Origin of the sequence: Photobacterium sp. DA100 (assembly GCF_029223585.1) — a bacterium.
In the GTDB taxonomy this organism is placed as follows: Bacteria; Pseudomonadota; Gammaproteobacteria; order Enterobacterales; family Vibrionaceae; genus Photobacterium.
In genome coordinates this window covers 3,569,899-3,685,241 of sequence record NZ_CP119423.1, presented here as the reverse complement: position 1 = coordinate 3,685,241, position 115,343 = coordinate 3,569,899, and the positions used below count along the sequence as shown (strand labels likewise).

Below are 115,343 nucleotides of genomic sequence, written 5' to 3'. Positions count from 1 at the left end.
AGGGGGGTAGAATTTCAGGTGTAGCGGTGAAATGCGTAGAGATCTGAAGGAATACCGGTGGCGAAGGCGGCCCCCTGGACAAAGACTGACGCTCAGATGCGAAAGCGTGGGGAGCAAACAGGATTAGATACCCTGGTAGTCCACGCCGTAAACGATGTCTACTTGGAGGTTGGTGTCTTGAACACTGGCTTTCGGAGCTAACGCGTTAAGTAGACCGCCTGGGGAGTACGGTCGCAAGATTAAAACTCAAATGAATTGACGGGGGCCCGCACAAGCGGTGGAGCATGTGGTTTAATTCGATGCAACGCGAAGAACCTTACCTACTCTTGACATCCAGAGAACTTTCCAGAGATGGATTGGTGCCTTCGGGAACTCTGAGACAGGTGCTGCATGGCTGTCGTCAGCTCGTGTTGTGAAATGTTGGGTTAAGTCCCGCAACGAGCGCAACCCTTATCCTTGTTTGCCAGCACTTCGGGTGGGAACTCCAGGGAGACTGCCGGTGATAAACCGGAGGAAGGTGGGGACGACGTCAAGTCATCATGGCCCTTACGAGTAGGGCTACACACGTGCTACAATGGCGTATACAGAGGGCTGCCAACTTGCGAGAGTGAGCGAATCCCAGAAAGTACGTCGTAGTCCGGATTGGAGTCTGCAACTCGACTCCATGAAGTCGGAATCGCTAGTAATCGTGGATCAGAATGCCACGGTGAATACGTTCCCGGGCCTTGTACACACCGCCCGTCACACCATGGGAGTGGGCTGCACCAGAAGTAGATAGCTTAACCTTCGGGAGGGCGTTTACCACGGTGTGGTTCATGACTGGGGTGAAGTCGTAACAAGGTAGCCCTAGGGGAACCTGGGGCTGGATCACCTCCTTAACGATATGACTGCGTTTTACGCAGTGTCCACACAGATTGCTTGGTTAATAGTAAAAGACAACATAGTGTCCCATTCGTCTAGAGGCCTAGGACACCGCCCTTTCACGGCGGTAACAGGGGTTCGACTCCCCTATGGGACGCCACTTTCTAAGGTTTTTTCCTTAAGAATCTTTAGAAAGTGGATGTCGAAAGACAAACACATGCTCTTTAACAATCTGGAAAGCTGACTAGTAAATTCAATCGATAGATTGATTTATTTTGTTCTTCTTTATGAAGAACGAGTTCTCAAGCAACACACATTCAAGTGTCTTGTGTAAGAGTCCGGCGAAACACAGTTCATCATACTCAGATGAACAACCTTGGTTGTTGAGCCATACGAAAGACCTCTTGGGGTTGTATGGTTAAGTGACTAAGCGTACACGGTGGATGCCTGGGCAGTCAGAGGCGATGAAGGACGTGCTAACCTGCGATAAGCCAAGAGAAGATGGTAAGAATCACTATACTCTTGGATTTCCGAATGGGGAAACCCAGCTGCATAAGCAGTTATCGTAACGTGAATACATAGCGTTGCGAGGCGAACCGGGGGAACTGAAACATCTAAGTACCCCGAGGAAGAGAAATCAACCGAGATTCCGGCAGTAGCGGCGAGCGAACCCGGATTAGCCCTTAAGCTAGTTTTGCGTCAGGTGAATGTGCTGGAAAGCACAGCGATACAGGGTGATAGCCCCGTAACCGGTAGCGCATTATCAGTGAAAACGAGTAGGACGGGACACGTGTTATCTTGTCTGAAGATGGGGGGACCATCCTCCAAGGCTAAATACTCCTGACTGACCGATAGTGAACCAGTACCGTGAGGGAAAGGCGAAAAGAACCCCTGTGAGGGGAGTGAAATAGAACCTGAAACCGTGTACGTACAAGCAGTAGGAGCCCTTCGGGGTGACTGCGTACCTTTTGTATAATGGGTCAGCGACTTAATTTTAGTAGCAAGGTTAACCGATTAGGGGAGCCGTAGGGAAACCGAGTCTTAACTGGGCGTACAGTTGCTAGGATTAGACCCGAAACCAGGTGATCTAGCCATGGGCAGGTTGAAGGTGAGGTAACACTTACTGGAGGACCGAACCGACTAATGTTGAAAAATTAGCGGATGACTTGTGGCTAGGGGTGAAAGGCCAATCAAACCTGGAGATAGCTGGTTCTCCCCGAAAGCTATTTAGGTAGCGCCTCGGACGAATACTACTGGGGGTAGAGCACTGTTAAGGCTAGGGGGTCATCCCGACTTACCAACCCTTTGCAAACTCCGAATACCAGTAAGTACTATCCGGGAGACACACGGCGGGTGCTAACGTCCGTCGTGGAGAGGGAAACAACCCAGACCGCCAGCTAAGGTCCCAAAGTTATAGCTAAGTGGGAAACGATGTGGGAAGGCTCAGACAGCCAGGATGTTGGCTTAGAAGCAGCCATCATTTAAAGAAAGCGTAATAGCTCACTGGTCGAGTCGGCCTGCGCGGAAGATTTAACGGGGCTAAGCTATACACCGAAGCTGCGGCAATGCATTTTATGTATTGGGTAGGGGAGCGTTCTGTAAGCGGTTGAAGGTGCATCGTAAGGTGTGCTGGACGTATCAGAAGTGCGAATGCTGACATGAGTAACGATAAAGGGAGTGAAAAACTCCCTCGCCGGAAGACCAAGGGTTCCTGTCCAACGTTAATCGGGGCAGGGTGAGTCGACCCCTAAGGCGAGGCCGAAAGGCGTAGTCGATGGGAAACGGGTTAATATTCCCGTACTTCTTACTATTGCGATGGGGGGACGGAGAAGGCTAGGTGGGCCTGGCGACGGTTGTCCAGGTTCAAGGGTGTAGGCTGTAATCTTAGGCAAATCCGGGATTACCTAAGGCTGAGACCCGATGTCGAGCCGCTACGGCGGTGAAGTCATTGATGCCATGCTTCCGGGAAAAGCCTCTAAGCTTCAGATAGTAAGGAATCGTACCCCAAACCGACACAGGTGGTCGGGTAGAGAATACCAAGGCGCTTGAGAGAACTCGGGTGAAGGAACTAGGCAAAATGGTACCGTAACTTCGGGAGAAGGTACGCTGCCGGCGGTGAAGAGACTTGCTCTTGGAGCTGCTGGCAGTCGCAGATACCAGGTGGCTGCAACTGTTTATTAAAAACACAGCACTGTGCAAAATCGAAAGATGACGTATACGGTGTGACGCCTGCCCGGTGCCGGAAGGTTAATTGATGGGGTTAGACTTCGGTCGAAGCTCTTGATCGAAGCCCCGGTAAACGGCGGCCGTAACTATAACGGTCCTAAGGTAGCGAAATTCCTTGTCGGGTAAGTTCCGACCTGCACGAATGGCGTAATGATGGCCACGCTGTCTCCACCCGAGACTCAGTGAAATTGAAATCGCAGTGAAGATGCTGCGTACCCGCGGCTAGACGGAAAGACCCCGTGAACCTTTACTACAGCTTGGCACTGAACATTGACCCTACATGTGTAGGATAGGTGGGAGGCTTTGAAACCAGCACGCCAGTGTTGGTGGAGCCGTCCTTGAAATACCACCCTTGTAGTGTTGATGTTCTAACGTCGCCCCGTTATCCGGGGTGCGGACAGTGCCTGGTGGGTAGTTTGACTGGGGCGGTCTCCTCCCAAAGCGTAACGGAGGAGCACGAAGGTGGGCTAATCACGGTCGGACATCGTGAGGTTAGTGCAATGGCATAAGCCCGCTTGACTGCGAGAATGACGGTTCGAGCAGGTGCGAAAGCAGGTCATAGTGATCCGGTGGTTCTGTATGGAAGGGCCATCGCTCAACGGATAAAAGGTACTCCGGGGATAACAGGCTGATACCGCCCAAGAGTTCATATCGACGGCGGTGTTTGGCACCTCGATGTCGGCTCATCACATCCTGGGGCTGAAGTCGGTCCCAAGGGTATGGCTGTTCGCCATTTAAAGTGGTACGCGAGCTGGGTTTAGAACGTCGTGAGACAGTTCGGTCCCTATCTGCCGTGGGCGTTGGATGATTGAGAGGGGCTGCTCCTAGTACGAGAGGACCGGAGTGGACGAACCTCTGGTGTTCGGGTTGTGTCGCCAGACGCATTGCCCGGTAGCTAAGTTCGGAATCGATAACCGCTGAAAGCATCTAAGCGGGAAGCGAGCCTCAAGATGAGTCATCCCTGAACCTATAAGGTTCCTGAAGGGTTGTTGGAGACTACGACGTAGATAGGCAGGGTGTGTAAGCGTTGTGAGGCGTTGAGCTAACCTGTACTAATTGCCCGTGAGGCTTAACCATACAACACCCAAGGGGTTTTAACGGACTCCATGAGCACTTGAATGTAGTGCGAGAACATCAGCTTTCGAGATTGTAAGAATTTTGCTTGGCGACCATAGCATTATGGACCCACCTGATCCCATGCCGAACTCAGCAGTGAAACGTAATAGCGCCGATGGTAGTGTGGGGCCTCCCCATGTGAGAGTAGGACATCGCCAGGCTTCCAATTTATTTTCACTTTTAAAAAGTGAAGACAAATAGGGCACTTGCTTACAACGTAAGCAAGTCACCATAGAGCTTTAAGTTTTCTTAGAGTTTTATGTTGACTTTCAAAGTGAGTAGCGTATTATACGCGTCCTGCTTAAGTGCTAAGGCACTGAAAGGCAATATGTTCTTTAACAATTTGACCATGCAATCTGTGTGGGCACTCGTGAAATGATAGTCAAAAAGAATTATCAATGAAACTGAGTGACCAAATCGAATCGCAAGATTCGGCACAGTCAATTCATTCATTACTTCGGTAATGGATTAACAGTATTCATTGAGCCAAAACTTTAATTGAAGAGTTTGATCATGGCTCAGATTGAACGCTGGCGGCAGGCCTAACACATGCAAGTCGAGCGGCAGCGACATGACTGAACCTTCGGGGGACGTTATGGGCGGCGAGCGGCGGACGGGTGAGTAATGCCTGGGAATATGCCCTGATGTGGGGGATAACCATTGGAAACGATGGCTAATACCGCATAATCTCTTCGGAGCAAAGAGGGGGACCTTCGGGCCTCTCGCGTCAGGATTAGCCCAGGTGAGATTAGCTAGTTGGTGAGGTAAGAGCTCACCAAGGCGACGATCTCTAGCTGGTCTGAGAGGATGATCAGCCACACTGGAACTGAGACACGGTCCAGACTCCTACGGGAGGCAGCAGTGGGGAATATTGCACAATGGGGGAAACCCTGATGCAGCCATGCCGCGTGTGTGAAGAAGGCCTTCGGGTTGTAAAGCACTTTCAGTTGTGAGGAAGGCATTGTCGTTAATAGCGGCAGTGTTTGACGTTAGCAACAGAAGAAGCACCGGCTAACTCCGTGCCAGCAGCCGCGGTAATACGGAGGGTGCGAGCGTTAATCGGAATTACTGGGCGTAAAGCGCATGCAGGCGGCTTGTTAAGCCAGATGTGAAAGCCCGGGGCTCAACCTCGGAATAGCATTTGGAACTGTCAGGCTAGAGTCTTGTAGAGGGGGGTAGAATTTCAGGTGTAGCGGTGAAATGCGTAGAGATCTGAAGGAATACCGGTGGCGAAGGCGGCCCCCTGGACAAAGACTGACGCTCAGATGCGAAAGCGTGGGGAGCAAACAGGATTAGATACCCTGGTAGTCCACGCCGTAAACGATGTCTACTTGGAGGTTGGTGCCTTGAGCACTGGCTTTCGGAGCTAACGCGTTAAGTAGACCGCCTGGGGAGTACGGTCGCAAGATTAAAACTCAAATGAATTGACGGGGGCCCGCACAAGCGGTGGAGCATGTGGTTTAATTCGATGCAACGCGAAGAACCTTACCTACTCTTGACATCCAGAGAACTTTCCAGAGATGGATTGGTGCCTTCGGGAACTCTGAGACAGGTGCTGCATGGCTGTCGTCAGCTCGTGTTGTGAAATGTTGGGTTAAGTCCCGCAACGAGCGCAACCCTTATCCTTGTTTGCCAGCACTTCGGGTGGGAACTCCAGGGAGACTGCCGGTGATAAACCGGAGGAAGGTGGGGACGACGTCAAGTCATCATGGCCCTTACGAGTAGGGCTACACACGTGCTACAATGGCGTATACAGAGGGCTGCCAACTTGCGAGAGTGAGCGAATCCCAGAAAGTACGTCGTAGTCCGGATTGGAGTCTGCAACTCGACTCCATGAAGTCGGAATCGCTAGTAATCGTGGATCAGAATGCCACGGTGAATACGTTCCCGGGCCTTGTACACACCGCCCGTCACACCATGGGAGTGGGCTGCACCAGAAGTAGATAGCTTAACCTTCGGGAGGGCGTTTACCACGGTGTGGTTCATGACTGGGGTGAAGTCGTAACAAGGTAGCCCTAGGGGAACCTGGGGCTGGATCACCTCCTTAACGATATGACTGCGTTTTACGCAGTGTCCACACAGATTGCTTGGTTAATAGTAAAAGACATACGGTATCGGGTCTGTAGCTCAGGTGGTTAGAGCGCACCCCTGATAAGGGTGAGGTCGGTGGTTCAAGTCCACTCAGACCCACCACTTCTTCTCCCAGAGGATGTGGTGACGGTATCGGTATTTCGATGGGGCTATAGCTCAGCTGGGAGAGCGCCTGCCTTGCACGCAGGAGGTCAGCAGTTCGATCCTGCTTAGCTCCACCACTCTCTAAAAACATTCTTGTGAGTGTGTTTAGAAAGTGGATGTCGAAAGACAAACACATGCTCTTTAACAATCTGGAAAGCTGACTAGTAAATTCAATCGATAGATTGATTTATTTTGTTCTTCTTTATGAAGAACGAGTTCTCAAGCAACACACATTCAAGTGTCTTGTGTAAGAGTCCGGCGAAACACAGTTCATCACAACTCAGATGAACAACCTTGGTTGTTGAGCCATACGAACAGACCCCTTGGGGTTGTATGGTTAAGTGACTAAGCGTACACGGTGGATGCCTGGGCAGTCAGAGGCGATGAAGGACGTGCTAACCTGCGATAAGCCAAGAGAAGATGGTAAGAATCACTATACTCTTGGATTTCCGAATGGGGAAACCCAGCTGCATAAGCAGTTATCGTAACGTGAATACATAGCGTTGCGAGGCGAACCGGGGGAACTGAAACATCTAAGTACCCCGAGGAAGAGAAATCAACCGAGATTCCGGCAGTAGCGGCGAGCGAACCCGGATTAGCCCTTAAGCTAGTTTTGCGTCAGGTGAATGTGCTGGAAAGCACAGCGATACAGGGTGATAGCCCCGTAACCGGTAGCGCATTATCAGTGAAAACGAGTAGGACGGGACACGTGTTATCTTGTCTGAAGATGGGGGGACCATCCTCCAAGGCTAAATACTCCTGACTGACCGATAGTGAACCAGTACCGTGAGGGAAAGGCGAAAAGAACCCCTGTGAGGGGAGTGAAATAGAACCTGAAACCGTGTACGTACAAGCAGTAGGAGCCCTTCGGGGTGACTGCGTACCTTTTGTATAATGGGTCAGCGACTTAATTTTAGTAGCAAGGTTAACCGATTAGGGGAGCCGTAGGGAAACCGAGTCTTAACTGGGCGTACAGTTGCTAGGATTAGACCCGAAACCAGGTGATCTAGCCATGGGCAGGTTGAAGGTGAGGTAACACTTACTGGAGGACCGAACCGACTAATGTTGAAAAATTAGCGGATGACTTGTGGCTAGGGGTGAAAGGCCAATCAAACCTGGAGATAGCTGGTTCTCCCCGAAAGCTATTTAGGTAGCGCCTCGGACGAATACTACTGGGGGTAGAGCACTGTTAAGGCTAGGGGGTCATCCCGACTTACCAACCCTTTGCAAACTCCGAATACCAGTAAGTACTATCCGGGAGACACACGGCGGGTGCTAACGTCCGTCGTGGAGAGGGAAACAACCCAGACCGCCAGCTAAGGTCCCAAAGTTATAGCTAAGTGGGAAACGATGTGGGAAGGCTCAGACAGCCAGGATGTTGGCTTAGAAGCAGCCATCATTTAAAGAAAGCGTAATAGCTCACTGGTCGAGTCGGCCTGCGCGGAAGATTTAACGGGGCTAAGCTATACACCGAAGCTGCGGCAATGCATTTTATGTATTGGGTAGGGGAGCGTTCTGTAAGCGGTTGAAGGTGCATCGTAAGGTGTGCTGGACGTATCAGAAGTGCGAATGCTGACATGAGTAACGATAAAGGGAGTGAAAAACTCCCTCGCCGGAAGACCAAGGGTTCCTGTCCAACGTTAATCGGGGCAGGGTGAGTCGACCCCTAAGGCGAGGCCGAAAGGCGTAGTCGATGGGAAACGGGTTAATATTCCCGTACTTCTTACTATTGCGATGGGGGGACGGAGAAGGCTAGGTGGGCCTGGCGACGGTTGTCCAGGTTCAAGGGTGTAGGCTGTAATCTTAGGCAAATCCGGGATTACCTAAGGCTGAGACCCGATGTCGAGCCGCTACGGCGGTGAAGTCATTGATGCCATGCTTCCGGGAAAAGCCTCTAAGCTTCAGATAGTAAGGAATCGTACCCCAAACCGACACAGGTGGTCGGGTAGAGAATACCAAGGCGCTTGAGAGAACTCGGGTGAAGGAACTAGGCAAAATGGTACCGTAACTTCGGGAGAAGGTACGCTGCCGGCGGTGAAGAGACTTGCTCTTGGAGCTGCTGGCAGTCGCAGATACCAGGTGGCTGCAACTGTTTATTAAAAACACAGCACTGTGCAAAATCGAAAGATGACGTATACGGTGTGACGCCTGCCCGGTGCCGGAAGGTTAATTGATGGGGTTAGACTTCGGTCGAAGCTCTTGATCGAAGCCCCGGTAAACGGCGGCCGTAACTATAACGGTCCTAAGGTAGCGAAATTCCTTGTCGGGTAAGTTCCGACCTGCACGAATGGCGTAATGATGGCCACGCTGTCTCCACCCGAGACTCAGTGAAATTGAAATCGCAGTGAAGATGCTGCGTACCCGCGGCTAGACGGAAAGACCCCGTGAACCTTTACTACAGCTTGGCACTGAACATTGACCCTACATGTGTAGGATAGGTGGGAGGCTTTGAAACCAGCACGCCAGTGTTGGTGGAGCCGTCCTTGAAATACCACCCTTGTAGTGTTGATGTTCTAACGTCGCCCCGTTATCCGGGGTGCGGACAGTGCCTGGTGGGTAGTTTGACTGGGGCGGTCTCCTCCCAAAGCGTAACGGAGGAGCACGAAGGTGGGCTAATCACGGTCGGACATCGTGAGGTTAGTGCAATGGCATAAGCCCGCTTGACTGCGAGAATGACGGTTCGAGCAGGTGCGAAAGCAGGTCATAGTGATCCGGTGGTTCTGTATGGAAGGGCCATCGCTCAACGGATAAAAGGTACTCCGGGGATAACAGGCTGATACCGCCCAAGAGTTCATATCGACGGCGGTGTTTGGCACCTCGATGTCGGCTCATCACATCCTGGGGCTGAAGTCGGTCCCAAGGGTATGGCTGTTCGCCATTTAAAGTGGTACGCGAGCTGGGTTTAGAACGTCGTGAGACAGTTCGGTCCCTATCTGCCGTGGGCGTTGGATGATTGAGAGGGGCTGCTCCTAGTACGAGAGGACCGGAGTGGACGAACCTCTGGTGTTCGGGTTGTGTCGCCAGACGCATTGCCCGGTAGCTAAGTTCGGAATCGATAACCGCTGAAAGCATCTAAGCGGGAAGCGAGCCTCAAGATGAGTCATCCCTGAACCTATAAGGTTCCTGAAGGGTTGTTGGAGACTACGACGTAGATAGGCAGGGTGTGTAAGCGTTGTGAGGCGTTGAGCTAACCTGTACTAATTGCCCGTGAGGCTTAACCATACAACACCCAAGGGGTTTTAACGGACTCCATGAGCACTTGAATGTAGTGCGAGAACATCAGCTTTCTAAGATTGTAAGAATTTTGCTTGGCGACCATAGCATTATGGACCCACCTGATCCCATGCCGAACTCAGCAGTGAAACGTAATAGCGCCGATGGTAGTGTGGGGCCTCCCCATGTGAGAGTAGGACATCGCCAGGCTTCCAATTTAGATTATCGTGCTGAACACACGGTGATTTGAGTGGAGCGGTAGTTCAGTTGGTTAGAATACCGGCCTGTCACGCCGGGGGTCGCGGGTTCGAGTCCCGTCCGCTCCGCCACTTATTAAGAAGCCTCGTCAAAAGACGGGGCTTTTTTACATCTGTCGGATATGTTCGCCTTGCAGGCGAATGATACCAATCTGGAAAATTAACTGGTCAGGTTAATCCAGTCTCTGGTGCACATTTTGGTAACTCTATCTGCACGCTCCAAGAATCGATTCCATGCAGTGCATACTTTCGACACAATATCTTGGTAGTCGGTAAAACTCTGATTGGCAAGATAGTGTTGTCTGAGCCAACTCCACACTTGTTCTATCGGGTTTAGCTCTGGTGAATATGGCGGGAGCTTGATGATACTGACATTACTAAACTGTTCTGCAATGTCATTTGTATGCCAGCCAGCACCATCCATAATGACCACTGCGTGACGACCTTTTTCGGTCACCGCGGAGATCTGCTTAAGGTGCTCAACCATAATGTCCTTGTTAACCCAAGGAACGACCAGCGCCTCGCCAATACCTCTAGCGGGACATACTGAGCCAAACAAATACGCATATTCAAACTGCTGCTGCTTTACTGCTCTTGGTCTTGATCCACGTTTAGCCCAAAGTCGAGTTGTCGTGTTTTGCTGGCCAAATCTTGCTTCATCTTGAAACCAGACATCGACGTTATCAAGCCCCATGTGACCGGGGATCTTAAGGATCGTTTCAATTTTGAATTTTTTTAAAATCGTCTTGGATTTGCTGGGATTGACGAGGGTGCTTGGAGCGTGATGTTATCCAAGAGAAGCCCATGTGATTAAGCAAATAGTAGATAGAGTCTGGGTGGTAGTGTTTACCAAACTCTTTCACGATATAAGCATGAATATCAGTACCTGTTAACCTCCCTCCAGATGAATCTTCGGCACGTGTCTTTATAAACTGGCTTAGCTGTTCACGTTGCTGAGTATTGAGGAATGCTGGGCGACCCGTTCTTGGTTTCTCTTGCAGTCCTTCAAGCCCTTCTTCAAGGAATGTTTGTACCCATTTATTCACACTCGTTCTGCTTAACTTAAGGAACTTAGCAATTTGGGTTCGAGAGTGACCATCTTTAAAGTGAGCCAATGCGAGCAATCGCATCTTCATTTGAATAGATTTTTGTTGGCTAGCAAGCTTTTTGAAATCAATGGTATCGAGGCTGTCCATAGCGTCTTTTTTCACGAAGAAGTAACAGCCTCAATTAGATCATATTTTTACTTAGATTGGTATGAGTCCCGCTTGTGCGCAAGCCCGGCCCTCCGCCACTTATTAAGAAACCTCAGTCGAAAGGCTGGGGTTTTTTGCTATCTGACGCTCCCGAAAGTGCTGTGCACTTTTTCGCGGGCCGGGATGCCGGACCATCGATTCCCGTCCGCTCCGCCACTTATTAAGAAGCCTCGTCGAAAGACGGGGCTTTCTTGTATTTGATGCTCCCGAAAGTGCTGCGCACTTTGGTTGCGTCCGGGAGCCCGGCGCGTTTAGTCCTGCTGGTACGCCAGCCCGTCCGCTCCGCCACTTACACTAAGCCCAAGCAGAAATGCTTCGGCTTTTTTACATCTGTCGGAAATGTTCGCCTTGCAGGCGAATAAGTCCCGCAGGGGGAGGCCCTCCGTCACTTATTAATAAGCCTCGACTAGGCGTAGCCCGATGAAAGGCTGGCTTTTTGCGTTATCTACCAAACGTATGGAGCTAGGAAGAAGGGCACCTTGGCTTGAGGAAAGTGGCTCTAAGGTACGAGCATATGATGTTCGTCGGGGTTAAGAGAAACTAGGAAGATAGATAAGTGAAAAGGTTTGATATAGGTTTTATGCACTACAAGCCAGCATGCAGGGCTATGGCTCGTTGTAAAAAACAAACCCAGCCATTGGCTGGGTTTGTCAGATGGAAGGATGGACTACGATTACAGTAGAGCTTTGACAGCCTCAGTGTTAGTACAGACGCTGATCCCTGCTTCTTTCATCTCTATACAAGCTTGCTTGACTGTATCTGGAGCAATGCCACGGCAAGCGGCCAGATTGACAATCACCTGGAACAGGCCGGTCGCTTGCAGTTGCAGCGCTGTCGTTTTGACGCAATAGTCAGTCGCCAAACCACCGACCAATATTGTTTTAACTGCCTTGGCTTGAAGCCATTCGATTAGGCCTGTGCTGAGCTTTTCCTGAAGATCGTGATAGCAAGCACCGTAGGGGTGAAGATCGGGTTCGATCCCTTTCCAAATGACATGATCATACTCTGTAATCGCAGGTAGATCAGGGATCGTTTCAAACCCTGTTGTACCGGGAACGGCATGGCTGACCCAAGTGAGATCGGCATTCGGGTAGTCTAAAGGAGAGAGCATCTTGTCATGTGACTCGACAACCCATACTGCATTGTGTGGATGGGCGTCTTTTGTCAGTATGCGCAAGTTAGCCAACGCTGCCTGGCGATTTAACTCTGGGCCGATAGTGTCACCTTCAGCAACCGGTAACTCATTTGGGCACAGAGGAGTAAAGGTCTTTTGTGGATCAACATCGATGGCAGCAATCGTCATGGCCGTCTCTCTTACAGGATCTGGTTAAGGATATGATCGGCTTTGACCCGACGGATACGCTTGATCAGCTTTCTCACTGGGGCGGGGTAAGCATCAATCTTTTCGATAAACTTGTAGCTACCAACAAGCTGAGTGTGCTCGAGAATACGGTCAAGTTCACGTTGCTTCTGCTCTGCTAATAGCTGCTGTTTATCATGGACAAGAATGGCATTCTCTAAGTCCAGTTTCCAAGCCCTTGGATTAAGGTTGTTACCCGTGATCAGCATATAGCTGCGGTCAACCCAGATCCCTTTCAAGTGGAAGCTGTTGTCGTTGTGCTTCCATAAGTGGATCGCAAGCTGGCGTCTAGCAATAGCGGCTTCGTTCTGCTTGGCAAAATTGCGGAGGTTGACTTCATACAGGTAAGGCAATCCCGCAATGGTTTTAAACGGCTCGCTAGGAGGTATGTAGAAGTCATTGGCTGTCTTGTCACCGACAATGATTGTCACTTTTACACCACGACGTAGTGCCCTTTTGACTTCCCGGCTAACGCTGCGAGGAAAGTTGAAGTAGGGCGTGCAAATCGTCAGTTCCTGCTGGGCGCTGGCAATCAAGGTACAGATATGCTGATTTAGTCGGTTTTTTCGTTTGCCGAGGCCAACGAGAGGGGTCAAGCCGACTTCTTCGTCTGAGACCTGTTCAGGCACGAATTGGTAGCTGGCTTTTTGTAATTGCTGGCGCAGCTCTTTGATTGCCCCTTTCAAGTTTCTTGTGTCTGGGCGGTTAGCCTGGCTCAGGCAGTTTACTGCATCGCTGTTGACTAGGGTGTTGACAATAAAGTTAGCCATGCTATCGGCTAGCTGATTATTGTGGATCACATGATAGCGGTCGTAGCGGTAGCGCTGATGCTGAGCTAGGTAAACATCATTGAGGCTGGCGCCGCTGTATATAATTTTGTCATCGACGACAAAACCTTTGAGGTGTAGTACTCCAAAGACTTCGCGGTTACGTACCGGTACACCGAGAATGTCGATCTGATGTTCATATTTTTCCGAGAACTCGCGGTATAGGGCGGCGTTACCATCTGATTTGTCTGCGCCGATAAGCCCTCGCTGTGCCCGGTGCCAATCTACCAGAACCTTGATATCAAGTTCAGGGTTAGCCTGCTTGGCTTCGTACAGTGCCGTGAGGATCCCACGTCCACCGTCGTCATCTTGTAGGTAGAGCGCAACTAGATAAATACGCGCTTTGGCATTGGAGATTTCTTGGTGGAGACGTTCACGGAACGATCCTGCATCGAGAAGGGTCTCTAAATCTTCTGGCTTGTGTGCAATACACGGCAGTTGCTCAATGCGTTGCTTGTTAGCAATAGCTGAATCCATTATCGCCTCGTTTACGCGACCTTAATAAGGATGAATCGGTTAGTTAAGAGCGCAATTATATCAGAAAAACATCATAGTCTACGTATTGCTAAGTTGGCTTATGTCACGCTTGGCTCAATTCAAGCTTCTTACTTTGATCATAGAGCATTGGTGTAAGTGATTTCCCGCTTTGTCGATAGCGCTCTATCCGGGAGCGAAGGGGCTCGGGTAAGTCACTATCAGTTACCACAACAAAGCCTGAACTCTGGTAGAAGGTTTCTAGGTAGCTAAAGGCAAAACAGTAACATTGAGAGGCTTCCAGTTGTTCCTTGCTGGCCTCGAGTAAGGCCATACCGTGGCCCTGTGCGCGAAGCTCGGGGTGGACGAGCATGCCGGTCAATAGTTGGTAGCTGTCAAATTGCTTGAACCTGACACAGGCTTGAATGCCTTTGTTATTCTCGCCAATCCAGATAACCTCATCTTTTTTTGCCTTTCCTGCTGGGTAGTAAGCTTTATAAAAGCGGTTGATCAATGGAAAACGGAGGGGTTCAAGTTGATGGAATCTAAGCTTACTCATAGGGAAAACACTGCCAAGAGTGGATGAATCAGTTAAAATGCAGCACCTAGTATAAAGGTATGGGTCAGAAGTCGCATGAAAGTTTTGCAAGATAGGTCGCTAGCACCTTTTCATACATTTGGTCTGGATGTAAAGGCCAAAGACATTGTTGTTGCCGAGACAACACAAGATCTGGTGTCTATCTGGCAAGATGCACGATATCAGGATCTGCCAAAATTGATCCTTGGCCAAGGGAGCAATGTCCTTTTTTGTGACGATTTTGCCGGTGTTGTTGTTCTTAATCGTATTGCTGGTATTGCAGTCGAAGAAACACAGGAGGCATTCTTACTTCATGTCGGCGCAGGGGAAGATTGGCATCAGCTGGTCACCCAAACTGTTGAGCAGGGAATGCCGGGGTTGGAAAACCTTGCCTTGATCCCGGGGTGTGTTGGCTCCTCACCAATTCAGAACATCGGAGCATACGGGGTCGAGCTAAAAGATATATGTGCTTATGTCGATACGGTTGAGCTCTCTACCGGTAAGCAGAGTCGACTAACAGCCAAAGAGTGCCAGTTTGGTTATCGCGATTCGATTTTTAAGCACGAATTGAAAGACAGCCATGCCATTACTGCTGTCGGGTTATGTTTGAAGAAAGCGTGGACGCCAGTGATTTCTTACGGCCCATTGGCGCAGTTTGATCCTGTAACAGTAACCGCGAAAGACATTCTGTCGGCAGTGTGTGAGATCCGTCGAGCCAAGTTGCCGGATCCCAAGGTATTGGGTAATGCTGGTAGCTTCTTCAAAAATCCGGTTGTTGAGGATGATGTTGTTAAGCATCTACTTGCACATTATCCGTCTATGCCGCATTATCCTCAATCCAACGGCCAGGAAAAACTTGCGGCTGGTTGGCTCATTGACCAGTGCCAGCTCAAGGGCCATCAGATTGGTGGAGCCCGGGTACATGATCAGCAAGCGCTGGTCTTGGTGAATTACCATAATGCACAAGTTAAGGATGTCTTGCACCTGGCCCAGTTTGTCGTGGACAGCGTGAAAGAGAAGTTCGGTATTGTGTTGGAGCATGAGGTTCGTTTCATGGCAGAGGCCGAAGAAACTACATTGGCTGAGGTTTGTGGATGAAAGAGCATGCAACACGCCTTGCCCTGATTGCTAAGCTGGCTGATGGGCAGTTTCACTCCGGGGAAGCCTTGGGGGAAGCTCTTGGGATCTCCCGGGCGGCCGTCAGTAAACATATTAAGGTATTGCGGTCGTGGGGAGTGGATATCTTCCGCCTCCAGGGTAAAGGCTACAGCTTGCCGGCTAAACTGGAACTGCTTGATTGCGATAAGATCTTGGCTCAGGTAAAGTGCCCGAGCTTAGAGGTTATTCCAGTGATTGATTCGACTAACCAGTACTTGCTGGATCGGGTCGGTACTCTGCCCAAGGGGGCATGTTGCCTGGCTGAATACCAGCAGGCCGGGCGTGGGCGGCGTGGTCGCCAATGGTTATCGCCATTTGGCAGTAACCTATACCTTTCGATGTACTGGCGGCTTGATGCGGGTATTGCTGCTGCCATGGGCCTGAGTTTGGTGGTCGGCGTTGCGATAGCCGAAGCGCTTGAATCGTTGGGAGCGGAAGGGATCAAAGTCAAGTGGCCTAATGATCTCTACTACCAAGACCGCAAGCTTGCGGGCATCTTGGTGGAAATGTCAGGCCAAGCCGGTGAAGCGGCCCATTTGGTGATAGGGATGGGGTTGAACCTTGCTATGCCTGAATCAGAAGGCCTGGCCATTGAGCAGTCATGGACCAACCTTAGCGAGGCCTGTGGCACCCTGCCGGATCGCAACAAGCTTGCTGCAGCATTGATTAATCAACTTCATGATGCTTTGAACGATTATGAAGAACGCGGGATGGATGGTTTTACGTCGCGCTGGAATAGGCTGGATAACTTTTTGGACCGCCCCGTAAAGTTGTTGATGGGTAACCGTGTAGTGGAAGGGATAGCTCGCGGGATCAATAGCCAGGGAGCGTTATTACTGGAAACCGAGCAGGGGATTACCCCTTATCTCGGTGGTGAAATCAGCCTTAGAGGTTGTTGATGCAAATTTTGATTGAAGCGGGCAACAGCTATGTAAAAGTTGCCCAACTGTTTGACGATGGTCATTTTACGCTACTGGGGCGTTACCCAAGTCGCAAATTGGAAATGGTCTTGGAGCCCTTACTGGAGAATGGAGTCACCAGAATCGTTTTCGCAAGCGTCGGGCCGGTAGAAATTGATAACTCCATTCAACGTATCTCACAGTTAGCCAATATCCCCGTGATGCAGGTAAAGACGCTGAAAAAAGATTTTGGGGTCAAAAATGCGTACAGCGAGTACCAGTATCTAGGTGTCGACCGCTGGCTGACGCTGGTGGCGATCCGCCAGGAATTCAAAGCGCCAACTGTTATTGTTGATATTGGCACTGCGCTGACGTTTGATGTGATGACGGAAGAAGGCAAGCACCTTGGCGGTTGGATTGCCCCTGGCTACCAACTAATGATGAAGTCGGTGTTGGAGAATACCACCAAGGTGTTCGCTGACCGGGAGCACAGCGATACCCTGACATTTGCCGATAATACCGCCGACGGGTTGAAAAACGGTTGCCGTGCTGCGCTGGTGGGGTTGATTGAATACGGCCTGACTCAGGCCAGAGAGCGACTGAAAATCGAACCCAAGGTGATCCTGTGCGGGGGTGGGGTTCGACACCTGCCTCAGCATTGGGGTAAAGACTTCTACCATCGCTCTGACTTGGTGCTGGAAGGCCTTGCTTTGTATGCAAAATGTCGGTAGTGGGTGATTTTTCACCAACAAAGTTCGAAATCTGAAAAAATCGAAAAAAAGGTATTGCAAGGCTGGGGATAGTTCTCTAGAATGCGCAGCACTTACGCCGACTTAGCTCAGTAGGTAGAGCAACTGACTTGTAATCAGTAGGTCACCAGTTCGATTCCGGTAGTCGGCACCACTTTCTCCTAGATGAGTGAAAGTGCAAAAAAATTCTGGAGGGGTTCCCGAGTGGCCAAAGGGAGCAGACTGTAAATCTGCCGGCACTGCCTTCGATGGTTCGAATCCGTCCCCCTCCACCATTTTCTTAAGTAAAGAATAGCTTAACGAGTGACGAGTTTTGCGGGCATCGTATAATGGCTATTACCTCAGCCTTCCAAGCTGATGATGCGGGTTCGATTCCCGCTGCCCGCTCCACACTTCTTGTGTGCTGATATAGCTCAGTCGGTAGAGCGCACCCTTGGTAAGGGTGAGGTCGGCGGTTCAAATCCGCCTATCAGCACCACTCTCTCCCTAAGTGACTTCTTTTCTTTTGATATATACTCTACAAAACCCATGATTGGTTGTGTGGTCGTAATGCCACCAAATGCCGTGCCTAGAGGGACTATCCATGTCTAAAGAAAAATTTGAACGTACTAAACCGCACGTTAACGTTGGTACTATCGGCCACGTTGACCACGGTAAAACAACTCTAACTGCTGCTATCTGTACTACGCTTGCAAAAGTATACGGTGGTGAGGCAAAAGACTTCGCATCTATCGATAACGCTCCAGAAGAGCGCGAGCGTGGTATCACAATCTCTACTTCTCACGTAGAGTACGATACTCCATCTCGTCACTACGCACACGTAGACTGCCCAGGACACGCCGATTACGTTAAAAACATGATCACTGGTGCTGCGCAGATGGACGGTGGTATCCTAGTTGTTGCTGCAACTGACGGCCCAATGCCTCAGACTCGTGAGCACATCCTACTAGGCCGTCAGGTTGGTATCCCTTACATCATCGTGTTCATGAACAAGTGTGACATGGTTGATGACGAAGAGCTTCTAGAGCTAGTTGAGATGGAAGTACGTGAGCTTCTATCTGAGTACGACTTCCCAGGTGACGACTGCCCTGTAATCATGGGTTCTGCTCTTGGCGCGCTAAACGGCGAGAAAGAGTGGGAAGACAAGATCATCGAACTAGCTGAAGCTCTAGACAACTACATCCCAGAGCCAGAGCGTGCAATCGACAAGCCGTTCATCCTACCAATCGAAGATGTATTCTCAATCCAGGGCCGTGGTACTGTTGTAACTGGTCGTGTTGAGCAGGGTATCATCACTGTAGGTGACGAAGTAGCAATCATCGGTATCAAAGAGACCATTACAACTACTTGTACTGGTGTTGAGATGTTCCGTAAGCTTCTTGACGAAGGCCGTGCTGGTGAGAACGTTGGTGTTCTTCTACGTGGTACTAAGCGTGACGAAGTTGAGCGTGGTCAGGTTCTTGCTAAGCCAGGTTCTATCACTCCGCACACTACTTTCGAGTCAGAAGTATACGTTCTGTCTAAAGACGAAGGTGGCCGTCACACGCCATTCTTCAAAGGCTACCGTCCACAGTTCTACTTCCGTACAACTGACGTAACTGGTACTATCGAGCTACCAGAAGGCGTAGAAATGGTTATGCCTGGCGACAACATCAAGATGGTTGTTACTCTAATCTGCCCAATCGCGATGGACGAAGGTCTACGCTTCGCAATCCGTGAAGGTGGCCGCACCGTTGGTGCTGGTGTTGTAGCTAAGATCGTTGAATAATATTTGACGACTAGGTACTAAAAAGGGCATCATTTGATGCCCTTTTTCTGCGCTGTTGCTTGGTTTTGCATGTTTTTTGCTCAAGCCGGCAGAGAAACTTTTTATTATGATGAAGTTTTTTGTTTGTAATTAAAGCTTTAGGGCTTTCCTTCATTATTAGCCTCGCAAATGCGGGGTTATTTTCGTCTATATTGAGACTAGTTACAGGTTGGTTGTATGAAAGCGAATGCCGAAAACCAAAGCAGCTCTGGCGGTATGGACGGCCTTAAGTGGGTCGCTGTATTTGCTCTGCTAGCTGCCGCTGTGGTTGGTAATTACCTGTACAGTGATGTTTCTGTAGTGCTACGCGCTGCTGCGGTTGTTGTCCTTGTGGCAGCAGCGGGTGGTATTGCCGCACTTACAGCAAAAGGTAAAACCGCGATTGCGTTTGCCCGCGAATCGCGCATGGAAGTCCGCAAGGTAGTATGGCCTACTCGTCAGGAAGCTACGCAGACAACCTTTATCGTTTTAGCTGTCACTGTCATTATGGCGTTAGCCTTGTGGGGCATCGACGGCATCATGGTCCGTCTAGTCCGCCTAGTTACCGGTGTGTGAGGTAAGAGTTCATGAGCGAAGCTCCAAAAAAACGATGGTATGTTGTACAGGCCTTCTCTGGTTTTGAAGGTCGTGTAGCACAATCCCTACGTGAGCATATTAAAATGCACGGCATGGAAGAGTACTTCGAAGAAGTGCTTGTCCCGACTGAAGAAGTTGTAGAAGTGCGTGCTGGTCAGCGCCGTAAGAGCGAACGTAAGTTCTTCCCTGGCTATGTGCTTGTACAGATGGTGATGAACGATGAGACATGGCATCTGGTACGTAGTATCCCTCGTGTAATGGGGTTCATCGGCGGTACTTCTGACCGTCCGGCTCCGATCTCTGATAAAGAGGCAGATGCTATTCTTAACCGTCTTGAGAAGGCGAGCGAATCGCCGGTTCATAAGACTGTGTTTGAGCCAGGTGAAGTGGTCCGTGTTACTGATGGCCCGTTTGCAGACTTCAACGGTGTGGTGGAAGAAGTCGATTACGACAAGAGCCGCCTGAAGGTATCTGTATCTATTTTTGGCCGCGCTACTCCTGTTGAACTGGAGTTTGGCCAGGTAGAAAAAAGCTGATCATTAAATAATCAGTTTTAGTTGTCAGGGGCGTGAAATTGGACTATAATTTCGCGCCCTTTCGTTAGACGGGGAGTCTACTTCTAGAGAGTGGACGTTTGAACCCAAATTAAGGTAAATAGCAATGGCTAAAAAAGTAGAAGCTTACATCAAGCTGCAAGTTGCAGCTGGTATGGCAAACCCAAGTCCACCGGTTGGTCCTGCACTAGGTCAGCACGGTGTGAACATCATGGAATTCTGTAAAGCGTTCAACGCTAAGACTGACTCAATCGAGAAAGGTCTACCGACTCCAGTTGTTATCACAGTATACAACGATCGTTCTTTCACGTTCATCACTAAGACTCCACCTGCTGCTGTTCTTCTTAAGAAAGCTGCTGGCGTTAAGTCTGGTTCTGGCCGTCCGAACACTGAGAAAGTTGGTACTGTAACTGACGCTCAGATCCAAGAGATCGCAGAAACTAAAGCTGCGGACATGACTGGTGCTGACATCGAAGCTATGAAGCGTTCGATTGCTGGTACTGCTCGTTCAATGGGTCTAGTGGTAGAGGGTTAAGACAATGGCAAAACTTACTAAACGTATGCGCGTAATCCGCGAGAAAGTTGATGTTAACCGCGAGTACGACATCAACGAAGCTGTTGCTCTTCTTAAAGAACTAGCTACTGCTAAATTTACTGAAAGCGTTGACGTTGCTGTTAACCTAGGTATCGATGCACGTAAATCTGACCAGAACGTTCGTGGTGCAACTGTACTACCACACGGTACTGGCCGTGAAATCCGCGTAGCGGTATTCACTCAGGGTGCAAACGCTGAAGCTGCTAAAGAAGCTGGCGCTGACCTAGTGGGTATGGAAGAACTAGCTGCTCAGGTTAAGAAAGGCGAGATGAACTTCGACGTAGTTATCGCATCTCCAGATGCAATGCGCGTTGTAGGTCAGCTTGGTACTATTCTTGGTCCACGCGGTCTAATGCCAAACCCTAAAGTTGGTACTGTAACTCCTAACGTTGCTGAAGCTGTTAAGAACGCTAAAGCTGGTCAGGTTCGTTACCGTAACGACAAGAACGGCATCATCCACACTACTATCGGTAAAGTGGACTTCGACGCTGCTCAACTAAAAGAGAACCTAGAGTCTCTTCTAGTTGCTCTGAAGAAAGCGAAGCCTTCTTCAGCTAAAGGTACTTTCATCAAGAAAGTTAGCATCTCTACCACTATGGGTGCAGGTGTAGCGCTAGACCAGAATACTCTGGAAACTAACGCACAGTAATTTGCAGAAACGGCAAATTAGTGTATAATTTGCCGCTTCCGAATTCGTGGCTAAGGCTGTTGCCTCGGTAGCAGCCTTCGTCAAAGACCGTAGGCGTCAACTCTCAGAGCTGACTTAATATTACCTACGTAGACGGTGCCAGAACATGATTGATGTAATATCTTTCTTGGATCTGCGCCGTAAAAACTCTCCTGCCATACCGGCAGTGAGTGGTGTAATGTCCGGGGGAACCCGGCTTAATCCAGGAGCAAATCCAATGGCATTGAATCTTCAAGACAAAAAAGCAATTGTTGCTGAAGTCAACGAAGCTGCCAATGGTGCCCTGTCTGCAGTTGTTGCTGACTCTCGTGGCGTTGCTGTGGGTGCGATGACTTCTCTACGTAAACTAGCTCGTGAAAACGGCGTTTACCTGAAAGTTGTTCGTAACACACTAGCTCGTCGTGCAGTGGAAGGTACTGATTTCGAATGTCTTACTGAGACTTTCGTAGGTCCTACACTGATCGGTTTCTCTAATGAGCACCCAGGTGCTGCAGCGCGTCTTTTCAAAGACTTCGCTAAAGAGAACAAAGATTTCGAGATCAAAGCGGCTGCATTCGAAGGCGCTGTTGCTGACGTTGAAGTACTAGCGACTCTACCAACATACGACGAAGCGATTGCACGCCTAATGATGTGCATGAAAGAAGCGTCTGCTGGCAAGCTGGTACGTACTATCGCAGCTGTTCGCGATCAGAAAGAAGAAGCAGCGGCTTAATTGGCCTTGCTTTAATCTGGTTGCTATTTAAACTAATTGTTGACTTTAAAAGAGAATTGTTATGTCTATCACTAACGAGCAAATCCTAGACGCAGTTGCAGAAATGTCTGTAATGCAGGTTGTTGAGCTAATCGAAGCTATGGAAGAGAAATTCGGCGTTACAGCTGCAGCAGCAGTAGTAGCGGGCGGCGCAGCTGCAGAAGCAGCTGAAGAGCAGACTGAATTCGACGTAATCCTAACTGGCGCTGGCGCAAACAAAGTTGCTGTAATCAAAGCAGTACGTGGCGCAACTGGCCTAGGTCTTAAAGAAGCTAAAGCTCTAGTAGACGGCGCTCCAGCACCTCTGAAAGAAGGTGTTGACAAGGCTGAAGCTGAAGCTCTTAAAGCTCAGCTAGAAGAAGCTGGTGCTTCTGTTGAAGTTAAGTAATAATTACTTAATTTCTTAGCCTTAATTGGCTAATGGCTGGTGGCTAAAAAGCCACCGGCCTTTTTGCGCTGTAGGGTAGTGGTGTTTTCACATTGTTTTGCGATCACTGTCCATGCAAAAAGCAGTCCTGTTTCCCAGAACTGTTCCTACAATAAACAGTGTTATTAGTCACTGCTCCTCGTTTTGAGCAGTTTGGATCACTTATCAGCGATCTGAGGAACCTATGGTTTACTCTTATACCGAGAAAAAGCGTATCCGTAAGGATTTTGGTAAGCGTCCACAAGTTTTGGATGTACCATACTTGCTGTCGATCCAGCTTGAGTCTTTTAAAAAGTTCATCGAGCAGGATCCAGAAGGGCATTACGGTCTAGAAGCTGCCTTTCGTTCTGTTTTTCCAATTCAGAGCTATAACGGCAATTCCGAGCTGCAATACGTTAGCTATCGTCTCGGTGAGCCGGTCTTCGATGTTAAAGAATGTCAGATTCGTGGCGTAACATACTCTGCACCACTTCGTGTGAAGCTTCGTCTTGTCATGTACGATAAAGACGCGCCAGCTGGCACAGTCAAAGACATTAAAGAACAAGAAGTTTACATGGGCGAAATTCCGCTCATGACAGATAACGGTACATTCGTTATTAACGGTACCGAGAGGGTTATCGTATCCCAGCTACATCGTAGCCCGGGTGTTTTCTTCGACAGCGATAAGGGTAAGACCCACTCCTCAGGTAAAGTGCTTTATAACGCACGCGTAATCCCATACCGTGGTTCATGGTTGGATTTCGAATTTGATCCTAAGGATAACGTATTTGTACGTATCGACCGTCGTCGTAAGCTTCCTGCTTCAATCATCCTGCGTGCGCTAGGCTACACCACCGAGCAGATCCTTGACATGTTCTTCGAGAAAGTAAACTTCGAAGTACAGGGTAAGTCTCTTGTGATGGAACTGGTGCCTGAGCGTCTACGCGGTGAAACTGCCAGCTTCGATATCGAAGCCAATGGCAAGGTTTACGTTGAGCAAGGCCGCCGTATTACCGCTCGCCATATCCGCCAGCTAGGTAAAGACGGTGTTGACCACATCGAAGTCCCTGTTGAATACATCGTAGGTAAAATCGCATCACGTGATTACGTGAACGAGGAAACCGGCGAGTTGATCGCAGCAGCTAACCAGGAACTAAGCCTGGAAACTCTAGCTCTGCTATCTCAGGCAGGTTACAAATCTCTAGAAGTTCTGTTTACGAACGATCTAGATTACGGTCCGTATATGTCTGACACTATCCGTGTCGACAGCACGACCGACCGTCTAAGTGCACTGGTAGAAATCTACCGTATGATGCGCCCGGGCGAGCCACCAACACGCGAAGCAGCAGAGCAGCTTTTCGAAAGCCTGTTCTTCACTGAAGAGCGTTACGATCTATCTGCTGTGGGCCGTATGAAGTTCAACAGCTCGCTAGGTCGTGAAGAGTCTACAGGTGCGGGTACCCTAGACCACGCTGACATCATCGATGTAATGCGTCGTCTGATCGATATCCGTAACGGTAAAGGTGAAGTTGATGATATCGACCACCTTGGTAACCGTCGTATTCGTTCTGTAGGCGAAATGGCTGAAAACCAATTCCGAGTTGGTCTGGTACGTGTTGAGCGTGCTGTGAAAGAGCGCCTAAGCCTTGGCGATCTAGACGCAGTGATGCCTCAAGACCTAATCAATGCCAAGCCAATTTCTGCGGCAGTGAAAGAGTTCTTTGGCTCTTCTCAGCTGTCTCAGTTTATGGACCAGAACAACCCACTGTCAGAAGTTACTCACAAACGTCGTATCTCGGCGCTTGGTCCAGGTGGTCTGACTCGTGAACGTGCTGGCTTCGAGGTTCGAGACGTACACGCGACCCACTACGGTCGTCTATGTCCGATCGAAACGCCGGAAGGTCCAAACATCGGTCTGATTAACTCACTGTCAGCGTTTGCTCAGTGTAACCCTTACGGTTTCTTGGAAACTCCATACCGTAAAGTGATCGATGGCAAGGTAACCGAAGAAATCGACTACCTATCAGCTATCGAAGAAGGCCAATATGTTATCGCTCAGGCGAACGCCGCACTGAATGAAGACGGCTCATTCGCTGACGAACTGATTACTGCCCGCCAGAAAGGTGAATCAGGTCTGCACCCTCGCGACCATGTTCAGTACATGGACGTTGCAACCAACCAGGTTGTATCGGTGGCAGCATCGCTGATCCCATTCCTAGAGCACGATGATGCTAACCGTGCCCTTATGGGTGCGAACATGCAGCGTCAGGCAGTTCCTACTCTACGTGCTGACAAGCCGCTAGTAGGTACAGGTATCGAGCGTAACGTAGCGGTTGACTCAGGTGTTACGGCTGTTGCTAAGCGTGGCGGTACTGTTCAGTCTGTGGATGCCTCTCGTATCGTTATCAAGGTTAACGAAGACGAGTTGGTACCAGGCGAAGCAGGTATCGACATCTACAACCTGACCAAGTACACCCGTTCTAACCAGAACACATGTATCAACCAGCGTCCAACCGTGATGCCGGGCGAGCCTGTGGCTCGTGGTGACGTGCTAGCCGACGGTCCTTCAACAGACCTTGGTGAACTAGCTCTAGGCCAGAACATGCGTATCGCGTTCATGCCTTGGAACGGTTACAACTTCGAGGACTCCATCCTTGTTTCTGAGCGTGTTGTACAGGAAGACCGCCTGACAACAATCCACATCCAAGAGCTATCTTGTGTGGCGCGTGATACTAAGCTTGGTGCGGAAGAAATCACTGCTGATATCCCTAACGTGGGTGAAGCAGCGCTATCTAAGCTGGATGAGTCAGGTATCGTTTACATCGGTGCTGAAGTTAAGGGTGGCGACATCCTAGTTGGTAAGGTGACACCTAAGGGTGAAACTCAGTTGACTCCTGAAGAGAAGCTACTACGTGCTATCTTCGGTGAGAAAGCGTCTGACGTGAAAGACTCTTCTCTACGCGTACCTAACTCTGTGTCTGGTACTATCATCGACGTTCAGGTATTTACCCGCGACGGCGTTGAGAAAGACAAGCGTGCGCTAGAAATCGAAGAGATGCAGCTGAAAGAAGCGAAGAAAGACATCACTGAAGAATTCCAGATCCTTGAGGGTGGTCTTCTTGCACGTGTTCGCACGCTTCTTCTTGCCGCGGGTTACAGCGAAGACAAACTGGCTTCGATGGACCGCGAGAAGCTGTTCGCGCAGACTCTTGATGACGAAGCACAGCAGAATCAGCTTGAGCAGCTAGCCGAGCAGTACGACGAGCTGAAAGCTGAGTTCGATAAGAAATTTGAAACCAAGCGCCGTAAGATCACTCAGGGTGATGACCTAGCGCCAGGTGTCCTTAAGATTGTTAAGGTATACCTAGCTGTTAAGCGTCGTATTCAGCCTGGTGATAAGATGGCGGGTCGTCACGGTAACAAGGGTGTAATCTCGAAGATTTGTCCTGTTGAAGATATGCCGTACGACGAAAAAGGTCAGACAGTAGACATCGTACTTAACCCGCTGGGTGTACCGTCTCGTATGAACATCGGTCAGATCCTGGAGACTCACTTGGGTCTTGCAGCGAAAGGTATCGGTGACAAGATCAACGAGATGCTTAAGCAGCAGCAGGAACTACATCAGTTCCGTAACTTCCTGCAGAAAGTGTACGATCTGGGCGACACGCGCCAGAAAGTAGACATTGCCGCCCTAAGTGACGACGAAGTACGCACTCTGGTTCAGAACCTGCGTAAAGGTCTTCCAATCGCGACACCTGTCTTCGACGGTGCGCCAGAATCCTCTATCAAAGAGCTTCTGAAATTGGGTGATCTGCCAGAGTCTGGTCAGCTGACTCTGTTTGACGGCCGTACTGGTGACAAGTTTGAGCGTCCTGTAACCGTTGGTTACATGTACATGCTGAAACTGAACCACTTGGTTGATGACAAGATGCATGCCCGTTCTACCGGTTCTTACAGCCTTGTTACTCAGCAGCCGCTGGGTGGTAAAGCTCAGTTCGGTGGTCAGCGTTTCGGTGAGATGGAAGTGTGGGCACTAGAAGCATATGGTGCCGCATACACCCTACAGGAAATGCTAACTGTTAAGTCGGATGACGTTAACGGCCGTACGAAGATGTACAAGAACATCGTCGATGGCGACCATCGTATGGAACCTGGTATGCCGGAATCGTTCAACGTATTGTTGAAAGAAATCCGCTCGTTGGGTATCAACATCGAGCTGGAAGACGAATAAGCCTCGGTATCTACCAAGATTTATTAGTTACTCCGGTATAAATATGAAGGCGCCAGCAGACTGGCGCCTTTATGGGTCAACTCCTCACAGGAGCCGAATGTGAAAGACTTACTTAAGTTTCTGAAAGCACAACACAAGACTGAAGAATTTGATGCAATCAAAATCGGTCTTGCTTCACCAGACATGATCCGTTCATGGTCTTTTGGTGAAGTGAAAAAACCAGAAACCATCAACTACCGTACTTTTAAGCCTGAGCGTGACGGTCTTTTCTGTGCACGTATCTTTGGCCCGGTAAAAGACTACGAGTGTCTTTGTGGCAAGTACAAGCGCCTGAAGCACCGTGGTGTTATCTGTGAAAAATGTGGCGTAGAAGTAACTCAGACTAAAGTGCGTCGTGAGCGCATGGGTCACATTGAGCTTGCTTCTCCTGTAGCCCACATCTGGTTCCTTAAGTCACTGCCATCTCGTATCGGTCTGTTAATGGACATGCCGCTGCGTGATATCGAGCGTGTACTTTACTTCGAATCTTACGTGGTTATCGAACCTGGTATGACCAACCTTGAGCGTAGCCAGCTGCTGTCTGAAGAACAGTACCTGGATGCACTTGAAGAGTGGGGCGACGAGTTCGACGCGAAGATGGGTGCTGAAGCCGTTCAGGCACTTTTGGGCAACATGGACCTGAATGCCGAAATCGAGCTAATGCGCGAAGAGCTAGAAGAAACTAACTCTGAAACCAAGCGTAAGAAGCTAACCAAGCGTCTTAAGCTGGTAGAAGCATTCCTACAGTCAGGCAACAACCCAGAGTGGATGATCCTGTCTGTACTGCCAGTACTGCCGCCGGATCTACGTCCGTTGGTACCGCTAGATGGTGGTCGTTTCGCAACTTCAGATCTGAACGATCTGTACCGTCGCGTTATCAACCGTAACAACCGTCTGAAGCGTCTACTGGACCTAGCAGCCCCTGACATTATCGTACGCAACGAAAAGCGTATGCTTCAGGAGTCTGTTGATGCATTGCTTGATAACGGTCGCCGTGGCCGCGCTATCACAGGTTCGAACAAGCGTCCTCTGAAATCTTTGGCTGATATGATCAAAGGTAAGCAGGGTCGTTTCCGTCAGAACCTACTTGGTAAGCGTGTAGACTACTCAGGTCGTTCTGTTATCACCGTAGGTCCATACCTACGCCTGCACCAGTGTGGTCTTCCTAAGAAGATGGCACTTGAGCTATTCAAACCATTTATCTACGGCAAGCTAGAGACTCGTGGTCTGGCGACAACGATCAAAGCTGCTAAGAAGATGGTAGAGCGCGAAGAAGCTGTTGTTTGGGATATCCTAGACGAAGTGATCCGCGAACACCCAGTTATGCTTAACCGTGCACCAACACTGCACCGTTTGGGTATCCAGGCATTCGAACCAGTACTAATCGAAGGTAAAGCGATCCAGCTTCACCCACTAGTGTGTGCGGCATATAACGCCGACTTCGATGGTGACCAGATGGCGGTACACGTACCTCTAACGCTGGAAGCACAGCTAGAAGCGCGTGCACTGATGATGTCTACCAACAACATCCTTTCACCAGCATCTGGTGATCCGATCATCGTACCTTCTCAGGACGTTGTATTGGGTCTTTACTACATGACTCGTGAAAAGATCAACGCGAAAGGCGAAGGCATGTACCTTGAAGGTCCTGCTGAAGCTGAAAAAGCTTACCGTACAGGTAATGCTGAGCTACACGCTCGCGTTAAAGTTCGTATCACTGAGCACAGCAAAGACGAGCAGGGCAACCTGACGGCTGAAACTAAGCTAATTGATACGACTGTTGGTCGTGCAATGCTATGGACAATCGTACCGAAAGGTCTGCCATACAGCCTTGTAAACACCGAAGCTCTAGGTAAGAAGCAGATCTCGAAACTGCTTAACACCTGTTACCGTGAGCTGGGCATGAAAGATACTGTTATCTTTGCTGACCAGATCATGTACACAGGTTTTGCTTACGCGGCACTATCTGGTGTATCTGTTGGTATCGACGACATGGTTGTACCAGAAGCGAAATACACCAAGATCGCAGAAGCAGAAGCAGAAGTTGCTGAAATCCAGGAGCAGTTCCAGTCAGGTCTGGTTACCGCGGGCGAGCGTTACAACAAAGTTATCGATATCTGGGCAACTGCCAACGAGCAGGTTGCTAAGGCGATGATGGATAACCTGTCTTACGACACAGTTATCAACCGTGACGGCGAAGAAGAACAGCAGAAATCGTTCAACAGCGTATACATGATGGCCGACTCAGGTGCTCGTGGTTCTGCTGCACAGATTCGTCAGCTAGCGGGTATGCGTGGCCTGATGGCCAAGCCGGATGGCTCGATCATCGAAACACCGATCACGGCGAACTTCCGTGAAGGTCTGAACGTACTTCAGTACTTCATCTCAACCCACGGTGCTCGTAAGGGTCTAGCCGATACCGCACTTAAGACTGCGAACTCCGGTTACCTAACGCGTCGTCTAGTAGACGTTGCTCAGGACGTAGTAATTACGTCTGACGACTGTGGCACGCACGAAGGTATCACCATGATGCCTCTGATCGAAGGTGGTGATGTTAAAGAACCACTACGCGAGCGTGTTCTAGGTCGTGTGGTAGCGGAAGACGTTATCAAGCCGGGTACAGAAGAAGTTCTTGCTCCGCGTAACACCCTACTTGATGAGAAGTGGTGTGACATCTTGGAAGCGAACTCTGTTGACCAGGTGAAAGTACGCTCGGTGGTAACCTGTCAGAATGACTTCGGTTGTTGTAAGTACTGTTACGGTCGTGACCTAGCTCGTGGTCACCTAGTGAACCAGGGTGAAGCGGTTGGTGTTGTTGCAGCACAGTCAATCGGTGAGCCGGGTACACAGCTTACGATGCGTACGTTCCACATCGGTGGTGCGGCATCTGCGGCAGCAGCTGAGAACAGCATCCAGGTTAAGAACAGCGGTTCTGTGAAGCTTCAGAATGCCAAGTTCGTTACCAACAACGAAGGCAAGCTAGTTATCACGTCTCGTGCGTCTGAAATGACCATCATCGATGAGTTCGGCCGTACTAAAGAGAACTACAAACTACCATACGGTTCTCACCTGACTAAGGGTGAAGGCGCAGAAGTAGCAGCTGGTGAAGTTGTTGCTAACTGGGACCCGCATACAATGCCAATCATCACGGAAGTAGCTGGTCGTATCCAGTTCGTTGACCTGATTGATGGCGTGACTGTTTCTCGTCAGACTGATGAGCTAACGGGTCTGTCTATGATTACCGTACTAGACGCTGCAGAGCGTACCGGTGCAGGTAAAGACATGCGTCCAACCGTTAAGTTGGTTGACGAAAACGGTAACGATGTAATGATCGCCGGCACTGAAATGCCTGCTCAGTACTTCCTACCGGGTAAAGCAATCATCCAGCTAGAAGACGGCGCAATGGTTGGTATCGGTGATACGCTAGCACGTATCCCACAGGCATCTGGCGGTACGAAAGATATCACCGGTGGTCTACCACGAGTTGCTGACCTATTCGAAGCACGTAAGCCGAAAGAGCCTGCGATCCTTGCTGAAATCACTGGTACCGTATCGTTCGGTAAAGAGACCAAAGGCAAGCGTCGTCTGATCATCACGCCTGCGGAAGGCAACGTGTACGAAGAAATGGTTCCTAAGTGGCGCCAGCTGAACGTATTCGAAGGTGAGAAGGTTGAGAAGGGTGATGTGATCGCCGATGGTCCAGAGGCTCCACACGATATCCTACGTCTGCGTGGCGTTCACGCCGTTGCAGAGTACATCGTGAACGAGGTTCAGGAAGTCTACCGTCTACAGGGCGTTAAGATTAACGATAAGCACATCGAGACTATCGTTCGTCAGATGCTTCGTAAGGCAACGATCATGTCTGCTGGTGATTCTGAGTTCCTACCTGGTGAGCAGGTTGAGTACTCTCGCATCATGATTGCGAACCGTAAGCTTGAAGCTGAAGGCAAGCTGCCAGCAACGTTTGAGCGTGACCTACTGGGTATCACCAAAGCATCGCTTGCAACTGAGTCGTTCATCTCGGCTGCATCGTTCCAGGAAACGACTCGCGTACTAACAGAAGCTGCAGTTTCTGGTAAGCGTGATGAGCTACGTGGCCTGAAAGAGAACGTAATCGTTGGTCGTCTGATCCCTGCGGGTACCGGTTTTGCTTACCACCAGAACCGCCAGCGCCAGCGTGATGCAGAGCTAGAGCCAGTTGCACCTCAGGTAGATGCAGAGCAGGCGTCGCAAGACCTTGCTGCGCTACTGAATGCCGGCCTAAGCGACGAAAACTAATCGTCAGCTAGTTAAAATGCACTGAATAAAAGGGTACCTTCGGGTGCCCTTTTTTATTGCCTGTTTACAGGCCGAAGCAGGCTCTGCTTGCTATGCAGGGGCGTGAGTATGGGGTGCTTAGCCGCCGATATCGAGTGGTTTGAGTGGTATCGTCTTTGCAGGCGGTAGGATTAAAGCGTATAAAAGGATGACCAGCCCGATAAGGTATCAGGCTAGTGGCAGATGAGGACAGGTGTGCAGAAGGCCTAGGCGCCCGGTGGGCAGGCTAGGCTCTCGCTGATCAATTCGATTAACTTATCCTCGAGGGCAAAGCGGATTTCTATCAGCTCGCCGATATCAGAGAGATCGCTGTCGAAGTCTGGCAACTCGTCATCTTCATCTATGTCGGTATATTTATCACTGAAGTTCAGCATAGGATCGGTGGTTTGGGTGATTTGAGCGTACAGCTGGGAGATTTCTTCAGTGGGGGAGTACCCTGTTGCGTTCCAGCGCTCCATGACCATATCGTAGATTTTAAAGTGTCCTTCGGAGATATAGTCGACCAGCTCTTGGCTGAACAGTTGGAGTTGGGATGTTGTCGGAAGTTGGCGGCTATTACTTTCAAACGGGGGAAGTCCAGCTAACTTGCAGTAATCGATCAGCAATTGTTGCCGAGACATCAGCCAGTGGTCGATAACATCACTGGTGCCGCCCCATTGTTTTTGTACTTGCTCGAATTTACTTAACATGACCATGCCCTCATGATCTACAGTACCGAGACCGGGTACTGGAAACAATACCTGTTAATCTCTTAAAAAAGATAACCTTGAATTACGGATCCTTTTCCGTATTAACTACAGATTGCCAGTAAAAACGATACCCTGCAAGGATGGATGTGACGTTAATGTTAAAAAAACAAGAAAAAAGCTATTGGTGCATAGTCAAAGATCGCAAGCTCTACCTAGAGGATCAACAACTTCCCCTCAAAGAGCCGGGCGAGGTAGAGGCTGAGCTCGAAGACGTGGTGGAGATCGGTCGGTACCAAGGCATCCCCGTCTACTGGGCAGAAGCCCCAGAGCACAGTGATGAGGCCGGGTTTGCCAGCCTGAGGACTTTATTAGGCAGCGATAGCGAACTGTTCAATTTGGCTGGGCGCGCTATCCAGCTGTCGCATATGCTGCACTCTCAGCGCTTCTGTTCGCAATGTGGAAGCGAATGTCAGTTGGTCCATACCGAGCTTGCTATGGCCTGCCAAGGCTGTCATAGCCACCATTATCCCCGCCTGTCACCATGTGTCATTGTGGCAGTGCGTAAGCAGGACAAAATCTTGCTGGCGCAGCACCCGAGACATAAAACCGGGATGTATACGGTGATTGCCGGCTTTGTCGAGGCTGGAGAGACGCTGGAGCAGTGTGTTGCCAGAGAAGTGTATGAAGAAACAGGGGTAAACGTGACCAACATCCGCTATTTCGGCAGCCAGCCCTGGGCGTTTCCGTCTAACCTGATGATGGGGTTCCTGGCGGATTACCACAGTGGCGAGTTGAAGCCGGACTACGCCGAGCTGACCGATGCCCTCTGGGCATCGACGAACACGCTGCCCGAGCTTGCCCCTTCGGGCACGATTGCCAGGGCGTTGATTGACCACACGTTGGGCTTAATGGAGCAGAGCTGATGGTTAGGGAAAAAGAGAATAAAAAAACCCTCCGTGAGGAGGGGTAAGGTGCAGTTATTTTGCCTTCTACGAGCAAAGTCATTGTTATTATTGCTAGCGCGCAGATTTTGTACCATGAGAGCCCGGAGTGTCGCAAATCCGGTGAGCAAATTGTTACTATAAACTTGATCCGGTTAACAAATGGCCTCTTTTGTTGACAGCTCGGAGTGATACAATACGCGCATAATAAAACCATGGAGTCCCAAATGAGCGAACTAAAGAATGACCGCTACCTTCGCGCTTTATTGAAGCAGCCAGTCGATTGCACCCCGGTATGGATGATGCGTCAGGCAGGGCGTTACCTACCTGAATATCGTGCAACTCGCAGTGTAGCCGGTGACTTCATGTCGCTATGTAAAAATGCTGAGCTTGCCAGTGAGGTGACACTACAGCCTCTACGCCGCTTCCCGCTTGATGCGGCAATCTTGTTCTCAGATATCCTGACTATCCCTGATGCGATGGGCTTGGGACTGTACTTTGAAGCTGGTGAAGGACCAAAGTTCGAACGTCCAATCACCTGCAAGGCTGATGTCGATAAAATTGGTTTGCCGGATCCGGAAGGCGAACTGCAGTACGTGATGAACGCCGTACGCCAGATCCGCAAAGACTTGCAAGGCGAAGTACCGCTGATCGGTTTCTCGGGTAGCCCTTGGACACTGGCCACTTACATGGTTGAAGGGGGGAGCTCGAAGGCGTTCACCAAGATCAAGAAGATGATGTATGCCGAGCCACAAACGCTGCACCTATTGCTGGATAAACTGGCAGACAGCGTGGTTGAGTACCTGAACGCGCAAATCAAAGCGGGTGCCCAGTCGGTCATGGTCTTCGATACCTGGGGTGGGGTATTGACACCGCGTGACTACAATGAGTTTTCGCTGCGCTACATGCACAAGATTGTCGATGGCCTGATCCGTGAAAACGAAGGTCGTCGCGTACCGGTGACCTTGTTTACCAAAAACGGCGGTATGTGGCTGGAGCAAATTGCAGCAACTGGTTGTGATGCAGTCGGCCTGGATTGGACCATCAACATTGCTGATGCCAAGCGCCGTGTGGGCGACAAGGTCGCGCTTCAAGGCAATATGGATCCTTCTATTCTGTATGCCCAGCCGGAGCGTATCCGCCAGGAAGTGGCGACGATCCTGGAAGGTTACGGCAACGAAGGCACTGGCCACGTGTTCAACCTTGGCCACGGTATCCACCTGGACGTGCCGCCTGAGAACGCTGGTGTGTTCGTGGATGCGGTGCATGAGCTGTCAAAGCCATACCACAAATAAAAGCGGATCCTGGGTGCTAGGTTGCTAGGCCCTAGGAAAAAGCATTAAGAGCCCATACAGCTTGCTGTGTGGGCTTTTTGTTGTGCGCCGAGCATGGCGTTGTTCTAGGAGGTGAAAGTCCTCTACGGGCTCAGTCGAGCGAGAACCGTTAGCCTATGCAAGGGTGCCCACCGTGAGGCGGGATCTGAAGGAAGCAAATGGCAAAACTTGGCCGTGACGAACAGAAATCTGATAGTAGGCCAGTACAACTTGGGTAACCTAGCAACATATAGAATAGCCCAATGCCTCGACGGGAAGTGTGTACGGGTAAATCAGGCACAGCCAAGGGAAAGAACAACGTCTTACCTCGGGAGATCTTATTACCTGTCTCGGGCGAGACTAATGCAGCAGTGATGCTGTGTGATGGGAAATAAGAAGTCAGCAGAAGGCATAGTACCTTGGGGAAGTACAACCCAAGGGAAGGCCGGAACTGAATATATCAAGAAGCAGTCACTAGACACTCAATCATGTGGAGTCATAGCAAGATGATCAAAATCTCTACGTACCAATGGGCAACACCGCAAGTGACGCTCATGGCCACGAAGAATGACAAGCATGATCGGCGTAGACAGGAGGACGAGTCTTGGTGACCTCAACTCAGTTGATGGAGCAGATCTGTTCATCAACGAATCTGAACCAAGCCCTGAGAAGAGTGAAGAAGAACAAAGGGTGTGCTGGTGTCGATAAACTCGATATAACAGCGACTATCTCGATGCTTCGGCAGTCTTCAAATGGGCAAGCGCTCCGCCAGAGCCTTCTGGATGGGAGCTATCAACCCCAACCTGTTCTGGGTGTAGAAATCCCTAAACCTAGCGGGGGAGTTAGGCAACTAGGTATCCCAACAGTACTTGATAGGATAGTCCAACAGGCTATCACCTCAGTACTGACAGATATCTATGAACCGAAGTTCTCCCACAGTAGTTACGGGTTCAGGCCCAACCGTAGTGCCCACCATGCATTGGCGGCAGCAAGCCACTACATCAGGGAGGGGCGGGGTTATGTAGTCGACATTGACCTAGCGAAATACTTCGATACCGTGAACCACGATAGACTGATGCACAGGCTATCGGAGGATATCACGGACAAACGGGTACTGAAGCTGGTCAGGTCATACCTACAGGCAGGCATAATGCGAAACGGGTTAGCCGAGCAGAGGCAACGAGGGACACCACAGGGTGGACCATTATCTCCGCTGCTATCAAATATCGTATTAGATGAGTTGGATAAAGAGCTTGAGCGAAGAGGGCATAAGTTCTGCCGATATGCAGATGACTGCCAAATCTACGTGGGCAGTGAGGAAGCCGCGAACCGAGTAAAAGCCTCAATAACGGAGTTCTTGGAGCAGAAACTGAAACTCACGGTCAACCGTGAGAAAAGTGCGGCAACAAGAGTGACAGAGCGGACTTACCTAGGCCATCGCTTCCAACGAGGTGGAATTATCCATATCTCGAAGAGAGCACAAACTCATATGAAGAAGCGAGTGCGTCAAATAACGAAGCGGAATCGAGGGCGAGAGTTGAAGACAGTAATAGTCGAACTCACTCAATACCTAAGAGGATGGCAACACTACTTCAAGCTTGCCATACGGAAAAGCGCGATGCAGCGCTTAGATGAATGGATAAGGCGGCGCCTACGGTGCTATCGACTCAAGCAGCGCAAACGCAGACACAGTATAGCGTCATGGTTACGCCAAGAGGGCGTAAGCGAACGCAATGCGTGGAAGCTAGCGATGTCAGAGAAAGGATGGTGGCACTTGGCTTTATCGCCACAGCTCAATCAGGCCATGCCAACGAAACGGTTCAAGGAGATGGGCATGTACTCATTGCGAGATGGGTACGAGTCACTGAAAATATATTCGGAACCGCCGTATGCGACCCACGCTTGTACGGTGGTGTGAGAGGACGGAGGCCGCGAGGCCTCCTCCTACTCGATTGAGGGTTCAAGGAAAAGCTGTTCCTAGTTCCTAGGAAAAGATTTAGAGGAAAAGAGCTTGAAACAGCGATATGGTGTTTAGAACCCAGGAACCCGCCTCTAGGAACTAGGATCTCGCTTCTCGAGATGCTGGTGGACATAGTCCCTGATATACGGCACCACCTCCTCTTCAAACCACGGGTTTTTCTTTAGCCACAGGGTATTGCGCGGCGAAGGGTGGGGCATGGGGATGTACTGGGGAGCCCAGGTGCGCCATGCCTTGACAGTGTCGGTCAGGGTTTTCGGTTTGTCCTTGAGGTAGCGCTGTTGGGCGTACTGGCCGACCAGCAGCGTCATGCCGATATTGGGCAGCAGCGGCCATACCAGGGGGTGCCATTGCGGGGCACATTCAGGACGGGGAGGCAGATCGCCGGACTTGCCGCGGCCGGGGTAGCATAGCCCCATCGGCATAATGGCGATGTGCTCTGGGTTGTAGAAGGTGTCGCGGTCGAGATCCAGCCAACGGCGGAGACGATCGCCACTCGGATCATTCCAGGGGATCCCAGTCTGATGCACCTTGGTACCGGGTGCCTGACCAACGATCATCAAGCGGGCGCTGCTGGCGGCTTGAATGACCGGTCGCGGTCCAAGCGGCAGGTGATCACGGCAGATCGTGCAGCGCCGGATTTGATCGAGCAGGTTATCAAGATGTTGCTGGTCGTTGTTTGGACTCATAGTTCGCGCTCCCTGACTCCGGGGTGAATTAGTAGCCCCGTTGAAAGTCAACGGTATAGCGTAATGGCTGGTGGTTGAGCCAGCGCTGTGCATTGTCGCGGAAAATAGCCATCACCTGGTGGGGGAAGCTTTCAGCGGCAATGTGCGGGGTCACGGTGATAGCCGGATGCAGCCAGAAGGGGTGGTTACTCGGCAGAGGCTCCAGCTTGAAGACGTCAAGGAAGGCATGCTGGATAGCTCCGGTATCGAGTGCTCGGAGCAAACCGGTTTCGCAGACGGCATTGCCACGCCCGACATTAAACAGCAGGGTCTGACGGCAGTGGCTCAGGCTCTCCGTATTGAGTAAATCATCGCTTGCCGATGTGGCCGGCAGGGTTGAAACCAGCACATTGGCCTGTGCCAGTGCCGTCTCTAACTGGGCTAGGGGGAGAACAGCGCTGAAGGCAGGCTCGTCGGTAACGCCGCAGCGGTTGACCCCGATGACGTTGAACCCGAGTGCCTGGGCCGCACGTGCCAAGTGGCTGCCGATGCTGCCGGTACCCAGTATTACCATCGTCTTGCCAGCGATGGTGTTATAAGGACGGGGGTGCCAATGGCGGGCTTGTTGCTGGTTCTGATAGGTAGCGAAATGGCGCTGGTGGGCGATAGTCAGCCCCAGCACGTATTCGCTGATCAGCTGGCCGAAGCAGCCGCGGATATTGGTCAGGGTGTAGTCTCGGCGCAAACCGGGCTGTGTCAGGGCATCGATACCGGCAAAGGTGGACTGGATCCACTCAAGGGCTGAGAACTGCCCGATCTGCGGGGCTACTGTAGGCGGATCAGCCAGTAAAATCGTGGCCTCTTCCGGCTGCTGGGTCAATATCACCCCCGCCAGCGGCTGCTCGGCCAGCATGGCTTCATAGGCTTTTTGCTGGCGGGAAACAATCATCAGTTTATGCATGTCAGCTCCTTGGTGGCAGTACGGGGTTATCCGTCGTCCATGTATTGCAGTAGCAGGGGGATACAAGTAAGATCCGGGGCAAATCACAATTGCGGATTATCCCATGCTAAAGAATCCAGTTCAGCTCCGTTTAGAAAAATTAGAACCATGGCAACACATTACCTTTATGGTGTCACTGTGTGAACGAATGTATCCCAACTATGCGTTCTTCTGTCAGCAAACGGAGTTCGCGGACGAGCAGAAATATCGTTCTATTCTGGACAGCATCTGGGAAGTGCTGACCGTCAAAACGGCCAAGATTAATTTCGAGAAGCAGCTGGAGAAACTCGAAGAGCTAGTGCCAAATGCCGAAGAGTTCGATCTTTATGCGGTGAACCCTGCGATTGATGCCTGTGCGGCGCTGGCCGATTTGCTGCATGCGATGTTGGACCGCGACCTGATGTTGGAAACACTGGCAAAGTTGAGTTCGCTATCGGCCGAAACGGTGGCGGACCTCGAGTTTGCCCAGACCGGTGTTGAAATCACTAACGAAAACCAGAAAGAAAATGAAGCGGTATGTGCCGAGTGGGACATGCAATGGGCGATTTTCCGTGCGCTGAAAGAAGCTGAGCGCCGTGATATCGAACTGATCAAAGGTCTGCGCCAGGAGCTGCGCGAAGAGCCGGTCAGCAATATTGGTATCGAGCTGTAAGCGACCTACCTTGAGAAGAGAAGGGCCCCGGGGCCCTTTTTTTATCTTTGATGTTCTTCGCTTTTCCCGGCGGAGGTAGAGACAAAACGGCTACCTGTGTGGATGTAACGGTATTGTGAAGTTTTAAATCTTGACAATGAGTGTACTGGCTGGAGTTTTTCGCTGCTTTTGGTGTGTTCGCTAATCCATTCCACTTATTTTATTTTTCTGCTTGTATTGTTCAGCTGTCGCCGTTTATAACAAAGGTGTCGCGGAAAACGCATTGTTTTCTGTTTTTTATCTGTCAGCTAGGACGAGTTATGCCAGTATCAGCTATCAACACTGCTGCTCACTGCAATGGTTGCAATGCCGTTGCGGCTAACCTGCTCCTCCTGCTCTCTCTGGGTCTTATCCGGGGCTGACAGGCCGTATCTCAATTTTCCTGTCAGCTTGAAGCGAAGCTGACAGGTCAATATTCCCACCCGAATTCTCCTTAGTTTCCTTCAAGCCGACGCGGTAGAGGATAACTATGTTAAGTGCACGCAACATCGCCGCCTTGGGCTTTATGACTTTCGCCATGTACCTTGGTGCTGGCAACCTGATCTTTCCCCCGTTTCTTGGCCAGCAGGCCGGTGAACACTTTGCTTCCGGCATGGCTGGGTTCCTGTTGACAGGGGTGGGCCTGCCGGCATTGGCTCTGGTGATGGTGGCGCTGGTCAATGGCTCCGATAACCTGACAGCGGCCCTGCCCAAACCGGTTGCAACGGGATTCTGGGTGATGGTCTTTATTGTGATAGGCCCAGCCTTCGTGATCCCACGGGCCATTACCGTCGCCTACCAGTTTAGCTTTGCCCCCTTTGTCGGTGAGGCGGCCCTGTTGCCTTTCACTGTGGTGTTCTGTCTGGCAACCATCGTGTTTGCACTCTACCCAGGTAAACTGGTCGATACGCTTGGCAAGTGGCTGACTCCGATGCTGGTGGTGATCTTGTCCGTGCTGGCCGTCACTGCCTTTATGTCTCCGGCCGGCGATGCATTGGCCGCCGTGGGGCCCTATCAGGACAAAGCGTTTGCCGAGGGGCTGACTCAAGGCTACATGACCATGGATGCTCTGGGCTCGATTGGCTTTGGCTGGATCATTTTCCGTGCGATCCGAGAAATGGGGGTGGAGTGTCCGAAAGCAACCGCCAAATACACCCTGATGGCGGCAGTGATGTATGCCGTGGCGATGGCCTTGGTATACCTGTCGTTGGCCTATATCGGCTCAACCAGTGCCAGCCTGGGTTCGGCATTCGGCAATGGTGGTGAGATCCTGACAGCGTTCACCTTGAGCCATTTTGGCACCTCGGGCAGCGTCTTGCTTGGTATGGTGATGATTTTGGCCTGTTTGACCACGGCAATTGGCGTTACTACCGCAGGCAGTGAGTTCTACAGCCGTACATTCCAGCCGGTCACCTATCCGCGCAGTGTGTGGGTAACGATGATAGTGGCTGGGCTGGTAGCGAACCTTGGCTTGGAACAGCTATTGGCAATCACCCTGCCGGTAGTTGTGGCCTTGCACCCGGTTGCCATTGCTCTGTTGGTGATTGCTCCGTTGCGCCGCCGCTTAGCGACACCGGCGGTAATGGCCGCGGTGACGACCGCACTGGGTTTTGGTGGCGTGGATGCCCTGCATATCCTGGGCAAGATGCCGGCTGGGATGGATAGCTGGTTGGCGCAGCACCTGCCGCTCTATAGCGATTATGCCGGTTGGGTGGTACCAAGCTTGCTGGTGGTGGCGATGGGGGTTGTCGGCAGTTGGGTGGCGCGCCCAGTGGTGGCTGCACAGTCTTGAGCCGAAAGGTGACTCAATGATAAAAACAAAGGGGGCCAGCAGGCCCCCTTTGTTTTTTAGTGCGGTTATCTAGTGTAAGAAATAGACACAGTTACTCGTCGTCTTTACTTTCGATTACGCCGTGGGTTTTCTTCCACTTTTCCCAGCGCTGGTAGGCCAGCTGCTGCATGTCGGTGTTCTTGTCCGCTTCATCGACAATTTCCTCGCCCACCAGGTGTTCGAAGATGTCTTCCATGGTGACTAGCCCTTGGACGGTGCCGTATTCATCGACCACCAGTACCAGCTGGGAACGCTCTTTCATCAGCTGCTCGAAGGCCTTCGGTACGCTGGCGTTGTTCATGATGACCGGCAGCGGGCGCATCAGGGTACCAAGCTCCTTCTGGCCTCGGCCAGCCTGGCTTTCGGCAAACAGCTCAAGGCGATGGACGAAGCCAAGGATATTGTCTTTTTGCTCGCTGTAGACCAGCGGGCGCGAGAACGGGCTGTCTTTGTGCTGCGACAGGAACTCGTTGATCGGTTGCTCGGCATCGACACGGAACAGTACCGGGCGCGGTGTCATGATCTTGGTGACGCTGACCTCACGGAATTGCAGCAGGTTGGTCATGATTTTCGACTCGCCTTCAGCCAGCTCGCCCGACTCTTGGGCAAGCATTGCCATCGCCGACAGTTCGTCACGCAACTTAGGGGCTTCATGGCCACGGGACAGGCGGCGTGTGATTTGTTCTGACACCCATACGAATGGTGTCAGGGCCCAGACCATCCAGCGCAGGGTTGAGGCAGAGGCGGGTGCCAGCTGGCGCCAGTAGGTGGCACCGATGGTCTTCGGGATAATTTCTGAGAATAGCAAAATACCAATCGTCAGCACGCCGGAGAATACACCTAGCCATTGGCTTCCGAATACCACTGCGGCTTGCGCGCCGGCGGTGGCCGCACCAATAGTGTGGGCAATGGTATTGAGGGTCAGGATCGAAGCCAGTGGGCGGTCGATATTGTCTTTCAGGGCCGCTAGGCGATCGGCGGCAGGGTGCCCTTGCTGACGCAGAGTACCGATATAGCTAGGGGAGATGCTGAGCAAAACAGCTTCCAGGACTGAACAAATAAACGAAACACCAATCGCAACAGCGATGTAAATCGTAAGGAGTATCATGCTTACCTTGGTAAAAAATAACGGATAACGCCTATATTAATCGGTGTTGAAGCGAATAAATACAACTATTTCAGTCTTCATATTAGTAACATTTTGTGAACTTGCGCTCAGTTTATGGTTAAAGAGCCCGCACCTAACCACATCAGAGCTGACAAACCTTTGCCACACGGGCTTCTTTTGAATTAGAGTTGATGCGTCTTAAGAAAAAACCTTAGAAGGGAAACCTAATGAACAAGACCCAACTGATTGACCTGATCGCTGAAAAAGCAGATCTTTCTAAAGCTCAAGCTAAAGCTGCTCTAGAGTCTACGCTAGACGGTATCACTGATGCGCTTAAAGAAGGTGACCAGGTTCAACTAATCGGCTTTGGTACTTTCAAAGTTAACCACCGTGCAGCGCGTACTGGCCGTAACCCACAAACGGGTCAGGAAATCCAGATCGCAGCAGCAAACGTACCTGCTTTCGTTGCAGGTAAAGCACTGAAAGACTCAGTGAAATAATCTATACTCCGCCAGGTATCTATCTGGCGGAGTTTTTCCATGAAGCGACTACTGACTTTTCTTACCCTCTCGCTATTGGCGGGATGCGCCTCCAATCCCACAGTCCCTGAAAATAATATTACGCCAGTGTTGACCCATACCGGTGGCCAGACCCTCGGTGATAGCGCGTCAATCTATTGGTTTACCTCACAGCAAAACCGCCCTGTAAGTTTAGCTGATCGGGTGATGGCCAGTGACTATGGTGACTATCGTACCGATTACCGCTGGCGCGATGGCAAACTGAGAGAAATAAAACGCGAAGGCAAGCAGTTTGATGAGCAGCAGATCAAGCCCTTCTCTCTCCATGTTCGCTACGATACTTTGGGCAATGCGGTATTCCAGCGCTATACCCTGGGAGATGAGCTGATCCCGCTGAGCAGCGATCAGCTGCAGCAGTTGGTCCAGGAAGCTAAGCACGGTACCGATGTGGTCAAGCAGCAGCGCAAGGATGATCAGTCCTTGGTGCAAGGTTTTTGGAAGCAGGGGCAGTTCTATCGCTGTGCTGATCAGCGTCCGTTGAAGGTCAACTTCTCCCCTGAGCTGCCCGATTATGTGCAGCAGCAACTGTTGGAGCATCAGCAGGACGGCTATATGGCGGTCATTGGCCAGATCCGTCGCGGTACCTTGACGGCCGCGGCACTGCTGCTGCTCAACGATAACCAGCCCACCTGTCTGGCAGCACCGGTACTGCTGACGAACTGATAGCGCCGCAAGGGTGGTGCAGGAAACGAAAAACGCGCCTTTGGGCGCGTTTTTTGGTTTTCAGCCAGTTTGCCGTGCTGCGATTAGGCCTCTTGCTGCTCGCGGGCAACGGCACGGTAGCCGATATCGTTGCGGTGGAACATGCCGTTCCAGCTTACCTGCTTGGTCAGTGCATAGGCTCGCTGCTGGGCTTCAGAAACTGAGTTACCCAGTGCCGTGGCACAAAGTACGCGGCCGCCATTGGTGACGATAGCGCCTTCGGCGTTGGTCGCCGTTCCGGCGTGGAAGATCTTCTGGCCCTCAACGTCTGCGCCAGGCAGGCTGATCACATCGCCTTTGGCGTAGCTCGCCGGGTAGCCGCCAGCGGCCAGGACCACACCGATCGAAGCGCGTGGGTCCCATTTCGACTCAGCTTGATCCAGCTTCTCGTCAATCGCCATCAGGCACAGCTCAACCAGATCCGATTCCATACGCATCATGATCGGCTGGGTCTCAGGATCGCCGAAGCGGCAGTTGTACTCGATAACTTTCGGCGTACCGTCAGCAGCAATCATTAGGCCGGCATACAGGAAGCCAGTATAAGGGTGGCCTTCAGCCGCCATACCGCGTACGGTAGGGTAGATCACTTCTTCCATGATGCGGTTGTGGATCTCTGGGGTAACCACTGGTGCAGGCGAGTAGGCACCCATACCACCGGTATTCGGTCCGGTGTCTTTGTCGCCGACCCGCTTGTGGTCTTGGCTGGTGGCCATCGGCAAGACATTCTCGCCATCAACCATCACGATGAAGCTCGCTTCCTCGCCTTCAAGGAATTCTTCGATAACCACACGGCTGCCAGCTGCGCCGAAAGCGTTGCCTGCCAGCATGTCTTTGATGGCCTCTTCGGCTTCTTCGAGGGTCATTGCGACGATAACCCCTTTACCGGCAGCCAAACCGTCAGCCTTGACCACAATCGGTGCACCTTGTTCGCGCACGTACGCCAAGGCAGGTTCAATCTCAGTGAAGTTCGCGTAGGCACCGGTTGGGATCTGGTGGCGGGCCAGGAAGTCCTTGGTGAAGGCCTTAGAGCCTTCCAGCTGGGCAGCTGCTTCGGTTGGGCCGAAGATTGGTAGGCCTGCGGCGCGGAAAGCATCCACTACGCCGATCACCAATGGTGCTTCGGGGCCAACAATGGTCAGCTCAATGGCTTTTTCTGTGGCAAAGGCAACCAGACCTGCAATGTCTTCAACGCCAATAGCAACATTTTCCAGTTTAGGTTCAAGCGCAGTACCTGCGTTGCCCGGGGCAACGAAAACGGTCTCAACATTTGGGTTTTGTGCGGCTTTCCAGCCTAGCGCGTGCTCGCGGCCGCCAGCGCCAATAATCAATACATTCATCTTTAACCCCTTACTGCTGTGCCATTTTCCTGATTTCTGTGTCAAGCATGCTCATTTATACCTATAAACTCCGCGTGCTTTCCTTGACCTCTGAAAAATGGCTTTGCATTAAAATCATGAAAGCCTTTAGTCATATCGTTTGATGAGTCAAGGCTAAACCTAAATATGATAAAGCCTAGGGTAAACCCTAGGCTTATGTGATTAGTGGCGGAAGTGGCGCATGCCCGTAAAGATCATCGCCATGCCGTGCTCGTCGGCGGCGTCAATCACTTCCTGGTCGCGCATTGAGCCACCTGGCTGGATCACACACTTGATACCTGCTTCAGCGGCTGCATCGATACCGTCACGGAACGGGAAGAAGGCATCAGACGCCATGACGCTACCTGCCACTTCCAAATTCTCGTCTGCGGCTTTGATACCGGCGATTTTCGCGGAGTAAACACGGCTCATCTGGCCCGCACCCACACCGATAGTCATATTGCCTTTAGCGTAAACAATTGCGTTAGATTTAACGTATTTAGCGACTTTCCAGCAGAATAGAGCATCGGTTAGCTCTTCTTCTGTTGGTTGGCGCTTAGAGACAACTTTAAGGTCAGCTGCCGATACCATGCCCTGGTCACGGTCTTGAACCAGCAGGCCACCGTTGACGCGCTTAACGTCGAAGCCAGTAGTCTTGCTGCTCCATTCGCCACACTCGAGCAAGCGAACGTTTTTCTTGGCCGCTACCACCTCAACCGCTTCGGCAGATACGCTTGGTGCGATGATCACTTCGACGAACTGGCGGTCGACAATGGTTTGTGCAGTAGCTGCATCTAGCTCTTTGTTGAAGGCAATGATGCCGCCGAACGCAGATGTAGGGTCGGTTTTGTAAGCACGGTCGTAAGCTTCAAGGATGTTGTCACCTAGCGCTACACCGCAAGGGTTGGCGTGTTTAACGATGACACAGGCCGGTTGGTCGAACTCTTTGACACATTCAAGTGCCGCATCGGTATCCGCGATGTTGTTGTAAGACAGCGCTTTGCCTTGGATCTGGCGAGCCGTCGCAACCGATGCTTCTTCCGGGTTGCTCTCAACGTAGAAGGCGGCAGCCTGGTGGCTGTTTTCGCCGTAGCGCATGTCCTGCTTTTTCTCGAACTGCTGGTTGAAAGTACGTGGGAATTTAGACTCCTCGTCGCCTTCCTTGTTGTCACCGTATGATGGCACCATGGTACCGAAGTAGTTGGCGATCATACCGTCGTAAGCGGCAGTGTGCTCGAAAGCCGCAATAGCTAGGTCGAAACGGGTGGCATGGGTCAGTGAACCGTCGTTGGTCGCCATTTCAGTCAGGACACGATCGTAGTCGTGGGCATTGACGATAATGGTCACGTCTTTGTGGTTCTTCGCAGCAGAGCGAACCATCGTCGGGCCACCGATATCGATGTTTTCAACCGCATCTTCCAGGGTGCAGTTTGGGTTGGCAACCGTGGCGGCGAACGGGTAGAGGTTGACCACAACCATGTCGATCGGGGCAATGCCATGCTCGTTCATCACTGCATCGTCAGTACCGCGACGGCCCAGTACCCCACCGTGGATTTTCGGGTGTAGGGTCTTGACACGACCGTCCATCATTTCAGGGAAGCCTGTGTGATCGGAAACTTCAGTCACCTTGATACCCTGCTCGGCAAGCAGGCGGGCTGTGCCACCTGTGGACAGGATGTCGACACCACGATCGGCAAGCGCCTGGGCGAACTCAACAATACCAGTTTTGTCTGACACGCTAATTAGCGCACGGCGGATAGGACGAGCGTTTTCCATTGCAACCATCTCTTTGTAAACACGGAGGACTATTTGCCAAAACCCAGCGGGCATGGAGGCTGGATTTTGGTAAATACCCTCGGCTAGAATCGAAGATACACACTGTGCTGTCGTTGGGATGTTGTGATCAACGTGGCATATTTTACATTAATTCCATCACTACGCAAACGTTTGCTTTTTGTTGTTTGCTTATCTCTGAAGGTTGGGCGGTATGTATTTGATTGGCCAATTGGCTAAGCACTGTGGTGTTAGCAGTGATACGTTGCGGTTTTACGAGAAGAATGGCTTGCTGGTACCGGCCGGGCGCAGCGAGAGTGGCTACCGGCTCTATAGCGAAGATGACCTGTCGCGTATCCGTTTCATCCTTCGGGCCAAGGCGATCGGCCTGAGCCTAGATGAAATTAGGGAGCTGCTCGATATCCGGCTCGAGGCTAGCCAGCACAGCTGTGCCGAGGTCAAGGCGATCACCCAGGCCAAGCTGGACGAGGTCGATCGCAAGATGGCGGAGCTGTCACGGATCCGCAAGGCCCTGAAGAAAATCAACGATGCCTGTTGTGGCCATGTCGATGATGATGCCAGCCATTGCTCTATCCTCGAAGCGTTGGGGGAAGAAGAGTTGGAGGGCCGCTGTACCGAGCATTAGCCTGAAAATGGCGCTAAATCAGACAAATTATATTGGGCGGGCGGTGAAGTTGTGGTAGCGTCAAAGTATCGCCTTGTTATTGATAGGGAAAGTCATGTTGAAAGTGAATGAGTATTTTGATGGCCAGGTTAAGTCCCTGGGATTTGAAACGTCTGGCGAGCGTGCCAGTGTCGGGGTAATGGCAGCGGGTGAATACACCTTTGGTACTGCAGCTCCGGAGCGCATGACGGTGGTTAAGGGGGCCCTGACGGTGAAGCTGCCGGGCCATATTGAGTGGGAAACTTATTATGCCGGTGATGACTTTGAAGTGCCGGGTGACTCTTCGTTTGAGGTGAAGGTTTCCGAGCCGACCGCCTACCTGTGTGATTACCTCTGATCAAAAGCGCTTCACCGAGGTGAAGCGCTGCCCTTTCAGGCGCCGCCTGTGGCGCCGTCATTGCATGTTGGTTTTATTCTGGGATAAGCACCGTGTCGATGACATGGATCACCCCGTTGCTGGCTGGTATATCCGCCGTAATGACACTGGCGCCGTTGATGGTGACCTTACCCTCGTCATCGGTTTCGATGGCCACCGTTCCGCCTTGGACCGTTTCCGGCAATTTTAGCTTGGCCACCTCCGCCGAAGAAATGGCGCCCGGTAAGACATGGTAGGTCAGCACGGCCTGTAGTTTTTCTTTGTTATCCGGTTCAAGCAGCTCTGCTAGCGTGCCTTCGGGCAGTTTGGCAAAGGCATCATCGGTTGGCGCCAATACCGTAAACGGGCCTTTTCCTTCCAATGTCCCCACCAAATCGGCGGCTTTGATAGCCATCACTAAGGTTTGGAAATCGTCATTGCTGGCCGCGACCTGAACTAGGTTCTTTTCCACCTCGCTGGCTTCATGGTGCTCGGCCAAGGCCAGACCGGTAAAACAAAGAGCAAAAACAATTAAAGAGCGGTTGAAGATACGGAGTATGTGATTCATTGCTGCAGCCTCATTGTGATTGTCATCGAGCATATAACGTACAAGCAAGCAGTATGGTTCACCCAACAAAGTGGTAGGTCTTATTTTCGAGACTGCGGGAGATGGCGCGGCCAAGCTGGTGATTATTAATATGATGAATAAAGAAAAAGCCCAATCCAGATGACTGGATTGGGCTTTTTTCAATCAGAGAACCGAAAGCGGCTTAGTTCATGCCGTATTTTTTCAGTTTCTTGCGAAGAGTACCGCGGTTGATACCCATCATAGTTGCCGCGCGGGTTTGGTTACCGCGGGTGTACTGCATGATGGTGTCCAGCAGTGGCTGCTCAACTTCAGCAAGCACTAGCTCGTACAGATCATCGACTTCCTGACCGTTTAGTTGAGCCAGGTAGTTTTTCAGTGACGCCTTAACAGAGTCACGAAGTGGCTTCTGTGTGATTTGGTCCTGTGAAGTAACAGTGGTTACTGTCAATGCTTCGGAAGTCAGATTTTGTTCGAACATATTCTGTAAGCTCTTCTCGTATTTATGCAACGTTGTCGAAGTAGCCTTGCAGCGCATCGAGTTGCTGTTGGGCATCCTCGATTGCGTTGAAGGTCCGGCGGAAATCACCTGCTGGGGCATGCTCTTTCAAATACCAGCCCACGTGCTTGCGCGCGATACGCAAGCCCAGGTACTCGCCGTAGAAGCGGTGGAGTTCCTGAACATGGCCCAGCATAATGCTACCAACTTCATCGAATGATGGAGCCGGCAGGTGTTCGCCAGTTGTTAAGTAATGGTGGATTTCCTGGAAAATCCACGGCCGACCTTGGGCAGGGCGGCCAATCATCAAGCCATCGGCACCGGTGTAATCCAGTACAAAGCGTGCCTTCTCCGGTGAGTCGATATCACCGTTCGCAATCACCGGAATCGAGATCGCTTCTTTCACTGACTTGATGTAATCGTATTCTGCCTCGCCTTTGTACATGCAGGCTTTGGTCCGGCCATGAAGAGCCAGCGCCTGAATGCCACACTGTTCGGCACGTTTGGCAATATCGACACAGTTTCGGTTTTCAAGATCCCAGCCGGTACGGGTTTTGAGCGTAACCGGGACATCGACTGCCTCGACCACTGTGCGAAGGATATCTTCGATCAGCTCGGGGTACTGCAGCAGGGCTGAGCCTGCTAGGCGCTTGTTGACCTTTTTGGCGGGGCAGCCCATGTTGATATCGATGATTTGCGCACCGTTTTCAACGCTGAACTGAGCCGCTTCGGCCATCAATTTAGGATCGGCACCGGCGATTTGCACCGAGCGGATCCCTGATTCGCCTTCATGTACCATGCGGTTCTGGGACTTGGACGTTTTCCACAGGTCTGGGTTAGACGACATCATTTCGCTCACTGCCATTCCTGCACCGTAGCGCAGGCACAATTCGCGGAAAGGCCGATCGGTCACACCTGCCATTGGGGCGACTATCAGCTGGTTGTTAAGTTGATAAGGACCGATCTTCAAACGTCTATTCCTGACTATGCCAGTAAGGGCGCGCATTTTACGCATTTTTTCCCCTTCTGAAAAGGCCAATAATTGAGCATTTAGGTTTTGAATTTCAAAACTGTACTTTTTTCAATCAATTGACTGTTTATCGAAGAGGAAAAAGTCGATTATGCTTTGTGGCCTGAAATGCGGCACCACTCTTCACGGGCCGCAATTGGGTCAAGCTTAAGTTCGTCGCTGTAGTAGGTTGCGACATCCTCTGCCTGGCTCTCCAGTACCCCCGAGATAGCCAGTAGGCCACCGTCCTTGACCAGGCTCTTGATCACCGGCGATAGCTCGCGCAGTGGGCCCGCTAGAATGTTGGCCACCACGACGTCTGCCTGGATCCCTTCTGGCTGATCCTGTGGCAGGTACAGCTCGAGGTTGTCGGCAACGCCATTGCGCTCGGCGTTGTCACGGGAGGCTTGGATCGCCTGAGGGTCGATATCGATACCGATCACCTTCTTGGCACCCAGCTTCAGAGCGGCAATCGCCAGGATGCCCGAGCCACAGCCGAAGTCGATAATGGTTTTGCCGGCCAGATCCTGGCCGTCCAGCCACTCAAGGCAAAGCGAGGTGGTCGGGTGGGTACCGGTCCCGAACGCCAGGCCCGGATCCAGCATCACGTTTACTGCGTCAGGTTCAGGGACCTCACGCCAGCTAGGGCAAATCCACAGGCGGCGGCCAAAGCGCATTGGGTGGAAGTTGTCCATCCATTCGCGTTCCCAGTCCTTGTCTTCCAACTGCTCGATCTTATGGGCAAAATCGTCGGCAATCAGCGGGCTGTTCTTGAGCATCTCCAGGACAAAGTTCATATCCGTTTCTGCATCGTACAGGCCGACCACATCGGTATCGCCCCACAAGCGGGTTTCACCCGGCAGAGGTTCGAATACCGGCGTGTCCTGGGCATCAAGGAAGGTTACCGAGACTGCGCCCGTCTCTTCCATCAGCATGTCGCCGATAGCTTCAGCATTCTCAGCCGTCGCGTTCAGTTTGATTTGAATCCAAGGCATGGTTATTTCGCTTTTTGGTTAGCTAAATTCAAGGATGCGGAGTCTAGCATGATTTTTAGCCAGTTAAAAAAAAGATAGCACCCGAAGGTGCTATCTGAAGGTTGTTTTAAACCTGTTGTAGGGTCTGCTGCGGAACTGGCCTTGCTAGGCTCCCTAAAACGAAGGTGACAAGGCTAATCGCCAAGGTGGGTACGATGGCATGGATACCGCCCAAATCGGGCTTGAGCATGGATAGAGCGATATAGCAGGCCAGCCCGCTGACCATGGAAGCGAAAGCGCCGGTCGCCGATGCCCTTTTCCAGTACAGGCCTAGGACTAGCGGCCACAGGAACACGGCTTGCATGCCGCCAAAAGCCAGCAGGTTGAGCCAGATGATCATATCCGGCGGGTTGGTGGCCGCGACAAAGACCAACAGCGAGAAGATCCCGGTGACCCACAGCGACAGCTTTGGCAGTCGGCTTTCCGCCTCCGGCCCCAGGGCCGCATTTGGGTTGATGTAGTTCAGGTACAGATCCTTGAGCAGGGTGGCCGAGGCCTGGATCAGCTGGGAGTCGATGGTCGACATGATGGCGGCCATTGGCCCGGCAAGGAATACGCCTGCAACCACAGGCGGCAGCACCGTTATCATCAATGTCGGCATGATCTGATCTGGGCTGGCAATATCCGGCACGATGGCTCGGCCCAGCGCACCGGCTAGGTGCATGCCGAGCATCAGGAATGCGACCATGGCGGTGCTGATCACCATGCCCTTGTGCAAAGAGGCTGTCGATTTATAGGACATGCAGCGCACCGCAGCATGGGGTAGGCCGATGACCCCGAAACATACCAGCACCCAGAAACTGAGCATGAAAGGTTGGCTGAGGAAGTTGTCAGGGCCGAATGGGGTGATCAGTGCCGGGTCGATACGGTGTAGTTCCCCCATCATCTCACCAATGCTGCCGCCAGCGTGGACAATGCCAACCAGTAGGGCAATGGTGCCGATGATCATCATGATCCCCTGTACGGTGTCGGTCATGACCACGGCGCGGAAGCCGCCGATAGTGGTGTAGAGGCCGACTGTGGCGGCAAACAGGATCAACCCGTGGTGGTAGGACAGGCCGGTGACGGTTTGCAGCAGGCGTGCGCCGCCGACAAACTGCACCACCATAGTGCCGAAAAAGGCCAGCAGCAGCGCCAGCGAAGCGAAGATCACCACCGCGCGGTTTTTATAGCGGGCATAGAGAATATCGTTCAGCGTCAGGGCGTTGTGCCGGCGAGCCTCGATGGCAAATTTTTTGCCTAGCACCCCGAGGGTCAGCCAGGCGGCCGGCAGCTGGATCATGGCCAGCAGTACCCAGCCGAGGCCCATTTTGTAGGCGGCGCCCGGCCCACCGATGAACGAGCTGGCACTGGCATAGGTGGCGGCCAGCGTCATGGCCAGGACAAAGCCCCCCATGCTGCGGTTGCCGACCAGATATTCATTGAGAAAGCCGCTGCCACTGTCGCGGTGGCGGCGGGTGTAAATGGCAAGGCCGAACACGGCCATCAGGTAAAGAACCAGTGGGATCAGCAGTTGGCTATTCATCATCTGCCTCCTGCTCGATTTCGAGCGACATGTCGCGGTAGATATACTTCACCATCAGGCCGCAGAGCACGGTGAACAGGACAGGGCCGATAATACAGGCCAGCAGGAACCACAGCGGGAATCCCCAGTATAGGGTAGGCAGGCTTTCGTCTATGCCGTTAGGGGCAAAAGCATAGGCCGAGAAATACCACCAGGCGAAGTAGGCCAGAGCGAGGCCGACAGCCCATTTGGCTTCTTTGTGGGCCTGGCGATAGCGCGCAGACAGCGTTTTCATGGTGTTTTTTCCGGTTGATGGGCAGCGAAGGGGCAGCGTGAAGGTGCGCCTTTGCTCATTCTTCATACAAATTTAAGGAGGCTATTGTGGCAAAAGTTAGCAGGGAGCGCTAGGAAGCGAGCGAAAATGCGATACAAAGAGATAAAAAAAGCTGCCGAAGCAGCTTTTTACTGAGGATGTCAACCTTACTGCAGGCCGAGTTTCTTCTCGAGATAGTGGATATTGGCTCCACCGTGCTGGAAGTTCTCGTCTGCCATGATTTCCTGCTGAAGAGGAACATTGGTCTTGATACCGTCGATGATCATCTCGCCAAGCGCATTCTTCATGCGGGCAATCGCCACGTCACGGTTCTCACCGAAGGTGATCAGTTTACCGATCATTGAATCGTAGAATGGCGGTACACTGTAGCCGGTGTAGATGTGCGACTCCCAGCGTACGCCCATGCCGCCAGGCGCGTGGAAACGTTCGATTTTGCCTGGGCAAGGCAGGAAGCGCTCAGGATCTTCGGCGTTGATACGGCACTCAACCGCGTGGCCTTTGATCTTGATGTCATCCTGGGTGTATGACAGTGGCTGACCCGCGGCGATGCGCAGCTGCTCTTTGATCAGGTCAACGCCGGTGACCATCTCGGTCACTGGGTGCTCAACCTGGATACGGGTGTTCATTTCGATGAAGTAGAATTCACCGTTCTCGTACAGGAACTCGAAGGTACCGGCACCGCGGTAGCCGATTTCGATACAGGCGCGGGTACAGCGCTCACCGATGTACTTACGCATTTCCTCGGTGATGCCCGGAGCCGGGGCTTCTTCTACCACTTTCTGGTGGCGACGCTGCATTGAACAGTCACGCTCACCCAGGTGGATGGCACCGCCCTGGCCGTCAGCCAGTACCTGAACTTCGATATGGCGTGGGTTTTCCAGGAATTTCTCCATGTAAACCATATCGTTGTTGAAAGCTGCTTTGGCTTCGGCACGGGTCATCTGGATAGCTTCGATCAGCTCAGCTTCGCTGCGTACCACACGCATACCACGGCCACCGCCGCCGCCTGATGCCTTGATGATCACCGGGTAGCCGATGCGCTTGGCAAAGGCTTTGTTCTTGGCTTCATCGTTATCCAGTGGACCGTCAGAGCCTGGTACACAAGGAACGCCGGCTTTTTTCATCGAGGTGATCGCAGAAACCTTGTCACCCATTAGGCGGATGGTCTCGGCTTTCGGGCCAACGAAAATAAAGCCAGAGCGCTCTACCTGCTCGGCAAAGTCTGCGTTTTCAGACAGGAAGCCATAGCCTGGGTGGATTGCCACCGCGCCAGTGATTTCAGCCGCACTGATGATGCGTGGGATGTTCAGGTAGCTCTCGGTACTTTTTGCCGGACCAATACAGATCGCTTCGTCAGCCAATAGCACATGCTTGAGATCGCGGTCGGCAGTAGAATGCACCGCAACCGTCTTGATACCGAGCTCTTTACATGCGCGCAGGATACGCAGCGCAATCTCGCCTCGGTTGGCAATTACAATTTTATCTAGCATAAAAGGCCCCGGTTACTCGATGATAACTAGCGGCTGGTCGAACTCAACGGCGTCGCCGTCTTCTGCCAAGATAGCTACTACAGTACCGGCTTTGTCAGCTTCGATCTGGTTCATCATCTTCATTGCTTCGACGATACATAGGGTATCACCGACATTGACAGTCTGGCCGACTTCAACAAATGGTTTCGCATCTGGGCTAGGCGCGCGGTAGAAGCTACCTACCATTGGCGATAGAACCTGATGGCCAGCTGGCGCGGCAGCGGCGGCTGGAGCTTCTGCAGCTGGTGCGGCTGCCGGAGCGGCTGGTGCTGCAACTGGTGCAGGAGCGGCAATCACCTGAGCAGGCGCCGCTACTGGGGCAGTAGCACGGCTGATGCGTACCGACTCTTCACCTTCAGAGATTTCCAGTTCGGCAATACCAGATTCTTCTACTAGCTCAATCAGTTTTTTGATTTTACGAATATCCATTTATCTTTCTCTTTTATGTTCAGTTGGCGTCTGCTTGCAGGCGGCGGACCGCAGCTTGCAGGGCGAATTCATAACCATCTGGGCCCAGGCCGCAGATCACCCCGATAGCCTTGTCTGACAGGTAGGAGTGGTGGCGGAATGGTTCCCGGGCATGAACATTAGACAGGTGTATTTCAATGAACGGGATGCTGACGCCCAACAGCGCATCACGGATCGCGACACTGGTGTGGGTAAAGGCAGCCGGATTGATCAGGATAAAATCGACCGTGCCGTGGGCTTGGTGGATCGCATCGATAATCTCGTGTTCCGCGTTCGATTGGATATGGTCTAGCGTCACGCCTAACTCGGTAGCTTTGGCAGTTAAGTGCGTTACGATCTGTGCCAGTGATTGCTGGCCGTAATGTCCCGGTTCGCGTAAACCCAGCAGGTTCAGGTTCGGGCCATTGATCAGTAAAATTCGTTGAACGGTCGACATCTTGACGTTATATCACTTGTATTTGAGGTTTTACTCTAGCAACGTGCAAAAAGCTGCAAAATTGCTTCCCTGTGTTCCGATGTTATCTGCCAAAACATGCTTGATGAGCAATTATAGAGAATTCACCGCAAATCGCAGCAAAATACTGGTCTAATCACCACATTTTAATTTGTACATGTGTACGCTATTTGGCGTTCGAGGGGGGGAATGGAAAATCTAGCAGTTAGCACTATGCGTGACCCACGGGCAAGTGACAATAGCTAGTTGCGATAGAAGTGTAACTTTTGGCACTGGATCAAAAAAGCCGCCTGCAAGCGAAGCTTGGGCGGCTTTGATTCATTTACAGAGGACTTATAGCACTTTCTGCTTTTCTGCGATCAGCTTCTCTACCACGCTTGGGTCAGCCAGGGTTGAGGTATCCCCCAGTGTCGCCGTGTCGCCGGTGGCAATTTTACGCAGGATACGGCGCATGATTTTGCCCGAGCGGGTTTTCGGCAGCGCATCGGTCCAGTGCAGGAAGTCAGGGGTGGCAATCGGGCCGATCTCTTTGCGTACCCAGTCTTTGACTTCTTTGTGCAGCTCGGCGGATGGGATCTCGCCATCGTTGAGGGTGATATAGGCGTAGATCGCCTGCCCCTTGATATCATGCGGTACCCCGACAATCGCCGCTTCGGCAATCTTGTCGAAGGCCACCAGCGCCGATTCGATTTCCGCGGTCCCCATGCGGTGGCCGGAAATGTTCAGGACGTCATCGACACGGCCGGTGATCCAGTAATAGCCGTCTTCGTCACGGCGGGCGCCGTCACCGGTAAAGTACATGCCCTTGAAAGTCGAGAAGTAGGTCTGCTCGAAGCGCTCGTGATCGCCCCACAGGGTGCGCATTTGGCCCGGCCAGGAGTCGATCATCACTAAGTTGCCCTCGGTGGCTCCGTCGAGAATGTTACCCATGTTATCCACCAGCGCAGGCTGTACCCCGAAGAACGGGCGGGTAGCTGAGCCAGGCTTGAGGGCTGTTGCACCCGGTAGCGGGGTGATCAAAATACCGCCGGTTTCGGTCTGCCACCAGGTATCGACAATCGGGCAGCGGCTGTCACCGATGGTGCGGTGGTACCACTCCCAGGCCTCAGGGTTGATTGGCTCGCCGACCGACCCCATGATGCGCAGTGATGAGCGCTGAGTACCGGCAATGGCCTCGTCGCCTTTTGCCATCAGGGCACGGATTGCCGTCGGTGCGGTATAGAGGATATTGACGTTGTGCTTGTCGACCACTTCGCTCATCCGGCTGGTAGACGGGTAGTTCGGCACACCCTCAAACAGCAGTGTGGTGGCCCCGTTAGCCAGCGGACCGTAAACCAGGTAGCTGTGGCCGGTGATCCAGCCCACATCCGCGGTACACCAGTAGATATCGCCTTCCTGGTAGTCAAACACATATTTGAAGGTCATGGTGGCATACACCAGGTAGCCGCCGGTGGTGTGCAGTACGCCTTTCGGTTTGCCGGTTGAGCCCGAGGTGTAGAGGATGAACAGCGGATCTTCGGCATTCATTTCTTCTGGTTCGCAATGGGAAGATGCAACGGCCGTAGCTTCGTGCCACCAGACATCACGGCTGCTGTCCCACTCAACGTTGCCGCCGGTGCGCTTGAACACAATCACTTTCTCGACGCTGGTGACCTCGTCGTTGGCAAGGGCATCATCGACATTTTTCTTCAGCGGCACCGCTCGGCCGCCACGGATCCCCTCATCAGCCGTGACCACGACCTTGGCGTTGGAGTCGGTAATACGGCCGGCTAGAGCTTCTGGCGAGAAACCACCGAATACAATCGTATGGACCGCACCAATGCGGGTACAAGCCAGCATGGCTACAGCGGCTTCGGCAACCATTGGCATGTAAAGGCAAACCACATCGCCCTTGCGCACGCCTTGGCTCTTCAGGGCGTTGGCGAACTGACAGACCTGTTCATGCAGCTGGTTGTAAGTGAGGGTGGCATCATCGGCCGGATCGTCGCCTTCCCAGATAATGGCCGGCTGGTCGCCGCGGGTTGCCAGGTGGCGGTCAATACAGTTGGCAGACACGTTGAGGGTGCCGTCCTGGAACCAACTGATGCTGACGTGGCCGGTATCGAACGAGGTGTTCTTGACCTGGCTGAATGGCTTGATCCAGTCGACTATTTGGCCGTGCTCGCGCCAGAAGCCTTCCGGATTGATCACAGACTGCTGGTACATTTCACGGTACTGCTCGTCGGTAACATGGGCGTTGGCTGCGATGTCCTGGTTTACTGGATACACATGAACCTCACTCATTCTTTTCTCCTTGTGTTCCGTTAATGTCCGTTCTGGACCGGATTATTCTGTATGCAGGTTTTTAGCTTGCGTGATTAATAACTTCCGACAGATCGCCGCAGGTCTCAATTAGACTTTAGGATGAGAGCGGGCGAAATGCGGGGAAATGGCCGGTTTTGCAGTGCCGTTGCAGTCAAAAATTTGCGCTTTATCGCGGATAAAGCGCCATCGTGTTCCATGTAAGGTGTTGATTGGTAGGCTTTCTTTGGTTGGCGATCACGCTTGTCTGGCGACAGGATGAGGCAGGTCGCCGTGTTTTAGCCGAACGTAGATCATCGCGGCGGCAATCGCATCCTGGAGGGCGTCGTGGCGCGGCGGTACCGGCAGGTCGAGGTGGCGGCTGATCGCCTCGAGGCTGAGATCGAAATAGGCATTAGGCAACTGGCGTTCGAGCTGCTCGTGGTAGAGATGGCTGACCTCGATGGTCTTATTGGGCAGCGGGAAGCCGAAGTGGCGGCGGAAGTAGCGGTCGAGGATCGTCTTGTCATAACGGATATGGTAGCCAACCAGGGGCCGGTTGCCGATAAACGCCAGTAGTTTGTCCAGTGCCAGTCCTTCTTCCAGTCCCTGGTTGAGATCCTGGTGACGGATGCGGTGGATGGCGACTGAGCCGGCATCGAGGCTGGCCGGAGCCCGCAGGGTCAGGTGGATAGACTGGCTGGTCAGGATACGGTTATCCAGGATCCGGGTCGCGGCAATGGTCACTAGCTCGGCACTGTGCGGATCCAGGCTGGTGGTCTCGCAGTCGAGCGAGACCAGCTCTGTGCCGCGATAGCGGGAAAACAGCGGCTCGAACTCGCTATGTTTGAATTTGTGGCGATACCACCAGCGTTTAAGGGTATTGATCATCATTCTGCTCCTTGGCCGGTGCTAGTCACGGATCTGGTAGTGATACCCGAGCCATTCCTTAAACTTTTTCACCACATGCAGGCTGTGACGCAGCAAGTCACGGTCGGCACGGTTGAGCCGCTCGACATCGAGATGCTGCTGTAACCCACCAGCAGGAATATCCAGTTGCTGGCGCAGCCGCAGTTTGATAAACAGCTTCAATGCTTCGCTGAGGTTGGAGGCGGTCTCGGTTTCCAGCACCTTGTGCTGTGCCAATTGCTCCAGCCGGATGAATGTATTGTTGGCCTCGATACTATGCTCTAGCGCCAGTGCCCTGACGCCGTGCACAATAGGGAAGATCCCGCCGCGCTTGATATCCAGCCCATCCTTGCCGGCCTTCAGCTTGCCAAACAATGACAACGGAACACTAAAACGCAAAGCCGGACGGGTGAAGGTGGTCAGCAGTAGCTCTTGCTCGGCCATCTGACGATGCAGCTGTTGCTTGATAGGGGCCAGCAGGCCTGGATTACCGGCGACGGCATAGCTGTCGGCGAGGATCGCCAAATCCATCATTTCGTTCTCGGTGCCTTTGCGGGCAAACTCCTTCAGGGTGTGTAACCACTCACTCTGGTGCTTGACCCATTTGGGATTGTTGACCATCACCTTGCCTGGGCAGAGCGGGTAGCCCAGTTGGTGCAGGGTGTGGGTCAGGGTGTCCATGGTCTCGCTCAGCCCCGGCCATTCGACACCGTCTTCGATGATCAGGGCATTGTCCTGATCGGTTTTGAGAATTTGTTCCCCCCGGCCTTCCGAGCCCATCACGATCAGGCAACAGTGGTTCTGCATTGCCTGCGGAACCACCAGGCGAAAGGCTTTTTCGATGATTTGCTCATTGACCGCAGCGATCAGCTCCATCACGAAACGGGTATGGATGCCGTTGTTGAACAGGGTCGCCACCAGCCGGGACTGGCTGCTGGCCGCTAGCGACAGTTCCTCGACGGTGGTGGCGCGGGCGATTCTCAGGGTCAGGACATGGGAGTGGGTGGAGAACAGGCTCAGTACCTGGGTCAGATCCAGCATCCCGACCAACTCGGTACCGTCGGTGACCGACACTCGCTTGACCTTGTGCCGGGTCATCGCCAGCATGGCATTGAACAGGTAGTCGCCTTTACTGACGCTGATCACCGGGCTCGTAGCGACGTCACCAATGGCGGTGGCGGCGGGCAGATCGTCGAGCATGACGGCATGGAGCAAATTGGTGCGGGTTATGATGCCGTAAGGTTGGTTGTCTCCGGCTTCGACCAAGGCGGCATCCATGCCCTGCTGCTGCAACTGCACGGTCGCGGCGTACAAGTCGCAGCTTCGTGGCAGGATCAGACAGGGCTGGATATTGCTGCTATCGACCCGGGTCAGGATGAACTCGGCCAAGTTCTGCTGGCGCTGGGCTTCTTCCAGCAACTGCTGGCGGCGGGCAAGGCTGGTATCGAAGTAGGTCGCGAACTGGCTGTTGCTGCGGTAGAGATCGAGAAACAGCGATTTCGGAACCAGGTAGCACAGGGTATCTTCCAGTGCGGTATAGCGGTGGCGGCAGGTTGATTCGAGCTGGGAGCGAACGTCGAACAGATCATCGCTGGTGTAGTGGGCATAGATTTCACTGCCGTCAGCGGCACTTTCCTCGACGCTGCCCTTGATGATGATGTAAAGCTGCTCGCTCGGTTTGCCGGCTTCGATCAGGATATCCCCGTGGCGGTAATAGGCTACATCCAGCGAGTCGACCAGGCGTTGTTGCTGCTCGTTACTCAGGCGGTCAAAGGGGGGCAGGGAGGTATCAAAGCTGTCGGACATGGCGGCTCTCCGGATCGATTGGCACTGTATGCAGTGTCTGCCCGATGGCGCAAAAGCTCCAGACGACTTTAGTCTACTATCGGCCGAAAAGGTTGCCCAGCAGGGTCAGGTAAGAAGGCGAAATGGGGAAGGAAAAAGAGCGGATAATTTCATTGGGGCTATGTTCCATTGGAGGCATAATAGCGGCCAGGTTTTTTTCAGTACGATAGGACAAGGCATGTTTCGTAGTAGCCCTTACGGTTGGACCTCGCAGTACCTGCTGGGGTTTTTCTTTAATTATGGTGTGTATCTGCCGTTCTGGGCGCTGTGGCTAGCGCATCTGGGGGTGAGTGCCTCCAATATCGGTTTGTTGCTGGGGCTGGGCTTTGGTGTCCGCTGCCTGGCCAATCTGGTGCTTACCCCGCGTATCCATAAAGTCGAGCATCTTATTCCTGCCCTGCGCGGCTTTGGTTTGGCGGCGTTGATCAGCTGTATTGCCTATATCTATTGTGGCGGAAGTTTGTGGGCACTTACCATCATAACGGTGATTTATAACATGATGGTGGGGCCGATCGTGCCGCTCTCGGACGCCTTGGCCAACCACTACGCCAAAGAAGGCCACCTCGACTATGGTCGAACCCGCCTGTGGGGCTCGATTGCTTTTATTGCAGGCTCTACCGTGGTGGGTTTGCTGGCGGCGCAGTACAGCCCGGATGTGATCCCTTGGGTGGCGGCCGCAGGTTTGGTCGGGTCTCTACTGCTGGGCATGCGCCAGCCAACCATCCTGCCGGTATCCGATCCGGGCAGCCACGATCAGCCGCGTCCTGCCCTGATGCAGTTACTGCGTGACCCTGCGGTCCTTCGCTTTCTGACCATCATCGCCTTGTTGCAGGGCAGTCATGCCGCTTATTACAGCTTCAGTGCGATCTACTGGAAAGAAGTGGGTTTCAGCGAAGATGTGATCGGTTATCTGTGGAGCTTCTCGGTGGTGGCGGAAGTGGCGGTGTTTGCCATGAGCAAGCGCCTTTTTGCCGGTTGGTCAGTGGTGGGGATGTTCCGCCTGGCCGCTGTCGGCGTGCTGATCCGCTGGGGGATCACCGCCAGTATGACCGAATTGCCTTTGCTGATCGCAGCTCAGGCTCTGCACGGTGTGACGTTCGCCGCTTGCCATCTGGCAACTATCCGTTATATCCAGAAAGCACAGAGCAACCAGATGGTCGCCTTGCAGGCGTTGTATAACGCCCTGCCGATGGGGGCTTTCATGGCATTGATGACTGCCTTGAGTGGTTGGCTGTACGGTTTGTGGGGAGCCAACATCTTCTGGTTGATGGCCGCGATGGGGATCCCGGCGCTGCTGATGAAAGTCGAGCCGAAGGCACGACGCCAGTTTGCCCAAGCGAGTGAAGTGGCCGACAACCAGTAATTCAGTCTTGGTTGTAGCACGCTGCAGCCAAGAACTGTGATCCTGCTGATTGGTGAGTGCCAGTGGTTTGGTTACACTGGTGCTCATAATATATTCAATTAGTTGGGGATAATACATGGCACAGGGATGGATTGTCGTGCCGGTCACATTGGCCTATCTGGGACTGTTGTTCTGGATAGCCTGGTACGGAGACCGAAAAAAACAGTGGATGTCACGTTGGCGGCCGTGGATTTACTGCCTGTCGATTGCCGTATACTGCACCTCCTGGACCTTTTACGGCACGGTTGGCCAAGCCAGCCAGAATATCTGGTCCTTCCTTCCTATCTACATCGCGCCGATTTTGGTGTTCACTTTCTTCTGGCGGGTGCTCGCCAGGTTGATCCTGATCGCCAAGCGTGAACACATTACCTCCATTGCCGACTTTATTGCGGCCCGTTACGGGAAGTCGCAGGGGCTCGCTGTACTGGTCACGCTGATTGCCGTGGTCGGTATATTGCCGTATATCGCCCTGCAGCTGCGCGGGATCACCATGGGGCTGGAGCTGGTTGCTCCGGGATTGGGCCAGGACATGGCGCACCCCGAGGGGAAAAGCACGGTCGATACCGCTTGGGTGGTGACGGTGGCCTTGGCTGTTTTTACCGTGCTGTTTGGTACCCGCCATATCGACAGTACCGAGCACCACCGCGGCATGATGATGGCAGTAGCGTTCGAATCCATTATCAAGCTGGTGGCGTTCTTGGTCGTCGGGGTGTTTGCCGTGGCTTTGCTGTTTGATATTCCCGATCTGCCAGCGGCCAGCCGCGAGTTACTCCAGCCTGCCACCCCCCATGTCGGCAGTTTGCTGATCCACACCTTGTTCACTATGGCAGCGATCATCTGCTTGCCGCGCCAGTTCCATACCACGGTAGTCGAGAACGAAAGGGCACAGGATCTGCATCGGGCGCGTTGGGTGTTCCCGGGCTACCTGCTGCTGATGGGGATTTTTGTCATTCCGCTGGCGCTGGCCGGCCAGGTGTGGCTGCCTCATATCGCCGCTGATACTTATGTGATCAATTTGCCGCTGCTGCATGGTGCGGAAGGTATTGCCCTGCTGGCATTTCTGGGCGGAACCTCGGCCGCCAGCGGGATGGTGATCGTATCGACTATCGCTCTGGCCATCATGGTCTCTAATGACTTGGTGTTGCCGTTGCTGCTGCGCCGTATGCGCATCTCCGGCCGTAACTACCATGCCTTTTCGGGGATCCTGCTCAATATTCGCCGGGGGCTGATCTTGCTGCTGCTGCTGGCCGCCTGGGGTTTTTACCAGGCGCTCGGTGAGATCCCCTCGCTGTCTGCGATCGGCTTGCTGTCCTTTGCCGCCATTGCCCAGTTCGCCCCAGCACTCTTGGGCGGGATCTACTGGCGGGAAGGTAACCGCAACGGTGTTTATGCCGGATTGCTGGGCGGGGTTGCGGTATGGGGCGTGACCATGATGGGGCAGACCAATATGCTGGCCGGTACGGCGCAAACCAATATCCTGCTATGGCTGCTCACGCCACCGGATTGGCCGTTGCTCGGAGACCTGTCTAGTGTTGACTGGGGCATGCTGCTGAGCCTGCTGGTTAATATCGGTCTTTATGTTAGTGTGTCCTTACTTTCTCGCTCTAGCCTGACAGAAAGACTGCAAGCGGCCTCATTTGTTGGCGCGCCGCTGCCGGAGAGTGGTGACAGCAGCCTGTACCAGACCCGGGTTACCGTTGCTGAGCTGGAAATGCTGGCGGCGAGGTTTGTCGGCCGCAAGCGTATCCGCCATGCCTTCCGCCAGTTTGGCGAACAGCGCCATGAAGCCCTGCTGCCACAGCAGCAGGCATCTGCGACCCTGATCCGCCATACCGAACGGGTATTGGCAGGGGTCTTCGGTGCCTCTTCCGCTCGCCTGGTGCTGACTTCGGCCCTACAAGGGCGCAAAATGCAGCTGGAGGAAGTGGCAACCATTGTCGACGAGGCATCGGAGCTGTTTGATTTCAGCCGCGGCCTGCTGCAGGGGGCAATTGAGCATATCAGTCAGGGAATTGCGGTGGTCGACAAGCAGCTGCGGCTGGTGGCATGGAACCAGCGCTACCTGGAATTGTTTACTTTTCCGCCCGGCCTCATTCAGGTCGGCAGGCCGATTGCCGATGTGATCCGCCACAACGCTGAATTAGGATTATGCGGTCCGGGTGATCCTGAGAGCCACGTCGCCAAGCGGGTCGAGCACCTACAGCGCGGCACGGCACATACCTCGTCGCGCATCCGTCCTGATGGTCAGGTGATTGAAGTGCAAGGCAACCCGATGCCCGGCGGCGGGTTTGTCATGAGCTTTACCGATATCACCGAGTTCCGGAATGCCGAGAAAGCCCTGCAGGAAGCTAATGAAACCCTGGAAGAACGAGTCCGTCAGCGAACCAGTGAGCTCGAGCGCCTCAACCGCCAACTGGTCAGTGCAACCCAGCAAGCTGAACTGCAGGCCCATTCCAAGGGACGGTTTCTGGCCGCGGTCAGCCATGACTTGATGCAGCCGCTCAATGCCGCCCGGCTGTTCTCGTCCTCGCTGGCGGAAGTGGCCAAAGAGTCGGAAGCAGCCAAGCTGGCCCGCCATATCGAAAGCGCTCTCGGCGCGGCGGAAGATTTGATTGGCGATTTGCTGGATGTGTCCCGACTGGAGTCCGGCAAACTGCAGGTCAATGTCTATGCCTTTCGGATCAGCGAGGTACTCGATACCCTGAGTGCCGAGTTCGGTGCTTTGGCCCGCGAGCAGGGGATCATCTTCGAAGTCGTTCCCTGCAATGCGGTGATCCATTCGGACCCTAAATTGCTGCGCCGGGCGTTGCAGAACTTTCTCACCAATGCGTTTCGTTATAACCCGAAGGGCAAGGTGGTGTTGGGGGTGCGCCGCCGTGGTAGCCACCTGCAAGTCGAGGTGTGGGATAACGGGCCTGGCATTCCCGAGGAAAAGCAGGCCCATATCTTTGATGAATTTACCCGGATCGAGCGCAGCGGTGTCGATCACGGTTTGGGGTTGGGCCTTGCCATTGCCCGCGGGATCAGCCGGGTGCTGGACCATTCCTTGTCGCTGCGCTCATGGCCGGGCAAGGGCACGGTGTTTTCACTTGGGGTGCGTCGGGGGATATTGGCCTCCGTACCAGAGAAACCAGAGGCAGCAGCCAAGCCGCAGGCACCATTGGCCGGCCTCAAGGTGCTGTGCGTGGATAACGAACCGGATATCCTGCTGGGGATGGAAACCTTGCTGGCCCGCTGGGGCTGCGAGATCCGCTTGGCCGAAACGGTGACCGTGGCCATGCAGCAGCTTGGCGATGGCTGGCAGCCCGATTTCATCTTGAGTGATTACCATCTCACCGGCGGTGAAACCGGCCTGCAGGTCTTGCAGCAATGCACCCTGAAGCTCGGGAAGTGTTTCCGCGGCGCGGTGATCAGTGCGGACCGAACCGAGGAGACCAAGGCGATGATTGAGGGGCACGGCTTTAGTTTCATCAGCAAGCCGGTCAAGCCGCTCAAGCTGCGGGCGCTGCTCAACCAGCACCAAAAAGCGCGTGCTTATTAGATGTAGTCTTAATTGCATGTTATACCCAAGCTACTTCAAGAGGCAGGTTCAGCGAGAATTTATAAGCTTATAGACAAGGCATTGTTTTGAAGATCTAGTGGCTCTAAATCAAGAAACAACATAGAGGGGGGGATTTCAAAACCTATCTGCAGGTAGGCACTGGGCTGGCATTCCAGGCCGGAGCGACAGGGATGTCTTTATGTATTTTTGAAATTATCACTCTTTGGCATGCCTTTTATGTTCGAAAAAAACGGAGCCGTATAGGCTCCGTTTTCATCTATTTTTCAGTCTGTTTGATTAGTGGTCGTGGGCGGCACCGGCACCTTTCGGGTAACGGATGGACTCCACCATATCCTGTACTTCGTTTGGTACTTCAGCCGTGAACTTGTTCACTACAATCGAGACCACGAAGTTCACACACATACCCAGTGTACCGATCCCCTCAGGGCTGATACCGAACCACCAGTTTTCCGGGGTGCTTGCCGCTGGGTTGATGAACTTGAAGTAGATGATGTAGCTGGCTGTGAAGGCGATACCTGTCAGCATACCGGCAATGGCCCCTTCCTTGTTCATCTTCTTGTAGAAGATACCAAGGATGATCGCCGGGAAGAAGGAGGCAGCGGCCAAGCCGAAGGCGAAGGCGACAACCTGTGCCACGAAGCCCGGCGGATTGATACCCAGGTAACCCGCACCCACGATGGCGACAATGGCTGCGACACGTGCGGCGAGCAGCTCCTGCTTGTCGGTCATATTGGGCTTGAAGCCTTTCTTCAGTAAGTCATGGGATATCGAGGTCGAGATCACCAGCAGTAGACCGGCTGCGGTTGATAGCGCGGCTGCTAGGCCACCCGCTGCCAGTAATGCCACTACCCAGTTTGGCAATTTCGCCAGCTCAGGAGATGCCAGTACGATGATGTCTCGGTTGATAGTCATTTCGTTGCGCTCATCGCCCGAGTAGAACATCTTGCCGTCGCCGTTCTTGTCTTCCCAGCTTACCAGGCCAGTGCTTTCCCAGTTTTTGTACCAGCTTGGTGCATCTGCGGCGGCAACACCCTGCATGTCAGGTCCGTTGATGGTTTCAATCATGTTGACACGGGCAAAGGCGGCAACACCTGGTGCGGTAGTGTACAGCAATGAGATGAACAGCAATGCCCAGCCAGCCGAGATGCGCGCATCGCGGACTTTCGGTACCGTGAAGAAACGGATGATAACGTGTGGCAGGCCTGCGGTACCGACCATCAGGGCGGCACAGATGAAGAACACATCCACCATGCTCTTGTTGCCTTCGGTATAGGCGGTAAACCCGAGTTCTTCGGTCAAGCCGTCCAGTTTATCCAACAGATAGACATCGGTGCCCGAGATCGTTGACCCCATACCAATCTGTGGGAACGGGTTGCCGGTCATCATGATCGAGGTGAAGATAGCCGGGACAAGGAAGGCGAAAATGAGCACACAGAATTGAGCCACCTGCGTATAAGTGATGCCTTTCATGCCACCCAGTACAGCGTAGAAGAACACAATCCCCATACCGATGATGATGCCCAGGTTGATATCCACCTCGAGGAAGCGGGAGAACACCACGCCCACGCCACGCATCTGGCCTGCGACATAGGTAAAAGAAACGAAGATGGCACAGAAGACCGCCACCATACGCGCGGTTTTGGAGTAGTAGCGCTCACCGATGAAATCAGGCACGGTGAACTGGCCAAATTTGCGTAGGTAAGGTGCCAGGCAGAGTGCCAGTAGCACGTATCCCCCGGTCCAGCCCATCAGGTATACCGCACCGTCGTAACCGACAAAGGAGATAATACCGGCCATCGAGATGAATGAGGCCGCCGACATCCAGTCAGCCGCAGTGGCCATGCCGTTTGCCACTGGGTGGACACCGCCACCGGCGACGTAGAACTCACTGGTTGACCCGGCGCGGGCCCAGACCGCGATACCGATGTAGAGAGCGAATGTGATGCCGACGAGAATAAACGTCCAAGTTTGAATATCCATGTTCTAAACCCCTAGTCTTCCTGTACGTTGTATTTCTTGTCGAGCGCATTCATTCGCGCTACGTAGACAAATATCAGGGCAACAAAGGTGTATATCGACCCTTGTTGGGCAAACCAAAACCCAAGTTTGAAACCACCCAGTTGAATGGTGTTGAGGGCATCGACAAATAAGATCCCCGCGCCATAAGACACCACAAACCAGATGGCCAGCAGTGTGCCCATAATTCCCAAGTTTTCCTTCCAGTAGGCTTGAGCATGTTCTGTTGATTCGAACGCCATTGCCTTCTCCTTTCACGTCGTCATAAATCACGTTAATGAAATGTTACGCATTGACAATAGCAATGAATGGTCAAGGAAACAGTGCAACTTTAGTCGAGGGAAAAACGGCAAAATCGCTGACTTGGCAGCGATTTTGTGAACTCAGGCGGAAATTGAGGATGTTGTAAAAATGTTGCGTTAGCCGAAAGTCTAACGGGGCAGTGAAAAAATTATGGGTTGATATCCATCTGCTGCAGCAAAATGACCGCCTGGGTACGGTTCTTTACCCCGAGCTTGCGGAATATGGCGGTCATATGGGCCTTGATCGTGGCTTCTGAGACATTGAGCTCATAGGCGATCTGCTTGTTGAGCAGGCCGTCGGAGAGCATCCCCAGTACCTTGTATTGTTGTGGGGTGAGGGCGGCGATTTTATCCGTCAGCTCGGTCAGCTCTTCGTTGTCTTCGCCCAGCCCTTCGGGAAATACCGGCTCGCCATCGAGCACTTGGTTGAGCGAGCTGATCAGCGCCCGCATATCACTGGACTTGGGGATAAAGCCAAATGCCCCGTGGCTGCGCACCTGGCGGATCACGCTGGCTTCTTCGCTGGCGGAAATGACCACAATCGGCAGATCGGGATATTGGCTGCGGAGCTGGATCAGTCCTGACATCCCGTTGGCACCGGGCATCTTGAGATCGAGCAGGAGCAGGTCGACATCGTCCTCTTTGTCGAGCAGGGTGAGCAGGCTGTCGAGTGAATCGGCTTCGAGCAGGTTGGCACCGCTGATCGCCATATGCACCGATTGAAACAGTGCATTACGGAACAGCGGGTGGTCATCGGCAATCACGATTGTGTACTGGGCGTCCATGGCAATCACATCTTGTTGTTTTTAATAACGCTATCACTGGTTCTGGAGTAGATCAATTTGTTAACACTCAAGATCTGAACTGGATCAGACCTGCGTGTCGGTGCGGTGTAATTCGGCGGTGTAATGCGGGAGATCGGGGCGCGAAAGTACGGCTAATGAAGCGGGATCAAGGAGAACCGGCGCGCGAGTTCCATCGGAGGAAAACCCGCGCCGCGTGGGGTGAATGCCTAACGGGTCAGCTGGTGGCTGGCCAAATGAGCGAGGAAGGGTTCGGCTTTCATAAAGCCGGTCAGGCGTGCGCCTTCCATCCGGTTGCCATTGCTATCCCAGAAATCCAAGGTTGGCAGGCCGAGCACATCCATCGCCTGCAGCAATTCGAAATCTGCCGCAGAGCTCTGGGTGACATCGGCCTGGAGCAGGATGAAGTTACCAAGCTGTTTGGCAACCGCCGGATCATGGAAGGTGTATTTCTCAAACTCCTTGCAAGCCACACACCAGTCGGCGTAAAAATCCAGCATGACCGGGCGTTGTTGGGCCTTGGCTTCCTCGAGGGCTAGGGTCAGGTCATCGATGTTGCTGATGCGCTTGAATTCGACGCTGACGGCCTGCTCCGTGGCCATGCGCGCCGTGGAGCCTGTTAGCATGAGGTAGAGCGGCTGGACCGAGATAAACAAGCCGACAATCGCCACGACCGCCAGGGTGCTGCTGCGCCACGATACCGCCAGGGTATTTTTGACATGGTAGAGCCAGCCAAAGGCGGCAATGCCGAGCAGCGACCACAGGTAGGGCATCAGGTAACTCGGCAGGATGCGCTCGAGCAGGAATAGCGGTACCGCCAGCAGGACAAAACCGAAAAACGCCTTAACGTGGTTCATCCAGTTGCCCGCTTTTGGTAGTAGCTTGTTGCCGAACATCGCGGCAAGAATGAGCGGGATCCCCATGCCGATTGCCAAGGCATAGAGCGCCACGGCCCCGGTTAGCAAGTCGCCGCTCTGGGCGACGTAGATCAGCGCTCCGGAAAGCGGCGCGGTGGTGCATGGGGAGCATACCAACCCGGATATCGCCCCCATGGCAAATACCCCGCCACTGCGTCCGCCTTGCTGCTTGTTGCTCAGGCCGTTGAGCCAGGTCTGGACGCTGCTCGGCAATTGCAGGGTATACATGCCGAACATCGACATCGCCAGCGCGACGAATAGCACACTAAGGCCAATTAGGATATACGGATGCTGCAGGGCGGCCTGGAACTGCATACCGGCAGAGGCAACCACCAGCCCGAGCAGGGTATAGGTCAGCGCCATTCCCTGGACGTAGATAAAAGCAAGGCGGAAGGCACGGCCGTGGCTGAGCTGGCCGTTACCGAGAACGATACCGCTCAGGATCGGATACATCGGCAGCACACAGGGGGTAAAGGCCAGGCCGATCCCCAGCGCCAGAAACACCAGCGGGGTCCACCACTGCTCGGCCAGATCGCTGGCTAGCCTGTCTTGCGTTGACGCTGGAGCACTGGTTGCTGGGGGGGAGTAGGCACTTACTTTATTTTCATTCGTTACCGATGCAATCGGCGGGTTCACGGGATCCTGCCGGGTGGTACTCGCGCCTGTTGCGACAGCGCTGAGCGGCACTTGGCGGATTTCCGGCGGGTAGCAGAAGCCGGCTTCGGCACAGCCCTGATAGCGAACGGTTAGAATGTCATCGTTGTTGGCTTGTTGTATCGGTACGGTCAGGGTGAGCGGCTCGGTGTAGATGTTGACTTCACCGAAGAACTCATCGTGGTAGGGCTTGCCGGCTGGGATGTCGATGCTGCCGATCGTGGCCGCGTCCGAGCTCACCGAGAGCTGGTGCTGGTAGAGGTAGTAACCGGGTTTGATCTGCCAGTCGAGGTAGACCCGGTCGCCCTGCTGGGTGAAGTTGAAGCGGAAGGCTTCATCGACGGTCACAAAGGTGTTGGGGGTAGTGTCAAAGCCCGGCAGCTTCAGTGCCGAGGCGGGGAGGCTTATCACCAGCAGGCTGAGCAAGGCAAGTAGAGATAGGCTCCGGGCTGAAGCTAACCGGCCTGCCGCGCAATGGATTCGTTGTAATAATGTCATTGGTTCTGGCTCGTCTATGAGTTGCCCAGCCAAGCGGGTTGGCCGGGAAAGAACAGCAAGTTTGGCGCCACTGTTGGGTAACCTTGTGATAGGTTGCAGGCAATAGCCTCGGCTTCGGCCGGTAACATCGTGCGCCATGAACTAACTATACTCTGTCAGACCGAGTTAATCAGTGTTTGGTTTCATTTGGTTGCTAGCTGACTGTTGTTGAGTGCATCACGCATGAAATCGGTGAAGATCTGGATATGGGCAGGGACATAGCCCAAGCGCTGGTAGAGCATGTATATCGGGCGCGGTGGCGAGTACCAGTTATCCATCATGGTCGAGAGCTGTCCGGAGGCAAGGGCATCGGCCACTACATAGTTGGGTAAGCACGCAATCCCCAGTCCCTGGATAGCCGCTTGCTTGATACTGTTGAGATCCGCAATCGCCATTTTGACCGGCGAGTTTATCCAGATGGTATCTTGGTTGTTCTGCTTGTTGGTTAGTGCCCACTCAAACTCAGGCACGCTGGCCAAGCGGGCGTGCTCGTTGAGCTCGTCGGGATGGGCCGGTGCGCCATGGCTGGCGAGGTAGGCTGGGCTGGCGACCAGAACCCGTTGGGATTCACCAATATTGGCCGCGGCGAAACTGGAGTCCGGTTGCTGGCCGACCCGGAAGACCACGTCGTACTGCTCGGGGCTGTAGTCATGGTGCTGGTTGGACAGGTGGGTCAGCGACAGGGTGATCGCTGGGTACTGGGCCAGAAACTGGTTAAACAGCGGCATTAGCCGGTACGTGAGCAGGCCAACCGGCGCGGAAATGCGCAACGCGCCCTGCGGTTCGTTTTGGCTGCTGTCGAGCAGCTCCGTGGTCGCCGCTTCGAGCTGCGCCAGCAGGGGGTGGCAGCGTTCGAAATAACTCCTGCCGAGTGGCGTCAGGGAAACATTGCGGCTGTCTCGGATCACCAGTTGGCTGCCGAGGGTATCTTCCAGCCGCTGGAGCCGCCGGCTCAGGGTGGTGGGGGGAACATCTAATGCACTGGCGGCTGCTCTGAAACTTCCGTGTTGGGCAATCGCTATCAGGGTGCGCAGGTCATCTAACTTCATACCATTTTTGCATCGCTGCATAACACTTTTACCTCTATCACCAAGTGGCCTCAATGGCTACTATTAGCGGGCAGGCTTTCCTGTCTTGGCCTGCTCTGTAGCAAAATGAGACATGAATCCGGTCGGGATGTTGGGATTGACATCACCACCGGAATGAGCAAATACGTCGGGAATCCGTATCTGCTCTCAGTCTTCGCCCTAGGACGGGGCGGAGACATTAATTACCATTCTAACCTTTCTTCTCGGTTCAAACCCTGAACCAAGTTTTCCAAACCGTATCTTATTGTGACTTATTCTGTCTTAGTCGCAGATAATCCTGTTGTATTGCCGAGCAATGTCATGTCGTTTTCTTGCTCAAGCCTCAAGCCTCAAGCCTCAAGCCTCAAGCCTCAAGCCTCAAGCCTCAAGCCTCAAGCCTCAAGCCTCAAGCCTCAAGCCAATAAAAAAGGCCGCCCGTAGGCGACCTTGATAGGGAGCAATTATCCTTAATTACAGGATGATGCCACCGAATACGAAGCCTAGCGCCACCGACGTTGCGATAGTAACCACACCCGGGATAAAGAATGGGTGGTTGAAGACTAGGTTACCGATACGGGTAGAGCCTGTGTCATCCATCTCAACGGCTGCAAGTAGCGTTGGGTAAGTTGGTAGTACGAATAGCGCACTTACTGCCGCGAAAGAAGCGATAGCGGTCAGCGGAGCAACACCGATAGCCAATGCAGCAGGCATTAGCGCGGTAGTGGTTGCGCCCTGAGAGTAAAGCAGCATAGAAGCAAAGAACAGAACCAGTGCTAGCATCCATGGGTAGTCGCTCAGTAGAGAGCCTGCCACTTCTTTGATGCCGTCAACGTGGCCGTTAACGAACGTAGAACCAAGCCATGCCACACCCAGAACACACACACATGCAGTCATACCAGAGCGGAATGTTGGTGCCGCTGGGATTTTCGCTGCATCGATACCAGTAGTGAACACGATAGCCGCTGCTGCCGCTAGCATGAAGGTCATGATCGCTTCGTTACGACCAAGCGCTGGGTTCTCGATCAGGCCAACAGAGCCTGAGATAGCCGCTGCGTAAGCAACAACGATTAGAATTGCACCCAAGAAGATGAAGGTTGCTTTCTTCGCTGACGCTGGGATTTCACGCTTGGTTGAACCCTGTAGCTTGATAAGGCCTTTTTCCAGACGCTCTTGGTAAACAACGTCATCTTTTAGCTCACAGCCTAGGAAGTTAGCGACGAATGCACCAACCATACAAGCAATGAAGGTTGTTGGGATACAGATAGCCAGCAGGGTTAGGTAGCCCACTCCGAGCGGTTCAAGAATGCCAGAGAAGAAAACAACCGCTGCGGAGATAGGCGATGCGGTGATCGCGATTTGAGAAGCAACAACAGCGATAGATAGCGGACGTGAAGGACGGATACCTTGCTCTTTAGCTACTTCAGCGATAACTGGAAGCGTTGAGAACGCCGTGTGACCAGTACCTGCCATGAGGGTCATCAGGTAAGTCACGATAGGTGCGTAGAAAGTAATACGCTTAGGGTTCTTACGCAGGAAGTTTTCGGCTAGTTCAACCAGCCAATCCATACCACCGGCAACCTGCATAGCAGCGATCGCAGTGATAACAGACATGATGATAAGGATTACGTCAATTGGGATATAGCTTTGGCTTGTTGGCATCCCCAACAGCAGGGAAAGCACGATAACACCGGCGCCACCCGCCAGACCAATACCAATACCACCAATTCGGGCGCCCAAGAAAATGAACGCGAGAACGACTAATAGTTCTACACCAACCATATGATTGTCCTGTCTTAAAGTTTAAAAATAAAAGGGGGAAATCTGTAGCAAAAAAGGCGGATCCTCATCCTGAAAATCCGCCGGGCTGTTTATTAGTTACGACTTAGTTGTAACGCTTAGCCTTGTATTCTGGGTGCATCAGGTTCTGTACCGAGAAGATGTCGTCTAGCTGCTCTTCAGTTAGAAGACCACGCTCTAGAACCACTTCACGGACGCTCTTACCGGTTTCAGCACAGATCTTACCTACGATGTCACCTTCGTGGTGGCCAATGAATGGGTTTAGGTAAGTTACGATACCGATAGAGTTGAACACGAAGCTTTCACAAACTTCTTTGTTCACTGTGATGCCGTCGATACACTTGTCACGTAGGTTGATACACGCATTCTTCAGGATGTCGATAGACTCGAACAGTGCCTGACCGATCACTGGCTCCATAACGTTCAGCTGTAGCTGACCGGCTTCGGCTGCGAAAGTGATGGTTGTATCGTTACCGATGACTTTGAAGCAAACCTGGTTTACCACTTCTGGTACTACTGGGTTTACTTTTGCTGGCATGATAGAAGAGCCAGCTTGCATTTCTGGTAGGTTAATTTCGTTAAGACCAGCACGAGGACCTGAAGAAAGAAGGCGCAGGTCGTTACAGATCTTAGACAGCTTAACCGCGGTACGCTTAAGGGCACCGTGAACCATTACGTAAGCACCACAGTCAGAGGTTGCTTCGATTAGGTCTTCTGCAGGTACACATGGTAGGCCTGTTACTTCAGCTAGACGCTGAACTGCAAGCTCCTGGTAACCTGTCGCTGCGTTAAGGCCAGTACCGATAGCCGTTGCACCTAGGTTAACTTCTAGAAGCAACTGAGCAGTGTACTGAAGGTTCTTGATTTCTTCTTTGATAAGTACGCCGAACGCGTGGAATTCCTGACCAACAGTCATTGGTACTGCGTCCTGAAGCTGGGTACGGCCCATTTTCAGTACATTAGCGAACTCTTTGTCTTTCGCATCGAAAGCACCTTTTAGGTACTCAAGTGCTTCAAGCATAGTCATGATGCTGTTGTATACCGCTACACGGAAACCTGTAGGGTAAGCACAGTTAGTAGACTGAGACTTGTTAACGTGGTCGTTCGGGTTAACGATGTCATATTCGCCTTTCTCTTTGCCCATTAGCTCAAGAGCAAGGTTTGCAATAACTTCGTTGGTGTTCATGTTTACAGAAGTACCGGCACCGCCCTGGTATACATCTGACGGGAACTGATCCATGCACTTACCTGTTTCAAGGATCACATCACACGCTTTGATGATGTATTCGCCAACTTCTGATGGGATAACGCCCAGCTCTTTGTTCGCCATTGCCGCTGCTTTTTTGGTGAAAACCATGCCGCGAACGAACTCTGGAACGTCAGAGATAGTCGTGTTAGAGATATTGAAGTTTTCTACTGCACGTAGGGTGTGGATACCCCAGTAAGCGTCAGCTGGAACTTGGCGTTCACCGAGTAGATCTTCTTCGATACGAGTTGCAACGTTGTTTACCATTGCTTCATTTTTTTCTAGATCAATCATCTGAGACATGACGTAGCCTTAGTGGAATCTGCTAATTAAATTCAAATATTGAGCCAATTCTGAAACTTTAGAATCCATTCCGCAGAGAGTTTGGCTAGATGATCGTACCTGACACCTATTGTCTGCTGCCGATAATACTCCCCTTTAGGGGTAAAAACATAACCCAGATCACTTTTTTAAATGGACTGAAAACATTTGCACAGGAATGAGATCTTGCTCACAAATACTGTTAATGACTATTCCGTGCTTTATGATCAAAGATGACCAAATATGACAAAATGTGAAATTGGTGTTGGATTAACCGCAGTAGTCTTATTGTAATCAATCGTTACATTGACGCCCTATAGAAAAGAGTTGAAAAATGCCTGCCTGCTCCCAATATTAGTTATAAGCCAGAGAGATTTTGTAGTGTGGCAACTATGTGTCACAGATGAGCTCTCATTACTGCTCACCAGCAAGGGGAAAACCGTGTTTCCGATTTTACTGTTTTTGTTTATCGTTGTGCCGATTGTCGAAATAGCGCTGTTTATTCAGGTTGGTGGTTTCCTCGGTTTGTGGCCGACAATGGGGCTGGTGTTGGTTACGGCAGTAGTGGGTGCTTCGTTGGTCCGCAGCCAGGGCATCGCAACGCTGATGTCGGTGCAAAACCGCTTGCAGCAAGGGGAGTTACCGGCGCAGCAGATCGTCGAAGGGGTGATGCTGGCGGTATCAGGCGTGTTGCTGCTTACCCCGGGCTTCATGACCGACGCAATGGGTATGGCGGTGTTGCTACCGGGCCCTCGTGCGTGGCTGGCCAAGCAATTGATGAGCAGGGTCAAGGTTCACGGGGTGTCATCCGGAGCGGGGTTCAGTGCGGGGTTTGGTCCGGGCCAGGGGTTCGAGCAGCATGACCCGTTTAACCAGCAGCGTGACCCATTTGCTGGCAGTGGGCAAGAACGCCAGCAGGGGGGAGATGTGTTTGATGGTGAGTTCGAACGCAAAGATGACAACAAAAATGACGACGATTCGCCGCGACTGCATTAAGTGCACAACCAAATGAAACTATAGACATAGAAAAGACAGCCGCGGCTGTCTTTTTTTGTTAATGCTGTTCATATTTGGGGCGGGGTGTGAACGCTAGGCCTTGGAGACGGCTTGCCAGCGTCGCCGCAGCCTAACCGCATACAGATAAGCGGCCAAGCCACTGGCGGCGTTGGCCACGGCGATGCCGGCAAACAGCCCCTTGGTACCATGGAAGTAGCTGCCCAGCCAAGCTATCGGCAGCAGCAGGGCAAAGAGGCGAAACAAGTTCCATACCAAGGCATCCATCGGCCGGTGCATGGCATTGAGGGCACTGATCAGCAACATACAGACCGCTTGCAGGCCATAACTGGCCGGAACAACCACCAAATAATGCCAGAGCTGTGACTGGACCGCCGGGTCTTGACTGAACAACGAAGACAATGGCCAGCTCAGCGGCACCATCATAATGAATATCAGTAGCTGGAATAGGATGGCAAAGCGCATGGCGGTAAACAAAGCGGCAAATGCTCGCTGGGGTTTATCGGCCCCGAGGTTTTGAGCCATGAACGGCATCAACGCCGATCCCAGCGCCATCATCACGGTGATGAGAATCGACTCGATCCGCATCGCGGCACCGTAGGCGGCGACCGATGCGGTGCCTTGGACAGCCAGCAAGGCCATCAGCAGCGTCCCTGATAACGGGTTGAGTGCATTGGATAGCCCCGCGGGGGTACCAATCTGCAGGATTTGGCGCCAATCACCAGCAAGGCGTGACATTTGCGGCGGTGCGACCAGCTTCTCCCGCCGGATCAGCACATACAGTGAACCGACTAGGGCAAAGCCCCAGCTGATCCCGCTGGCAATCGCCGCCCCTTTGACACCCAGCTCAGGAAACGGGCCGAAGCCGAAGATCAACAAGGGATCGAGTGCACCATTGATCGCGCCGGCGAGGATCATGATCTTAGCGGGGGTTTTGGCATCGCCGGTGGCCCGAATCGCACTGTTGCCTGCCATCGGGATCACCAGCAGCGGAATGGCCAGATACCAGATCGACATGTAGTCGCTGATGATTGGCAGCAAGTCGGCCCGCGCCCCGATTAAGCTAAACAGTGGCTCGATGGTCAGTAAGCCCAGGGTCGAGGCGCAGAGCATCATGAGCAGTGCCAGCAGCAGGCCGTGGGTGGTGAGCCTGGCCGCACTGCGGGCATCCCCGCTGCCGAGCAGGCGGCCGATGCTGGTGGAAATCCCGACACTGATCCCCATGGTAATGCAGTTGATGGCAAAGGTGATCGGGAAGGTGAAGCTGACGGCCGCTAGTGCCTCGGTACCGAGCAGGGATATAAAAAAGGTATCGACCAGATTGAACATCAAAATCGCCACCATGCCGAAAATCATCGGTACTGTCAGGCGTTTAAGTACATCTGGGATAGGCTCGGACAGCAGCCCGTGTTTATCCGGCCGGCTGTCGTCAGCCTTGGTCATATCTGGCTTGTTGTGATCTGCCATGGTCGTCTCGGGAAAAGAATGCCCGCCTACCCTAATGCAAAGAGTGTGATCGGGCAAAAAAACTGTCAGAAAATTTTGAAAAAATAGCGTCGCAGGGCTTGGGTTCTCAAAAAAAGACCCAACATGTCTATGTATCAGAAAAAGTAAATGGCCTTTCCATTTACTTTGTTAATCGTATGGATATTACCAAAATCAGGAGAGACGACCGATGAACATTCGTCCTTTACATGACCGAGTTATCGTTGAGCGCCAAGAAGTTGAATCTAAGTCTGCTGGTGGCATCGTGCTAACAGGCTCTGCTGCTGAAAAATCAACTCGCGGTAAAGTACTGGCTGTAGGCAATGGCCGCATTCTAGAGAACGGCACGGTTCAGCCGTTGGACGTTAAAGTTGGTGATACTGTGATCTTTGCTGAAGGCTACGGCACGAAGACTGAAAAGATTGACGGTAAAGAAGTCCTGATCATGTCTGAAAACGACATCATGGCAATCGTTGAATAATCCGTTCACCTCGAATAAAGAATTAAGAAAGGAAGAAAGACATGGCTGCAAAAGACGTTAAATTTGGTAACGACGCACGTATCAAAATGCTGGAAGGTGTCAACGTTCTGGCTGACGCAGTAAAAGTAACCTTGGGCCCTAAAGGCCGTAACGTGGTACTGGACAAGTCATTCGGTGCACCGACTATCACTAAAGACGGTGTCTCCGTTGCGCGCGAAATCGAGCTGGAAGACAAGTTCCAGAACATGGGCGCACAAATGGTTAAAGAAGTTGCCTCGCAAGCGAACGACGCGGCGGGTGACGGTACAACAACTGCAACAGTACTGGCGCAGGCTATCGTAAACGAAGGCCTTAAAGCGGTTGCTGCGGGTATGAACCCAATGGATCTGAAGCGCGGTATCGACAAAGCGGTAGTGGCTGCAGTAGAAGAGCTAAAAGCACTGTCTGTTCCTTGTGCTGACACCAAAGCGATTGCTCAGGTCGGTACTATCTCTGCTAACTCTGACGCGACCGTAGGTAACATCATTGCTGAAGCAATGGAAAAAGTAGGTCGTGATGGCGTTATCACGGTTGAAGAAGGCCAGGCGCTACACGACGAGCTAGATGTGGTTGAAGGTATGCAGTTTGACCGTGGTTACCTGTCTCCTTACTTCATCAACAACCAGGAAGCGGGCAGCGTTGATCTGGAAAACCCATTCATCCTGCTTATCGACAAGAAAGTTTCTAACATCCGCGAGCTGCTACCAGCACTTGAAGGTGTGGCTAAAGCGTCTCGTCCACTGCTTATCATCGCAGAAGACGTTGAAGGTGAAGCACTGGCAACGCTAGTTGTGAACAACATGCGCGGTATCGTGAAAGTGGCTGCGGTTAAAGCTCCTGGTTTCGGTGACCGCCGTAAAGCCATGCTACAAGACATCGCGGTACTGACTGCTGGTACGGTTATTTCTGAAGAAGTGGGCCTTGAGCTGGAAAAAGTTCAGCTAGAAGATCTAGGTCAGGCGAAGCGTGTTTCTATCACTAAGGAAAACACCACTATCATCGATGGTACTGGCGAAGAAGAAATGATTGCCGGCCGCGTTGCTCAGATCCGCCAGCAAATCGAAGAAGCCACTTCAGACTACGACAAAGAGAAACTGCAAGAGCGCGTTGCGAAACTAGCAGGCGGTGTTGCAGTGATCAAAGTCGGTGCTGCGACTGAAGTGGAAATGAAAGAGAAGAAAGACCGCGTTGAAGATGCCCTACACGCAACCCGTGCAGCGGTAGAAGAAGGCGTAGTTGCTGGTGGTGGCGTTGCGCTTATCCGCGCTGCATCTAAAGTTGTAGACCTACAGGGCGACAACGAAGAGCAGAACGTAGGTATCCGTGTTGCACTACGTGCAATGGAAGCGCCTATCCGTCAAATCACCAAGAACGCCGGCGACGAAGAGTCTGTAGTTGCTAACAACGTGAAAGCGGGTGAAGCAAACTACGGCTATAACGCAGCGACTGGCGAATACGGCGACATGATCGAAATGGGTATCCTGGACCCAACAAAAGTCACCCGTTCAGCGCTGCAGTTCGCAGCTTCTGTTGCTGGCCTGATGATCACCACCGAAGCGATGGTAACAGACCTACCGCAGAAAGACGCTGGTGCAATGCCTGATATGGGCGGCATGGGCGGCATGGGTGGTATGGGCGGTATGATGTAGTGCGACGAGAGTCGCGTAGGTAGCTAGCCGAGCGGGCTACGTCCATAGTAAGCACTGACATGGTGCTTACTACCCCCCGCCGAAATAGCATTTTGAAACCCGATATTCGGGCTTTGCTTAAGCCTGAATATCGGTCTCCCTCACGGGAGTCTGATTATTCGGTATAGGTCTTAGCCTATATCCTGCATTTTGCGGATATACGTTGAAGCAGCACTTAGGTGTTGTGAGGTAACGGGAAAATTCGTGTCTTAAAAGCTTGAGCCACCTATTCGGTGCAAAGCTGTTTTCATTATTGTCTTGGCCTTAACTGAACTCGGACGGGTACAGCGAAGGGTTAGTAAGACCTATTGTTCAGCCAATAGTAGCCTAGGGATAGTGCATCTGCGGTAACGCGGTGTGCGGAGCTTCCTGACAATGTACCCCCACTTCAGTGGCTGTCATGTGCTGTAAAGCAACTGACAGGAATGCGGCCAATAGCAGGCGGCAGAGGGGCTAGGCTAGGTTATATGGTTAACGTATGTGAACTATTGATAAACACCGTCAGCCGCGACGAGCGAAAGGCTATTGATGACTCTACGTGCTTTGGTAATGCACTGGAGACTAACGCTTCGACCAAAAGGTGTATGGCCAGTTATTCCTCTTACATCTGGGAATACGCTGATATTTGTGCCATCGGTGGATAGATAGAACCTAAGTAACCTATGTAATGAAAGCGGAACTCGGAAACCCCATATTTTCGCCTTTTAGGCAGGTAACCTGTGAGGGGAGCTGTTGGATGTATGGGAATAGGAGAGCAGAAAAAGCTAACGCCACCTTGTAATGAGCTGGATAAGGAATCAACGTATTCCTACCGGAAACGGTGCTGACGTCTGCTTGGTCTTTAATCGCGTGAAAGCAGGTAAGTTCTTAATTCACGTTGTATGAGTTATTGAAAACCATAGGGTAATCAAAGCCCTATGGGCTTAGTGCACCTTGTGATGTTTCATTTCTGATGTTTATGGAGGAAAGCAAGGTGCATACTTTAGCGCAAGTTAAAGTATCTGCATCCTCCCATCAAGCGGAGCAATGGCACAGTATTAACTGGGAGCTTATGCACCGTTCGGTGAGAGGACTACAGGTACGAATCGCGAAAGCAACGGAAAAGTCTGATTGGCGTAAGGTCAAACGGCTTCAAAGGATGTTAACCCGATCATTTGCCGCCAAAGCACTTGCCGTAAGGCGTGTTACTGAAAACCGTGGTAAATCGACCCCGGGAGTTGACGGAGAAACATGGAGTAACCCAAAGGACAAATGGAACGCGATAGATAGACTAGAGCGAAAAGGCTATAAGCCTAGACCACTCAAAAGAGTCTATATACCCAAAGCCAATGGCAAACTAAGGCCGTTAGGAATACCGACGATGCTTGATAGGGCAATGCAAGCTCTGTACTTGTTAGCTCTTGAGCCTGTATCGGAAACAACAGCGGATCGTAATAGTTATGGTTTTCGCCCTAATCGCTCATGCGCTGATGCTATCGAGCAATGCTTCGTGAATCTCAGCCGAAAATCTAGCGCCCAGTGGGTGCTAGAGGGAGATATAAAAGGGTGCTTCGACCATATAAGCCATGATTGGCTTATTGCCAACATTCCTATTGATAAGGTTGTACTTAGGAAATGGTTGAAATCTGGATTCATGCAGTCTGGAAAGTTAAATCCAACAGAGGCTGGTACACCACAAGGAGGAATTATCTCTCCTGTACTGGCTAATATGGCGTTGGATGGCTTGGAAGCGGTGCTCGAATCCCATTTCGGGAAGAAGAACACCAAAGCGAGCTATAAAACCAAGGTCAATTATGTGCGTTACGCAGATGATTTCATTATTACCGGTATCTCTAAAGAGTTGCTGGTAGAGGACGTTCTACCTGTTGTGAAAGCCTTTATGGCCGAACGAGGGCTGGAACTTTCAAATGAGAAAACTGTAATTACACACATTGATGAAGGGTTCGATTTTCTAGGACAGAATTTGCGTAAATACGATGGCAAGATGTTGATTAAGCCATCAAAAAGAAACGTGAAGGTATTTCTGAAAAGCATACGTGACTACCTTAACAGCCATAAAACAGTTCCGGCTAAAGCAGTAATAGCCAAACTGAATCCCATGATTAAAGGGTGGTGTAATTACCATCGTTGGGTATGTGCTAGCGAGACGTTTAAGTATGTGGACTACAGAATTTGGAAAATGCTTTGGCAATGGTGCAAGCGCATCCACCTCAATCGCCGTAAACGCTGGATTAAAAGTAAGTACTTTAAGAAAGCAGGTGATAGGAACTGGGTATTCAGTGCTCCTCGGCCAATAGGGGAAGATGGTCACTATCGGTTGCTAAGTGCAGCAAAAGTGAAAGTTGATAAACATGTGAAGATTCGGGCGACAGCTAACTGTTATCTACCTGAAGATGAACAATATTTTGAGAAACGGAAGGTACAGAGGCTGAAAAGGTCTCTGGTCGGTAGCATGAAGCTCTGGAGACTTGTCGAAAGGCAAGACTTCAAATGCGCTGTATGTCATCAGCAGTTCAATTCGAAAGAAGAGTGGGATGTACACCACATAATCCGCAGAGTTGATGGTGGCTCGGATAGAAATGAAAACCTGATGGTGTTGCACGTTAATTGTCATCGACAATTACATAGTGCGTTGCTGGCTTGTACTTAAGTGCAGGCTTATGAAGGCTTGAGCCGTATGCGGGGAAACTCGCACGTACGGTTCTTAGGGGGCGGTGGCGCAGTAATGCGTCGCTGCTACCCGACATAACCCCTATCTCACTGAGATAACTGTAAAATTTGAAAACGGAGGCGAAAGCCTCCGTTTTTTTATAGCTGGGAAAAGGCAATATCACCTTGTAGGGACGCATTTTTCCCATGATGAGCTTGCCAGGGAAAAAGCTCAGAAAGCTGTACGCAACATATGTTGTTTTATATCAACAACTTAATGGTGCTTGGGGTGTCTTGGATGAATAGGCTTGATTGCGTGCTGCTTTTTGGTGCCTAAAGGTGAAAAAGCTGAACGCATCATGCCTGAGGGGAGGGGGAAGCGATGAGGCCACTTGAGCGTTAGTGTTTAATGCCAAAAGGCATAGCAATTATCCTGCCTAAGCTCAACTGGTAAAAAGCCAGAAAAGCTGCACATTAATTAAGTCTTTTTATATCAATGCCTTATCTGTGTTGTTTGACGGGTTTTTCCGGTGCCTGGTCTTGCTCTGTTTTTAGCTGTTATTTCAACTGAAAGCTGTACATGAAAAAGCGGCTTTTTCCCGTCTTTCTGCCGGAAAATGGCTAAACCAGCAGAACTGAGTTTGTCAGGGAAAAAGCCGAAAAAGCTGAACACTTATTTATCTGTTATAAATCAGCGTCTTAGTATTGGTGTGGGAGGTTTTAGATATAGGTGGCCAAATTGCTCACCAAAAAGCAGTATTTAAGCCTGAACGCTGTACCTTCTGATTGGCTGCGACGCCTTGTTGTGTGATAAAGGTTCTCGCTCGGTTATTTGCCTCTGCGACGGACTCGTCCATTTTATCCATTGTTATTTGTCTTCATCAGGCTTTTCCTCCCCCTCCTGATGGTGGCGCTTTACCTTCTTCCGCTGGCGGCGGTCGCTTAAGTGGGCGTGGACACCTTTGCGTAAGAAGCGCAGACTGTTTTCCAGCTTGTCGACCCCTAATAAGATAGAGACGACGATACCGGTCATGAGCACTGCAGTTTGACCATAGCCCAAACCGATGGTGATCCCGAGGGCGGCCAGCATCCAGACGACTGCCGCTGAAGTGACTCCATGGATTTGGCCGTCCCGGGTCATCATTACCCCGGCGCCGAGAAAGCCGATGCCGGTGATCACTTGTGCCATCACCCGGGAAATGTCGGCATTGTTACTTGATAAAGTCTCACCCAGGGTAATGAAAAAGTAGGTTCCCATGATTATTAAGGTTGAGGTGCGGATCCCGACCGGTTTTCCCCGTACTTGGCGTTCTGCCCCGATAACGGCGCCACAGATGGCACATTGTAAAAGGGCCGGCCAGGCAAAAGGCGTGATATCAAGCCATATCATGGCTGTTGCTCCTTGATTCTGTAAGATGATGAAAAAAAGCAGCCCGGGGGCTGCTTCTTGTCTTGTATGTGTCTTCTGGCCAAGCAGGCGAAGGGCGTCACTACTGGTGCGAGTTGCGGCGACGGCTGCGTTTGCCCGCATGCTTTTCGATGTATTCGACAATCATCCCGGCGATATCTTTGCCGGTTGCCCCTTCAATCCCTTCTAGGCCCGGGGATGAGTTCACTTCCATGACCAGAGGGCCGCGCTTGGAGCGCAGTAAATCGACACCGGCAACGCTCAGCCCCATGGCCTTGGCCGCCGCCACGGCGGTTTTTCGCTCTTCCGGTGTAATGCGGATTAATGATGCACTGCCACCGCGGTGCAGGTTGGAGCGGAACTCGCCCTCTGCGCCCTGGCGTTTCATCGCGGCAATCACTTTGTCGCCGATAACAAAACAACGGATATCGGCACCACCGGCTTCCTCGATAAATTCTTGCACCATGATGTTGGCTTTAAGCCCCATGAAGGCTTCGATCACGCTCTCGGCAGCCTTCTGGGTTTCGGCCAGTACCACCCCAATACCCTGGGTGCCTTCCAGCAGCTTGATCACCAGCGGGGCACCGCCCACCATCTTGATCAGATCCGGCACATCGTCAGGTTTGCTGGCAAAGCCGGTAATAGGCATGCCAACCCCTTTGCGGCTGAGTAACTGCAGCGAGCGCAGCTTGTCCCGAGAACGTGAAATGGCAATGGACTGGTTCACCGAGAACACATCCATCATTTCGAACTGACGCAGTACCGAGCAGCCGTAAAATGTAATATCCGCCCCAATGCGCGGAATAATGGCATCAAAGCCAGTCAGATCCTGGCCTTCGAAGTGAATCGATGGCTTGACCGAGTTGATATTCATATAGCAACGCAAGGCGTTGATGATTACAGCTTCATGGCCGCGCTGCTCAATGGCTTCGCGCAGGCGGCGGGTTGAGTACAGGTTTTCGTTCTGGGAGAGAATGCCAATTTTCATTGCGTTACTCATAAATAAGGTGATGGATTGCCTGCAGGGCGTGAAGTTTGGCTGCCTTTCTCGCCTGCAGATCGGAGCGCGACTATGCGCTTCCTTGGTCTAAAAAGCGAGCGATTTGACGATGATCTTTTTTGATTGTGTTCATCAAATAATTTGCTCGTTTTTTAATAAATGGCCTATCATGTGCGTCTTGCCTGGTTCGGGTTTTCTTGCTGAAAAGCTTGAAAAGCTGCACGCTCATATAAACTCTTTATTATCAGTTTCTTATCTCGACTGTTTTGATTGTGACATGATAATTCAAAAGCTTGTTCAGGTTTTATCTGTACGTAGGGTGGTTTGCTGAACATTTTGGGGTGGTTGACCGCAAACATCTACCTTTCGGCTTGCTCTGAGCTTGCTGGTGAAAAAGCTTAAAAAGCTGCACATAATAAATTCATTTAAAAACAGTTATTTATGTTGCTGTTGTTCAGTGTTGATTTGATGTTTGGGGTTGTTCACCTAAAAGGTGGTAACTTGGCTTTTTGTTGTACAGGTAAGGCTGGCAGGATTATCTGCAGTGCCGATTTGCACTGCAGAGCTGAGGGAAGAGGAAAGAAATCCGGTGCAGGACGAGCTACTCGAGGTGCAAGTCCAGCGGGGTTTTGCTGCGGCGGCCGCCGATTTCGCGGGTGAGCTTTGGTACTAAGTAGCCGGAAACATTCTCCATTAGGCCTGCCATCAGCTGGCGGGCGGTGTGGTCGTCGACCATGAAGTGCGCTGCGCCTTGGACTCTGTCCAATACATGGAGGTAGTAGGGCAGGATACCGGCATCAAACAGCGCTTCGCTGAGCTTGGTCTGGGCCTCGACGGTGTCGTTGACACCTTTGAGCAGCACCCCCTGGTTAAGCAGGGTAACATTGGCCTGCTTAAGTGCCTGCATCGCCTGTTTCAACTCACCATTGATTTCATTGGCATGGTTGATATGCGTCACTAAAACGGTTTGCAGGCGAGTCTCTGCCAATCTCTGGCACAGCTCCGGGGTGATCCGTGCGGGTAGCACCACCGGCAAGCGTGAGTGGATGCGGAGCCGCTTGATATGCGGAATAGCCGCGATAGCGTCGATCAGCCAGGCCATCTCGCTGTCCTTGGCCATCAGCGGATCGCCGCCTGAGAGGATGATTTCATTGATCTCTGGCTGGTCGGCGACATAGTCCAGAGCGATCTGCCAGTTGCGCTTGCCGCCCTGATTATTCTGGTAGGGGAAGTGACGACGGAAGCAATAGCGGCAATTGACCGCGCAGCCGCCTTTGACAATCATCAGGGCCCGGTTCTTGTACTTGTGCAGCAGGCCGGGAATGGCGTTGTCCTGCTCGTCGAGTGGGTCCTGCGAGTACCCGGGGTGAACCTCGAACTCTTCCGCCAGAGGCAGAACCTGTCGCAATAACGGGTCGTGGGGGTTGCCAACTTCCATTCTATCGACAAAGCTCATAGGGACACGCAGCGCAAATAATTTCCGGGCCGCCAAGCCTTCTGCCCATGGGGTGGGATCGATTTTCAGGCTATTTAGCAGTTGAATCGGATCAGAAATCGCATTAGCAAGATCATTCAGCCAGTTTTGCTCAACAGATGAGGCGTTTCGGGTTATTATGTGCGGCATTAACTACAACTCGAAGATGTTAAGAGGATAAAAATGGCGTCTTTCAGCACCAATGAATTCCGCGGCGGAATGAAAATTATGCTAGATAATGAACCATGTGTCATTATCGAAAACGAATTTGTTAAGCCAGGCAAAGGCCAGGCGTTCAACCGCGTTAAAATCCGTAAGCTGCTTTCAGGCAAGGTACTGGAGAAGACTTTCAAGTCTGGTGAAAGCGTTGAAGCTGCAGACGTAATCGATACTGATCTTGATTACCTATACAACGACGGTGAGTTCTACCACTTCATGAACAGCGAAACGTTCGAGCAGATCGCTGCAGACGCGAAAGCGGTAGGCGACAACGCGAAGTGGTTGGTAGAAAACGACTCGTGCACGCTGACACTTTGGAACGGCAACCCAATCGCTGTGACTCCACCGAACTTCGTAGAGCTTGAAGTGACTGAAACAGACCCAGGCCTGAAAGGCGATACCCAGGGTACAGGTGGTAAGCCAGCAACGCTATCAACAGGCGCAGTGGTACGTGTACCTCTATTCATCGCTATCGGTGAAGTGATCAAGGTCGATACCCGTTCAGCTGAATACGTTGGCCGTGTGAAGTAATTCGCTTCCGGTTGTAACAAAGAGGTCGCCTATTGGCGGCCTTTTTTGTTTTTAAACAATCACTTCTCACTCATTTTGTCACACTTTTTGACCTGTGCCGGATTTAGCATGATGGGGGCAATGTTTTGCTTTTATTGCTATCTGTTATTAATTACCCTGAATCATACAATGGAATAATAACAACGTTGGTTTAGGGAATATGGATTTTAAGCCCCAGGCGCAGCAAGCGCTCAAGAACAAAGTATCATTACCCGTTGTCGGCGGGATCCTGGGCGCGGCAGCGCTCTTCGGTCTGGTCAATAATTCCGTGCTTATGACGGATGCAGGGTATACCTACGTACATCAGAATAACCTGACCGGTGATCTGGATGTATTCAACCAGCCCGGTATCCATTTTAGGATGCCGTTCCTGTCGAAAATCACCAAGTATGATCAGGTGATCACTGTCTCCTACGGCAATACCACCGGCGAGGACTTCTACCAGCGCCTACCGGCTATCCAAGTACGCTTTGCCGATACCTATGTCGGGGAAATCCCGGTGACTTTCCGCTTCAAGTTGTCGCAAGATCCGGAGTCGATTATCAAGATGCACCGGGAGTTCAGGAATAACAGCAACCTGATTGATGCCCTGCTGGTGAAAAACGCCCGTAACGTCACGGTGATAACAGCCACTCAGTATACCGGTGAGGAGTTCTTCCAGGGCGGTTTGAACCAGTTCAAGTCCAAGCTGGGCGATCAGCTGCGTGACGGTATCTACATGACCGAGCGCCGCCAGGTCGAGGTGGAGCAGATCGATCTCGCACCAGTCGGGGTCAACCAGACTAACTCCAACCAACTCCAGCGCACCCAGCAGCTGGTATGGAAGACGGTGCCGATGCTTGATGCACAAGGCAACCCGAAGCGGCAAGACAATCCGCTGCGCCAGTACGGTATCGCCGTCACCCAGGTGACTATCGGTGATCCCAAGCCCGAGGGGCAGCTGGACAAGCTGCTGACCGACAAGAAGCGCCTGGTAGCCGATCGCATCCGGGCTATCCAGGAGCAGGAAACCTCGAAAGCCCAGGCGGAGACCGAGCAGCTACGCAAGGAAATCCAGCGCACCCGTGAAGTGCAGGATGCCCAGCGCAACAAGGAGCTGGCCATCATCGCCCAGCAGAAAGAGGTCGAGGTGGCACGCCAGATCGCTGAGCGTGAGATTGTCGAGGTCGAGAAGAACAAGCGACTGGCGGAAGTCGATAAGGAAAAGGAGCTGGCGATTGCCGAGGCCAACCTGGCAATCCAGAAAGCCAATGCCCTGTCGGCTGAGTATGAAGCCAAGGCCATTCTTGCCAAAGGGCGGGCTGAGGCGGAAATCCTCAAGGCCAAATACGATGCCTATGGTGCCAACCGCGATGTTTATCTGGCTGAGTTGAACCGTGATGTGTCAACTGCCTTGTACAATAACCTGAAGAACTTCCAAGTGGAGATGCCGAAGAACTACTTTGGCGGCGAGGGCGGCAAGATGACGACCAATCTCGATGTGATCACCGGTTTTGGTGCCTTGGGGATCTTGGAGCAGAACGAGAAACTGGCCAACCAGGCCAAGGAGTAGCAATCCGCAGGTATAAAAAAAGCACCGCTAGGCGGTGCTTTTTTCGTTTCGTATCACGATTAGATCATGAAGACGAAAATAACAGCTAGGGCAGATACAAGGAATGCGGCTGCGTAGCATGCTACTTTACCTGCCACACCAGTGTGGAATTTCAGGTCATGCATACCGTGGTGCAGACGGTGCATCGCGTGCCACATTGGCAGAGCCAAGGTCGCGATAGTAAATAGAGCACCGATGATACTGGTCACGAAGCCAGAAACGCGCTCGTAGCTCATTGCTTCAGCGTCTAGCATACCTAGTGGGACCATGATACCCAGTACCAGTACAGTCACAGGTGTTAGCATTGCAAACCAAGTACCGCCAGCACCGAACAGACCCCACCATACTGGTTCGTCAGAACGTTTAGGATTTAGATTAACCACGTGGCTCTCCTTAAACTAGAACTAGTACGAACAGTGAAATTGCAGCAACCGCAGCCCACTGAGATAGAACAACAACTTTCTTGTCCAGCGTTTTGCCTTTCAGTTTGATAGGCATAACCTGAGGCATCATGCTGAAGAAAGTCTGAGCGTGGAACAGGCTACCCAACAGTGCCAGCACGTTCAGGATAACAACGACTGGGTTCGCCATGAACTCAAGCCAGCCCGCCCATGCTTCAGGGCCTTTCACTAGGCTACCTAGACCGAAAGTCAGGCAGATAGTGAAGAAGATCAGTGGTAGTACAGTTGCTTCACGAACCATGTAGAAGCGGTAGAAAGGATGATCCTTCCACCAAGTGCGCTTCATTTCGCGAACGTAAGGTTTACGATTGCTCATCCTTATGCCTCCTGAGGTTTCATCATGGCGATAACGAAATCTTTAGAAGATTCCACTTTGCCTTGGTTAACCGCTGCTGCTGGATCTACGCTCTTCGGACAAACTTCAGAACAGTAACCAACAAACGTACAGCCCCATGCACCGTTTTCACCGTTGATCAGCTTCATACGCTCATCAGCGCCGTTATCACGGCTGTCTAGGTTGTAGCGGTGCGCTAGGGTTAGTGCTGCAGGGCCGATGAACTCAGGGTTCAGACCGAACTGAGGACATGCTGCGTAGCATAGGCCACAGTTGATACAACCTGCAAACTGCTTGTACTTCGCCATTTGCTCTGGCGTCTGGTTGTTTGGACCGTCTTCTGGCTTGCGATCGTTGCCAATGATGTATGGCTTGATTGCTTCTAGGCGCTCGATGAACGGCGTCATGTCAACAATCAGGTCTTTTTCGATAGCAAAGTTAGACAGTGCTTCGATTTTCAGGCCGTTCGGGTAGTCACGCAGGAAGGTCTTACAGGCCAGTTTTGGCACCTTGTTGACCATCATGCCGCAAGAACCACAGATTGCCATACGGCAAGACCAGCGGTAAGCCAGATCTTTGTCTAGGTTGTCCTTGATGTAACCCAGTGCATCAAGCACAGACATGGTTTCGTTAAACGGTACTTCGAACATTTCGAAGTAAGGTTCTGCATCTTTCGCTGGGTCATAACGCAGAATTTCTACTTTTTGGATGCGATTGTCTGACATTACGCCTGCTCCCCTTTCTTCGCTGCCGCTTCGGCTGCTTCTTTCGCTGCCGCTTCTTCTGCCGCTGCACCGTATAGACGGGCTTTTGGCTGAGACTTGGTGATTGTTACGTCGCTGTACTCGATACGAGGTGCGTCGTCACCGTTGTAGAACGCCAGTGTGTGTTTCAGGAAGTTCACGTCATCACGCTCAGTGCAGCCTTCGTCAAGACGCTGGTGCGCACCGCGAGACTCTTTACGCTGAATCGCAGAGTGAGCCATGGCTTCAGCAACTTCAAGGCCGTAACCGACTTCGATTGCGTATAGTAGATCCGTGTTGAAGACCTTGCCTTTGTCTTTGATGCTGATGTTCTTGAAGCGAGCACGCAGTTCGGCTAGCTTGTCGATAGTTGCCTGCATCAGATCTTCTTGGCGGTAGATACCACAACCGGCTTCCATGGTGTGACCCATTTCAGTACGGATATCAGCCCAGTTCTCGTCACCTTCTTGTGCCATCAGGGCATCAATGCGGTCCTGAACTGCTTGGATCTGCTCAGCGATAGCTGCGTCGTTCCAGCCTTTGAATTCTTCAGCGCGTTTTGCCGCACCTTCGCCCGCTAGGCGACCGAATACCACAAGCTCAGCAAGCGAGTTAGAGCCTAGGCGGTTTGCGCCGTGTAGGCCAACAGATGAACACTCACCAACGGCGAATAGGCCCTTGATACGTGTTTCGTTGTGCTTGTCCGTCTCGATACCACCCATGGTGTAGTGAACGGTTGGGCGGATTGGGATTGGCTCTTTGGCAGGGTCAACGTTAACGTAAGCTTTTGCCAGCTCACAGATGAACGGTAGACGCTCGTGCAGGTAATCTTCACCTAGGTGGCGAAGGTCAAGGTGTACCACATCACCTAGTGGGTGCTTGATGGTGTTGCCTTTCTGCAGCTCGTGCCAGAATGCCTGAGAAACTTTGTCACGAGGACCGAGTTCCATGTATTTGTTCTTTGGCTGGCCAACTGGTGTCTCAGGGCCCATACCGTAGTCCTGTAGGTAACGGTAGCCATTCTTGTTGACGATGATGCCGCCCTCACCACGACAACCTTCGGTCATCAGGATACCGGTGCCTGGAAGGCCGGTTGGGTGGTACTGAACGAATTCCATGTCACGTAGAGGGATACCGTGGCGGAAGGCCATTGCCATACCGTCACCAGTTACGATACCGCCGTTGGTGTTACAGTTGTAAACGCGGCCGGCGCCACCTGTTGCAAGAACAACAGATTTTGCTTTAATGCAAATCAACTCACCTTCAGCCATGTGGATAGCCACAAGACCCTGCACTTCACCTTCTTCAACCAGTAGGTCTACAACAAAGTATTCGTCGAATCGCTTGATCTGATCGTATTTGATAGACGTCTGGAACAGAGTGTGCAGCATGTGGAAGCCGGTTTTATCCGCGGCAAACCATGTGCGCTCAACCTTCATACCACCGAAGCGGCGTACGTTCACGTCACCATTTTCTTTACGGCTCCACGGACAACCCCATTGCTCTAGCTGGGTCATTTCGCGGGTCGCGTTTTCTACGAAATATTCAACAACGTCCTGTTCACATAGCCAGTCACCACCGCCAACGGTGTCGTTGAAGTGGTTGTCCAAGCTATCCTCATCCTTGATGACGGCAGCGGAGCCACCCTCTGCAGCTACAGTGTGAGAGCGCATTGGGTAAACTTTAGAAATAAGAGCAATTTCCAAGTCTGGGTTTGCTTCTGCAGCAGCGATGGCAGTACGAAGACCTGCACCACCTGCGCCGATTACAGCGATATCTGTGGTAATTGTTTTCACAGCTATCCTCCGGAGGTAAGACGATAAAATTTAAAAAAGTACGCCTGAGCGTACTTAACCTTGAAATCCTAGAGGCATTCTATGAAACAATATCGATAGAAAATTTGATTTAGACGCAGCTTTTTAAATGAAATAGCCCAAAAGTATAAGGGGATTACAGGAAGTGTGATTATTGTCACAATTTGTAATGTTTTATGGTTGTTAATTAAACGAAATAAAATGTGTGATTTGTTTCTGGCTCATTAATGGTGTGTTTCGGGCTTTCTTGCTAAGTGGCTAATAAAGAACAGTTTATTCGGCTGGCAAATGTTTGCTTTGCTAGTGAATGTTGTTTTAATGCGACTCTTGTGGCTATTTTGTTACGGTGGTATTTCTTATTGTGGGTTGTTTTGCGAACGGTTTGATAGCTTGCTGATCATGAATTTTCATAATATTTCATATTCTATTCTCCCTTAACTGTTCGCTCTCGCTCGGCGGCGAATAGCACTGTGAGCGGGTGGGGAATGGGGTAAAATAGCGCTTCAATCCACCTAATAACTGTTGATGATTTCAGGCTATGACTACCCACTGGCAACCTACAGCCCCTCTCGGCCGCCTCAAGCAACGAGCGGCGATCCTGGCGGCGATCCGCGATTTCTTCACCCTGCGTGAGGTAATGGAAGTCGATACCCCGGCGATGAGCCAGGCAACGGTGACCGACATCCATCTCCACACCTTCCAGACGACCTTTGTCGGCCCGGGTTATGCCGACGGTCAGCAGCTATACCTGATGACCAGCCCTGAGTTCCATATGAAGCGGCTGCTGGCCGCGGGTAGCGGGCCTATCTATCAGATTTGCAAATCGTTTCGTAACGAAGAATCTGGCCGCTTTCACAATCCGGAATTTACTATGCTGGAGTGGTACCGGCCTGGCTTTGATCATCATGCTCTTATGGATGAGATGGATGACTTGCTGCAATTGGTACTGAAATGCGACGAAGCCGAGCGGATGACCTACCAGCAGGCCTTTGTTGACGTGCTGGGGGTCTGCCCGTTGGAAGGCAGCATGGCCGAGCTAAAGGTCGTCGCTGCCGGGTTGGGGCTGGCCGATATTGCCGAGCCTGAGCAGGATCGCGATACTTTGCTGCAGCTGCTGTTCAGCGTGGGGGTCGAACCGAAGATTGGTCAGCAAACGCCGGCTTTTGTCTATGATTTTCCGGCCTCGCAGGCAGCACTGGCCCAGATCAACCCACTGGATAGTCGGGTTGCCGAGCGCTTCGAGGTGTACTTCAAGGGCGTTGAGCTGGCCAATGGCTTCCACGAGCTGTCCGATGGCGATGAGCAAATGTCCCGCTTTGAGGCTGATAACCGTAAGCGCCAAGAAATGGGGTTGTCCCCGCAGCCTATCGATATGCACTTGGTCGAAGCGCTGCGCGCTGGGTTCCCGGATTGCGCCGGTGTTGCCCTCGGGGTGGATCGTTTGATCATGCTGTCGTTGGGGGTGGATCACATTGATCAAGTCAGTGCGTTTCCGATCACTATCGCCTGATCGCTGATCTTGAGGGCTGGCGAGGAAGGCTCGCTACTTGGTGAGTCGCTGGACCAATGAGCCGCGCGGCAAGATTGCCGCGCGGTTTGTTTCTGCTGACCGAAAAGGTTCATACCCCTGGTGGCAGGAGGGTATCGCTGCCGCGGCCAATCAAGCTGGGGGAACAGCCAGTATTATGCGGACTATCGTATCTCTCGTTGTGGTGTCGTCGCAGGGGCGGATTCCAAGGCGCCTTAACCAAACAGGTCAAAGCATAATCAAACTTCCATTCAAATGCAAATAATTATCACTTGTGATTAGTGCGCCAGTATCATCATGGTACTCAGCACTGCGATTACGGCACCAAGCCAGGCAGCTGTAGGTGGCCGCTGCCTTGTGTGTAGCCATAAAAGTGGCAGGATCATGATCGGCGAGGTTGAGGAAAGCAGAGCCAGCCATTCGTAGTTCATGCTTATCCTTGAATCGTGTGGCGATATCCTTATTGGTAAAGGGGATCTTGCGGGATATCCGCAATGGGACGCAAGGAGATTGTCGGATAAGGGCTTTGGCCAGCGGGAAAAAATACGGGAAATGCCGGCGCGTCAGTCACTGCGCCGGTTATCGTGGCAATACACTAAGGCTAAGCGCTTATTCCAGCACTACCCGGGCATTGAGCGGCTGCAGCGGGCGGGCATTGTCGCCCATCACCTGGTGCAGGCTGTCGATTTGCTGCTCGGTACCGGTTTGGGCTTCGCGCATCACAAACCAGCGCACCCCTTCGCTGCATGGCGGGGTGGTCAGCGAGCCGCTGAAGCGGTAATACTCACGCTCCCTCGGCAGCAGATCCGCCGGGTTCAGGGCGTTGTCGAGTGGTACGGTTTGGTTTTTTTCGGGAACTGTTGCCAGCAGGCCATCGAAAGCCTCGTTGCCCCTAGGACCTGTCTTGAACATCGCGGCGACCACTGCCAGTTGGCCCTCGGCATTGGCATGGACAAAATGCACCTCAAGCGGGAATTGCTTGCCGGCAATAAAGTTTTCCGACGGGGTATGGAAGTGGAACTGCTGGAGATCGAAGGTTTGGCCGTCGATGATCAACTGGTTCTTGCCCTCGACATTGGCCTGCACGGTATGGCCGTTGTTGATCACCTCGCGGACCTTGCCCTGGTAGTCGATATGCAGCGGAGCCAGCTCCGCCTTGATAGTACGCTTGATATCGATCGGGGTCTGGTTGGCTCCCTCGCCGCAGGTGGTAAAGTGCTTGCCCCAGTGATCAACGCCGTGCTCTCCCGTATAGCTCCAGTCCGCCGCTTGGGCATTGGTCAGTGATGCCGCCGCCATGGTGAGCAGTAGGGCTTTGAAAGGCCGTGATTTCATGTTCGATCCTCGCTGTATGTTCTGTTTAATTTGCTTCCGTGCATAGTGTAGTGGTTGCGGGCGACTGTGGAGGGGAAGGCGTCGGAATTGGCAGCCATATCCAGTAATGGAGAAAAAAGCGGAGGGGAAATGAAAACCTATTTTTTGGATTTGCGAGGTAACAGGCAAAAGAAAGCCACCCGGCAGGGCGGCTTTGGAAAGTAAGAACAATACCGGGGGACATCAGACCCTAAAGCGCGATACATCACGGCACATGCTGGCGGCGGTGGCATGCATCTCCCTGGCACTGTCGGTGACGGCATCGGTTTGGACCGACAGGTGATCGGATACATCCTTGATGGCCTGGGTGTTACGGCTGATGTCTTCGCTGACGGCACGCTGCTCTTCGGCGGCGCTGGCGATCTGGGTGGCCATATCCGAGATTTCGCTGATCGCCTGGGTGATTTGGCTCAGGCTATCGCTGGCGGCTTCGGCAAACCCCACACTTTCTCCGGCCAGGTTGGTGCTGGCCTGCATACTGTCGACGGCCTGGCGGGTGTTTTGCTGCAGGGTTTCGATCATCGCCCGGATTTCCTCCGTCGAATCATGGGTGCGCTGGCTCAACACTCGCACTTCATCGGCAACAACAGCAAAGCCGCGTCCTTGCTCGCCCGCCCGGGCCGCTTCAATGGCGGCGTTGAGGGCCAGTAAGTTAGTCTGCTCGGCAATGCCCTGGATAGTCGACAGGATCTGATTGATGTTCTGGGCATTATTTTCCAGTTCGTGGATCACGCTGGCTGCGTCCTGTACCTGGGTGGCCAGCGAGGTAATGGCGTTGCGGTTTTGGCTGATCACCCCCTGTCCCTGCTCGCAAGAGCTGGTGGAAGCCTGAGCCGCGGCTGCCGTCATTTCGGCATGGCTGGCCACCTCGGCAGAGGTGGCTGACATCTCGTGGATGGCGGTGGCAATCTGGTTGATGTCGTTCTGTTGCTCGTTGACCTTCAGGTTCGCTTGCTCGGTTTGCCGGGCGGACAGCTCAGCCTGCTCGCCGAGGCGGTTTGACTGGCTGACCACGCCTTTGATCATGGTTTGCAGCTGGCCGAGGAAGCGGTTCATGTTGTCGGCCAGTATGCCGATTTCGTCCATCCTCTCGATATCGATCCGCTGGGTAAGATCACCCTGGCCCTCGGCCAATTGGGCGACCGAGTCGCTCAGGTGTGATAGCGGGCGAAGCAGGTTGTTGATAATAAGGGTGGCGATTGCCGCAATAACTATATATAGACCGACGGAGGCCAGCAGGACAAAGGTGATCTGCTCGCCGATGGAAGCAAATGCTAGGTCCTTGTCTTCCACCAAGGCGAGGGTCCAGTCAGTACCGGCGATGGGAGTGGCATAGATCAGCTTGTCTTTGCCGTCGCTATCGAGGTAGAAGGTGTGGATAGCCGGGTTGGCCACCAACTGCTGGAGCAACTGCGGGGTCAGATCCCGGTCCAGCTGGGTCAACGGCTGCTGGCTGAGTGACTCATCGCGGTAGGCGACGATATTGTTGCTGCCATCGACTAAGAAGGCGAAACCGTTGTTGTCCAGCTGCAAGTTGAGGACCTGGTCGATAATGTCGGTGATGGTCAGATCGGCGGCCAGTACGCCGCGGTACTGGCCCTCGAAGGCTTTGGCAAAGCTGACCACCATGCTGCCATCGAAGTCCTCGTAAGGTTCGGTCAGGATCAGACCATTTTGGCGCATGGCATCTTGGTACCAGGGCCGGGTGCGCGGGTCATAATCCCCTGGCCAGTCTTCGGCTTTATCGCCATAGGCGATCGTACCATCATTGAAACCGGCGTAGACGGACAGGAACTGGCCGGCCCGCTTAGTCAGCAACAGTTCGCGGTCGACATTCTCCTGGTTGGCGATCAGAGACTCGTTGGCCTGCATCATATCGCTGCGGATGCTGAGCCAGTCGCTGATATTGCTGCTGGTGCCCTGGGCAATATCGCGCATCTGGTTGTTGATGGCGGTGGTGGTCTCCTGCCGGAGCTGGGAGATGGAAATCCAGGCCTGGACGGCACTGACGGTGGCGATAATCACTGCAATCGCCAGTTGAATCTTATGTTTGATCGTTAGCTTCATGGTTATCTCTCTCGGCTGCCTGATGTTGGTGTTATAGAGGTGGCATTTCCGGTGTGTTTAGCGGAGCGATGTGGGCCAGGGGCAAAGCGAAAACCCCCTTGGCGGAAGGTGAATGATCATCATGGATAATTCACATAATTAAAGTGATCGTGTTAACAGAAATGTGCTATTGACGCTTCGAAATCGTTAGCTTGTGTGAAGGCGGCATATGCCGCCTTCACAGTTTGGGAGCCGGTATTATCAGGTGAGTACCATTGCACCGAGATAGACCACTGCAAGGCCGACCACGCCAATGATAAGGCCGGTCTTGGCCATATCTTTACTTTCAATAAGCCCGGTTGAGTAGGCCAGGGAGTTTGGCGGGGTTGAGACCGGCAGGATCATACCGAGCGAGGCCGAGAAGGCCACGACGACCAGTACACCCTGCAGGCCGCCGAGTGATGCTAGGCTCTCCATCGATGCTGCAACTGCAGCGGCAATCGGGATCAATAGGTTGGCCGTTGCGGTATTGGACATGAAGTTCGCCATCAGCCAGCAGATGATAGACAGGGTCAGTACCACGGCAATCGGCGATAGCGCGTCGTAGTCGACCGCATGGGCTAGGGCGCTGGCCAGGCCAGTCTTGTCCAGAGCTAGGCCAATGGCGATACCACCGGCGACCAGCCAAAGTACTTCCCAGTTGATCAGCTTGATTTCTTCTTTACCCATGATCCCGGTCAGGGTGAATACGGCAAGTGGGATAATGGACACCACATAGACGTTCATGCCATGCAGCGAGCTGGTCATCCAGAGCAGAATGGTCAGGGCGAAAGTGATGTAAACCACGATGGCCTGCCAGCTTTTCTGGAATTGGCCATTGAGCTGGAGCTGCATATGAGTCTGGGTCGATGGGAACATCTTCTGCAGTAACCACCAGGCAAAAGCCAGTTGGAGTATGACAAATGGCAGGCCAATCATCATCCAGCCCAGGAAGCTGATGGCATTGTCGCCGGTTAAATATTGCAGGGCGATGGCGTTGGGCGGTGTGCCGATTGGGGTCGCGATCCCACCGGTATTGGCGGCGATCGGGATACACAGCACTAGTGCCTTGATACCTACGTCCCCCTTGGGAACCGAAGCGACGATGGGGGCCAGCAGGGCTAGCATCATCACGGTGGTAGCGGTGTTGGACATGAACATCGAAAACACCGCGGTGATCAGCATCAGGCCGAGCATAATATACTTCGGTTGGGTGCCAAACGGTCTGAGTAGGACCCGTGCCAGGTTGTTGTCCAGCTCATATTTGGAGGCAGCAATCGCAAGGGCAAATCCGCCCATGAACAGGATGATAATAGGTGACGAGAATGAGCCGAGGATATCGGTGTACTTGAGAACCTCCCCCATTTCATGACCGGCGGGCGGGGAGCGGAAGGTATGCAGTCCGCTGTCGGAGATCATGATCAGTTGTGAGGTAATGATCAGGATCGAGGTGGCAAAGACTGGAACGGGCTCAAGTACCCATAACAGGGCTGCCAGGGCGAAGATGGCCAGCAGGCGATGCTGGGAAACAGTTAATTCAGCGATAGGGATGGCATCAATTGGCAACATCAGAATCCCGAGCGGGATCCCGAATGCGACCAGCAGCTTAACGAGCTGGGAGACAGAGATTTTTTTCATAGTGTGTTGGTTTGCTTATATTATTGACTGATCCCAGCATACTATTTGGGTGGTGATATTTTCCTCGATATGGTCAATTTTTTGCATAAAAAAAGGGCCGTCGAAGGCCCTTTTTGTTCAAAAATGTTAACCATTTAGACTTCTGGTTGCTCGCCGGAAACGCGGGTTGCATAGGCACTGCCCATTTGGGTCGGGACACCGGCTTCTAGGCCGTCGACAAACTCGATGGCATTTTTCGGGAACAGGTTGATCACCGTCGAGCCTAGCTTGAAGCGACCCATTTCATCCCCTTTCTTCAGGGTAATGGCTTGTTCGCCCTCGGCTGGGTAATTCCAGCGGTGGATCTCCGGGCTGCGCGGTGGGGTGATGGTACCGGCCCACACCGTTTCAATACTGCCAACAATCGTTGCTCCGACCAGGACTTGGGCCATCGGGCCAAAGTCGGTGTCGAAAATGCACACCACACGCTCGTTGCGGGCAAACAGGTTGGGTACATTTTTTGCGGTCAGTGGGTTTACCGAGAACAGGTCGCCCGGAATGTAGACCATATGGCGTAGGGTGCCGTCGCACGGCATGTGGACGCGGTGGTAGTCCTTCGGGGACAGGTACAGCGTGGCAAAGTGGCCGTCCTGGAATTCATCGGCCAGTGCCTGGTCGCCACCCAGTAGCTCTAAGGCCTCATAGGTGTGGCCTTTTGCCTGGATAAGCGCACCGTCGGTGATTGGACCCAGTTGGCTGACACAGGCATCGGCCGGATGGCAGATAACTGCGGCATCGTCATTGATTGGGCGGGCACCGTCTTTGAGTTCACGGACAAAGAAGTCGTTGAAGGTATCGTAAGCCGTAGGATCTGGGTTACGTGCCTCATTCATATCAATGCCGTACTGGCGGATGAACCAGCGGATCACCGCGGTAGTGAGTTTGCCAGCCTTCAGGGAGGCCAGTTTGCCAGCGAGTTGAGTCAGGGTTTGCTTTGGCGCGCAGTACTGCAAGCCGATTTTGAAATTGTCGTGCACGGTATCGTCCAGAAACAGTGAGTCTTTCAACAAGGTAGTTACGTAATTATAACTTTGGCTCGTCATAATACCTAACTTACCGGGTAAAGTCAGTTACTTGCTGTCGAGGTTATGGCTCCCCGTCTAAGCGGGGAGCGGCTATACAGATCAATCAGGCTTGTTGCGCGAGAACTGGCGGTTAGCGACATTCTCGGACATGCTGTCGATGATTTTGTGGTAGCTGTCATAGCGAGCCTGGTGGATTTTTCCTTCTTCCACGGCTTCACGGATGATACAGCCCGGATCATTGCCGTGTTTGCAGTCACGGAACTTACAGCCGCCCAAATAATCGCGGAACTCCACGAATGCCTTGGTGACCTGCTCGGGTTCGAGGTGCCACAGGCCAAACTCTCGTACCCCCGGAGAGTCGATCAGATCGCCTCCGTCCGGGAAATGGTACAAGCGCGCTGCAGTGGTCGTATGCTGGCCAAGGCCGGAGTTTTCTGACACATCCCCTACCTCGGCGTCCACTTCAGGCATCAGGGCGTTGACTAGGCTCGATTTACCGACCCCGGACTGGCCGGCAAAAATGCTGATATGGCCCTTGAGATCTTCGCGCAAGCGATCGAGCCCTTCGCCGGTTTCCGAGCTGACTAAGCGCACTTCATAGCCAATCTCTTGGTACAAAGCGAGGGTTTCTGTAACCTGTTTGCGCTCATCGGCCTCAAGCAGATCGACCTTATTGAGGACAATCAACGGGGGAATACCGACGGTTTCGGCCGCGATCAGGTAGCGATCGATTATATTGAGCGATAGCTCGGGCAACACCGCCGATACAATGATGATCTGGTTGACGTTTGCCGCTACGGCTTTGACACCATCATAGTAGTCGGGGCGGGTCAGCATCGATTTACGCTCGTGGACGGCTTCTACGACACCGGCGATGCCTTGTAGTGCCTCAACACCTGGCCGCCAGACTACACGATCCCCTGACACCAGGCTTTGAATGCTCCGGCGCAGGTTGCAGCGATGAATGATCCCGGTTGCAGGATCCTCGATGTCGGCATGTTGGCCGAATCGGGTGATCACCAAGCCTTCGCGGACCGACTCCAGCAGGGCTTCATCCCACTGAATATCATCTTTTTCGCGTTTCAGTCGTTTGTTTTGGTTAGAGCGCACTCGGCGGCTCTGACCTTTAGTAAGCTTTTTCTTTTTTGCCACAAGAATATCGTTCAGTTAAGTTGGCTTACGGTAATATACCGATGAGTCGCCCGCCGAAAAACCTGCAGTTGCAGCCTCGGCAAGGACGCTAGTTTGGTATTATCATACATGGTTTACTCATAGAATAGGCAATATCCGATGATGATCAGCGATCAGAACCTAATTTGGATCGATTTAGAAATGACCGGGTTGGATCCCGAAACCCACAAAATCATTGAAATTGCGACAATTGTGACTGACGCACAGCTCAATGTTCTGGCGGAGGGGCCGGTATTGGCGATTCATCAGCCTGAGACCGAACTGGCCAAGATGGATGAGTGGTGCACCACTACCCATACCAATAGCGGACTGGTTGAGAGGATCCGTCAGAGTACGGTGAGCGAAGAGGAAGCGGTGCGCCAGACTATCGCATTCCTGGAGCAGTGGGTACCGAAAGGGGCGTCACCAATCTGCGGCAATAGCATTGGCCAGGATCGTCGTTTCCTCTACAAGCACATGCCTGAGTTGGAGCAGTATTTCCATTACCGCTATTTGGATGTCAGTACCCTTAAGGAGCTGACGCGTCGCTGGAAACCAGAAGTGTTGGATGGTTTTAGTAAGAAGGGCAGCCACTTAGCATTGGATGATATTCGCGACTCGATCGCTGAGTTACGTTATTATCGTGAGCAAATAATGAAAATTTGATGAGGAAATAGACGGTTGGCTTAGAAAGATCAAATTTTTTTTGAGAACTATTGCATCCCTCTCATTTCCTCGTATAATGCGCAGCCTCGAAAGGCAATTCTTAGTTTGTTTGCCTTTCAATATAATACGGACGCGGGGTGGAGCAGCTTGGTAGCTCGTCGGGCTCATAACCCGAAGGTCGTCGGTTCAAATCCGGCCCCCGCAACCAATTCTCTTTTGAGAAATGCGACACTAGCTCAGTTGGTAGAGCGCAACCTTGCCAAGGTTGAGGTCACGAGTTCGAACCTCGTGTGTCGCTCCAGATTTATGGCTTTCATTGTGCCTAACAGTGACATGCGACACTAGCTCAGTTGGTAGAGCGCAACCTTGCCAAGGTTGAGGTCACGAGTTCGAACCTCGTGTGTCGCTCCAGATTATGGCTTTCATTGTGCCTAACAGTGACATGCGACACTAGCTCAGTTGGTAGAGCGCAACCTTGCCAAGGTTGAGGTCACGAGTTCGAACCTCGTGTGTCGCTCCAGATTTATGGCTTTCATTGTGCCTAACAGTGACATGCGACACTAGCTCAGTTGGTAGAGCGCAACCTTGCCAAGGTTGAGGTCACGAGTTCGAACCTCGTGTGTCGCTCCAGATTATGGCTTTCATTGTGCCTAACAGTGACATGCGACACTAGCTCAGTTGGTAGAGCGCAACCTTGCCAAGGTTGAGGTCACGAGTTCGAACCTCGTGTGTCGCTCCAGTTTATAGTTCTCACGGTACTTTAACGGTGACACAATACGGACGCGGGGTGGAGCAGCTTGGTAGCTCGTCGGGCTCATAACCCGAAGGTCGTCGGTTCAAATCCGGCCCCCGCAACCAATTCTCTTTTGAGAAATGCGACACTAGCTCAGTTGGTAGAGCGCAACCTTGCCAAGGTTGAGGTCACGAGTTCGAACCTCGTGTGTCGCTCCAGTTTACAGTTCTCACGGTACTTTAACGGTGACACAATACGGACGCGGGGTGGAGCAGCTTGGTAGCTCGTCGGGCTCATAACCCGAAGGTCGTCGGTTCAAATCCGGCCCCCGCAACCAATTCTCTTTTGAGAAATGCGACACTAGCTCAGTTGGTAGAGCGCAACCTTGCCAAGGTTGAGGTCACGAGTTCGAACCTCGTGTGTCGCTCCAGTTTACAGTTCTCACGGTACTTTAACGGTGACACAATACGGACGCGGGGTGGAGCAGCTTGGTAGCTCGTCGGGCTCATAACCCGAAGGTCGTCGGTTCAAATCCGGCCCCCGCAACCAATTCTCTTTTGAGAAATGCGACACTAGCTCAGTTGGTAGAGCGCAACCTTGCCAAGGTTGAGGTCACGAGTTCGAACCTCGTGTGTCGCTCCAGTTTATAGTTCTCACGGTACTTTAACGGTGACACAATACGGACGCGGGGTGGAGCAGCTTGGTAGCTCGTCGGGCTCATAACCCGAAGGTCGTCGGTTCAAATCCGGCCCCCGCAACCAATTCTCTTTTGAGAAATGCGACACTAGCTCAGTTGGTAGAGCGCAACCTTGCCAAGGTTGAGGTCACGAGTTCGAACCTCGTGTGTCGCTCCAGTTTACAGTTCTCACGGTACTTTAACGGTGACACAATACGGACGCGGGGTGGAGCAGCTTGGTAGCTCGTCGGGCTCATAACCCGAAGGTCGTCGGTTCAAATCCGGCCCCCGCAACCAATTCTCTTTTGAGAAATGCGACACTAGCTCAGTTGGTAGAGCGCAACCTTGCCAAGGTTGAGGTCACGAGTTCGAACCTCGTGTGTCGCTCCAGATTATGGCTTTCATTGTGCCTAACAGTGACATGCGACACTAGCTCAGTTGGTAGAGCGCAACCTTGCCAAGGTTGAGGTCACGAGTTCGAACCTCGTGTGTCGCTCCAGATTTATGGCTTTCATTGTGCCTAACAGTGACATGCGACACTAGCTCAGTTGGTAGAGCGCAACCTTGCCAAGGTTGAGGTCACGAGTTCGAACCTCGTGTGTCGCTCCAATTTCAGGATAGATGTGCTCCAACGAGGAACCTCATGTACCTAGTCGGCCACGTCACTCCAATTTCTGCTGCCGCTGCATGAGCAGGGGAACGGCAAAGCTACTACTGTGAAGTATTAGTTCAATTGCAACATTCCTGGGTTAATCGATTCTCGATAATCTTGTGTGTTGTCTCAATGTTCCATAACCATAGTGTTATCGGGAACCATTATGAAGCGATCAGCTTCGAAAACATCATCGTAGATATTGCCCCTACAGCCTTATGGCTGTTTATTTTTATCCCGCAATATCCAGATGCTCTGTTTGGTGTCAAATGACGACACAGGCTCTTTGAATGGTTTGATACGGGTAATGTAAATTGCCAGCAGGGAGCTGTGAATCGTATCTGTCTAAATTTATCCCGACCAGACTATGCCTGAATGCCTTGTCGTTCGTGGGCTTAAGCCTGTGGCGGATAGAAAATACTGAGATCGTGCACAGAGTTATCCACAAAAGTATCTTGTGGGTAAGTCGGTTGATTACGTGTGCCGATACCGTGTGAACAAGTCTGTATTTATCTTTTTCTTCTTCAATAAAACAATAATCGATAAGAAACTATCCACAGCATAAGGTGTTGTTTTGTATGGTCTTGGTTGTTTTTACTCAAGGCTTATATACAACTTGATCCACTCTGTGGATGTTTGGATAACTTTTTTTGAGCCGTCTATATTGGGCTGTGTTTAATATTGGAAATAGCAGATAAAGAAGCAAAATTGAAAATGTTTTCCACATTTGTTCAGAAGCCTGATCGAACTCTCACTCTGTGTGGATAAGGTTGCAATATGGTAGCCGGGCTATTTTCCCAGCTAGGCATCGCGTGGTAAGCCTTTTTTCACAATGCGGATAAGCCGCTTGGTACTGGCAGGCAGCACACTGATAGCATCTTGGCAACGTTTCTCGAGTTGCTTCCCTTTAGCCCACTGAATGTGCGTATCCAGAAGAGCGCTTTCCCCCTCCCTTGATTCCAGTGCCGCAATAATATCGGGGCTGTATGGCGCATTCCCCATCGCAATCGTGAGGTTGCGAAGCCACTGGATATGACCGATACGGCGAATTGCTGAGCCTTCGGTATGTTTTAAGAAGGCTTCTTCTGTCCAGCCATACAGGGTCGTCAATGGTTGAAGGCGTAAACTGTCGCGGCAATGATAGTCGGCTTCTCGGGTGATGTCAGAAAAGCGGTTGAATGGGCAAACCAATTGGCAATCATCACAGCCGTAAACACGGTTACCAATGGCTTCGCGGAACTCTTCCGGTATCACACCGTCAAATTCAATGGTCAAGTAGGAAATACAACGTCTTGCATCAACCACGCCTTCCTCGACAATCGCTTGTGTCGGACAGCTGGTCATACAGGCTACACACTTACCACATTGATTCTCTTCGGGTTTATCGACAGGTAAAGGTAGATCTATCAATAGTTCGCCAAGAAAGAACCATGATCCCGCCTGCTGGTTGAGTAGCAAGGAGTGCTTACCGGCCCACCCCAGCCCGGCTTTCTCTGCGAGCGGTCGCTCTAGGATCGGCGCCGAATCGACGAAGGGGCGATAACCCAATGGCCCCACTTCTTGCTCGATGAGTTGTCCAAGGCGCTTGAGCCGATTGCGGATAAGCTTGTGGTAGTCACGGCCAAGTGCATAGCGGCTGATATAGGCTGTTTCGGGATGGTTTAAGCTATGGGCAAAGTTGGCCTCAGGCGGAAGGTAGTCCATTCTGGCACTGATGACCCGAATGGTACCAGGATGCAGCTCGGCTGGGCGCGCACGCATCATACCGTGGCGAGCCATCCAGTCCATGTTGCCGTGGTAGCCTTCGTCAAGCCAGCGTTGTAGCTGGGCTTCATGCTGGCGCAGATCAACATCGCTGATCCCAACCTGCTGGAAGCCAAGTTCTTGGCCCCATTGCTTGATTTTTTGGGTCAGATCGCGATAGTCGATAGTCATACTTGCTGTACCGGGCTGGATTGGGGGCGGAAGTTTACCACACTCACAGCAAATGTTGAGAGGATCATCAGGAAGATCTTAGCTTGCTGCCAGTGCGAAGTGAGGTCATCGTTACAACGGAGGGGTCATGGGTATGGAAAAATGGTCTGGAAAACTTTACCGGGCAGAACAGGTGCGTCGAGGAGAGCGGCTGGTGGCCGTCCAGCAAGCGTTGGACATGTATCAGCTGATGGAGCGCGCCGGTGCGGCGGTATTTCAGGTGCTTGAGCAAGGTTTTACCCGCCAGCAGCATGTTTTGGTGTGTTGCGGTGGCGGAAATAACGGCGGGGATGGCTATGTCGTTGCCCGTCTAGCCCGTGAGGCCGGTTTTCCGGTGACTCTCTGGCAGCAGGGGGATGGAGCAAAACTCCATGGCGATGCCGCCCGGGCTCGGGATGCCTGGCTGGCGGCTGGAGGGCAGATCTTGCCAGCGGGAAAGGCGATCCCGGCCTCGATCGAGGTGGTCATTGATGCTTTGCTGGGCACGGGGCTCAAGGGCGAGGTACGCCCGGAAGGGCAGCGGCTGATCGCTATGATCAATCGGATCGCGCTGCCAGTCATTGCGATCGACATTCCCTCAGGGTTGTGTGCCGATACTGGGAAGGTGCTCGGCAAGGCGGTGAAAGCACAATCCACCGTGACCTTTATCGGGAGCAAGCTGGGGCTGTGGACGGGCCAAGCCGCGGGCTATGTTGGCCGTATACAGTTTGCCGGATTGCAGGTGGCCGATGCCTTTGAGCAGCTCGAGCCGCCTTCGGCCTGGCTGATCCAAGCCCCCGATGTGGCCCTTTCTCTGCCGCCGCGCCAACGCGATGCGCACAAAGGTGATCACGGCCGGATCTTGCTGGCCGGTGGCGATCTTGGCATGGGCGGTGCGATCCGCCTGGCAGCGGAAGCCGCAGCAAGAACCGGAGCCGGCTTAGTGGCAGCCCTGACGCAACCTGACAATGTGTTGTCAATTGCGGCGGCAAGACCTGAAATAATGGCCCTTGGCTGGCAAGCCTCGGGGCAAACAGTCGCAGAGCACCGTTTGCAATGGGCCGATGTGCTGGTATTGGGGCCAGGGCTGGGCCAGTCGAGCTGGAGCCAAGTTTTGTACAATGTACTGGCCAAGACTCAAAAAAGCCACGTTGTCGACGCGGATGGATTGAACTTATTAGCACGTTCACCTGACTATAAAAATAATCGTATAATTACTCCCCACCCCGGTGAGGCTGCCAGGCTGCTCGCTTGCTCAGTGCAAGAGGTGGAGGCAGACCGCTTCCGTGCGGCAAGGGTGCTGCAACAACAGTACGGTGGTGTCGTTGTACTTAAAGGCGCGGGAACGCTGGTCGATGATGGTAACCGATGCTGGGTGTGTCCTGCGGGGAATCCGGGAATGGCGACAGGCGGGATGGGCGATGTGCTATCTGGTATCATCGGGGCGTTGTTGGGACAGGGGTTGTCTCTGGTTGCGGCGGCGCGGTGCGGGGTTTGGATCCATAGTACTGCGGCCGACCGCTGCGCAGCGGAGGGGGAGCGTGGTATGCTTGCCAGTGATTTGTTTCCTCATATTCGACAATTAGTAAATCCAAGATAAGAAGATGATGCATAGTTTTGAAATCTTGCTCGCCGATGAGCAGGCGACGGTAGATTTAGGCCACAAGCTGGCTCATGCCTGTCAGCGCCAGACCACCATTTATCTGCATGGTGATTTGGGGGCAGGGAAAACCACATTTAGCCGAGGTTTTATTCGCTCTCTTGGCCATCAGGGAAATGTAAAAAGTCCAACCTATACCCTGGTGGAGCCCTATGAGCTTCCGCCTTGGCAGGTTTACCATTTTGATCTATACCGCCTTGCCGATCCCGAGGAACTGGAGTTCATGGGGATCCGCGACTATTTTGCCACCGATGCCATCTGCTTAGTGGAATGGCCGGAGAAAGGGGCGGGCCTATTGCCAGAAGCCGACCTTGAACTCGATATGCGCTATCACGGTGAACAACGCAAAGTCACCCTGACGGCGAATAACGAATACGGTAGTGAACTCATTAAGTGCTTGGAGTTGTGTTGATAGGATGTCGTTACGGGCTTTTTTTCATGCTGTGATTGTAGGGGTCAGCTTATTTAGCTCGTTGGCAATGGCCAATGAACTGAAAGGGATCCGGGTTTGGCCGGCACCCGAAGAAACCCGAGTGGTGCTGGATCTGAAAGATGAAGCTGTTTTCAGCTACTTTACCCTTACCAAGCCAGACCGCTTGGTGGTGGATCTTAAGCAGACAACGTTGAAAACCAAGCTGCCTTTGGTGGTCAAAGACAGTGCAATCCTGACCAAAATTCGCAACAGTGGTGCACCGGAGAAAGGGACTTACCGTCTGGTGCTGGAAATGAAAGCGGGGATGACCCCTAAGTTATTTAAGCTGGCACCGACGCCGGACGGTACTTATAGCCACCGTTTGGTGATGGACTTGCCGCATGGCAAGGTTGCCACAGCAAAGAAGCCTGAATCGACGCCGCAACAGCCTGTAGCCAACCAACATGCCAGCTTGCCTTATGGTACCGACGATATCATTGTCGCGATTGACCCTGGCCATGGTGGTGAGGATCCGGGTTCAATCGGCCCGAGCCGGTTGTATGAGAAGAAAGTTACTCTGGAAATTTCCCAAAAGGTGGCGGCACGGATCAATGCCACCCCGGGAATGAAGGCAGTAATGACCCGTCAGGGGGATTACTTTGTCAACCTCAACAGGCGAACGGAAATTGCCCGCCGCAAGCGTGCCCACTTGCTGGTCTCGATCCACGCTGATGGTTTCCATCAGCCGCAGCCGCGCGGGGCATCGGTTTGGGTCCTTAACACCCGCCGTGCCAATAGTGAAATTGGTCGTTGGATTGAGCAGCATGAGAAACAGTCGGAGCTGCTCGGGGGCGGTGATGTACTGTCCGGTGGCAACGATGACCAGTATCTGAGTATGGCCGTGCTGGATTTGCAGTTCAGCCATTCGCAAAAAGAAGGCTACGACGTAGCGAGCCGGGTACTGAAAGAAATGAGCAAGGTAACGACCTTGCACAAGAGCAAGCCGGAGCATGCTAGCTTGGCAGTGCTGAAGTCACCGGATATTCCGTCGCTGCTGGTTGAAACTGGATTTATCACCAACCCGACCGAAGAGCGGCTGCTAAACTCGAAGTCACACCAGAACAAGCTGGCTGATGCGGTTTACCGCGGGGTACTGTCGTACTTCAACGAGAAGCCACCGGAAGGGACTTTGTTCGCCTCCCGCAACCAAGGGATCCGGCACAAAGTGACCAGCGGCCAGTCGCTGAGTGTGATCGCGAGTCGTTACGATACATCAGTAGCGGCCATCAAGCAGGCCAATAACCTCAAGTCGAATACCTTGAAGGTGGGGCAAGTCTTGGTGATCCCGGGTAAGGCGCCAGCCACCGCACCGGCCACGACCGCTGTTGCGGCTGCGACCCAAACGGTGACCCATACCGTGAAGCGCGGTGATTTCCTCGGCAAGATTGCCAACCAGTACGGGGTTACCGTAGCGAGTATCAGGCGCGACAATAATTTACGTTCCGATGAGCTGGCGATTGGCCAGAAGCTGAAAATTTCAGCGAAGGCTCCGGTGACGACGACTGCGGCGACGACAACCAAGACCGTGACCCACACCGTGAAGCGTGGTGAGTTCCTCGGCAAGATTGCGGGCCAGTATGGCGTAACGGTGGCAAGTATCCGCAGTGCCAATCAGCTACGCTCCGACGAGTTGGCGGTGGGACAGAAACTGAAAATTACGGTGAAGGCACCGGCTTCGGTGACCCATACCGTGCAGCGTGGTGAGTTTCTCGGTAAGATTGCCGAAAACTATGGTGTTACCGTGAGCCGTTTGCGTGAAGCGAACCAGTTGCGTTCCGATAAACTGGCGGTTGGACAAAAACTTACTATCCCGAGTAGTTGATTATGCCTATTCAGATCTTGCCAGCGAGGTTGGCGAACCAGATTGCGGCTGGCGAGGTTGTTGAACGGCCGGCGTCGGTAGTCAAGGAGCTGGTCGAAAACAGTCTTGATGCCGGTGCCACCCGGATCGATATTGATATCGACAAGGGCGGCAGCCGGACGATTCGGATCCGTGACAATGGCAAGGGGATCCCAAAAGATGAGCTCGGGTTGGCCCTGAGCCGTCATGCGACCTCGAAGATTGCCACCCTTGATGATCTTGAAGCCATTGCCAGTCTTGGGTTTCGCGGTGAAGCGCTGGCCAGTATCAGCTCGGTATCGCGCCTGACCTTAACTTCTCGGACGGCTGAGCAGGAAGAAGCCTGGGCGGCGTATGCAGAAGGGCGGGATATGGAAGTGCAGCTCAAGCCAGCTGCCCATCCGGTTGGTACCACGCTGGAGGTACTGGATCTGTTCTTCAACACCCCTGCCCGTAGGAAGTTCCTCCGCACCGAGAAAACCGAGTTCGGCCATATTGATGAGCTGCTCAAGCGTATCGCCCTTAGCCGGATGGATGTCACCATCAACCTTCGCCATAACGGCAAGGTGGTGCGCCAGTACCGCGCAGCCAACACGCAAGTCCAGAAAGAACGCCGCTTGGCCGCCGTGTGCGGACAGGCGTTCTTGGACCATGCATTGGCCGTCGAGCTGGCCCATGGCGATCTCAAGCTGGGTGGCTGGATTTGTAGCCCTCAGGGGGCAAGAGCACAGAATGATATCCAGTACTGCTACGTCAACGGCCGGATGATGAAGGATAAGCTGATCAATCATGCTATCCGCCAAGCCTACGAGAGCAGTCTGGCGCCGGATCAATATGCGGCCTATGTTCTGTTTATCGATGTCGACCCCCACCAGGTCGATGTCAATGTGCACCCGGCCAAGCATGAAGTGCGTTTCCACCAAGCCCGTCTGGTGCATGACTTTATCTGTCAGGGACTGCAAAGCGCTTTGATTGAAGGGGCCGCGGAGGATGCCGAGCAGACGATGAATATTCCGGCGCCTCGAGCCAGTGCTCATGCTTCGCAACCATCTTACATTCCCCCGGTTGCGTCTCATTCTTCGTCATCGCAGGGCCATGGTATTGCCGAACCGGATGCTGCCTCAGCCGCCATTGCACGTACGCCGGATTACCCTAGCAAGGCACCAGCGCGGGATTGGCTATCATCCAGTGGTGGAGGCTCGGCGGGAAGTGCCGGTAGCCGCGATACCAGCTCTCAGCGCACAGAGTCGCCAGCCTACCGTGAGCGGCCTGATGTCTCTCGTACTCAGCCGAAGGCTGAGCAATCCTATCGAGACGGCGGTTATTCGTCTGCGGGGGCTGGGCGCTCTGGAGGCAGTAGCCGTGCATGTTACCAGGATGATGGACCAAGCCCGCAAGAGGTCGAGGCCTATCAGCAGCTGATGCGCACCGTGGAGTCGCCGGCGCAGAGTCAGCCGAATCAGACTCTGCCGGTATCGGCCAGACAAACTGTGACCTCACCCTCGCCGGCTGCCCCGCAGCCATCAACTCGCCAGGATGCCATTGATACGGCCAATGGTATCGGGCTGGGCAAGGCTCTGTCGCTGGTGGCCCAGCAATACCTGCTGCTCAGCCGCGATGATGGACTGGCACTGCTATCCCTTACCCGGGCCCAGTGCCTGCGGACCAAAGGCCAGTTGCGCTTGGCCCAAACGGAAGGGTTAAAGCCGCAGCCGCTGCTGATCCCGCATTCCATTCCGGTGGCGCCGGGTATGATAGACTGCGCCGAGCAGCACGCGATGTTGCTCAAACAGCTCGGTATTCAGCTCAAGGCCAAGAATAAGCAGCAGCTGATTGTTTTGTCGGTATGCCAGCCGTTGCGGCAGCAGAACCTGCAGCAATTGATACCGGCGCTGCTGGCCTACTTGGCAGCCGTGGCCGACGATCCTGAAGCGCAGGGATGGGACAAACTGTTGGATTGGCTCGCAGGCCAGCTGACCGTGGCCAGTGAGACCTATAGCTTATCCCAGGCTATCCAGTTGGTGACTGAACTGGAGCAGCTGTGGGGCTCGGAACTCGAACACTATTTTTCAGACTTGCTGCGTCCGGTAGACGTGAGCGCAGCAATAGAAGCGTTTAATTATGACTAAGCCACTACCTCAGGCGATATTCCTGATGGGCCCGACTGCGTCGGGCAAAACCGATTTGGCGATCCGGTTACGCCAACAATTACCTGTAGAGTTGATAAGTGTTGATTCAGCCCTTATCTATAAAAATATGGATATCGGTACCGCGAAGCCGGATGCTGAAGAGTTGGCACTGGCACCGCATCGATTGATCGATATTCGTGATCCAGCGCAAAGTTATTCAGCTGCAGACTTTCGCGCTGATGCACTGAAAGAAATGGCTGATATAGTTGCACAAGGGCGCATTCCTTTATTGGTTGGTGGTACTATGTTGTACTACAAAGCATTATTGGAAGGTTTGTCACCGTTGCCAGCGGCTGATCCGGCGATCCGCGCTCAGATAGAGCAGGAAGCGGCGGAAAAGGGCTGGCAGGCGATGCATGAGGAATTGGTGCGGATTGACCCGGTTTCCGGGGCGCGTATCCACCCCAATGATCCCCAGCGCCTTTCACGCGCATTGGAAGTTTTTCGTATTTCGGGTAAAACTTTAACCGAGCTTACGAAAACCCAAGGTGATGCCTTGCCTTACAGGGTTCACCAATTTGCAATAACTCCCACGGATAGGGCTGTGCTGCATCGGCGGATCGAGCAACGTTTTGAAAAGATGATCGAAGCAGGTTTTGAACAGGAAGTTCGTGCTTTGTATGAGCGAGGTGATCTGCACCCAGATCTCCCTTCAATACGTTGTGTAGGTTACCGTCAGATGTGGGAATATTTGGACGGGCAGTGTTCTTTGGATGAAGCGGTTTTCCGCGGCATCTGTGCCACCCGTCAATTGGCGAAGCGTCAAATCACCTGGCTGAGAAGCTGGAAAGATCTGACGTGGTTGGATAGCAGTGACCCAGAATCTGCGTTACAAACCGTCACAAACTCAGTTAGATGTGATGTTTGATTAGCGTGTATACTGATACTGTTTTGCGTATTTTTAATTTTGTTCGTTGCTAACTACAACTACAAACAAATAAGGAAAAGAAATAATGGCTAAGGGGCAATCTTTGCAAGACCCATTTTTGAACGCTTTGCGTCGTGAAAGAATCCCAGTCTCAATTTACTTGGTTAACGGTATCAAGCTACAGGGCCAGATTGAGTCTTTTGATCAGTTTGTGATCCTACTGAAGAACACCGTTAACCAGATGGTATACAAGCACGCGATTTCAACCGTGGTGCCTGCACGTCCAGTTAACCACCACCACACAGGTGACCGCCCAGCTTCGGCAGAACGTTCACAAGAAAAAACAGAAGAATAATATTCTTCTCTAAGGAGTTGATTGCTTGTTTGACCGTTATGAAACCGGTGAGCAGGCGATTCTTGTTCATATCAACTTCACGCAAGAAGGGGAGTGGGAAGACCTAAGCGAGTTTGAAATGCTGGTCTCCTCGGCGGGGGTTAATACGCTACGGGTCGTGACCGGTAGCCGTAAAACTCCCCACCCTAAATATTACGTGGGTGAAGGTAAAGCACAGGAAATTGCCGAAGCGGTTCGGGCTGAAGACGCCGAAATCGTCATATTCAACCATTCACTTTCTCCAGCGCAAGAGCGTAACCTGGAGCAAATTTGCAAATGCAGGGTACTGGACCGGACCGGTCTGATCCTCGATATCTTTGCTCAGCGCGCGCGTACCCATGAAGGTAAGCTGCAAGTCGAGCTGGCACAGCTACGTCACATCTCAACCCGATTGATCCGCGGTTGGACCCACCTTGAGCGTCAAAAAGGCGGGATCGGCTTGCGTGGACCGGGCGAAACCCAGTTGGAAACGGACCGCCGCTTGCTGCGCGACCGGATCAAGACGATTTTGCGCCGTCTTGAGAAAGTTGCCAAGCAGCGTGATCAGGGGCGACGGGCACGTAACCGTGCGGAAATTCCAACGATTTCCCTGGTGGGGTATACCAACGCCGGCAAGTCGACGTTGTTCAACCGGGTGACGGATGCCGGCGTCTATGCCGCTGACCAGTTGTTTGCCACCCTAGATCCAACCCTGCGTAAGATAGATGTCGCCGATGTCGGTACGTCAATCTTGGCCGATACGGTCGGATTTATTCGTCACTTGCCCCATGACTTGGTCGCAGCCTTCAAGGCAACCCTGAAAGAAACCCAGGATGCCAGTTTGTTGCTCCATGTGGTCGATGCCAGCGATGATCGTTTCCGTGAAAACATTGAAGCGGTTGATACGGTCCTCGAAGAGATCGAGGCCAGCGAGGTGCCAACCTTGGTGGTGATGAATAAGATCGACAACCTGGAAGGGGCTTCGCCACGTATCGAGCGTGATGATGCCGGTGTTCCCCAGCGGGTTTGGGTCTCGGCGATGGAAGGGCTGGGTATTGACCTGCTGTTCGATGCTCTGACCGAGCGTCTGTCTGGCACCATGGTGAGACATACCCTGCGGTTGCCGCCCCAGTATATCGGGCGTTACCGGAGCAAGTTTTACCAGTTGGGCTGTATTGTCAATGAAGAATATGACACTGATGGCAGCCTGAAAATTGACATCCGCTTGCCGCTGGCAGAGTGGTCTAGGTTACAAAAAAGAGAAAGTACTTCGTTAGATGACTTTATCGTTGCTTAATGGACTGCTAGAGTAATAAAAAAAACTGTCGTCATATCATATTGATGGAGTTCTATAATGGCGTGGAATGAGCCTGGTAACAACGGCGGCCGTGATAAAGACCCTTGGGGGAACAATAATCGCGGTGGTCGTGATCAAGGTCCGCCGGATCTCGATGAGGTTTTTTCAAAACTGAGTCGTAAATTCGGTGGCATTTTGGGGAATAAAAAGGGACCTTCGACTGGCGGCAGTGCTGCAGGTCTTGGGATAATCGCAGTATTGGCTGCAGCGGTATGGGGCTTTTCCGGTTTCTATACCATCGGCGAAGCGGAGCGCGGGGTTGTTCTGCGTTTCGGTAAATTCTACGAAATGGTAGATCCGGGTCTGAACTGGAAGCCTACCTTTATCGATGAAGTTGAGCCGGTTAACGTACAGGCAATCCGTTCTTTGCGCAGCTCAGGTTTGATGCTGACCAAAGACGAGAACGTGCTGAAAGTTGAAATGGACGTTCAGTACCGTGTGGCCGAGCCACAGAAGTACCTGTTCAGCGTTACTAATGCGGATGACAGCTTGCGTCAGGCAACGGACTCAGCACTGCGTGCTGTGATCGGTGACTCGACCATGGATCAGGCCTTGACCACGGGGCGTCAGGTGATCCGTGCCAATACGCAAGAAGCGATTGATAGCATCATCCAGCGTTACGACATGGGTCTGTTGGTCGTTGACGTCAACTTCCAGTCTGCCCGTCCGCCGGAAGCGGTTAAAGACGCTTTCGATGATGCTATCGCAGCGCGAGAGGATGAGGAGCGTTTCGTTCGTGAAGCAGAAGCTTACAGCAATGACATCTTGCCGAAGGCAACCGGTCGTGCTGAGCGTCTGAAGAAAGAAGCGGAAGGTTACTCTGAGCGTGTGATCAACGGTGCACTCGGTGAAGTGGCGCAGTTTGAAAAGCTGTTGCCTGAATACCTGGCCGCAAAAGAAGTTACACGTAATCGTCTGTACCTTGAGACGATGGAACGCGTTTACTCGAATACCAGCAAAGTGATGGTCGACTCGCAGTCAAGCGGCAACCTGCTATACCTGCCACTGGATAAACTGATTAATCCAGCCCAGCAGAGCAGCCAGCCGAAGAGTGGCTCGTCTAGCGATTACGGTATCGAACTCGAAAAAGTCGAGACCGCCCCGGTATCAACTGCGCCACGTAGTACTGATACTGGCCGTCAGGGGAGATTTTAATTATGCGTAAGTTAATGATCCCTGTGATTGTTGTCTTTATCGCGACATTGTTGATGTCAATGTTCGTGGTTCAGGAAGGCGAGCGCGGTATTGTGGTTCGTTTCGGCCGTATTCTTAAGGCGCCTGATTCGGATGTGGCAAAGATCTACGAGCCGGGCCTGCACTTCAAAGTGCCGGTATTCGACCGTGTCCGTACTCTGGATGCTCGTATCCAGACCATGGATGACCAGGCTGACCGTTTTGTAACGTCCGAGAAAAAAGACGTGATCATCGATACCTACGTTAAGTGGCGTATCGAAGACTTCGGCCAGTACTACCTGACGACAGGTGGTGGTGATGTCTCAACGGCAGAAGCACTTCTGAAACGTAAGGTGGTCGACAGCCTGCGCGCGGAGATCGGTTCTCGAGAAATCAAGCAGATCGTCTCTGGCCCAGACCGTGGTGCTAAGTTAGACAGCACGGCTGTGGCAGAAGAAGATGACGCACCAGCGTCGGAAATCGTGGCTGAAGTCGCGCCTCGCAAAGAGGTCGAAGGTCAGCGTGATCAAATCATGGCCAATGTATTGGCCGACATCAAAGTCAGCGCATTTAAAGACTTGGGTGTCGAGGTGGTGGACTTCCGCATGAAGAAAATCAACCTGCCTGATGAGATCAGCGAGTCAATCTACCGCCGTATGCGTGCCGAGCGTGAGTCGGTTGCCCGTAAGCACCGCTCTCAGGGTCGCGAGAAAGCGGAAGTTATCCGCGCTCAGTCTGAGCTAGAGGTTGCGAAGATAATCGCTGATGCAGACCGTCAAGCGCGTGTGGTTCGTGGTGCTGCCGATGCGCAAACCGCTCAGATATACTCTGGCGCTTTCAACAAAAACCCGGAGTTCTACAACTTCCTGCGTTCGTTGAAAGCCTACGAGAATAGCTTCAACTCGAAGAGCGACATCCTAGTGATTGATCCTAATACGGACTTCTTCAAGTATATGAAGGAATCTAGTGGCGTGGTTAACTAAGCGCCATTCAGGTTGTGATGAAAAGG

At 52.5% G+C, this 115,343-nt stretch carries 85 protein-coding genes, 26 tRNA genes and 6 rRNA genes (1 of these 117 running past the window's edge); 72 read left to right on the top strand and 45 right to left on the bottom strand.

Annotation, left to right across the window (positions count from 1 at the left end; genetic code table 11):
* The 10 genes from PTW35_RS16810 to PTW35_RS16765 all read left to right on the top strand — a co-directional run.
* Positions 1–878: ribosomal RNA gene (locus PTW35_RS16810) — 16S ribosomal RNA — on the top strand (it extends 674 nt beyond the left edge of the window).
* A gap of 67 nt (positions 879–945) precedes the next feature.
* Positions 946–1,021: transfer RNA gene (locus PTW35_RS16805), tRNA-Glu, on the top strand.
* Between the two features lie 256 nt (positions 1,022–1,277).
* A 23S ribosomal RNA gene (locus PTW35_RS16800) occupies positions 1,278–4,164 on the top strand.
* An 84-nt stretch (positions 4,165–4,248) separates the two neighbouring features.
* Positions 4,249–4,364 (top strand): 5S ribosomal RNA (gene rrf / locus PTW35_RS16795).
* 334 nt (positions 4,365–4,698) lie between these two features.
* Positions 4,699–6,250 (top strand): 16S ribosomal RNA (locus PTW35_RS16790).
* A 69-nt stretch (positions 6,251–6,319) separates the two neighbouring features.
* Positions 6,320–6,396 (top strand) — tRNA-Ile (locus PTW35_RS16785).
* Between the two features lie 43 nt (positions 6,397–6,439).
* A tRNA-Ala gene (locus tag PTW35_RS16780) sits at positions 6,440–6,515 on the top strand.
* A gap of 258 nt (positions 6,516–6,773) precedes the next feature.
* A 23S ribosomal RNA gene (locus PTW35_RS16775) occupies positions 6,774–9,660 on the top strand.
* Between the two features lie 85 nt (positions 9,661–9,745).
* A 5S ribosomal RNA gene (gene rrf, locus PTW35_RS16770) occupies positions 9,746–9,861 on the top strand.
* Together the 16S, 23S and 5S rRNA genes with 4 tRNA genes alongside form the textbook arrangement of a ribosomal RNA operon.
* A gap of 42 nt (positions 9,862–9,903) precedes the next feature.
* Positions 9,904–9,980 (top strand) — tRNA-Asp (locus PTW35_RS16765).
* An 88-nt stretch (positions 9,981–10,068) separates the two neighbouring features.
* Here the strand turns inward: PTW35_RS16765 and PTW35_RS16760 are convergent.
* The 4 genes from PTW35_RS16760 to PTW35_RS16745 form a co-directional block, all read right to left on the bottom strand.
* Positions 10,069–11,104 (bottom strand): IS630 family transposase gene (locus PTW35_RS16760; protein ID WP_281027544.1). Its coding sequence is split into 2 segments (ribosomal slippage): positions 10,069–10,644 and positions 10,646–11,104, totalling 1,035 coding nucleotides; the frame shifts between segments, so codons are not numbered across the junction.
* 733 nt (positions 11,105–11,837) lie between these two features.
* Positions 11,838–12,467, bottom strand: a complete 630-nt coding sequence (locus PTW35_RS16755) for a nicotinamidase (protein WP_281025912.1) — start codon at positions 12,465–12,467, stop codon at positions 11,838–11,840.
* A gap of 11 nt (positions 12,468–12,478) precedes the next feature.
* Positions 12,479–13,828, bottom strand: a complete 1,350-nt coding sequence (pssA, locus tag PTW35_RS16750; protein WP_281025911.1) for a CDP-diacylglycerol--serine O-phosphatidyltransferase — start codon at positions 13,826–13,828, stop codon at positions 12,479–12,481.
* Positions 13,829–13,931: 103 nt separating this feature from the next.
* Positions 13,932–14,384 carry a GNAT family N-acetyltransferase gene (locus PTW35_RS16745; RefSeq protein WP_281025910.1) on the bottom strand — a complete coding sequence of 151 codons (453 nt, stop codon included), beginning with the start codon at positions 14,382–14,384 and terminating at the stop codon, positions 13,932–13,934.
* Between the two features lie 75 nt (positions 14,385–14,459).
* On the opposite strand from PTW35_RS16745, the gene murB reads away from it, so the two are divergent.
* The 16 genes from murB to rpoC all read left to right on the top strand — a co-directional run bounded on the left by murB (position 14,460) and on the right by rpoC (position 31,133).
* Positions 14,460–15,500 carry a UDP-N-acetylmuramate dehydrogenase gene (murB, locus tag PTW35_RS16740; protein ID WP_281025909.1) on the top strand — a complete coding sequence of 347 codons (1,041 nt, stop codon included), beginning with the start codon at positions 14,460–14,462 and terminating at the stop codon, positions 15,498–15,500.
* A complete protein-coding gene (birA, locus tag PTW35_RS16735; protein WP_281025908.1) occupies positions 15,497–16,459 on the top strand; it encodes a bifunctional biotin--[acetyl-CoA-carboxylase] ligase/biotin operon repressor BirA in 963 nt (320 codons plus the stop codon). Before murB ends, birA begins: the two co-directional genes overlap by 4 nt.
* The gene (locus tag PTW35_RS16730) at positions 16,459–17,190 is read left to right on the top strand and encodes a type III pantothenate kinase (RefSeq protein WP_281025907.1); all 732 of its coding nucleotides are present in this window, start codon (positions 16,459–16,461) and stop codon (positions 17,188–17,190) included. Before birA ends, PTW35_RS16730 begins: the two co-directional genes overlap by 1 nt.
* Before the next feature lie 96 nt (positions 17,191–17,286).
* Positions 17,287–17,362, top strand: a tRNA-Thr gene (locus PTW35_RS16725).
* A 36-nt stretch (positions 17,363–17,398) separates the two neighbouring features.
* A tRNA-Tyr gene (locus PTW35_RS16720) sits at positions 17,399–17,483 on the top strand.
* A gap of 40 nt (positions 17,484–17,523) precedes the next feature.
* A tRNA-Gly gene (locus tag PTW35_RS16715) sits at positions 17,524–17,598 on the top strand.
* A 12-nt stretch (positions 17,599–17,610) separates the two neighbouring features.
* Positions 17,611–17,686: transfer RNA gene (locus tag PTW35_RS16710), tRNA-Thr, on the top strand.
* Between the two features lie 105 nt (positions 17,687–17,791).
* Entirely contained in the window at positions 17,792–18,976 is a 1,185-nt protein-coding gene (tuf, locus tag PTW35_RS16705) for an elongation factor Tu (RefSeq protein WP_281025906.1), read from the top strand.
* Positions 18,977–19,192: 216 nt separating this feature from the next.
* Positions 19,193–19,570, top strand: a complete 378-nt coding sequence (secE, locus tag PTW35_RS16700; RefSeq protein WP_281025905.1) for a preprotein translocase subunit SecE — start codon at positions 19,193–19,195, stop codon at positions 19,568–19,570.
* Positions 19,571–19,581: 11 nt separating this feature from the next.
* Positions 19,582–20,127: a transcription termination/antitermination protein NusG gene (gene nusG, locus PTW35_RS16695; protein ID WP_039458779.1), complete on the top strand. Its 546-nt coding sequence runs from the start codon at positions 19,582–19,584 to the stop codon at positions 20,125–20,127.
* Positions 20,128–20,251: 124 nt separating this feature from the next.
* Positions 20,252–20,680 carry a 50S ribosomal protein L11 gene (gene rplK, locus PTW35_RS16690; RefSeq protein WP_007462791.1) on the top strand — a complete coding sequence of 143 codons (429 nt, stop codon included), beginning with the start codon at positions 20,252–20,254 and terminating at the stop codon, positions 20,678–20,680.
* Positions 20,681–20,684: 4 nt separating this feature from the next.
* Positions 20,685–21,389: a 50S ribosomal protein L1 gene (rplA, locus tag PTW35_RS16685; RefSeq protein WP_039458778.1), complete on the top strand. Its 705-nt coding sequence runs from the start codon at positions 20,685–20,687 to the stop codon at positions 21,387–21,389.
* 256 nt (positions 21,390–21,645) lie between these two features.
* Positions 21,646–22,140 carry a 50S ribosomal protein L10 gene (gene rplJ, locus PTW35_RS16680; RefSeq protein ID WP_281025904.1) on the top strand — a complete coding sequence of 165 codons (495 nt, stop codon included), beginning with the start codon at positions 21,646–21,648 and terminating at the stop codon, positions 22,138–22,140.
* A 61-nt stretch (positions 22,141–22,201) separates the two neighbouring features.
* Positions 22,202–22,567, top strand: a complete 366-nt coding sequence (rplL, locus tag PTW35_RS16675; RefSeq protein ID WP_281025903.1) for a 50S ribosomal protein L7/L12 — start codon at positions 22,202–22,204, stop codon at positions 22,565–22,567.
* 223 nt (positions 22,568–22,790) lie between these two features.
* A complete protein-coding gene (gene rpoB / locus PTW35_RS16670; RefSeq protein ID WP_281025902.1) occupies positions 22,791–26,816 on the top strand; it encodes a DNA-directed RNA polymerase subunit beta in 4,026 nt (1,341 codons plus the stop codon).
* 99 nt (positions 26,817–26,915) lie between these two features.
* Positions 26,916–31,133 carry a DNA-directed RNA polymerase subunit beta' gene (gene rpoC, locus PTW35_RS16665; RefSeq protein ID WP_281025901.1) on the top strand — a complete coding sequence of 1,406 codons (4,218 nt, stop codon included), beginning with the start codon at positions 26,916–26,918 and terminating at the stop codon, positions 31,131–31,133.
* 245 nt (positions 31,134–31,378) lie between these two features.
* Here rpoC and rsd read toward each other — a convergent pair whose 3' ends face one another.
* Entirely contained in the window at positions 31,379–31,867 is a 489-nt protein-coding gene (gene rsd, locus PTW35_RS16660; protein ID WP_281025900.1) for a sigma D regulator, read from the bottom strand.
* Positions 31,868–32,016: 149 nt separating this feature from the next.
* Between rsd and nudC the strand changes: the two genes are divergently transcribed.
* The 3 genes from nudC to ltrA (PTW35_RS16645) all read left to right on the top strand — a co-directional run bounded on the left by nudC (position 32,017) and on the right by ltrA (PTW35_RS16645) (position 36,033).
* Positions 32,017–32,784 (top strand): NAD(+) diphosphatase, encoded by a 768-nt coding sequence (nudC, locus tag PTW35_RS16655; protein WP_281025899.1) that lies wholly within the window; start codon positions 32,017–32,019, stop codon positions 32,782–32,784.
* A gap of 245 nt (positions 32,785–33,029) precedes the next feature.
* Positions 33,030–34,097, top strand: coding sequence for a uroporphyrinogen decarboxylase (gene hemE / locus PTW35_RS16650; RefSeq protein WP_281025898.1), 1,068 nt, complete (start codon positions 33,030–33,032; stop codon positions 34,095–34,097).
* A 643-nt stretch (positions 34,098–34,740) separates the two neighbouring features.
* A complete protein-coding gene (gene ltrA, locus PTW35_RS16645) occupies positions 34,741–36,033 on the top strand; it encodes a group II intron reverse transcriptase/maturase (protein ID WP_348637736.1) in 1,293 nt (430 codons plus the stop codon).
* A 134-nt stretch (positions 36,034–36,167) separates the two neighbouring features.
* Here ltrA (PTW35_RS16645) and PTW35_RS16640 read toward each other — a convergent pair whose 3' ends face one another.
* The gene (locus tag PTW35_RS16640) at positions 36,168–36,782 is read right to left on the bottom strand and encodes a uracil-DNA glycosylase family protein (protein ID WP_281025897.1); all 615 of its coding nucleotides are present in this window, start codon (positions 36,780–36,782) and stop codon (positions 36,168–36,170) included.
* A 28-nt stretch (positions 36,783–36,810) separates the two neighbouring features.
* Positions 36,811–37,722, bottom strand: coding sequence for a D-2-hydroxyacid dehydrogenase (locus PTW35_RS16635; RefSeq protein ID WP_281025896.1), 912 nt, complete (start codon positions 37,720–37,722; stop codon positions 36,811–36,813).
* A gap of 103 nt (positions 37,723–37,825) precedes the next feature.
* Between PTW35_RS16635 and PTW35_RS16630 the strand changes: the two genes are divergently transcribed.
* Complete coding sequence (locus PTW35_RS16630; protein WP_281025895.1) at positions 37,826–38,413, top strand: DUF416 family protein; 588 nt, start codon at positions 37,826–37,828, stop codon at positions 38,411–38,413.
* 308 nt (positions 38,414–38,721) lie between these two features.
* Here PTW35_RS16630 and PTW35_RS16625 read toward each other — a convergent pair whose 3' ends face one another.
* Entirely contained in the window at positions 38,722–38,874 is a 153-nt protein-coding gene (locus PTW35_RS16625) for a hypothetical protein (RefSeq protein ID WP_281025894.1), read from the bottom strand.
* Positions 38,875–38,921: 47 nt separating this feature from the next.
* On the opposite strand from PTW35_RS16625, the gene brnQ reads away from it, so the two are divergent.
* Positions 38,922–40,223 (top strand): branched-chain amino acid transport system II carrier protein, encoded by a 1,302-nt coding sequence (brnQ, locus tag PTW35_RS16620; protein WP_281025893.1) that lies wholly within the window; start codon positions 38,922–38,924, stop codon positions 40,221–40,223.
* 91 nt (positions 40,224–40,314) lie between these two features.
* Here the strand turns inward: brnQ and PTW35_RS16615 are convergent, their stop codons facing one another.
* Positions 40,315–41,370: a hemolysin family protein gene (locus PTW35_RS16615; protein ID WP_281025892.1), complete on the bottom strand. Its 1,056-nt coding sequence runs from the start codon at positions 41,368–41,370 to the stop codon at positions 40,315–40,317.
* Between the two features lie 227 nt (positions 41,371–41,597).
* On the opposite strand from PTW35_RS16615, the gene hupA reads away from it, so the two are divergent.
* Both hupA and PTW35_RS16605 read left to right on the top strand, forming a co-directional pair.
* On the top strand, positions 41,598–41,870 hold the full coding sequence (gene hupA, locus PTW35_RS16610) for a nucleoid-associated protein HU-alpha (RefSeq protein ID WP_107301220.1): 273 nt from the start codon (positions 41,598–41,600) through the stop codon (positions 41,868–41,870).
* A 39-nt stretch (positions 41,871–41,909) separates the two neighbouring features.
* Positions 41,910–42,611: a DUF1481 domain-containing protein gene (locus tag PTW35_RS16605; protein WP_281025891.1), complete on the top strand. Its 702-nt coding sequence runs from the start codon at positions 41,910–41,912 to the stop codon at positions 42,609–42,611.
* Between the two features lie 83 nt (positions 42,612–42,694).
* On the opposite strand, the gene purD is transcribed toward PTW35_RS16605, so the two are convergent.
* Both purD and purH read right to left on the bottom strand, forming a co-directional pair.
* Positions 42,695–43,987: a phosphoribosylamine--glycine ligase gene (gene purD, locus PTW35_RS16600; RefSeq protein WP_281025890.1), complete on the bottom strand. Its 1,293-nt coding sequence runs from the start codon at positions 43,985–43,987 to the stop codon at positions 42,695–42,697.
* Positions 43,988–44,188: 201 nt separating this feature from the next.
* Positions 44,189–45,781 (bottom strand): bifunctional phosphoribosylaminoimidazolecarboxamide formyltransferase/IMP cyclohydrolase, encoded by a 1,593-nt coding sequence (gene purH, locus PTW35_RS16595; RefSeq protein ID WP_281025889.1) that lies wholly within the window; start codon positions 45,779–45,781, stop codon positions 44,189–44,191.
* Between the two features lie 211 nt (positions 45,782–45,992).
* On the opposite strand from purH, the gene zntR reads away from it, so the two are divergent.
* Together zntR and PTW35_RS16585 are read left to right on the top strand one after the other, a co-directional pair.
* Positions 45,993–46,424 (top strand): Zn(2+)-responsive transcriptional regulator, encoded by a 432-nt coding sequence (zntR, locus tag PTW35_RS16590; RefSeq protein WP_281025888.1) that lies wholly within the window; start codon positions 45,993–45,995, stop codon positions 46,422–46,424.
* A 94-nt stretch (positions 46,425–46,518) separates the two neighbouring features.
* A complete protein-coding gene (locus PTW35_RS16585; protein WP_222552951.1) occupies positions 46,519–46,800 on the top strand; it encodes a pyrimidine/purine nucleoside phosphorylase in 282 nt (93 codons plus the stop codon).
* A gap of 73 nt (positions 46,801–46,873) precedes the next feature.
* Here the strand turns inward: PTW35_RS16585 and PTW35_RS16580 are convergent, their stop codons facing one another.
* The 12 genes from PTW35_RS16580 to PTW35_RS16525 all read right to left on the bottom strand — a co-directional run bounded on the left by PTW35_RS16580 (position 46,874) and on the right by PTW35_RS16525 (position 59,230).
* Positions 46,874–47,386: a fasciclin domain-containing protein gene (locus tag PTW35_RS16580; RefSeq protein ID WP_281025887.1), complete on the bottom strand. Its 513-nt coding sequence runs from the start codon at positions 47,384–47,386 to the stop codon at positions 46,874–46,876.
* A gap of 202 nt (positions 47,387–47,588) precedes the next feature.
* Entirely contained in the window at positions 47,589–47,885 is a 297-nt protein-coding gene (gene fis, locus PTW35_RS16575) for a DNA-binding transcriptional regulator Fis (RefSeq protein WP_005372656.1), read from the bottom strand.
* A 22-nt stretch (positions 47,886–47,907) separates the two neighbouring features.
* Positions 47,908–48,873, bottom strand: a complete 966-nt coding sequence (dusB, locus tag PTW35_RS16570; RefSeq protein ID WP_281027543.1) for a tRNA dihydrouridine synthase DusB — start codon at positions 48,871–48,873, stop codon at positions 47,908–47,910.
* Positions 48,874–49,022: 149 nt separating this feature from the next.
* Complete coding sequence (gene prmA, locus PTW35_RS16565) at positions 49,023–49,907, bottom strand: 50S ribosomal protein L11 methyltransferase (protein WP_281025886.1); 885 nt, start codon at positions 49,905–49,907, stop codon at positions 49,023–49,025.
* Positions 49,908–50,013: 106 nt separating this feature from the next.
* Positions 50,014–51,471, bottom strand: a complete 1,458-nt coding sequence (gene panF, locus PTW35_RS16560; protein ID WP_281027542.1) for a sodium/pantothenate symporter — start codon at positions 51,469–51,471, stop codon at positions 50,014–50,016.
* Positions 51,464–51,745, bottom strand: coding sequence for a YhdT family protein (locus PTW35_RS16555; RefSeq protein WP_281025885.1), 282 nt, complete (start codon positions 51,743–51,745; stop codon positions 51,464–51,466). The genes panF and PTW35_RS16555 overlap by 8 nt, the downstream gene beginning before the upstream one ends.
* Before the next feature lie 185 nt (positions 51,746–51,930).
* Positions 51,931–53,274 (bottom strand): acetyl-CoA carboxylase biotin carboxylase subunit, encoded by a 1,344-nt coding sequence (accC, locus tag PTW35_RS16550; RefSeq protein ID WP_044622077.1) that lies wholly within the window; start codon positions 53,272–53,274, stop codon positions 51,931–51,933.
* 12 nt (positions 53,275–53,286) lie between these two features.
* Positions 53,287–53,742, bottom strand: a complete 456-nt coding sequence (gene accB / locus PTW35_RS16545; protein WP_281025884.1) for an acetyl-CoA carboxylase biotin carboxyl carrier protein — start codon at positions 53,740–53,742, stop codon at positions 53,287–53,289.
* 19 nt (positions 53,743–53,761) lie between these two features.
* Positions 53,762–54,217, bottom strand: coding sequence for a type II 3-dehydroquinate dehydratase (gene aroQ / locus PTW35_RS16540; RefSeq protein WP_281025883.1), 456 nt, complete (start codon positions 54,215–54,217; stop codon positions 53,762–53,764).
* A 351-nt stretch (positions 54,218–54,568) separates the two neighbouring features.
* A complete protein-coding gene (acs, locus tag PTW35_RS16535; RefSeq protein WP_281025882.1) occupies positions 54,569–56,518 on the bottom strand; it encodes an acetate--CoA ligase in 1,950 nt (649 codons plus the stop codon).
* Positions 56,519–56,773: 255 nt separating this feature from the next.
* Positions 56,774–57,403, bottom strand: coding sequence for a 3'-5' exonuclease (locus PTW35_RS16530; RefSeq protein WP_281027541.1), 630 nt, complete (start codon positions 57,401–57,403; stop codon positions 56,774–56,776).
* A gap of 24 nt (positions 57,404–57,427) precedes the next feature.
* Complete coding sequence (locus PTW35_RS16525) at positions 57,428–59,230, bottom strand: DUF294 nucleotidyltransferase-like domain-containing protein (protein ID WP_281025881.1); 1,803 nt, start codon at positions 59,228–59,230, stop codon at positions 57,428–57,430.
* Positions 59,231–59,447: 217 nt separating this feature from the next.
* On the opposite strand from PTW35_RS16525, the gene PTW35_RS16520 reads away from it, so the two are divergent.
* Both PTW35_RS16520 and PTW35_RS16515 read left to right on the top strand, forming a co-directional pair.
* Complete coding sequence (locus PTW35_RS16520) at positions 59,448–60,632, top strand: 3-phenylpropionate MFS transporter (RefSeq protein ID WP_281025880.1); 1,185 nt, start codon at positions 59,448–59,450, stop codon at positions 60,630–60,632.
* Positions 60,633–60,747: 115 nt separating this feature from the next.
* On the top strand, positions 60,748–64,212 hold the full coding sequence (locus tag PTW35_RS16515; RefSeq protein ID WP_281025879.1) for a PAS-domain containing protein: 3,465 nt from the start codon (positions 60,748–60,750) through the stop codon (positions 64,210–64,212).
* A 297-nt stretch (positions 64,213–64,509) separates the two neighbouring features.
* Here PTW35_RS16515 and PTW35_RS16510 read toward each other — a convergent pair whose 3' ends face one another.
* The 7 genes from PTW35_RS16510 to aspA all read right to left on the bottom strand — a co-directional run bounded on the left by PTW35_RS16510 (position 64,510) and on the right by aspA (position 73,875).
* Positions 64,510–66,213, bottom strand: coding sequence for a sodium:solute symporter family protein (locus PTW35_RS16510; RefSeq protein WP_281025878.1), 1,704 nt, complete (start codon positions 66,211–66,213; stop codon positions 64,510–64,512).
* Between the two features lie 11 nt (positions 66,214–66,224).
* Positions 66,225–66,491, bottom strand: a complete 267-nt coding sequence (locus PTW35_RS16505) for a DUF4212 domain-containing protein (RefSeq protein ID WP_107301506.1) — start codon at positions 66,489–66,491, stop codon at positions 66,225–66,227.
* Between the two features lie 209 nt (positions 66,492–66,700).
* Entirely contained in the window at positions 66,701–67,336 is a 636-nt protein-coding gene (locus PTW35_RS16500) for a response regulator transcription factor (protein WP_039458658.1), read from the bottom strand.
* 227 nt (positions 67,337–67,563) lie between these two features.
* Positions 67,564–69,423, bottom strand: a complete 1,860-nt coding sequence (locus PTW35_RS16495; protein ID WP_281027540.1) for a protein-disulfide reductase DsbD — start codon at positions 69,421–69,423, stop codon at positions 67,564–67,566.
* A gap of 182 nt (positions 69,424–69,605) precedes the next feature.
* Positions 69,606–70,511 carry a LysR family transcriptional regulator gene (locus PTW35_RS16490; protein WP_281025877.1) on the bottom strand — a complete coding sequence of 302 codons (906 nt, stop codon included), beginning with the start codon at positions 70,509–70,511 and terminating at the stop codon, positions 69,606–69,608.
* Positions 70,512–71,000: 489 nt separating this feature from the next.
* Entirely contained in the window at positions 71,001–72,308 is a 1,308-nt protein-coding gene (locus PTW35_RS16485) for an anaerobic C4-dicarboxylate transporter (protein WP_187460033.1), read from the bottom strand.
* 103 nt (positions 72,309–72,411) lie between these two features.
* Positions 72,412–73,875 (bottom strand): aspartate ammonia-lyase, encoded by a 1,464-nt coding sequence (gene aspA, locus PTW35_RS16480; protein WP_039459784.1) that lies wholly within the window; start codon positions 73,873–73,875, stop codon positions 72,412–72,414.
* 459 nt (positions 73,876–74,334) lie between these two features.
* Here aspA and PTW35_RS16475 point away from each other — a divergent pair, with 459 nt between their 5' ends.
* Positions 74,335–74,889 (top strand): FxsA family protein, encoded by a 555-nt coding sequence (locus PTW35_RS16475; RefSeq protein ID WP_281025876.1) that lies wholly within the window; start codon positions 74,335–74,337, stop codon positions 74,887–74,889.
* A gap of 93 nt (positions 74,890–74,982) precedes the next feature.
* On the opposite strand, the gene PTW35_RS16470 is transcribed toward PTW35_RS16475, so the two are convergent.
* A complete protein-coding gene (locus PTW35_RS16470) occupies positions 74,983–76,374 on the bottom strand; it encodes an MATE family efflux transporter (protein WP_281025875.1) in 1,392 nt (463 codons plus the stop codon).
* A 208-nt stretch (positions 76,375–76,582) separates the two neighbouring features.
* Between PTW35_RS16470 and PTW35_RS16465 the strand changes: the two genes are divergently transcribed.
* The 3 genes from PTW35_RS16465 to ltrA (PTW35_RS16455) all read left to right on the top strand — a co-directional run bounded on the left by PTW35_RS16465 (position 76,583) and on the right by ltrA (PTW35_RS16455) (position 81,250).
* The gene (locus tag PTW35_RS16465; protein WP_036832752.1) at positions 76,583–76,873 is read left to right on the top strand and encodes a co-chaperone GroES; all 291 of its coding nucleotides are present in this window, start codon (positions 76,583–76,585) and stop codon (positions 76,871–76,873) included.
* A gap of 41 nt (positions 76,874–76,914) precedes the next feature.
* Positions 76,915–78,561, top strand: a complete 1,647-nt coding sequence (gene groL / locus PTW35_RS16460) for a chaperonin GroEL (protein WP_281025874.1) — start codon at positions 76,915–76,917, stop codon at positions 78,559–78,561.
* A gap of 1,012 nt (positions 78,562–79,573) precedes the next feature.
* Positions 79,574–81,250 carry a group II intron reverse transcriptase/maturase gene (gene ltrA / locus PTW35_RS16455; protein WP_281025873.1) on the top strand — a complete coding sequence of 559 codons (1,677 nt, stop codon included), beginning with the start codon at positions 79,574–79,576 and terminating at the stop codon, positions 81,248–81,250.
* Between the two features lie 867 nt (positions 81,251–82,117).
* Here ltrA (PTW35_RS16455) and PTW35_RS16450 read toward each other — a convergent pair.
* The 3 genes from PTW35_RS16450 to epmB form a co-directional block, all read right to left on the bottom strand.
* A complete protein-coding gene (locus PTW35_RS16450) occupies positions 82,118–82,639 on the bottom strand; it encodes an MgtC/SapB family protein (RefSeq protein ID WP_281025872.1) in 522 nt (173 codons plus the stop codon).
* A 100-nt stretch (positions 82,640–82,739) separates the two neighbouring features.
* Entirely contained in the window at positions 82,740–83,645 is a 906-nt protein-coding gene (gene rimK / locus PTW35_RS16445) for a 30S ribosomal protein S6--L-glutamate ligase (RefSeq protein ID WP_281025871.1), read from the bottom strand.
* A gap of 613 nt (positions 83,646–84,258) precedes the next feature.
* On the bottom strand, positions 84,259–85,281 hold the full coding sequence (epmB, locus tag PTW35_RS16440; protein ID WP_281025870.1) for an EF-P beta-lysylation protein EpmB: 1,023 nt from the start codon (positions 85,279–85,281) through the stop codon (positions 84,259–84,261).
* Between the two features lie 33 nt (positions 85,282–85,314).
* On the opposite strand from epmB, the gene efp reads away from it, so the two are divergent.
* Together efp and PTW35_RS16430 are read left to right on the top strand one after the other, a co-directional pair.
* Complete coding sequence (efp, locus tag PTW35_RS16435; RefSeq protein WP_039459773.1) at positions 85,315–85,881, top strand: elongation factor P; 567 nt, start codon at positions 85,315–85,317, stop codon at positions 85,879–85,881.
* Positions 85,882–86,080: 199 nt separating this feature from the next.
* Positions 86,081–87,472, top strand: a complete 1,392-nt coding sequence (locus PTW35_RS16430) for an SPFH domain-containing protein (protein ID WP_348637726.1) — start codon at positions 86,081–86,083, stop codon at positions 87,470–87,472.
* Positions 87,473–87,531: 59 nt separating this feature from the next.
* Here PTW35_RS16430 and frdD read toward each other — a convergent pair whose 3' ends face one another.
* From frdD to frdA, 4 genes are read right to left on the bottom strand one after another with little or no spacing between them, the layout of a single operon-like run.
* Complete coding sequence (frdD, locus tag PTW35_RS16425) at positions 87,532–87,894, bottom strand: fumarate reductase subunit FrdD (protein WP_281025869.1); 363 nt, start codon at positions 87,892–87,894, stop codon at positions 87,532–87,534.
* A gap of 10 nt (positions 87,895–87,904) precedes the next feature.
* On the bottom strand, positions 87,905–88,288 hold the full coding sequence (gene frdC / locus PTW35_RS16420) for a fumarate reductase subunit FrdC (RefSeq protein ID WP_039458941.1): 384 nt from the start codon (positions 88,286–88,288) through the stop codon (positions 87,905–87,907).
* A gap of 2 nt (positions 88,289–88,290) precedes the next feature.
* Entirely contained in the window at positions 88,291–89,031 is a 741-nt protein-coding gene (locus PTW35_RS16415; RefSeq protein WP_281025868.1) for a succinate dehydrogenase/fumarate reductase iron-sulfur subunit, read from the bottom strand.
* Positions 89,031–90,845, bottom strand: coding sequence for a fumarate reductase (quinol) flavoprotein subunit (frdA, locus tag PTW35_RS16410; protein WP_281025867.1), 1,815 nt, complete (start codon positions 90,843–90,845; stop codon positions 89,031–89,033). Before frdA ends, PTW35_RS16415 begins: the two co-directional genes overlap by 1 nt.
* 556 nt (positions 90,846–91,401) lie before the next feature.
* Between frdA and epmA the strand changes: the two genes are divergently transcribed.
* On the top strand, positions 91,402–92,373 hold the full coding sequence (gene epmA / locus PTW35_RS16405) for an elongation factor P--(R)-beta-lysine ligase (RefSeq protein WP_281025866.1): 972 nt from the start codon (positions 91,402–91,404) through the stop codon (positions 92,371–92,373).
* A gap of 296 nt (positions 92,374–92,669) precedes the next feature.
* Here epmA and PTW35_RS16400 read toward each other — a convergent pair whose 3' ends face one another.
* From PTW35_RS16400 to rsgA, 6 genes are all read right to left on the bottom strand, one after another.
* Positions 92,670–92,822 carry a hypothetical protein gene (locus PTW35_RS16400; RefSeq protein WP_281025865.1) on the bottom strand — a complete coding sequence of 51 codons (153 nt, stop codon included), beginning with the start codon at positions 92,820–92,822 and terminating at the stop codon, positions 92,670–92,672.
* Positions 92,823–93,000: 178 nt separating this feature from the next.
* A complete protein-coding gene (locus PTW35_RS16395; RefSeq protein ID WP_281025864.1) occupies positions 93,001–93,726 on the bottom strand; it encodes a carbonic anhydrase family protein in 726 nt (241 codons plus the stop codon).
* 222 nt (positions 93,727–93,948) lie between these two features.
* Positions 93,949–95,832 carry a methyl-accepting chemotaxis protein gene (locus tag PTW35_RS16390; RefSeq protein WP_281025863.1) on the bottom strand — a complete coding sequence of 628 codons (1,884 nt, stop codon included), beginning with the start codon at positions 95,830–95,832 and terminating at the stop codon, positions 93,949–93,951.
* A gap of 240 nt (positions 95,833–96,072) precedes the next feature.
* A complete protein-coding gene (locus PTW35_RS16385) occupies positions 96,073–97,488 on the bottom strand; it encodes an SLC13 family permease (RefSeq protein ID WP_281025862.1) in 1,416 nt (471 codons plus the stop codon).
* 134 nt (positions 97,489–97,622) lie between these two features.
* Positions 97,623–98,504 carry an archaetidylserine decarboxylase gene (asd, locus tag PTW35_RS16380; protein WP_281027539.1) on the bottom strand — a complete coding sequence of 294 codons (882 nt, stop codon included), beginning with the start codon at positions 98,502–98,504 and terminating at the stop codon, positions 97,623–97,625.
* A gap of 147 nt (positions 98,505–98,651) precedes the next feature.
* Positions 98,652–99,704 carry a small ribosomal subunit biogenesis GTPase RsgA gene (rsgA, locus tag PTW35_RS16375; RefSeq protein ID WP_281025861.1) on the bottom strand — a complete coding sequence of 351 codons (1,053 nt, stop codon included), beginning with the start codon at positions 99,702–99,704 and terminating at the stop codon, positions 98,652–98,654.
* A 138-nt stretch (positions 99,705–99,842) separates the two neighbouring features.
* On the opposite strand from rsgA, the gene orn reads away from it, so the two are divergent.
* The 19 genes from orn to PTW35_RS16280 all read left to right on the top strand — a co-directional run bounded on the left by orn (position 99,843) and on the right by PTW35_RS16280 (position 102,406).
* On the top strand, positions 99,843–100,388 hold the full coding sequence (orn, locus tag PTW35_RS16370; RefSeq protein ID WP_281025860.1) for an oligoribonuclease: 546 nt from the start codon (positions 99,843–99,845) through the stop codon (positions 100,386–100,388).
* Positions 100,389–100,519: 131 nt separating this feature from the next.
* Positions 100,520–100,596 (top strand) — tRNA-Met (locus tag PTW35_RS16365).
* A 17-nt stretch (positions 100,597–100,613) separates the two neighbouring features.
* Positions 100,614–100,689, top strand: a tRNA-Gly gene (locus PTW35_RS16360).
* A 34-nt stretch (positions 100,690–100,723) separates the two neighbouring features.
* Positions 100,724–100,799 (top strand) — tRNA-Gly (locus PTW35_RS16355).
* A gap of 33 nt (positions 100,800–100,832) precedes the next feature.
* A tRNA-Gly gene (locus PTW35_RS16350) sits at positions 100,833–100,908 on the top strand.
* A gap of 34 nt (positions 100,909–100,942) precedes the next feature.
* Positions 100,943–101,018 (top strand) — tRNA-Gly (locus tag PTW35_RS16345).
* A gap of 33 nt (positions 101,019–101,051) precedes the next feature.
* Positions 101,052–101,127, top strand: a tRNA-Gly gene (locus tag PTW35_RS16340).
* Positions 101,128–101,169: 42 nt separating this feature from the next.
* A tRNA-Met gene (locus PTW35_RS16335) sits at positions 101,170–101,246 on the top strand.
* A 17-nt stretch (positions 101,247–101,263) separates the two neighbouring features.
* A tRNA-Gly gene (locus PTW35_RS16330) sits at positions 101,264–101,339 on the top strand.
* A gap of 42 nt (positions 101,340–101,381) precedes the next feature.
* Positions 101,382–101,458 (top strand) — tRNA-Met (locus PTW35_RS16325).
* Between the two features lie 17 nt (positions 101,459–101,475).
* Positions 101,476–101,551, top strand: a tRNA-Gly gene (locus PTW35_RS16320).
* A gap of 42 nt (positions 101,552–101,593) precedes the next feature.
* Positions 101,594–101,670, top strand: a tRNA-Met gene (locus PTW35_RS16315).
* A gap of 17 nt (positions 101,671–101,687) precedes the next feature.
* A tRNA-Gly gene (locus PTW35_RS16310) sits at positions 101,688–101,763 on the top strand.
* 42 nt (positions 101,764–101,805) lie between these two features.
* Positions 101,806–101,882, top strand: a tRNA-Met gene (locus PTW35_RS16305).
* Between the two features lie 17 nt (positions 101,883–101,899).
* Positions 101,900–101,975 (top strand) — tRNA-Gly (locus PTW35_RS16300).
* Between the two features lie 42 nt (positions 101,976–102,017).
* Positions 102,018–102,094, top strand: a tRNA-Met gene (locus PTW35_RS16295).
* 17 nt (positions 102,095–102,111) lie between these two features.
* Positions 102,112–102,187, top strand: a tRNA-Gly gene (locus PTW35_RS16290).
* 33 nt (positions 102,188–102,220) lie between these two features.
* Positions 102,221–102,296: transfer RNA gene (locus tag PTW35_RS16285), tRNA-Gly, on the top strand.
* Between the two features lie 34 nt (positions 102,297–102,330).
* Positions 102,331–102,406 (top strand) — tRNA-Gly (locus tag PTW35_RS16280).
* Positions 102,407–103,250: 844 nt separating this feature from the next.
* Here the strand turns inward: PTW35_RS16280 and queG are convergent.
* The gene (gene queG / locus PTW35_RS16275; RefSeq protein ID WP_281027538.1) at positions 103,251–104,378 is read right to left on the bottom strand and encodes a tRNA epoxyqueuosine(34) reductase QueG; all 1,128 of its coding nucleotides are present in this window, start codon (positions 104,376–104,378) and stop codon (positions 103,251–103,253) included.
* A 133-nt stretch (positions 104,379–104,511) separates the two neighbouring features.
* Here queG and PTW35_RS16270 point away from each other — a divergent pair, with 133 nt between their 5' ends.
* The 9 genes from PTW35_RS16270 to hflC all read left to right on the top strand — a co-directional run bounded on the left by PTW35_RS16270 (position 104,512) and on the right by hflC (position 115,317).
* The gene (locus PTW35_RS16270; protein WP_281025859.1) at positions 104,512–106,002 is read left to right on the top strand and encodes an NAD(P)H-hydrate dehydratase; all 1,491 of its coding nucleotides are present in this window, start codon (positions 104,512–104,514) and stop codon (positions 106,000–106,002) included.
* A 7-nt stretch (positions 106,003–106,009) separates the two neighbouring features.
* Positions 106,010–106,474, top strand: a complete 465-nt coding sequence (gene tsaE, locus PTW35_RS16265; RefSeq protein ID WP_281027537.1) for a tRNA (adenosine(37)-N6)-threonylcarbamoyltransferase complex ATPase subunit type 1 TsaE — start codon at positions 106,010–106,012, stop codon at positions 106,472–106,474.
* A 4-nt stretch (positions 106,475–106,478) separates the two neighbouring features.
* Positions 106,479–108,356, top strand: a complete 1,878-nt coding sequence (locus PTW35_RS16260) for a LysM peptidoglycan-binding domain-containing protein (protein ID WP_281025858.1) — start codon at positions 106,479–106,481, stop codon at positions 108,354–108,356.
* Between the two features lie 2 nt (positions 108,357–108,358).
* Positions 108,359–110,503, top strand: coding sequence for a DNA mismatch repair endonuclease MutL (mutL, locus tag PTW35_RS16255; protein ID WP_281025857.1), 2,145 nt, complete (start codon positions 108,359–108,361; stop codon positions 110,501–110,503).
* Positions 110,496–111,431, top strand: a complete 936-nt coding sequence (gene miaA, locus PTW35_RS16250) for a tRNA (adenosine(37)-N6)-dimethylallyltransferase MiaA (RefSeq protein ID WP_281025856.1) — start codon at positions 110,496–110,498, stop codon at positions 111,429–111,431. The genes mutL and miaA overlap by 8 nt, the downstream gene beginning before the upstream one ends.
* Positions 111,432–111,516: 85 nt before the next feature.
* Complete coding sequence (gene hfq, locus PTW35_RS16245; RefSeq protein ID WP_039458576.1) at positions 111,517–111,786, top strand: RNA chaperone Hfq; 270 nt, start codon at positions 111,517–111,519, stop codon at positions 111,784–111,786.
* A gap of 25 nt (positions 111,787–111,811) precedes the next feature.
* A complete protein-coding gene (gene hflX / locus PTW35_RS16240) occupies positions 111,812–113,101 on the top strand; it encodes a ribosome rescue GTPase HflX (RefSeq protein WP_281025855.1) in 1,290 nt (429 codons plus the stop codon).
* Positions 113,102–113,158: 57 nt separating this feature from the next.
* Entirely contained in the window at positions 113,159–114,316 is a 1,158-nt protein-coding gene (gene hflK, locus PTW35_RS16235; protein WP_281025854.1) for an FtsH protease activity modulator HflK, read from the top strand.
* Positions 114,317–114,318: 2 nt separating this feature from the next.
* Positions 114,319–115,317, top strand: coding sequence for a protease modulator HflC (hflC, locus tag PTW35_RS16230; protein WP_281025853.1), 999 nt, complete (start codon positions 114,319–114,321; stop codon positions 115,315–115,317).
* The last annotated feature ends 26 nt before the right edge of the window (positions 115,318–115,343 follow it).

Excerpts from the sequence above, each read along its gene's own strand:
- PTW35_RS16605 (WP_281025891.1), top strand. The coding sequence starts at position 41,910 with ATGAAGCGACTACTGACTTTTCTTACCCTCTCGCTATTGGCGGGATGC.
- PTW35_RS16390 (WP_281025863.1), bottom strand. The coding sequence starts at position 95,832 with ATGAAGCTAACGATCAAACATAAGATTCAACTGGCGATTGCAGTGATT.
- PTW35_RS16395 (WP_281025864.1), bottom strand. The coding sequence starts at position 93,726 with ATGAAATCACGGCCTTTCAAAGCCCTACTGCTCACCATGGCGGCGGCA.
- PTW35_RS16585 (WP_222552951.1), top strand. The coding sequence starts at position 46,519 with ATGTTGAAAGTGAATGAGTATTTTGATGGCCAGGTTAAGTCCCTGGGA.
- PTW35_RS16515 (WP_281025879.1), top strand. The coding sequence starts at position 60,748 with ATGGCACAGGGATGGATTGTCGTGCCGGTCACATTGGCCTATCTGGGA.
- efp (WP_039459773.1), top strand. The coding sequence starts at position 85,315 with ATGGCGTCTTTCAGCACCAATGAATTCCGCGGCGGAATGAAAATTATG.
- PTW35_RS16630 (WP_281025895.1), top strand. The coding sequence starts at position 37,826 with ATGCTAAAGAATCCAGTTCAGCTCCGTTTAGAAAAATTAGAACCATGG.
- PTW35_RS16490 (WP_281025877.1), bottom strand. The coding sequence starts at position 70,511 with ATGAAGTTAGATGACCTGCGCACCCTGATAGCGATTGCCCAACACGGA.
- aroQ (WP_281025883.1), bottom strand. The coding sequence starts at position 54,217 with ATGTCGACCGTTCAACGAATTTTACTGATCAATGGCCCGAACCTGAAC.
- PTW35_RS16430 (WP_348637726.1), top strand. The coding sequence starts at position 86,081 with ATGGATTTTAAGCCCCAGGCGCAGCAAGCGCTCAAGAACAAAGTATCA.
- pssA (WP_281025911.1), bottom strand. The coding sequence starts at position 13,828 with ATGGATTCAGCTATTGCTAACAAGCAACGCATTGAGCAACTGCCGTGT.
- PTW35_RS16615 (WP_281025892.1), bottom strand. The coding sequence starts at position 41,370 with ATGATACTCCTTACGATTTACATCGCTGTTGCGATTGGTGTTTCGTTT.
- ltrA (WP_348637736.1), top strand. The coding sequence starts at position 34,741 with ATGGAGCAGATCTGTTCATCAACGAATCTGAACCAAGCCCTGAGAAGA.
- nudC (WP_281025899.1), top strand. The coding sequence starts at position 32,017 with ATGTTAAAAAAACAAGAAAAAAGCTATTGGTGCATAGTCAAAGATCGC.
- PTW35_RS16520 (WP_281025880.1), top strand. The coding sequence starts at position 59,448 with ATGTTTCGTAGTAGCCCTTACGGTTGGACCTCGCAGTACCTGCTGGGG.
- fis (WP_005372656.1), bottom strand. The coding sequence starts at position 47,885 with ATGTTCGAACAAAATCTGACTTCCGAAGCATTGACAGTAACCACTGTT.
- aspA (WP_039459784.1), bottom strand. The coding sequence starts at position 73,875 with ATGTCTCAGATGATTGATCTAGAAAAAAATGAAGCAATGGTAAACAAC.
- accB (WP_281025884.1), bottom strand. The coding sequence starts at position 53,742 with ATGGATATTCGTAAAATCAAAAAACTGATTGAGCTAGTAGAAGAATCT.
- rimK (WP_281025871.1), bottom strand. The coding sequence starts at position 83,645 with ATGAAAATTGGCATTCTCTCCCAGAACGAAAACCTGTACTCAACCCGC.
- panF (WP_281027542.1), bottom strand. The coding sequence starts at position 51,471 with ATGAATAGCCAACTGCTGATCCCACTGGTTCTTTACCTGATGGCCGTG.
- hflK (WP_281025854.1), top strand. The coding sequence starts at position 113,159 with ATGGCGTGGAATGAGCCTGGTAACAACGGCGGCCGTGATAAAGACCCT.
- rplA (WP_039458778.1), top strand. The coding sequence starts at position 20,685 with ATGGCAAAACTTACTAAACGTATGCGCGTAATCCGCGAGAAAGTTGAT.
- PTW35_RS16385 (WP_281025862.1), bottom strand. The coding sequence starts at position 97,488 with ATGAAAAAAATCTCTGTCTCCCAGCTCGTTAAGCTGCTGGTCGCATTC.
- acs (WP_281025882.1), bottom strand. The coding sequence starts at position 56,518 with ATGAGTGAGGTTCATGTGTATCCAGTAAACCAGGACATCGCAGCCAAC.
- frdC (WP_039458941.1), bottom strand. The coding sequence starts at position 88,288 with ATGAGCAATCGTAAACCTTACGTTCGCGAAATGAAGCGCACTTGGTGG.
- PTW35_RS16510 (WP_281025878.1), bottom strand. The coding sequence starts at position 66,213 with ATGGATATTCAAACTTGGACGTTTATTCTCGTCGGCATCACATTCGCT.
- PTW35_RS16505 (WP_107301506.1), bottom strand. The coding sequence starts at position 66,491 with ATGGCGTTCGAATCAACAGAACATGCTCAAGCCTACTGGAAGGAAAAC.
- purH (WP_281025889.1), bottom strand. The coding sequence starts at position 45,781 with ATGGAAAACGCTCGTCCTATCCGCCGTGCGCTAATTAGCGTGTCAGAC.
- rplL (WP_281025903.1), top strand. The coding sequence starts at position 22,202 with ATGTCTATCACTAACGAGCAAATCCTAGACGCAGTTGCAGAAATGTCT.
- PTW35_RS16500 (WP_039458658.1), bottom strand. The coding sequence starts at position 67,336 with ATGGACGCCCAGTACACAATCGTGATTGCCGATGACCACCCGCTGTTC.
- PTW35_RS16260 (WP_281025858.1), top strand. The coding sequence starts at position 106,479 with ATGTCGTTACGGGCTTTTTTTCATGCTGTGATTGTAGGGGTCAGCTTA.
- PTW35_RS16635 (WP_281025896.1), bottom strand. The coding sequence starts at position 37,722 with ATGCATAAACTGATGATTGTTTCCCGCCAGCAAAAAGCCTATGAAGCC.
- rplK (WP_007462791.1), top strand. The coding sequence starts at position 20,252 with ATGGCTAAAAAAGTAGAAGCTTACATCAAGCTGCAAGTTGCAGCTGGT.
- hupA (WP_107301220.1), top strand. The coding sequence starts at position 41,598 with ATGAACAAGACCCAACTGATTGACCTGATCGCTGAAAAAGCAGATCTT.
- orn (WP_281025860.1), top strand. The coding sequence starts at position 99,843 with ATGATGATCAGCGATCAGAACCTAATTTGGATCGATTTAGAAATGACC.
- PTW35_RS16495 (WP_281027540.1), bottom strand. The coding sequence starts at position 69,423 with ATGACATTATTACAACGAATCCATTGCGCGGCAGGCCGGTTAGCTTCA.
- PTW35_RS16525 (WP_281025881.1), bottom strand. The coding sequence starts at position 59,230 with ATGTCCGACAGCTTTGATACCTCCCTGCCCCCCTTTGACCGCCTGAGT.
- PTW35_RS16450 (WP_281025872.1), bottom strand. The coding sequence starts at position 82,639 with ATGATATGGCTTGATATCACGCCTTTTGCCTGGCCGGCCCTTTTACAA.
- rplJ (WP_281025904.1), top strand. The coding sequence starts at position 21,646 with ATGGCATTGAATCTTCAAGACAAAAAAGCAATTGTTGCTGAAGTCAAC.
- hfq (WP_039458576.1), top strand. The coding sequence starts at position 111,517 with ATGGCTAAGGGGCAATCTTTGCAAGACCCATTTTTGAACGCTTTGCGT.
- PTW35_RS16415 (WP_281025868.1), bottom strand. The coding sequence starts at position 89,031 with ATGTCAGACAATCGCATCCAAAAAGTAGAAATTCTGCGTTATGACCCA.
- PTW35_RS16745 (WP_281025910.1), bottom strand. The coding sequence starts at position 14,384 with ATGAGTAAGCTTAGATTCCATCAACTTGAACCCCTCCGTTTTCCATTG.
- PTW35_RS16270 (WP_281025859.1), top strand. The coding sequence starts at position 104,512 with ATGGGTATGGAAAAATGGTCTGGAAAACTTTACCGGGCAGAACAGGTG.
- PTW35_RS16555 (WP_281025885.1), bottom strand. The coding sequence starts at position 51,745 with ATGAAAACGCTGTCTGCGCGCTATCGCCAGGCCCACAAAGAAGCCAAA.
- hflC (WP_281025853.1), top strand. The coding sequence starts at position 114,319 with ATGCGTAAGTTAATGATCCCTGTGATTGTTGTCTTTATCGCGACATTG.
- brnQ (WP_281025893.1), top strand. The coding sequence starts at position 38,922 with ATGTTAAGTGCACGCAACATCGCCGCCTTGGGCTTTATGACTTTCGCC.
- epmB (WP_281025870.1), bottom strand. The coding sequence starts at position 85,281 with ATGCCGCACATAATAACCCGAAACGCCTCATCTGTTGAGCAAAACTGG.
- PTW35_RS16400 (WP_281025865.1), bottom strand. The coding sequence starts at position 92,822 with ATGAACTACGAATGGCTGGCTCTGCTTTCCTCAACCTCGCCGATCATG.
- mutL (WP_281025857.1), top strand. The coding sequence starts at position 108,359 with ATGCCTATTCAGATCTTGCCAGCGAGGTTGGCGAACCAGATTGCGGCT.
- miaA (WP_281025856.1), top strand. The coding sequence starts at position 110,496 with ATGACTAAGCCACTACCTCAGGCGATATTCCTGATGGGCCCGACTGCG.
- murB (WP_281025909.1), top strand. The coding sequence starts at position 14,460 with ATGAAAGTTTTGCAAGATAGGTCGCTAGCACCTTTTCATACATTTGGT.
- PTW35_RS16640 (WP_281025897.1), bottom strand. The coding sequence starts at position 36,782 with ATGAGTCCAAACAACGACCAGCAACATCTTGATAACCTGCTCGATCAA.
- accC (WP_044622077.1), bottom strand. The coding sequence starts at position 53,274 with ATGCTAGATAAAATTGTAATTGCCAACCGAGGCGAGATTGCGCTGCGT.
- PTW35_RS16730 (WP_281025907.1), top strand. The coding sequence starts at position 16,459 with ATGCAAATTTTGATTGAAGCGGGCAACAGCTATGTAAAAGTTGCCCAA.
- PTW35_RS16470 (WP_281025875.1), bottom strand. The coding sequence starts at position 76,374 with ATGGCAGATCACAACAAGCCAGATATGACCAAGGCTGACGACAGCCGG.
- groL (WP_281025874.1), top strand. The coding sequence starts at position 76,915 with ATGGCTGCAAAAGACGTTAAATTTGGTAACGACGCACGTATCAAAATG.
- prmA (WP_281025886.1), bottom strand. The coding sequence starts at position 49,907 with ATGCCTTGGATTCAAATCAAACTGAACGCGACGGCTGAGAATGCTGAA.
- PTW35_RS16485 (WP_187460033.1), bottom strand. The coding sequence starts at position 72,308 with ATGGTTGGTGTAGAACTATTAGTCGTTCTCGCGTTCATTTTCTTGGGC.
- PTW35_RS16465 (WP_036832752.1), top strand. The coding sequence starts at position 76,583 with ATGAACATTCGTCCTTTACATGACCGAGTTATCGTTGAGCGCCAAGAA.
- purD (WP_281025890.1), bottom strand. The coding sequence starts at position 43,987 with ATGAATGTATTGATTATTGGCGCTGGCGGCCGCGAGCACGCGCTAGGC.
- rsd (WP_281025900.1), bottom strand. The coding sequence starts at position 31,867 with ATGGTCATGTTAAGTAAATTCGAGCAAGTACAAAAACAATGGGGCGGC.
- rpoB (WP_281025902.1), top strand. The coding sequence starts at position 22,791 with ATGGTTTACTCTTATACCGAGAAAAAGCGTATCCGTAAGGATTTTGGT.
- zntR (WP_281025888.1), top strand. The coding sequence starts at position 45,993 with ATGTATTTGATTGGCCAATTGGCTAAGCACTGTGGTGTTAGCAGTGAT.
- PTW35_RS16580 (WP_281025887.1), bottom strand. The coding sequence starts at position 47,386 with ATGAATCACATACTCCGTATCTTCAACCGCTCTTTAATTGTTTTTGCT.
- hemE (WP_281025898.1), top strand. The coding sequence starts at position 33,030 with ATGAGCGAACTAAAGAATGACCGCTACCTTCGCGCTTTATTGAAGCAG.
- tsaE (WP_281027537.1), top strand. The coding sequence starts at position 106,010 with ATGCATAGTTTTGAAATCTTGCTCGCCGATGAGCAGGCGACGGTAGAT.
- tuf (WP_281025906.1), top strand. The coding sequence starts at position 17,792 with ATGTCTAAAGAAAAATTTGAACGTACTAAACCGCACGTTAACGTTGGT.
- PTW35_RS16755 (WP_281025912.1), bottom strand. The coding sequence starts at position 12,467 with ATGACGATTGCTGCCATCGATGTTGATCCACAAAAGACCTTTACTCCT.
- nusG (WP_039458779.1), top strand. The coding sequence starts at position 19,582 with ATGAGCGAAGCTCCAAAAAAACGATGGTATGTTGTACAGGCCTTCTCT.
- birA (WP_281025908.1), top strand. The coding sequence starts at position 15,497 with ATGAAAGAGCATGCAACACGCCTTGCCCTGATTGCTAAGCTGGCTGAT.
- secE (WP_281025905.1), top strand. The coding sequence starts at position 19,193 with ATGAAAGCGAATGCCGAAAACCAAAGCAGCTCTGGCGGTATGGACGGC.
- epmA (WP_281025866.1), top strand. The coding sequence starts at position 91,402 with ATGACTACCCACTGGCAACCTACAGCCCCTCTCGGCCGCCTCAAGCAA.